We start from the raw sequence: 115,343 nt of genomic DNA, 5'->3' as shown, positions 1-115,343 counted from the left end.
GAAACCCATGTACGGTATAGAGTACATGGGTTCCTTTTTTCCTCGCTTTTCTGGCTGCCAGCCGGGCAAGTAAACCACCCATAGGTGTATGGCAGTGAATGATTTCGTAATTTTCCTGGTCAATAATGGATGCTAGTTCAAGATAAGCTGCGCGATTTTGGAAATGGAAAGGAGACCGATGAACAGGAATGGTATACTTTTTATCCACATAAGGAAGAGTAAGATCCCCACTGGCTGCTACATGAACCATCCATCCATGCTCCTTGAACCATCTCATAACCGGCTGGTGAAAGGCCTTGAAATGATAATCTACCGTGGCGCAAAAAAGAATTGTTTTTGTCATCCCTTCATCCCCCCATGACCAATCCGGCAACCCCAGATCTTTTATAATCTGTCAGCATAAATAATCTCTCTTTTAATTGCTCTCCATTAAACCTCGCATATTCCTGAATAAATAGGTCAATTACTTCCATATCAATTGGCTGTGAGCTACCAATATAAATATGTTGAAACACTTGCTCTCCATTCATCTCATCCTGATCCAATAATTCTTCTACTAATTTCTCACCCGTCCGAATGCCTGTATATTGAATTTTAATTTCTTCCAGAGTGTATCCTGATAACGTAATTAGCTTCTTGGCTAAATCGACTATTCTAACCGGTTCACCCATATCGAGAACAAATATTTCACCGCCACCCGCAAGAACAGCTGCCTGAATACACAATCGGGACGCTTCAGGAATTGTCATGAAATAACGAACCATATCCGGATGCGTAACGGTAACTGGTCCCCCTTCCTGGATTTGCTTTTTAAATAATGGAATGACACTGCCTCGTGAACCAAGTACATTACCAAAACGTACAACCACAAACTTTGTTTTACTTTCATGATTCATATTCTGGACTACCATCTCAGCCAACCGTTTCGTTGCTCCCATAACACTAGTCGGATGAACAGCTTTATCACTTGAGATCAATACAAATGTTTGGACCCCATGCCAGTTGGCAGCTCTAGCTACATTCATCGTGCCAATTAAATTATTTTTAACCGCTTCATCTGGATTCCGCTCCATTAAAGGAACATGTTTATGAGCAGCGGCATGGAAAACGAAATCGGGCAGATACTTCCCCATCACATACATCATCTTATTGAAATCCTGAATATCTGCAATTTCGGTAATAATCTCTATATCTGCAGTATCTACTGAATGAGCTAATTCCATTTCAATATGATAAATACTCGTCTCCCCATGTCCAAGGAGTATCATTTGTTTAGGCTCAAATTTGGCTAATTGCCGGCAAATCTCTGAACCGATTGACCCCCCTGCACCAGTAATCAGGACGACCCGATCTTTGATGGTCTCTTCAATCTTTTCCAAATCCAATTGAACAGGATCTCGTCCCAGCAAATCTTCAACCTTAACATCTCGGAACTCACTGATTGGAGCATTTCCCGACAAAATTTCATCCAAACCAGGCAATATTTTCGTCACACAATTCGTACTTAAACATAGTTGATAAATTTGTGATAAGATTGCTTTTGGCAAAGAAGGAATTGCCAATATAATTTCTTCCACTCCCCATGCTTTTACGATAGACTGAATATCTTTCGCTTTTCCTAAAACCGGAATACCAAAAATATGCAGATGCTGTTTGGCAGGATCATCATCAATAAACCCGACTGGCTGTATTTGGGAATCGATATTTTTTAGCAAATGACCGGCAACCATCCTACCCGCAGAACCGGCACCAACAATTAAAATCCGCGTTTTTTTCTGACGCGAATTCAAGACAGAATCCCTGAATAATCGCCAGCAAAAGCGCGCGCCTCCCATGAACGTTAAATTCAATAGTCCTACAGCAACGAACAGACGAACGAATACATTCTGCATCAAGATGGATTGAAGGATAGCTACTGTTACAATAGAACAGGAAACCACTTTGAAAATGACAAACCATTCTTCAATACTCGCATATTCCCATGCTTTTCTATATAACTTAAACACCATTGAAAAAACCAAAGTAACGATAATTAACATGACTGCAAGTATTATTAAATAAGTCATTTCCACCGTTATATACGCGTTTACTAAAAATGTGCCGTAAAGAATAGCTGTCAGGATGATAAATGAATCGATTAGAGCGAATATCCAAAAACGCTGTTTATAACTCATGGTTTTCTCCTCCTTCTTCGTGTACTAGTTCATAAAACCCTTACCTATATGCCGCTCTACCATATAAGTAAAGGCTTTACAATTTAAAATGGATTGATCAGTGTCTATTAAAAATTTACTCATGGACACGCTGCGGAGTAAATCATCCCATACAAATATGGATACTATATAAATTAAAAGGGCATCTAACCCCTCCTCACATCACCTCCTTGACGACTGGCGTCTAAGGCTATTCACCCACAAGATGACCGAGTGTCTCCATTGATAATGGTCAGGAGACATCACCACAACTATAAAAATCTATTAAAAGCACGTTTTGTTCTATATAAAGAACTAATTGGTTAAAAAAAATACTTATTTATTTAAAACTCCTCCAATAATCGTTGCTTTCGCCATTTCCAGCATTTTACGAGCATTGGTTGCATCTTCTATGGAGGTACGATCCTTTTGAATAACCAGCAAGACACCATCACACATATGAGCCAGCAATTTAGTATCGGTAGCTTCTAAAATTGAGGCCGAATCAATAATGACCTTGTCATACTGTTCAATAGCTTCATGTAAAATTTTTTTCATTACATCAGAGCCTAACAATCCTGCTTTTGGCACCTTCCCCCCACTCGTCAAAATACCTAATGTTTCCAACCAATTAGGATAAACCGATTGCCCTAATGTCGCCTCTCCCATTAATAAATCAGCCAACCCTATTGTATTACGGATTCTAAACAAAGAATGGATTGCCGGTTTACCTAAATTCGCATCAATCAGCAAAACCTTTACTCCCTCCAATGCCATAGAGATTGCCAGATTAGAAGAAATGGTCGTTTTACCTTCTCCTTCTGATGGAGAGGTAACCAAAATAATACGAGAGTCAGTCCCCTCCTCTGAAAAATAAATATTTGTTTGAATTTCTCTAAACTCCTCCGAAATAAGCGCTCGTTTCACCGAAAATGGCCATATTTTTTTCCATGCCGATTTAAACATTATTTTTCTGTTCATAATGAAGATTCCTCACCCCTGTGGGTCACCAAGACTCTTTGTCCGTTTATACCTGTTGGACTTCGTTTCACGCGATTAATCTTTGATACTCTTCCGATAACCGGTATACCAATTATGGACTCAATATCTGCAATACTTCGGATGGAACGGTCAAGTGAATCCAGCAGAAAAGCAATTCCAATACCCACAATCACTCCCAGGCCGATTGCAGCAATTAACAGCTTGGTATGGTTTTCGTTGATGGGAGTTAAATCTTCTTTTGCATTTGAAAGAAAATGTACTTTATCAAAGTTCATTATGGAGGGTACTTCCTCTTTAAATATTCGTGCTGTTGTATTGGCAATGGCAGTTGCCTGTTCAGGATCGGAATCAACTACGCCAATATTGACAACCTGTGAATTATCAATGCTCGTCACTGTAATCTTCGCAGCCAAATCCTCCGGACTCATTGAAAGCCCAAGTTCACGACCTACCTTCTCCATGACATTCGAATCCTTAATAATTACCTGAAGAGTATTCCTCAATTCAGCTTCTGCTTCGATGATAATTGCTGCAGAAGATTGATAAAGCGGTGTCGTAAACCATTTGATATAGAATAAACCACAAATAAATGTAAGAACGGTAAAGATAGTGATAATCCATAGCCTCTTCTTTAAGACCCTAATCCATTCCCTGACATTAATTTCTTTTGAATTCCCAGGATTCATCCAATCCCCCCAATCTCCTGTATGCTACTTTATCCTCACCCAACTACTTCACCAAGAGTTTAAGAACCAAGCAGATGGCTAAATACCCCTTTCTTCTCTGCGGCAAGTTGATTGTACCGTCCTGTTTGTACAATTCGACCTTCATCGAGAACAAGCACTTGATCAGCATTGCGAATGGTTGACAGCCTATGGGCGATAATGAGGATTGTCATCTTGCCTTTTAATCGATCGAGTGCATCTTGGATTTTGGCTTCATTTTCTTGATCCAAAGCACTTGTCGCTTCATCCAAAATAAGCACAGATGGTTTTCTGAGTATCGCTCTTGCCAACACAAGTCTTTGCCTTTCTCCTCCAGAGAGACGAACACCCCGATCTCCGATTAACGTATCCAAGCCATTCGGCAATTTACGGACAAACTGGGCAGCTGCCGCGAATTCCAGCGCTTCCCACAAATCCCCCTCTTTTGCATCCGGGCAGATTAACATAAAATTATCTCGAATACTTCCATTAAATAGGAAAGGATCCTGTGGCACGTAACTGATATTTTGCCTGAACAAGTATCTGTTCTCTTCATTCACCTCAGTCCCACCAATAAAAATCTTGCCTCCATCTGCTTTTAATAGACCCATCAATAAATCGATTAACGTACTTTTACCTGCACCTGATCTCCCAACAATGGCCGTCGTTGATTGAAACGGTATGTTAAGATTAATCGTTTGCAAAGCATAGCGTTCCGAATCTGCCTGATAGCGATAGGAAACATTTTGGCAAGTAAGATCGCCTTTAAAGTAAAAATGATTCCCTTGAACTGTCGGTGCCTCATTCGATGATTGGCATTCCTCCAATAGGTTTGTTAATGAATCAAAAGCAGGAAGTGCCGAAGCAATTTGTTCCATACTGTACTGGATGGCTGTAAACCTTGGCCACAATCTTGAAAAAATCAAAACAATCACAATCAGTTCCTCAGGTGCAGAATGAAACATATTAAGAGATAAATAGATAAAAAGGGCAACTAATAAAGCTTGGGAAGATTTATAAAAAAATTGCGATTGTGCCTGAACATGTGCATTTTGCATACGTTCATGTTTATACTGATCATTGAAATTGTTTAACCACTTGCTCATCGAGTGTTCCAATGAATTACTTTTAATTTCTTTCATACCATTTAAATGATCCGATATAGATCCATAATAGGACCGGGCAATTTCCGTTGTCTGATTCCCTATTGCTTCTGACTTTTTAATATATCTCCTTGAAAACAGAGCCAGCACGCCTCCGCAGCACAAAACGAAAAATGTAATTTCAGGAGACAGCCACAAAGCAATTCCAATTTGAATAATCGTGAAAACGACTGAAGTAGCCAGGAGCAAGAATTGACTGATACCCACACTCACTCTGTTCAATTCATCGGTGAGGCTGTTCAATAAGTCAGAACGCCGTTTCTTCAAAAAAAACAACCAATCTGCCCATAGTAAGGATTGATATATTTTTGTGCGCAGATGATTGGTGTACCCAACATAAATCATTCTGTTCTGAATCGTTAATTTCTTTTGAAACCAGTTCTGCCCTGTAATTATAAGTACATAGATAACTAAAATGATAGCTAACCCAATGGCAACTGGTATCTCTTCAACAAATGCAAACCATTCGCTAAAGGGCATAGCCTTACCTGCCTGGTTAATCATACCGCTCATCTCAATCATCGGTATAAGCAGGAGGATGCCGATACTCTCTATAAAACTAACGAGTACCATCCCAAGTAAATTCACATATAGGATTTTACCTGCATACGTCCGCAATTCCTGGATAAACATCCATAATGATTTCATCTGTGCTCTCCCCTAACTAAACGAGCTGCCTCCACATCCACAAAAACGGCCGCAGCGGAAAATATAAGAAATGCAGTGCTTTAGGCAATGGCAATGTCTTGGCATCATCAATACAAGGATAAAGAGCTCCAATCATTCGAAAGGCCTTCTGCCTTCTCGTCATGATAGATTGATAGTAGCCATTGGCATTTTTGGCAAACCGTCTTGAAAGTTTATCATCATGGATATCAATCTCATTCATAATTAAAAAGAGGGCATCTTCAGCTAATTGATACGATCCTACCGTCACATGACTGACGAGAGGAAGCTTCTGATCTATTAATTTTTCTGCCAATAATTGCACCTGGGCAGCGATATGGGTTACCTCATATCTCCGCTGCATCTTTTTTATCACTTGCCAATCTTGAATTTGCTTGGACAAATCTGCAACATCAAGCAACCAACGTATGCGGAACCATCCATGACGTGCACCATGAATCATCAAAAATAAATAAAGATCTTCTGTACCGAGTAAATAAATTGGTTTTTTGGTCAAAGAACTGATATTCCTCCGGTTCCAAAGTTGGTCAAAACTCGGTTCTTTCGCTCCACCTGGATGCAGCTTCCAATGAAGCTCTATTTTTTGAAAGGTTGTGGGATGTTTGTATTCCACATGATGGTTTTTCCATTTCCAATCTCCTAAAACCGATCGTTTATACCCATCCCTTTCATAGCCTCTTTTAAGGAGGATGGCATCTGCCTTTTCAAAGTCCTTTAAAGGAATTAATAAATCTAGATCATTGGAGGTGCGCATCGATAAGTTTCCATATAGTTGAAAAGCAAGTGCAGGACCCTTCAGAAATAAACAACGAATCTCACTCTCTTGAAAAATACTTGATATATGTTCCATTTCAGCACTCAATTTCATCATTTGAAAGGTATTTTGCTGATAAAGATTCCGGAGCAGAGCCATCGTTTCCTGAGGAATTTCTTCACCCAAATCACCATTTAGTTTTTTATAGATAATCGGATACAGTCTGTGGTGCTTCACAACCTCCAGAAATACATGCCAATTAATCGAACTCTTCATTAACTGTTGAATGGAAGTCCCGTCATTTTTGATCAAGGCGAGCATCAGATTCAGCTCTTTGGAAAAACCAGTTGTTTGCAAAGTCTGTTTATCCATTATTTCTCCTCCTTTTGATCGCCCATTCTCTTAGCAAAAGTCCCCACCACCGTATATCTTTCCTTCCCATTTGCCCCAGTCACAAAGTATAATCCACTCCGCAGCCAGGCATGGGCTTTCATCTTACCTTCCTCATCTCTTGCTGTTGCCATATAGAGAGTACTGTCAATGCCACGACGCTCAAGCATTCTCATTCCTGCAATCGCCATCACAAGACATTTACTTTCCCAAAATGTATATCTGCTCATTGTTTCCAGACTTTTAGATACGGACTGCAGGATTTCAGTATGGGCTGGCACATAAGATAGAGGTGTCTCCTCCATTTTACTGCCGAGGGTTGGGGCAACCTTGGAGAAGGGCAAGCTCTTTTGGATCCGGGCCACTCCTAAAAAATAATATGCTTCCAAATACATCGAGAAAGTTTTACCATCTAAAGAGAGCAAGGTCCGTGCTTTCTGAATGAAATTCATGAACAAAACTCCTTAGGATGTAATGGTTTGATTGATTAACTCTTCTTTTATTAACAGTTCCAGGAATGTATGAACCTGACTTTCACATTCTTCACGGCTCACGTCATATTCTTCTCTCAATCGATCCACAAGCTCCTTGATAGATTTAGGTTCCTCCAACAACTCCCAAATCAGTCCGCCGACTTCACCCAAATTATAATATTTACCATTATGGACACTTAGCATTACTTTTTCTCCATCCATATCACTGACCATATTACCTTCCTTTTGAATAAACTTTTCGGCTGTCACAGCTTTTACTTGACTACTCATTCTTTCCTCCCCTTCCCTGTTATATATGTAATTTTTTCAACTAGTTCATACACGGAAAATGTTGAAATCGGCCGTTTTAACTGATAAATAGTCAGTTGATTACTTAATTCGATCGAACGAGCGAAATGCCAATCCATTAATCCAAGCGGTTTTAAAAAAAGATTACGATATGTGTGCCTATACAAGGTATGCAGCCGTTCTAACCCTTTCACCGGAGTGATGGAAACATCACTCTCATCGACAGGCAATAGCTCGATAACACCGGCAAGCGATACAGATTTTTGCAGATAACCCTCACGTACCGGTACGGAAAATTTCGTTTCCCTTCCATATAAAGGTTGATAATCTGAGGATTTCATTCCAAAATGATCCAATGATTCCTGCCAAAGCTTTTGGGATGGATAAGATGGAATGACCATTGGGCGATCCCCGGTAAAACAAATTGGAATAACATCATCGCTTAACAATTTAAACCCCTGACCCATAAAGGCCGAAGCCAACGTGGATTTTCCGGCACCCGACTCACCGACTATGGCATATGCTTCACCATCAAGCACGATGGCGCTTCCGTGAAATGGAAATAGATGGTGCTGCATTAGAATAATTCCCATACAGGTTCCCAACACATAGAGCCTGATTTCATCTTCATCTGACCCCAGTAGCGGAGAGATACTGATAGTTTTACCAGCTTCAACAGCAAAGACGGCTACCTCTTCAATTTCAAATAAAACACGATTGCCTCTAACCGAATATCCTTTTTCTTTATCTAAGGTCTGGTTCCATTCATCTAGTAAATGTTCATACTGTATGACGATATCTAATGGAGAGCTTGATTGTTCAATCTGAATTAACTCTGGCAGCTTCATCGCACTCGAGATTGTAAAACCAAACGCTTGATACATCATTTGTTTCAATACCTGAACCAACATCATCACTCCATTTTTTTAAAAAAAGCCCTTATACGCTAAATTTGTATAAGGGCACTTTTCTTTTCAGTACAATCAGCTTCCTCTATGTCCGCCGTTAAGCTCTCCACCACTAAAAGTCATTTTTACATCAAGAACCTGTAGATTCGGTTTTTGCCATTCCTTTTTCATTCCTTCACCCCCTTATATGTATATATGTTCTTTATTTAGAACAACACAGGCATAATTAGCCTATATGATTCTAATATTGCACTGGATTATGCGATATTTTCATAAGGATAATCCAAATTACAACCAGTCTTTCAAACTTCTTAAACTATTTTATAGATAAATAGTCACTAGTTCTTTATAGAGAACTAATATAACCTAAAAATATCATCTCTAGTATATTCTGTCAAACAAATTTTTCAAAAAATTTAAAAAATGTTTTAAAAAACAAAAAAGACCTTTTAACTGACAAAATTCGCATTCAAAATGATTGTGATTTGGATATTTACAGTATGATCCTTCAGCTTAGGTGCGGTATCTTTTTATTGGGAGTAAAAGGAATGGAAAGGATTTAAAAATTTGTTTCTATGTGAGGATGATAGATTTATATTTCTTCAGCAGTGAAATCACCTTAAATACCTACCCAACAACCAAAATTCATCTTGACTTTATTTGTCTAACCCTTTATATTAAATATTGTTCCATTACATATTAATCTGATTCCGTAGCTCAGCTGGGAGAGCACCACCTTGACAGGGTGGGGGTCGCTGGTTCGAACCCAGTCGGGATCATACCAAAACCCCTTGATATATCAAGGGGTTTTTCTTTTTACTCATATATAAAAGCCTTTCATAATAGTCATAAAAGTGGCGGATTGGTGGCGGATTTTAAATAACGCAAAAGTATTAAAGGTAAATAAAACAAACACCATAAAAAATAAAGGCTGTTTTCGCAAAGATTGTTGCTAAGGACATAAAAAAGAGACAGCTTTTTTTACTTCTCAGTTGTTCAACTAAAGCCCCTTTTAGTTGAATAAGGAAGTTACTCTATTTTTATTTTATTGTATAATTGTGTTATTTATTTTGGGACGATACCTAGCAATCTTCTACCCATTAGCCATATTGCAACACCAGTTCCCCATAAGATTAAGGCAGAGCCAAATCCCACTACAGACATAAACGCATTGATCTGATGTTCCCCCAGTGTGACTTTCTCAGGTACAAACAGCAATGTAATAATAGCAAGTAAACAAAGGAGTGTACCTGTAAAATAATAGAGTCTGACTTGGAAAAGAGGGGCCAATGGGAGAAAATGAACACCGACAATAATAGCGATAACGACAGGTATAAGTTCAGAGTGACTAGTAGCGTTACTGACAGCAATCGTAATTGCTATAGCCAAACCCTCTGCCGCAAAAATAATGTTGAACCAAAACCTTGTACGCTTCCCACGCCTTAAGTCTGCTTTTGAAACCTGATTTGTCAATTCTCGCGATGCGCGCATTAATGAAACACCGCCGATAAACAGCACTATCCCTACGGTAACAGCAACAACTAACAATAATCGAACTCCCCAGCCGTGTAATCCCATAATTCCTGTGTATGCCCAAAGAGTACCAAAGAAAGCCATAAAAAATACACCAGATGCCGTTCCCCGTACTGCAGCACCAGGAGCAGCTCTTGGTGTTTGTGTCACAAATATGAACCTCCTTTCAGTCTAAATATGTGTTCATTACAATCGCATATCATCCTACATTAGTATTTGGTTTAGTTCATTCGGAAAAATCCTATATACCTTATTATAGTTATATTCATTTAGGCGATTTACAGAACTATTCTGCCCCGTTTCTACAACAAGGAGTACAACAGAAAAGGGCATCAATCCTTCTTAGGAACAACGCAGCCATTAGTAGGAAAAAACCTTATATTTTTACTCCTTTTGAATCACCATAATGGTCTACAAATTTTCTTAATTCCTCTAATGTTGAGGTTAAAAAACTTTGGTCATTTTCTATTTCAAATTGTAGTTCATTTTCCACATATGCTTTTTCTTTAAAGGAACCCTGTATAACAACTTGGCCTAAGCGGTTAAATACGACCTCTAATTCCAAAGAATTTTCGTAGTTTGAAAAAACAGCGATCCCGTTAAGTTCACGATAGCACTTATCTAATTGCTTATAAAAATCATATACATCACCAGTTGTAAACCACAGTTCACCTAAAATATAATAATTTCCACTCTTAATTTCAATGATACCCTCAGCTTCATAGCCACCAAAATGGCTTGTGTCTTTAGGAAAACCACTTGCATTTTGGAGTTCAATCCGGATTATTCCTCGCTTGCCTGTAATAGTAAACCCATTCATAATTCCAACTCATTTCCTAAAAAGCTAATGGTTAATAATACACTTAACAATTTAAAAATTCAATTTTCTTCTTCCGCTAACCTGCCCCGTTTCTACAATAAGGGATTCAACATAAAAAAGCATTAATCCCTCTTGGAACAACGCCTTAATTATTTTGTATCAAAGCATTGATAATAAGTTTTTGAAATAAAAGACCAGGTTAGAAAATATAATCGCTGATATCACAGCTATAAATGTGAACTTAAATGATGGTTCTATTAGCTTTTCTAATTCATAAATTTTATCGCCTATAATAATTATGAATGAAATCATTATTATGAACCAAGCAAAAATATGTTGATTGTTATAATGAATTAGTCCGCTCGTTTTTAAGAGTAATAATAATAAAAAGTAGTAAAAAAACAACTTAGCTTTGATCATCTATCGATTCCCCTATGTCTGAGTTTCTGTTATTCATTCCTTAATAAGCTAACCTGCCCGTTTGTGACACAAGACATATTAATGTTTATCACGTATCTCCTTTAAAAGATCTATGACCATAGAATCTTGTTTTTGAATCGACTTTAAACTCTTTTCTATCGTACTTGTAGAGATAAATAGAACAATTAAAATGGCTATTCCAACAAAGAACAATCCACTCTCCTCCAAACTAACACTTTTGTAATAGTTTTACCATTTAAATCATTCTACAACTATCCTAATTGAGCTAACCTGCCCCTTTACTTCTATAAGAAATTCAACACAAAAAGACATTAATCCTTCTTGGACCAATGCCCTAATTAACCGTTTTTTAATACTTAAAGAATTAGAACGTAGGAATATCAGTTTACCTAACATATTCCCTATTCTCTTTACACATTTCTATTGATGATTTCTTTTCTCCATTTCTTCAATCTTTCCCTCTAACTTTTTCACTTTATCCATTTGTTGATAAGTAAGAGAAAGGGCTATAGCAGCTAGGGAAAGGGCAATCCACTCCATCGTATTCACTCCATTACTATTTATAATGTTTAACCTATTTTTCTATTCCCTATAAGTAATATCGGCCCAAATATTATTTTTAGAATACTATTCGTGAGAATCCGATGTTAATTCTTTGTAACCTTGACTAAAGTTATTGCAGAAAAATCATAAGCTGAAGAAGAACTATCTTATAGATTTTCTAACCTAATCAGCCACTCTAACGTATATCTAGGCTGATTCTTCTTCCGCTATCCTGCCCCGTTTGTTCCATAAGAAATTCAACACAAAAAGGCATTAATCCTTCTTCTTGGATCAACGCCCCCTTATGTTTAAGTATTATTTATCACAAACATAACCCTCCCATTGACTAGGAGGGTTTTTTTTAATAAATTTATTAAAGACCAACATTGTCAGCTGCATAAGTAGCTTGCTCAGTAGTAAAGCCATCAAATTTAAGCTGCTCAATTAAACCACTTCTTGAGAATGCCATAACGCTTAGATAGTTTTGAGCCGCTGCAACAGCCTGTGAATCCCAATCCACTTTATCTTCAATATTTTCTACTGCATATGTAGCATCAGCATTAGAAAAGCCATCAAATTCTAACTGTTCAACGAGTCCGCTCTTTGAAAAGGCCATAACATTTAGGTAGTTCTCAGCAGCTTTAATAGCTTGGCCTTGTGATGCTGTTTCGGCAGCTTTCTTAGCTTCTTCAGCTTCTTCGGCTTCTTGCTTAGCTTTTTCTTCGGCTTCTTTTTTAGCTTTCTCTTCTGCCTCTTTCTTAGCCTTTTCTTCTGCTTCCTTCTTAGCCTTCTCTTCAGCTTCTTTCTTGGCTTGTTCTTCCTCTAAGCGTTTTTCTTCCGCTTCTTTAGCTTCAGCTTCTACCTTTTTCTGTTCTTCTTCAGACATCTTGAACCAAGGGGCTGCTTCATCTACCTTAGCTTGAAGCTTTTTATTTTCATCACTTAATGAGGAATTCAAATCTTCAGCATCGCCCAAATCATTACTTGTCTGAACATAGAGATCTTCGAATTTACCGCACTCCGTAACAGCTTCTTCCAGTTCGCCAGTAGAGGGGCCAGCTGCTGTACCGATAGTAAATGCAATAAGTGCTGTTAAAATGTACTTCCATTTCGTTTTTACAAATACCTTAACTTTCTCCATTTCCTTCTACCTCCCGTAATGATTGTTTTTGACCTATCTCTTCAAGTGTGGGTAGGTCAACACTCATCTCATTCAAAAGCTTTTACTATAAATGCTCATTTTCTCATTTACCACTTTTCTACCTAACAACAACCTAGATATTATTTCCATATATTAATAAAGCTTAATGAAGGAACCTCCAGAATAAATCTTAAGGGTTTATTTTACAGGGATTTTATTAAAAAAGTTCTAAAATGATAACCATTATGGCATTATAAATGGTATACAAAAATAAAGAAACACGCTCCAAAACGGCGTGTTTTCTTTATTGTAAATACTACTTCTTCTTTAACTAACCTTCCCCTTTAGCTGCATAACAAAAAGAGTGGTTATGCTTGCTAAGAATTTGAGATAATCTATTTATTTAGCTACGAGGCATTGTTTTGTTGCACTTTATATGGAGTGGGAAAGAACTAAATAGATAATACCCAATACACTTATACCTACTTACCCTACTATTTATAGAACCTATATTTTCCATTCAAAATAGATTAAACTAGATAAAAAGAAGTGGACACCAGAAGAGCCCATGTTAAATTGCCGCCGATACCAGATTCTAACTCAACCATAAAACTGAGGAAAGAAAATGAGGAGTTGATTCGACGATTAGAATACTTAGATAGGAGAGAAGAGATTTGACTATTTGTTTTTAGAAGAATAATTGAATGTATTTGCAGACGGCATAAGTATTAAATTTTAGATAGTAGAAAGAGAGTTGATCTTAATATGAGAGAAATAAAGACCGAAGCATATCAGTGGGTAATCTCACTTTATAAAAAGTACTCTTTAGTAAAAGATAAAGAGAGTTTCATGGATATATTATTATATTTTAAAATCGTTGGATTTGCAGATGAACCAAAGGTTTATATAAAGCCCACCAAGGTTGGATTAGAATTTGGTTATGAAGCTACTCAATGGGATGGATATAAGGCTTTTCCATTACCAGGTATATATAAGACTAATACACTCTCATGGGAGACCCTGCACTCATTAAATGAAACGAAACAACAAGAAGAGATTCTAAATTATGTTATGGAGACAATCACCTTTAGGAAAGCACAGTATAACAAATGCCAATTCTGCGGTGAAAGTCTTGGAACGGAGCATCTATTCGATAAGGATACTTGCCACGGTTGTGCTACCGAGCATTACGGTGTGCTCTATTAAATAGTTTATCTAAACGGTTGCCTTTTATGGTTTGATACTTCTTCAGATATTTGAATGTTTTTAAATCATTTCTGTATAGGGATGCTCCTTTGAGGATTCCTCAAGGGCTTTCACATTAGAATACCAGAAATATATAAATAATATAGTAAAGAAAGATGAAAATGCATATGAAGATGAAACCTTTGTAATGATGGTAGATCAATTAAAGTTATTAAAAGAATTAAATGGCGTTTCTTGAATGAAACTCCTCTCTACCTATTAAATAAAAAAATCCCCATCTATATTATATAAGTAAGATAATTTACTACAGAGTTGCAGTTGTAAGGAAAGTTACAGTGTAGTTTCTGTTTTAAATTAGGGATTATTCAAACGCTATGCTATACTTAGCCTACCATTTGATTTACTAGTTTCATATATTTGTTGCATCAGCTTTATTCATTTATTGAATAGGGCTTTTTTATTGACCAAATTTATTTAAATACAAAAATAGACCCTGCATATGCAGGGTCTATCATTAGCTTTTATTAAGCTTTTTGAACGTTTGTAGCTTGTGGGCCACGTTGTCCTTGTTCTACTTCAAACGTTACACTTTGACCTTCGTCTAAAGATTTGAAACCATCGCTTTGGATTGCTGAGAAATGTACGAATACGTCTTCTCCGCCTTCACGTTCGATAAATCCAAAACCTTTTTCTGCATTAAACCATTTCACTTTACCTTGTTCCATAATTGTTGCCTCCTAGTGTGGATGTCCACACAATGTATTACTATCCTTGCTCAAATACCTTAGACGAAAATCAAAATCTCTTCTCAATCTGAAACCGAACAAAAATAATTCTTCTTTAGAATAACAGATAAGTTTCAGAACAGCAAATAATAAGACTCTTACCTTTCATCTTCAACTTGTTTTAATCTTTCTAAGTGTTGGTTTTTGTTTTACATTAATTTGTATACCATTTCTTCGTATACGAACAATAGACCTAAATATTTCTTGAAATTGAGTTTTAGATCTATTTCTATTTGTTGTTTAATAGATTTGCTCTTGTTAAAGTAAATCTGAAAAATCGGCATATTGATGTTATTCAACAAACAGTTATCCTCTAAAGACAGTTATTCACTTTTTTTTAGGACAAATAGCATCAATCTATACGAAAATACCCATTAATTTAACAGAACATAAATATTCTGATTTGAATACAATGTTGTATGACTAAACTAAAACCACAAATTAAGTTGGTGATTCGAATAGAGAACAAATCAGAGATTACAACAGGCGCAACGTGGGTAGGAGCTGTTGGCAGGATTGTAACTGCCATTGGAAATACAGCACCTATATCACTCAATAATAAGGTCTCATCTGATATTAATTTAGTTGGTTACAATCTTCAGCTTGCGGCGACAGCAGTACTGGTTGACATGGAGAGGGGCCTTTCACTAAATAAGGTTGGTAATATAATTCAAACGGGCGGATTGTCTGCCGAAGTGGCCGGGTATATCCTTCCATTTAATGATTCAAACTCACAACAAACCATATTCAATCTAGGAAATGAAGGACAAGCATTAGGGACCGCTTTGTCTTTTATGTATACGGTGAAAAGAAGCATTACTCTTGTTGATCTATATAATGCCTTCGGAGGTCTATTGCAAACAATTGGAATTAATATATTGGTATTAGCAGGATATTTGCCTTCAACCAGCTCAAAAAAACAGCAGTTTAACTCAATAGGCAGCTGGTTACAAGCCATTGGTTCTATCATCCAGGCAATTGCTCAGAGTATGAGTGAATCGGGTCAGCCCGAATATCAGTATATTAATTAGTTGAAAGCAAACTACAGATATAATTCTATTTCTATCTCAATAAAGTTTCCCAAAAAATGCAACAGATTTATTGGGATCCCTTATCTATTAGGCAGACTATTAACAATACTTAAGCGCTCCAATAGGAAGAACGCTTTTCTGTAGTCACAGTAGCAAACCAGATTCCTATAATTTTTTGCATGGAACTTCTTTTATTATTGGGCATATATTGTTTTAACTTAATTATAGATTTACGGGCGAAATGAATGGTAAATTCAATCAAACAATATGGGCATGTTCTTCAATTGGCAGGTGGTAATTTAGTCTATATATCAAATAAAATTTATCCGAGATTTACCGATAATGGTTTAATCATAAATCCAGAACAATACTATTTAGATTTAAAAAATGCTGCGATTGTTGCACGAACTAGCGTTCATTGTTTAGAAAATACAATTCCTCCATCATTTTTAAACAATAAACATAGTCAATTAGCGTCTTCCTTCCAAGGGATTTTAAATTGCTTAAACGACGTATTTAATACTGAAAGTATGAATCGGTTTTTTGAAATAAATGAAACAAAACTAGAGAAAGATTTAAAAAAGGATTCAAGAGGATTTAAATCAAACTATTTTAAAAGTAATGGAGAAAATCAGACTACAATCAAGTAGGTGATTATAGTTGATTAAAAAGGACTTGGAAAATCAATTTATCGAATCTTTGCCGGTAGAGTTTGGAGATAAAGTAGATTTATTTGGTCAAATGATCGTCACAATAGGTAACCTTTTTACAATCCTCGGCATCAGCTTTGAAGCTGGCGAAATTGGAGAAATTGAAGAAGAAGAGCAATTAGAAAATACAGCAGATTACCCTCTTTCACCTGACCAAGACGATGAATCTAATTTAGGCTTTATCCTAGCATTAATTGGGGCTAGTACTATAACAATTGGTGATTTAGTATCAATGGGCGGAGCCTTTCTAGATATAAAGCAATCAGAATTAAATGAGATAAATGAGCAAGAATACAGAAAAGAACAAAACAAACAATTTAGTAATATCGAGAATCAAATCACCCTATTACAAAATGATATGAATACTTTATTTTCATTGTTTAATTCATTAAAAAGTGAGGTTATTTATATACAAAATTTTTTGTACACTAGATATAATTGAATGTATTTCACACTTCTCCTTCCCCTAATGTATTCTTTTACTCGTAGATTTATATACCTGTTGCTAGTTTCTCCCGAGAAAATAAAGCATTTATATACTTATCTTGTTAACTGCCCTTTACTACCATAAGAAGTTCATTATAAAAGGACATTAATCCTGCCTAAGATTAATGTCCTTGTTCGTACAATGAGTACCTATCTTGGTTCAATATGAATATGAACATTTTGTATATGATGTTTTTCCAGTAAACTGTTCTCTATTTCTTCAGTGATTTGATGACTATCAAAAACAGTGAGATTGTGGTCGGTTACAATAACAATATCCACAAATGTTTGATTTCCGTGGGTTCGTGCTTTAATGCTTTTCACTTTTTCTATATTAGGATTCTTTTTAACGGTTTTCTCTATCGCTTCTAATTCTTCAGTTTCAAAACCGTCTGTAAGTTCAAGTGCAGAATCCTTAAATATTTCGATAGCAGTTTTAATAATAATTAACCCCACTATAATTGCGGTAACCGTATCCAGCCAGTGAAAACCAAATCGAGAACCAATAATACCAATAAACGCTCCAATACTAACAAGTGCGTCAGATAAATTGTCCTTTGCTGCAGCTTTCACTGAAGAACTCTTAATTCTCTTGGCTAAATTGCTGTTATATAAATAAACAAGAAACATAATTAAGGAACTGGCTAAAGCAACCCATCCAGTAAACAGATCTGGTACGTCATTACCTGCCATAGTTAAACTTTTAACACCTTCGACAATAACCTGAATACCTACTGTAATCATTATGAATGCCGCTACAAGTGATGCAATTGTTTCCGCACGATAGTGCCCATATCGATGGTTATTATCAGGTGGCTTTCTAGCTATTTTCAACCCAACTAACACGGCTATCGATGCCATTACATCTGTTGAATTATTTAATCCATCAGCGAGGAGTGCTTCAGAATTCCCAAAATAACCAATGATCAATTTAGAAATAGATAAAATGATATATGTGATAATACTAAGCCAGGCACCTTTTTCACCGGCTTTAAGGTTATCGTATGACTCCATTAATAGTCCTCCAATATAGAAAAGGTCAAGTCTATGTATTATACATTTCAATAGTAAGCGTGTCTATAACTCCCATTTTCTCTCACGCCCTTTTTAAATCAGGAATTACTCAAGTGCTGTGCTATACTTAGCCTGCCATTTGCTATTACAGTTTCATTCGTTTGTTACACAAGCTTTATTCATTTATTGAATAAGGCTTTTTTATTGACCATTATATTGATTAAAAAACATAAATAGACCCTACAGATGTAGGGTCTATCATTAGCTTTTATTAAGCTTTTTGAACGTTTGTAGCTTGTGGGCCACGTTGTCCTTGTTCTACTTCAAACGTTACACTTTGACCTTCGTCTAAAGATTTGAAACCATCGCTTTGGATTGCTGAGAAATGTACGAATACGTCTTCTCCGCCTTCACGTTCGATAAATCCAAAACCTTTTTCTGCATTAAACCATTTCACTTTACCTTGTTCCATAATTGTTGCCTCCTAGTATGGATGTCCACACAATGTATTACTATCCTTGCTCAAATACCTTAGACGAAAATCAAAACTGCTTCTCAATCTGAAACCGCCGAACAAAAATAATTCTTCTTTAGAATAACAGACCTATTTCATAATAGCAAACAATAAGACTCTCACCATTTATCTCCAACTAATATTGTGAATTAATCTCCTCCAACAGAAACTGTTTGGTTAAGTTTCATTTAATTAGACTCGTCATACAAATACGCCTTGGAGGAACGTAGCATCCCTGGCGTATAGATCCTATTAAATTTGGGGACATCCCCTTTAAACACTCTCAACACCCCCCAATATTTCAACAATGATCGTATCCTTTACAATAAAGACTACTTGCCCCATGCATACATCCTCGAACGTATCATAAATTCTGCCTGCACTGCGTGTTCCTTTTGCGACTGTCTGATAATTATTAGCCACATAGCCAACCTTGCCAATTGTATCAAGCTCAGCTTGAATTGCCTCATCATCATACTTATTATCCAAGTCTTTTCTTAAGATAATCTTCTGTCCCACCTTAAAAATATCTGCCCCAAAATAATGACCAACACCTACAATTGATATATATTTCTCTGCCATTCCTAACCCCTCCAAGCTACACTTTTTATTACTTTACTCTCTATTAATATACGAATTTTACTGAAATTAGTTTCAATATTTCACTCAGAAAGATACTTTGACCTCGATGTGGAGAATGCCTATAACTTTATCTCAAGTTAAGCAGCACTAACATGTTTTTGATTTTTTAGAGAATGGATTTATAAGTAATAATTTGTCTCTATACAAAATGATAACCAAGAAGGTAAGGTTAATATATGACCATTCTTTTTTTGATACATCTAAGTTCTTTTAAAACAAATTTCCAGTATAGCTGCCCTTATTTTAAAACCTATATGAAAGAAGGAATGCAAAATGGAAAAGCTAGAAGTGATAGTGGAAATGAAAGAAGGAAACTTGATTCGTCTCTATGCCAATAAAATATATAATACATTAGGAGAAACCTATCCCGGCGATATCTTTACGACAAAAAGCAAATTGTTCATGCATTACCCAGATTGTGAAGTGATAACAGGGTTCGGTTTAACAGACCCACAAACCAATCTTTTAATCTCCGGAACAAAGAATTGGTTTGATTCGATAGAAGAAGCGGTGACAACGCTCCAAGCATTACATCACAAGCAAGAGCTGGATGCTTTATATGAAGAGATAGCAAGCTTTTATTATCTGCTCAAATCAAACGTTAAATTAGCAAGTATAATAGAAGAACTGGACAATCGTGATACCACCTCATTCCCCGAGAAAGTAATTTCATTATATATGATTACAGGTTTTGCAAATGAGTGGTTCCCGGATGAAATCGCAGAAGAAAAGTGGCAAGAGGTCAAAAATGTACTGGACCAAGCACATGAAAAATGCTCAAACATTGTATTAGCGCATCAACGAGCAAAGAAAGCTCTAATTATAATTATGGCAACTGAATACCTAGGTCTACGCAGAAAATCTTATTCATAGCATTAAAGGAAACGCAACTACAAAATTAGTATATTGCTTTTTCCTTATACCCACTTAAAAATTTCTGTAGGTAAGGAAAGAAAGAAATTATTCTTAAATATACTATTCGGATCAATATAACTAGCTATTGATACAATGAATCCCAATAGCTCTTTCTGTATGCTAGTTTCTATAACTATTGTAAGTAATTATAATAAACCGCATTAAAAACAGAAGAAGTTTCATCCCTCCTTCTGTTCCTAACACTTAAGTGCACGAATATTTGAAAATTCTTAAGAGCAGATATCATGATCCTCTTCTCTCTCTATCTTATAAATTTACATAAATAGTTCCATTAACTTACCCAGGAAAATACCTACTATACCGAAATCGGTATCGCCAAATGTTGTCCCTTCAAAACCTAAGTCTCCCAACACCGGTAATAATAATGCTGGCAAGAAGCTGATAAGAATACCGTTAACAAATGCACCTAACATTGCTCCTACCCTGCCGCCAGTTGCATTACCGAATACACCAGCTGTGGCCCCACAGAAGAAGTGTGGAACTAAACCAGGAACGATTACTTTCAAGCCAACTAACGGAAGTAAAAACATACTTATAATACCTGCGAGAAAGCTAAAAAGAAACCCAATTATGACGGCATTTGGAGCGAAAGGAAATACTACTGGTACATCTAATGCCGGTTTAGCATTAGGAACCACTTTGTCCGCTACCCCTTTAAAAGCAGGAACGATTTCCGCTAACAACAAGCGAACACCAGCTAACACGATATAAACACCTGCCGCGAAAGTGATTGCTTGGATAATGCAAAATACAATAAAGTTCTGACCGCCGCTCAACTCTTGCTCGACATAAGCTGGACCAGCAGCAATCGACACAATAAAGAACATAATTAACATAGTTAATGAGATTGCTACTGATGTATCTCTAAGGAACCCTAAGCTTCTTGGCACATTAATATCTTCCGTTGACTTTCTTTTATTACCTGCTGCTTTACCTACTAATCCAGCCACAAAATATCCGAATGAACCAAAGTGACCAATCGCAATGTCATCAGTACCTGTAATCATTCTAACAAACGGTTGTAATAGGGCTGGACTTAAAACCATTAATAATCCTAGAATAAGTGACCCCGTAATAATTAAAGCTGCTCCATCTAGTCCGCCTGTGGATAATACCACAGCTAACAAACAAGCCATAAACAGGGTATGATGTCCTGTTAAGAATATATATTTAAATGGTGTGAAACGGGCTAATAGGATATTAACTAACATACCGAACAACATGATTAAAGCAGTTTCAGTACCGAAAGCATTTTGAGCCATCGCAACAATAGCTTCGTTGTTCGGAATCACACCATCTATATCGAAGCCTTTCTCAAACATTTTCCCAAAGAAAGCAAGAGAACCCGTGATGACCGTTGCACCAGCAATAATAATAAGGAAGCCCATAATCGTCTTCAATGTTCCAGATACAACCTCTGTGGCTCCTTTTTTCTGCAGCAATAAACCAAACAGCGCGAATAAACCTACTAAAATCGCCGGTGTGCTTAATATATCTATAATCAAATCCATTTTACATGTCCCCCAAATGTTTTTCTAAAACAGTTTTGATTTCATCGATATTGAATAGATTAATAAGCGGAATGACATTTCTTCCCTTTCCATCTAACTGTTCCATGATTTCAGGTGAACCAATATAGTAATCTACTGTTTCTGTTTTAGCGGTAGTTAAGTCGGTATGACTTACATCTGCTTCCAAATTCATTTCCTGCAAAGCTTTCTTTACATTCATTTCTGCGATGAAACTACTACCCAAACCATTGCCACATACAACTAATATTTTCATACTATATCCTCCTATTGGACCGATGTAATTAATTGGTTTAGAAATTCTTCTTTGGATTTGGAATGGATTAGTTTGTTAACATTCGTTTCGTCACCTAATACAGCAGCCAATTCAGTTAGGGCTCCAAGATGTGATTGATGATTGACTGCTGCCAATACGATGATCAGTTGAACTTTATGATGCTCTTTATCCGAAAACCATACCGGCTCTTTCATAACAAGAATGCTTAATCCCATTTGATTCACACCAAATTCAGGTCTTGCATGGGGCAAAGCGATATTAGGGGCGAGTACATAATAAGGACCAATTTCCTTAGTAGTGCTGATTATTTTATCTACATATGTCTGTTCAATAGAACCATTGTCCAACAAGGGAGCAGCGGCAAATTGAATAGCTGCTTCCCATGTTTCTAATTGGTCTTTAAATTGGATTAAATTTGTATTTAGAATCTGATCTACACCATTCACCTTCTTTCTTAATCAGTTATTACTATTCATATAATTCTACTCGTCGATATATTCCCTCTATCTTTCTGTTATAGAAAATTACAGAGCATTACTAAAACCTGTATACCTGCTAAAAAATCCATTTTACTTAATTCATGACAGCGTATTCATTTTTTTGAAAAAATAGTTAAATTAACTTGAAATATTTAGAATAATCATAGATAATAAATTTATTGATAGCGTTACTATCAAAAAGCAACAAAGGGGATGAATTAATGTCAAATTCAATACCAACTCAGTGGGATAAAGAAGTAGATGTGATCGTTTTAGGTACTGGTGGTGCTGCATTGACAGCTGCTGTGGCCGCTTCTGAAAGCGGTTCCAGTGTTCTTGTATTAGAAAAAACCCATCAAATCGGGGGTACAACTGCATTTTCAGGAGGAGTTCCTTGGATTCCACTTAATCCTTATATGAAAGAACAAGGATACGAAGATAATCGTGAGGATGCAATTACTTACATCAAACGTTTAGCACTTGGCCGAGCGGATGATCATATGATTGAAACGTTCGTAGATAAGGGGCATGAGATCATTGAATTTTTACGTGACCATACGCCTGTTAAATTTGTTTCTCCAAAATCCTATCCAGAATATTATGCACGTATGGATGAGGCATTAAAACACGGAACACGTTCCATGGATCCTGCTCCATTTAATTTAAATGAGATTGGTGAATGGGGTCCGTTAGTACGTCAAAATCCTCTCTTCCCTCCTTTGACATTAGAAGAAGGCGGAGCTGTTGGAGGAATTGACTTCCAGTTAGTTGCAGAGCGTATGCAAAATAACATTGTCACTATGGGTCGTTCATTAATTGCTTCTTTATTTAAAGCCTGTTTGGATCGAGGGGTAGAAACCTTAATTGAAACAGCTGGAAAAGAATTAATTATGGATGAGGATGGACAGCGGGTAATCGGAATTGTCGCTGAAACAAAAGATGGTGAAGTTTTACGTTTTGGTGCACGCAAAGGAGTTATTCTTGCTTCTGGCGGATTTGAATGGAACAAGCAATTAGTCAAAGCCTTCTTAAAAGCGGAGTTCACTCATCCTGTCACACCTCCTGGCAATGAAGGTGACGCACTGATGATGGCAATGAAAGCTGGCGCAGCGCTTGAAAATATGAGTGAAGCATGGTGGTATCCAGCAATGGTGGATCCAACATTTGAATATGAAGATAACGTAATGGCACAGCTCGGTGGCGGACGTAATGGTCCAAACTCTATTATCGTCAATAAGTACGGACGCCGATTCGTACATGAAGGCACAACCTATAACGATATGCCAAGAGCATTCTTTAATTATGATCCAGTAAAAGTCGAGTTTCCAAACAAAGGACCAAACTGGATGATATTCGATCAACAACTGAAAGACAGCCAACTGATTATTACAATGGCCCCTGGTGAACCTGCACCGGAATGGCTCGATCAAGCGGATTCCATCCGTGAACTGGCAGAAAAGATCGGTATCGATCCTGATGGTCTGGAAGATGAGATTCGCAAGTGGAACGACTATTGCGAGCAAGGGGAAGATCCTGATTTCCACCGAGGTACTATTCAGTTTGAAGCCTTAACAAGTGGTGGAGGAAGCCCTGAAAACAATCTAGGCAAAATTGAAAAAGGTCCATTCTATGCATTACCAATCTACTTAGGTGCGCTCGGTACGAATGGTGGACCTAAAATCAATGAAAATGGACAAGTTGTTAACTTTAAAGGTGAACCAATTAAAGGATTATACGCTGCCGGTAATGCTTCAGGCAATCCACTGGGACCCATTTATCCGAGTGCCGGCGGAACCATCGGACCAGCTATGGTATTTGGCTTCCTAGCAGGACAACACGCAGCCAATTCATAAAATAAATGTAAACAGCGTCTTATTATAGTTAACTACTTATTTGTTAGCAATAGCGCAAGCGCTGCCAATTAAAACCTATCAAAATAGAACTGGGAAGGTGCAAAAAATGCCACAAGGAACACATACAGTAGAATTACCATTAGATATTCAAACAATTTGGGAGTTTGTTCATGATATGAATAACTGGGCTCCGCTTGTTCCAGGATATATTGACCATGAGATTTTAAGTGAACGCCAATCTACCTGGGCTTTCAAAGGTGACTTAGGATTTATGAAAAAAACAGTTAAGCTGCAAATTGATATTAAAGAATGGAACGAGCCATCTGAAGTCATTTTTGATTTAAAAGGCTTATCCGATAACTTTAATGGCGGAGGCTATTTCCGTGCTGAAGTTATTGATGAAAAGACAACAAAAATGTCAGGTCACCTTGATATCACTGCTGGCGGGATGATGGGCGCAATGGTAAACCAAATTTTAACAAAATTTGTCCCACAAACAGCGGAAGAACTGACAGACGCGATTGCAGAAAAACTACTTGAGATAAATACAGTAAAATAAAGAAAAAAGCGGTCAATTCAGCGTGGACTGCCCCAAAGTAATTTCGGGACAGTTCACAGCATATGACCGCTTTTTTTATTGTTTCACATGTTTTAAGTAGGATAGGATTATATCCTTTATAATTAGTAAATTTTCTTTTTTAGGGGCTGGGATAAAAACATCTTCTGGTATTAAAGAATATAAAGAATATTTCTTTACAGCCGTTCCGAACATATTCATGATTGTACTCATTAACAATTCATTCGTTTGCGAAAGCTGTATGCTGCCATCACTCTTACCTTCATTAATAATGGTAAAAATAATACCGCTAATCTTTCCATAAGCCTTATGTATTTCTTCTAGCAGTCCAACTTCAATTGGCATAAAAGCAATATACACTTCAAAAGCCTCCAACAACTTAGATGAAGTACTATTTTCTTCATTTATATAGTTAACATACGCCGTTAACACATCATCCATTTTTTCTATGCCCATTTTGTTCGATTTAATAATTTCCTCAAAGATAGGTACCTGTTGTTCGATTACTTCTTTAATAACTTCAATAATTAAATGCTCTTTCTTCGGAAAATAGCGAAATAGAGTCGCTACTCCTACATTAGATTCATCTGCAATCTTTTGCATGGTTGTTTTTTCAAACCCGTGCTCAGCAAATAATTCTCTCGCAGATTGGATCATCCTTATACGTCTTTCGATTTTTTTATTCATATTATCACCTACTAAATAACATTATACTATTTTTCAAAAAAAGATGTGGGTAACGTACAACACAGACGTTAGATAAACTGTTCCCAACACTCTATTTAAAATCCTATTAAGGATGCCTTAGATTCTTATTACTTACGGTAGATGAGATTTAACTAAACTATCAATATCTCCTACTGATACCTATACATAAAAAAGAGTGAGCAGCCCTTTTCTGACTCCTCACTCTCCCAAACTGTTTTAATCTTACCATGTTTATATCCCGAAATTACACAGATACCTTGTTTTTATTTCTTCATCACTTCTCCTGCATAATCCGCTGCAGCACTTTGTCTTCCAGTAATGTTAACTGATTATCAGTGAAGTGTCGCGGTCTGGGTGCTTCTACTTTTACATCCATCGATATATGACCATCTTGAATAAGGATAATTCGGTCTGCTAAACGTATTGCTTCCCTCACATCATGAGTAACGAGCAAAGCTGTAAATCCTGTTCGTTGCCAAAGGGTTTCAATCAAGTTTTGCATCTCCAGTCTTGTAAATGCATCGAGAGCACTTAATGGCTCATCGAGCATTAGCAAAGATGGTTCATGGATGAGAGCCCGAGCTAAGGCAACGCGTTGCTTTTGTCCTCCCGACAAAGTGGAGGGCCATTGATCCTTGAACGATAATAAACCAACTGCATCCAGCACTCGTTCCGCCTTTACTTGCCAATCCCCATCAAGACCGAGTCCTACATTATCCACAACTTTTCTCCAAGGCAATAATCTCGAGTCCTGGTACATCATTGTGACATTGGCAGTTGATCGATTGGAGTCAACTCCATTAAATAGCAACTTACCACTGGTTAAAGTCTCAAGTCCTGCGACTAGCCTCAAAAGTGTGCTTTTTCCACTGCCGCTCTTCCCAATAATGGCCACAAACTCCCCTTTTTCAATGGTTAGCTGTATATGCTTTAATACCTCTTTGTCTCCAAATCGCTTGCTAACATCGTTGATTTCAATTTGAATTGCCTGATTATTGACTATTTCAGTGCTGCTCTCCCACTTTACAGCTGCCAGCTTACTCATCCTTGCCACCCCCCTCACTTTTACTTGTTATAGCTTACATTCCACTTTAATGCCTTCTTCTCACCAAATTGGGCAATGATATCAGCCAGCTTTCCTAATAACGCGTAAATCACAATACTTAAAATAATCACATCTGTTTGCATAAATTCCCTTGCTTTTGTTGCTAAATAGCCAATCCCGACTTGTGTAGGAATGGTTTCAGCAACAATCAAGGTTAGCCACATCACGCCAAGTGCATATCGTAAGCCTACAAAGATAGAAGGTAGTGCACCAGGCAGCAATATTTCTTTAAATAATTTCCAGCCCTTTAATTTATACATTTTCCCCATTTCAACTAGCCCTGGATCAACATTACGAATACCGTGGAATGTATTGACATAGACAGGAAACAAAACCCCTAATACCACCAGAAATATTTTTGAACCTTCATCTATTCCCAGCCAAACAATTACAAGCGGTAATAGTGCTAAGTGTGGGATATTTCGTAACATTTGAATGCTCGTATCTGTTAAACGGTATGATCGTTCAGAGAGACCATTAAATATGCCAAGCGCAAAACCTATCAGACCACCAATAATCATCCCAACAACGGCGCGCCCCAAGCTTGCCATGATGTGGGTGACCAACTCCCCGCTCGAAAGCAGTTCCCATCCACTAATCAATACACTAATTGGAGCAGGAAACAGCGAGGCATTCACAATTTCTAATCTGGCAACAACTTCCCAGACAATCAGGATGAGCACAGGTATAATCCATGGCTCAAGTTTCCAAAGTATTTTTTGATTCATTGTTTTTCATTCCTTTTTAGTTGATTGGCATATCTTTAGAAACATTAAGTTCTTTTGGTATTAACCCAATTTCAAAATATTTATCAGCTTGTTTCTGCTGTGTATCAACAATTTCCTTGGTCAATTTCGTTGCTCCGAATGTACGTCGCTCCAGTTGTTTTTTCACGATTTTCTCATCAATCCCTAAAGCTTTGGACATAATCTTAACCACTTCATCTTTGTTTTCATTCGCCCACTGATCTGATTTATCCGTTGTTTCCAAAATAATATCAACCAAATCGGAATGTTCTTTTGCAAAGTCTGGTGTGGCAAAGTAAAATGTACGGTTTGGGTATTGATAATCCATATTTTCTGTAAAAGTGATGGTATCTAATTCGACTTCAGCCGCTGCAAAAAATGGGTCATAAGATGCGAGGGCGTCAACCTTCTTCGTTTCAAAAATCGACCTTCCCTGTGCAGCGTCTTCCGGATATACCCATTCCACATCATCAACCGTAAGGCCGGCCTTTTCAATTGCCAGAACAGCTAAATAATGATGATTGCCACCTTTTAATACGCCAATCTTTTTCCCTTTTAACTGTTCAATTGAACTGATTCCCGAATCCTTTAAAACCATCATTCCAACACCTTCAGGATTCGGTGCGTCTGCCCCAACATATACAAGGGGTTTACCAGAGGCTTGTGCAAAAATTCCAGGTCCATCAGCAGCATGCCCATAGTCAATCGCACCGGCATATAGCCCTTCTAACAATGTTCCACCATGTGTGAACATTTCCCATTTCACTTTATAGCCTTTCTCTTTAAGTGCTTCTTCCAAGTAGCCGGATTCTTTTAAAATATGTAGTGTGTTTCCTTTTTGATAGCCAATTGTAATCACTTTATCTCCATTTGTTGAAGAAGCTTTTTCTGACCCTTCTTTTCCGCAACCGGCGATGAATAACACGCTAACCAGTAACAGGATTCCGATTATATAGTTAGATATTCTCTTTTTCATTAGTCCCTCACCCTTATCTTTACTCATTTTGAAAATCTGTAGATTGCTGCTGAAATTTGGATTTCTTCTTCCTGTCCGGCACCGCTAAATTGAACTAAAAATGGCTTTTCTCCTCTATTTTCTATGACTTCAGAAACACGGCCTTTTCCATTTGGACTGAATAATACAATATCTCCGCCATTTAAATGCAGTCGTTTTCCGGTAGCGTTTAATGAGGAATCGAAGAATGATTCCCCTTCTTGCAACTCTAAATAGTCAGCCCATCTTTTTGCTGTTTCTTCAAGATTTTGAACAGCAAATCCAACATAGGAAAGATGAATATCACCTTTATCATGGTTTGCGATGACAGATCGTTCTATTAAATCCTGCTTGCGTTCTTCGTCTCTTTCATCCCATTCAATAAAGAATGGCAAATTCAGATTTTCACCTTGTTTCCCTGCGTATAATAGCTTCCAACTCACGATACTTCCATCGGGTCTTTTTCGGCTCATCGGATGTGGCCCATATACTTCCAATCCAAGTTGTCGAAACTTTCCAGCAACCCTCTCCAAATCATCAGAACGAAGGGCAATCCGCGATAATCCTTCTGTGAATTGGTCGTTTTTTAACGATTCTCTTAAACTGTATTTCATGTCAGCAGAGCCCTCTGCTGCTTTTTTGTCATAGATACCAATCAACTCTATGTAACTTAACCCATAATAGCTAAGTGCATTATATGTACCCAAGCCTTCGTGTTTACCGCCTTCAACAGCATGTAAACCAATAGCATGAAATTGTTCTATTGCTTCTATCGGACTAGTAACAAAATGAACAAGATGGTCAAATTGAAACACGAACCTCTCCCCCTTCTATAGAGTCTGTACCTAAATAATGATTGGCTACTTGTAAAAATACCCGTGCTAATTGCAGTAATGCCTGCTCATCAAAATCAAATTGTGGATGATGGTGAGGGAACTGTGTTTCTGTTTTTTTATTAGATGCCCCAACATAAAAGTACGCTCCAGGTTTCTGTTCCAGGTAATAAGCAAAATCCTCTGCCCCAAGAGAAATTTCTTTTTCAACAAAAGCATCTTCAGAAACCGTTTCTTTTACGATCTTTTCGATTAATAAAGCTTCCTCCTTATGATTGACTAAGACAGGATAACCGTGCGTGTAATCTAATGAATACTCTATTTCGTCAGCCACTGTCATCCCTTCCAGAATGGCACGTATCTCTGTTTCTATTTGTTTACGAACTACTGAATTCATCGCACGGACGGTTCCTTCCAGCACAGCAGAATCCGCAATGATATTAAAGGCATTCCCGGCATGAAAACTCCCAACCGTGACGACAGCCGGTTCAATCGGATTAATACGTCGACTGACTATTTGTTGCAGATGAGTAACCAACCTGCTCCCATTTGCCACCGCATCAATGGTTTGATGTGGTCGTGCCCCATGCCCGCCTCTTCCCTGCAAAGTAATTTTAAACGCGTCAACAGATGCCATGACCGGCCCTGTTTTTGTGGCAATCTTTCCGATCGGCAGTTCTGTCGCAAGATGACCTCCGAAGACAAGGTCTACCCCATCCAAAACTCCATCCTCAATCATAAATTTCGCTCCGCCCGGAGGCTTTTCTTCAGCATGTTGAAATAGCAAAACTACTTTGCCCTTTAATTGATTGCGATGATGGTTTAATATTCTTGCAACTGCAAGTAAAGCTGAAGTATGCCCGTCATGTCCACAAGCATGCATGACTCCCTCTATACGCGATCTATACTCAACACTTTTTTCATCATGAATAGGTAACGCATCAAAATCTGCTCGAAAGGCTATTGTTTTCCCGGGGTGACTTCCCTCAATAACACCAACTACCCCATTCCCTCCAACCTTTTCTTTCACGTTGATTCCAAAGCTTCGCAGCTTATCTGCAATGAAATTAGCAGTATGGGACTCTTGAAATGATAATTCGGGATGTTGATGTAAGTATCTCCTCCATAACACCATTTCCTCAAAGTTTGTTTTTAGTTCTTCATAATATCTTTCAGCCATCTTATCACCTCAAAAACTGCTCAAATTTTAATTCCGAGTATTTTTATCAAATTAATGGTTAAGAATAATTTTACAGTTTATCCAAACATTGCGTCAATAGTTAATTCCGATTAACTATCTATGTTTTATATGAATTAATAAAAACTAAAGTTATACAAGCAGGTATAAGACCTGAATAAATCCAATCCACCTTGAAAGTAATAACCAGATACATCATTCCCTGTATAATTAAGGTAATCAATAATCTCTGAACTATTAGTTTTCTAAAAGAAAGGTAGTGGGATATGCATTCGTTGATAAAAGAATTAATTGATTCTACAAAGTTACGTTTTGGTTTGAATAACTATTATCTAGGAAGACATTCATTATCACGAGAATTGAACATTTTAAATGAAACTGAATATACACTGTGTATGGAATGGTTCCCTAATCATGTAACGGAACAAGAGGATGAAGATCTTAATCCTGAAGGGACAGCTGTTATTGTATTAGATATCAACAGCCTAAAATATGAGAGTATTATTTTTGTAGGAGGAAGATCTTATGCAGAAGGGATTAAATTTGATGAAATACATATAGACTCGATAATAAACTGGATTGAACAGGAAACAGGGTTGTCATATGGGGAGCAATTTAAATTGCATAAAGAAGAAAATGGAGAGTTTTATTTTAAAGCATGTGTTGATGATATATATATTTCTCCTTCCGGTTCTATAGAAGTGAATGTAGACCAGAGTGGTAATCTGTTCTACTACTCTAAACATGGTCATTTTCCGTCCAAAGAAATGATAAAGAAAGAGACATACGCACTTTCTCTAGAAAAAATAGAACACCTGGCATGGAAACAATTAAAATTGATTAATTTTCCATCATCTAAACATGAGACACTCATTCCTATATACGGAGTAGATGAAACTTATATAACGAATGATGGTTTATCTACTCTACCATATGAGTTCACAAGAAAGATAGGAAACTTGCATATAGATAAAACGATGGATTGGGATGAGACGGTACATAAACCATTTGAAAGAAAGGAATTTAATGTGGATTGGGATGCAACAATTGAACAAGCTTTACCAAATGAGCCTAGTCCTGATTCCTTCCCCATAACCGATACTGAGAGAGAAAAGTGTATAGATATAGTCACTGATTTTTTGCGTCGGGAATATTCAAAAGATACAGGAAGATGGGTACTTAAAACTTTGCAGCGTGAGGAAGGGTATATCCATGCTTCATTGCGATTAAATCAAGAAGATACGAGTATTTTTCATAGAAAGCTTACGATTATAATCGATTTAAAGGATCTTCAAGCTATCAATTTTATTGATAATAAACCATTGATCGATCACTTTGACCAATTATCTTCTTCTGAAGAAGTTACTATCAATAAAAAGCAAGCTTATCAAAAAATAAAAGATCATTTTGAGCTAATTCCCCGTTATGTCTTTGATTCTCAGCAAAACAACTATAGATTATGCGGCCTATTAGATTGTCATTATGGAATACGCGCATCAAATGGGGAGATTATTCTGTTAGACGATTTGTAGGAAGGTAATGAAACTTGTAGAGCTTATAGATCCCTCCTTAGGTTACAAAAGGATTTTACAGCAATTAATTTGATTCAACGAAATAAAAAGACTAATCGTTGAAGATAAAATATAATCTTTAACGATTAGTCTTTTTTCAAATCATTCCTCTCGGGAATTAAAAAGAGGAGTCTTAACGAATACCTAATGAAACAGAAAAAACAGTCCAAATTTGACAACTAGATTAATTGCATCGTCGTGATACATGTATTGTCGCCTTTAAAAGTAGAAATGCTAGATTCCGATGTTTTTTCACCATATTTTATTTTCACCTTGAATTTTTGATCACGTGGTAACCATACGTCTATAAAGCCATTTTCTAATGATGTCATAGTCTCATCCATAATTACCTGACCATCTTCATCCTGAACCGTTATTTCAAAATCCTTATTAGTCAATTCCCCCTGGCATCCTGTTAAACTGTGGGTTTCACATGGATGCGTATTTTTTACATAAGGTGCAATGGAAACAAAGAATTCTTCCTCAGAAAGATCATAAGACTTCTCTTTATCATGATTATCTTTTACGATAAGCTCCTCTGATGTTATGGACGCGGAAACATCCTCAAAACTACCTGCACTATATTCTTGAACCACTTTCCTTATATCCTGTGCTTCTTTTTTACTTTGCTCATCTGAATTACACCCCATCAATAAAGAAATGGACCATAATCCAATTACAATTTTCCTCATCCTTTTCAACTCCTGTACGTCATCTATACAGGAATATTTTAACATACTGGTAGATTAATCTTTCCTTAATTGTTAACATTTATAGACAATTGGGAAAGTTACCAGAGAAAATGTTAGAACAGTCTGAAGGGTAGGGTGAAGCTTTGCCGAGTCTAACGATAATAGAAGTGAACCTAATAATTAGCCCAAACATATAACAAGAAGGTGCTAAGTAACTAGCACCTTCCCATCTATCATTTATCTCCAACTATCTCTGCTGCTTCATCAGCATTTACCTTGATATCCGTTATATTTCGATATTTATGTGTCAGAATACGTTGAACTGCCTCATCAATTCTCTCTTCTGAAATCTTTCCTGAATGTACTCCATTCAAGATTCCATTAAATACTTTCTTTTGGTTTTCTTCCGTATGACAAACGAGCAACATATCCGCACCCGATGCAACTGCCTGACAGCCTAGATCTTCATACGTGAAATATTTATTTACTGCTCCCATTTCTAAATCATCCGTTACAACAATTCCCGTATATCCCAGCCTTTTGCGCAACAAATCATGCATAATAATAGACGAAATACTTGCCGGATTTTCCTTATCATAGGCTGGATATTTAATATGAGTAACCATGACAAAAAAATCATCATGATTCAATTCTTCAATCACTTTTTTGAACGGATAGATATCACTATTCTCTAATTCTATTTGATTAGCTTCTACAGAAGAAGTATCTTCATGCGGATCCACATTACTGCGTCCATTACCAGGAAAATGCTTGACGGTTGCTGTGACACCGCCCTCTACTAAACCTTTTATTACTTCACTTCCATACTGCCCTGTTAAATGAGGATCATTTCCGAATGAGCGGCTATCCGTTTCGGATAAATCGAGTACCGGGGCAAAATTGATGGTGAAGCCCATTGCTGCCAGCTGTTCACCCGTACGAACCGCTCCATTCCTAATTTCCTCTTCATCTCCCTTTTTCCCTAGTATCTGCTGAGAAGGAAGCTCGGAAAATGACTCTCTCATTCTAACAATCGATCCGCCCTCTTGGTCTACACTGAAAGTTAACGGAATTTGAAGGTCAGTTGAATACGCCATATCTTGTAATTGATTCGTCAATTCAGCCACCTGTGATGGTGAATCCATATTCCGATCAAAGAGGATAACCCCTCCAACATGATAATCTTTAATCATTTTTTCTATATGTTCATCCGGATCACTGGATTGAAATCCCACAACCATCAGCTGCCCAATCTTTTCTTCAAGTGTCATATTTTCTAACATAAACGAAACCTTATCATCAATCGTTCCGGAATTTTGATAATAGCTCACAGGCTTTGTCTCATTTTGATCTTTGCTCTTATCCAAAACGGATTGACTATTCTTTTCTGTTTGATCCTGCTGATTTGGTTTTTCAAGATTTTTTGTATCATGATCCTCTGCTACCAATGTCTGATACGCCGTGTAAATGACTCCTCCAACTAATAAAACAACTATCAAACTCAGAAGGAATCTCTTTAAGACATAGTGGTTTTTCTTTGGCTGTCTCATGATTCTGTTTTGGTACTTAGCTTGGATAGTTTTGCTTTGCTTAGATACCAATTTCCATTTTCCTTCACTAAATACCAGTCCCCTCCCCACTCTTGAACTAAAGTTGTGCCATCTTCATTCTCATCGTAAGAAGTCATCTCGACATAAGCAACGGCTGTGTCGGCATTTACTTCTGTCACATTTAAAACATTTACTTGATCTGCCTGATTAGCTTTTAATCCATTTGACCAATCACCCAGGGATAGCTCACTCCGCTTTTCAGAGGAAAATAATTTGTACGCCGCTTCGAAATCATCATTCGTAATATTTTGATAATGCGAATAGATGACACTTTCTATTTTCGAAGCTTCCACTCTTTCATCTTCTTCATCGGATTCTTCCCCTCTACTGTTCTCGCTACCTTCTGGATCGTCTTTCTCTGTACTTTTCTCATTATCTTCTGAATTCTCGGAGGAAGCATATACATCTTCTTCTGCGAAATAAAGTTCAACACCATACATTCCATCTTTAATGGTGACTGCATCTGACTTGATTGTTTTCTTTCCTGATTTCATCTCAGCATGTACTTTTACCGATCCATCCAACGCAACAGGCCCTAAATGATCTAAATCTTTAAGGGTTTTGTTGGTGCTCTTTCCATTTACAAATAAAGTTGCATCCTCTTCATTTGTATAGACTGTGAAGAAATAATCAGACCAGTTAAACTTCACAGAAGTTGTACGATCCTCCAAACTGGAATCACTAAATACTATACTCTGCGAAACTTTGCCGTATTCCCCATTAATAATTGCCTTTATTGAATGTTCACCTGGTAAAAATGGTCCAAATGTTTTTTCTTGATCTTCAGCTACGTTTCCGATTTCTTCTTCATCCACTTGGATAGTTGTATTTTCATAGTTAGAGATTACATTCACATAGTAGGGTTTTACTTCAATCACATAATGATCGAAAATCCCCCATTTCTTCCCATTTTCTTTCAGATTCGCTATTGCGCTTAATTCAGATGAATTCTCGGAAGAAGTCACTTGGTTATTAAAATAACTCACTTCTGAATGGAGGTTTGTATATAAGTCTGAGTATACTTTTGGATTATTATGTAGATAGTTAATGAATGTTTCAGTTTGCTTGTCTGTCGCTTTCATCTCCCGCTGTCCATCATTAATATATGTTTTAACCTGATGAATATCTTTGGCATCTATCGCATCGGTAAAGCCCTCAAACACCTTATCAGGAGAATAATATATTTTATCCAAATAATAATAAGTGCCAGCCAGTATTATAAAAGCAATCAAAGCTAATATCCATTTAAGGTTTGTTCGTTTCCTTCTTCCATTGGAATTACGTGCATCTTTTTCGGCTGGTTCTGTATTAGTAGAATCTGTTGCCGTTTCTTTGTCAACAGGCTTCGAAATAGTGCCAGACCTTGTAACTGGATTTCCGCACTCTCTGCAAAAATGAGCATCATCTTTCAATTCAGTCCCACAATTCTTACAATAGCGCATTTGTCTATCACTTCCTCTTATATAATTTCAAAATATTTTTTCAACTCATATTATACCTTTCAGAAGTAGATAGATAAACTTTTTTGATATATTAATATAATTTTAGCGTAAAAGGATAAACGATTATTAAGAGGTAAATAAGGTGTGAAGGGAATTCCAATAAAGAAGAGAACACAAAAAAGCTGCCAATCAAATTTTATTGACTGGCAGCCCTTTTTGTTTATTCTATCTATTAATACGGATCAGCCTCATGGCTTTTCTTCACAGCATCCTTTGTTGCTTCGGTTGCTGCAGCCGTACCTTGACCAAATCTAGTTTGACCTGCTTCACGACCTGGCACTGTATATTCTTCTTTCATTTCTGCTAATTCTTTCATCTTCATATCAATGCCTTCTCTTACACGGCGTCCATACTCTTCATCAGCTTGAGTGAAATGTTCAACCATAGCATCTTGAATACGTTTATCACAGATGGCAAGCGCATTAGAAAGGTTTTTAATCAATTCATCGCGTTCCCAATCCTCAAAACTGCGGTATGTTTCACCAGCTTGACCATAGTTGTTAGGACGGTCAATTGGCTCACTCATTACGGCAGCATTGTAAGAAGGACGGTGTTGTGGACGTTCTTCCTTACTTGCTTCCTGGAATCCGCCAACCATAGATGGCTCATAGTTAATATGTGGATTGTCTCCAGATTCTCTTGGATCACGAGTGTCCATTTGACCGCGATGCTGATTAGTGCGAACAGGAACTTTTGGTGCGTTCACTGGTAATTTAAGATAGTTTGGACCTACACGATAACGTTGTGTATCAGAGTAGGAGAACGTACGTCCTTGCAACATTTTATCGTCAGAGAAGTCCATTCCGTCAACAAGAACTCCAGTACCGAAAGCAGCTTGTTCGATTTCAGCATGATAATCGACCGGATTACGATCTAATACCATTTTACCAACCGGCAACCAAGGGAATTTATCCTCTGGCCATAGTTTCGTATCGTCAAGCGGATCAAAATCAAGTTCTGGATGATAGTCATCCTCCATGATTTGTACATATAGCTCCCATTCAGGATACTCTCCGCGTTCAATTGCTTCATATAAGTCTTGTGTAGCATGAGCAGTTGTTTTAGCCTGGATAGAATCTGCATCTTCTTGAGTCAAGTTGCGGATACCTTGTTTCGGCTCCCAGTGGTATTTTACCAACACTGCCTCGCCTTTTTCATTAACCCATTTATATGTGTTTACTCCTGATCCCTGCATATGGCGGTATGTAGCTGGAATACCCCATGGAGAGAATAGGAATGTAATCATATGTGTTGCTTCCGGTGTACGGGATACAAAATCAAACATCCTTCTAGGATCTGCAACATTGGATGCTGGATCCACTTTAAAGGCATGAATCATATCCGGGAATTTCATTGCGTCACGGATAAAGAAAATTTTAAGGTTGTTCCCAACCAAGTCCCAGTTTCCGTCTTCTGTGTACATTTTTACAGCAAATCCACGTGGGTCACGAGCAGTTTCTGAAGAATCCTTAGATCCTGCAACTGTAGAGAAACGAACTAATAATGGAGTCCGTTTTCCAGCTCCGGAAAATACTTTTGCACGTGTATATTTTTCTACTGGCTCATCGCCAACTTTTCCATAAGTTTCGAAATATCCAAATGCTCCAGCACCACGGGCATGAACGACACGCTCAGGTACTTCTTCACGGTCAAAATGGGAAATCTTTTCAATAAAGTGATAATTCTCAAGTGTAGTCGGACCACGATTTCCAACTGTGCGGACATTTTGGTTATCCGTTACTGGATGGCCCTGACGAGTTGTTAATGTCTCGCGTTTCACATCTTCATTCTTTGAACCATTCATATCTTTGTTCTCTGCCATTATGAAAACCCTCCTCATTCTTCGTTCACCGTTTATAACCTTGTATTTTGAAAAATACGGTTTTAAGGGCGCAACGTTTTTGGAATTAATTTCAATCGATAATTATTACAATCTATCTATTTATTACTATAAATATTATTTAAAAATATTGCAAATGATATGGTATTTCTAAATTTTAAACCTATTATTAAAGAATATTTTATGAAATTTTATCCTTTTTTTGCATCGGGAATATTATAAATAACAACGACTATTTGCGATATTGGCTTTATGTTTCTCACTTTACTTTATTCTAATTGAGAACCAACTCACAAAAATTAGTAGACAAACAAAAATGCACCTCTATTATTAATGATAATAATTGAAGTGCATTACAAATTTTAATTCTTTTTAGATAACATATTTTTGATGTTATCTAATTAAATTTTCCCCTGCTGAATCTGTTTGATTAACTCCTCGAGCCAATAGACAGTATGATCTACTTTAGCGGTCACATATTCCCCTATAAACTCAACAAGATTCTTATTTTCTTCATCTATCTGAACCTTATTTTCAAAATCTTTAATATGCATCCATTGTGAACGAATTTTCTCTGATTTCTTGTTAAGTATTTTAAGAACCTGATCTCGTTCGACATACTTGATGTTTCCTAAGCCTATCACCATATCAGTAATGTTATTGGCATTTTCAAATAGTTTGTATATTTTCCTGGGTAGTTCTTCGCGCCCCTTCTCCGTAATCGCATAAACTTGTTTATCCGGTCGGTGTTCCTCTTTTATAACCTCAACTTGTTCGACTAATCCCTGTTTAACCAATGATTCAAAATGATAGTATAACTTGCTTTCTGTCAATCCACTTAATTGATCCAATGGTATAGGATCTGAAAGCTGCTTTTTTAATTTATAAGGATAATTATTATCCTCCATGAGCTTGCTTAATATAAAGATTTGGATAGCCATTCTCTAAGCTCCTTCAGCATAATTAATACCTTATTTTAACAAAATTAAGCAGGCATTTCAGCAGTATTTTTATTTCCGTTTTCAGTGATTGCTTCTTCATTCTCTACTGGTACTGATTTATGCAAGAATATCACAATTAAAATATTAAACAGCATATAAATTGCTCCAACTGCAACCATTAGATTAATTAGTTTGAAGTGTTTTTATAGCTTAATGGATTCTTTTGGCAAACTCAATTTTAAAATACATGTTTCACTCTTTATAAGTCTACTAGTCCTTAAATATATTTCTTCTCTAACATTTAAAATAACGATCCGGCCTCTATAGCCATCATGTCCACCAAATATTTTTCAACACAACTGTGATAGATAAATGTAGAATTTTTCACTCTATAAAAACTATACTTCTTCATTTATTTACCATGAAAGGGATATAAATAAAAGTTTAATTCATTCAACAATAGAAAATAGAGAACAACTGAATACATCTGTTGTTCCCTGTTTTTTGTATTCTTTAAGAATATACACCACTAATTTATCTCTATACCTAATCTAAATGACCATTTCAAACTAACCTGTTCAGCATAGTCTAATGTATGTCTGTAATAAAGGAGTTTGAAAGCATGAGTCCAAAACTAGAAAAGTTCGTGGATCCTCTCCCGATTATGAATACCCTGCAGCCTAAGGAGACCGGGCCGAATGAATCTTATTATGAAGTAAAAATGCAGGAGTTTACCCAAAAGCTGCATCGTGATTTACAACCTACTCGCTTATGGGGATATAACAGCCAATATCCAGGGCCTACTATAGATGTCAATCAAGGAGAGTATGTGAAGGTTAAATGGAAGAATAAGCTTCCCGAAAACCACTTTCTTCCGATTGATAAAACCATTCATCATCTAGAACATTTGCCAGAAGTCCGTACAGTTACACACTTGCATGGAAGTGAAACCCGCCCGGATAGTGATGGATATCCAGAAGCCTGGTTTACGAGAAACTTTAAGGAAGTTGGAGCTTCATTCACTAGAAAAGTATATGAATATCCCAATAATCAGCGTGGAGCTACCCTTTGGTATCACGATCATGCTATGGGAATCACCAGATTGAATGTCTACGCCGGTCTTGCAGGTTTTTATATCATTCGAGATGAAAAGGAGAAATCGTTGAATCTGCCAAGTGGTCCGTATGAAATTCCTTTACTGATTCAGGATCGAACATTCAATGAAGACGGCTCTTTATTCTATCCAAGCCAGCCGAACAATCCCTCAGCTGATTTGCCGAACCCCTCTATTAGACCATTCTTTCTTGGAGATACCCTCCTTGTAAATGGGAAGGTTTGGCCATTTCTTGAAGTAGAGCCTCGCAAATATCGTTTTCGAATTTTGAATGGATCCAATACACGTGCTTACCAGATGGAGCTTGATTCAGGGCAATCTTTTTATCAGATTGGTTCTGATGGCGGTTTATTACCTAAAACAGTTAAAATGGACAGTTTATTAGTTGAACCAGCGGAACGAATGGATGTTATTATTGATTTTAGCCATTTTGAAGGACAAATTATCACATTAAAAAACAATCTTGGTCCTGATGCAGACCCTGCTGATCAAACTGGGGATATCCTTCAAATCAGGGTAAATCAGCCGCTTTCCGGTCAAGACAAGAGCCGTATTCCAAAAAAATTATCAGAAGTACCATCCTTAAAACATAACAAAATATCGGCTATTCGCAACCTAAAGCTGGTTAGTACCACAGATCAATTCAATCGTACTTTGCTGTTGCTTAATAATAAAATGTGGATGGATCCAGTAACAGAAAAGCCGCGACTGGATACTACAGAGATTTGGAGTTTAATAAATCTTACCGCTATTACTCATCCAATTCATATTCATTTAGTTCAATTTCAAATACTTGATCGACGGCCATTTGATGTGGAGCGTTACAATAAAGATGGAACGATTGTCTATACTGGACCGGCACAACCGCCCAAACCGAATGAATACGGATGGAAAGATACAGCCGCCACTCCTCCCGGAGAGATTACCCGTTTGATTATGCGATTCACACCATATAGCGGCTCATATGTTTGGCATTGTCATGTTTTGGAACATGAAGATTATGATATGATGAGGCCGTTTATTGTTATCGATCCAAATAAAAAGGATTAAGAGATTCCCTAATCGGCAAAAGTTCTCGGTCAAATAATAAAACAAATCCGAAAAAAGCGCCTGCCCACAACTGATGCCGGCAGGCGCTTTCTATTATTTCACCAACAAATAATCTACTAATTTCGCCTTTGGTTTGCCAAAGATTTCCTCTTCCAGTCTGCGGCCTGTTGGCGTAGCAGCAAGTCCGCCTTCTGCTGTTTCACGTAAAGCTGAAGGCATGGATTTGCCAATCTCATACATGGCACTGATTACTTCATCACATGGGATGCGACTTGTCACTCCTGCCAACGCCATGTCAGCAGCCGTTATCGCATTAGATGCTCCCATGGCATTCCGTTTGACACATGGTACTTCAACCAATCCAGCTACTGGATCACATACAAGCCCAAGCATATTTTTCATTGTAATGGCAAAAGCTTCTGCAGATTGCTGCGGCGTACCGCCAGCCATCTCAACAATTGCGGCTGCAGCCATTGCACTGGCAGAACCTACTTCTGCCTGACAGCCACCGGCTGCACCAGAGATCGATGCATTATTGGCTACTACAAATCCAAAAGCTGCTGTCGTAAATAAGAATTCAATCATTTCCATGCGCGTCGGATTCAGCTTTTCTTTAACGGCAAATAATGTACCGGGAACGACACCAGCAGATCCTGCTGTCGGTGTTGCGCAAATAACACCCATTGCCGCATTTACTTCATTGGTTGCCACAGCTTTGCTGACTGCATCTAATAATAAATGCCCGGAAAGTGATTTACCTGAATTAATATAGTTTTGTATTAATACGGCATCTCCCCCAGTGAGCCCGGAATGAGATTTAACTCCGTTAAGCCCTCTTTCTACCGCTTGTTCCATAACTGTGAGATTTTGATCCATCTGAGCAATGATATCTTCTCTTGATCGCTCAGATACTTCTATTTCCTGTCGAATCATGATCTCAGCAATTTTAACTTTATTGGATTGTGCCAGCTCTACAAGCTCAGCCACATTTCGAAACATATCTTTTACTCCTCCTGAATACCACTATTTAATTTTCCATCCGGATTATCTGGTTTACGTCCGGCAAAGAACTCAGTTCTGCCACTACTCCGTCTCCCAGTTTTTGATCCATTTCAATCACCATAATTGCGGTGTCCCCGCGTTCTTTACGAGAAACCTCCATATGGCTGATATTAATCTCATATTTAGCTAATACACTCGTAACAGAATATATCAGTCCAAATTGATCCCTGTGAATAACCAGTATAGCTGGTTGTCCGCCGGAAAGTTTTAATTTAAGTGAATTTATTTCAATTATTTCAATCGTTCCTCCACCTATGGAAATACCGACCAATTCCAACTTTTTATCTTCATCATCGAAAAGATTTACCTTTACAGTATTGGGATGTTCAGTAACAGCCTCTTCTACTAGGAATTGAACCTCCATTCCCGCTTGTTCAGCTAATTTATAGGCGTCAGGTATTCTTTCATCAAAAGTGTCAAAGTCCAATAGGCCAGCAATTAAAGCTAAATCAGTTCCGTGACCTTTATAGGTTTTCGCAAAAGAACCGTACAATGAAATAATTGCTCTCTTTGGTTGTTTACCAAAAATAGTTCGGGCGGACCGACCAATCTTGGCAGCACCTGCTGTATGTGAACTCGATGGCCCAATCATGACCGGACCAATTATATCAAATGCTGATCGATACTTCATTATGTTTTTCTCCTTTTTCCAACCTGCTTTTTAGATAGCTAATTCCTTCAGATACTTCCATCTTCTCTTTGCTATCTTCCTCATTTATATAATTGTAAAGATTAAATCCAATCCACCGGGTACTTTTTTCCGGATTCCACTTTTACAGTAAATGTAGCCAGTTAAGCTGCGATAAATCCCTGCAATAGACCATGACCAGCTACACAAGCGATTTCCAAATTTAGGGGCTTAATAGTTAAATTGTGAAAATAACCCTAAAACTCCAGATTGCTTTATTTCACCTGATATTCTAATTGGTACTCGATTTGTGTTCGTATTTTTTGCAGATAATTATAGATTGTAAACTTCGAAACTCCTAAAACGGATGCTAAATAGTCAGTTGAACCTTTAATCATGAATGCTCCTTTTTCCTGCAGTAGACGGACACATTCAATTTTTTCTTCAAGACTCAGCATTGATGGCGCTTTATTAAAGCCAGTTAATACTTGATTGACCATATCTTGGATAACTTCCTGCACTGTATTATAAAAAGTTTCGGATTTCTCTTCAGTTTTGGTAAAGGATATAAAATCCTGAATCTCTGTTTCATATTGAATCATCATAGATATATCATAATTAATACAAAGTGCACCAATTACTTGTTCTTCTTCATCCCGTAAAAAAATGGTTGACGATTTCATGGTAATCCCATTTGGCAATCTGGTTTTATAGTTTGGCAGATCCTCAATATCAGATTCAGACTTTGTCAGTTCATTTAATACCAAATCCGTACTTGGACTGCCCATTTCTCTTCCTGTAACATTACCAGCTAAATAGATGAGAGATTTCTTTAAGTCAGTAAAGTCATGTACGGCTACTTCACATCTTGATCCAAACATTTTAACGAGCATATCAGCTGTCCTAATCGCCATATTAAAAATCGGCGCATTCGGATTTTTCCCCATGCTCTCACCTCTCTTTTGCAAGCGATTTCAAATATATCTAAAAAAATAAAAAATAATCAAATTTGGCCTTATTTGGCAACACGGATATCATACCATAAATTAGGTAAAATTCAAATAAAATTGTAAAGGTTACAAAAAAATTGTAATAGATTCAGAATGATGAACGCACATTCCTCGCTTGCAGATTAATACTATATCTTTCAACAAAAATAAGGCTAATCGATATTCACCGATTAGCCCTAAAATAGAGGGATTCTATTCATAACATTGCATTTCAGTCAAAACATTTTTTGGTTGACTGCATGTTTCCAATTCTGTGTGACGCTAATTGCTATTTGGACCTATTACAGGTATTCTTTTTCGATTCTTCTTGTACTGCGAACCGTATCGATGGGACGAACTATGCTTTCAATATCATCACGCTTTTCTTCCAAAAACGGTGGCAAGGATAATTTCTCTCCAAGAGTTTCATACGGTTCATCTTCCATAAAACCAGGACCATCCGTAGCAAGCTCAAATAAAATATGCGGAGCTACTTTTGAATAGAGAGAACCAAAATAGTAACGTTCTACATAACCAGAGTTGGGGAGTTTACTTTCTTGTAAACGTCTTTGCCAATCTTCTAACTCAGAGCGATCTTTCACACGGAATGCCACATGGTGAATCGTGCCAAATCCTTGTTGACCCTCGGGAAGCGTTGTATTATGCTCAACAATAACCTGTGCACCATTCCCTCCTTCACCCATTTCAAATAGATGAAAAGATTCATGGTCGTCTATTTCCCTGAACAATAAAACCTCTTCCAGTAGTTGTTTAAAATAATCGAAATAGGAAGTACGCACAAATATAGGCCCCAACCCTGTAATCGCATATTCCAACGGAACAGGTCCCTCTTGCCAAGGTGTTCCGGAAGCAACCCCCACATTGTTCTGATCTGATATGAGTTGATACTGTTGATCATCAAAATCACTAAAAGACAATGTTTTTTTACCGAATTGCTCTTTTATCCCCGTATGGTGCACTTCATATTTATCAAATCGTTTTACCCAATAATCCAAAGCCGCATTATTTGGTACACGGAATGAGGTTTTTGCAATTTCATTTGTTCCATGAAAACCTTTAGGAATACCAGGGAAATCAAAGAAAGTCATATCTGTTCCGGGAGCGCCGACATCATCTGTGAAATATAAATGATACGTTTTAATATCATCCTGGTTTACCGTTTTCTTCACTAACCGCATTCCCAAAACAACTGTAAAGAATTCATATATTTTTTCTGCGCTGCTCGTGATGGCCGTTACATGGTGCAGTCCCTTTAATTCATTCAATCTTTGTCTTCCTCCTCTTTTAACTTTTTATCTCGAATTCAAGACATTAGATAAAAAGCCGAGTGATTCCACTCGTTTGAAAATAATCCTGTATATTTCTTTCCCTTAAGAGGAAGCTATAAAACTTATACTTCTGGGTTAATTTCTATTTCTACTTGAATTTTAATGTCTTTTCCTACTAATACGCCACCTGTTTCAAGTGCTGCGTTCCAAGTAAGTCCAAATTCTTCACGGTTAATTTTTGTTTCTGCTTCGAAACCGTAGACTTCTACTCCCCATGGATTCGTTCCTTTACCGCCAAATTCCACATCAAATATTACTGGCTTTGTAATATCCTTTATCGTTAAATCACCTTTTACTTTATAATCGTCTCCATCTCTTGTAATGCTTGTAGATGTAAATTCAATTGCAGGAAATTTATCTACATCAAAAAACTCAGCCGATTTTAAGTGAGTGTCCCGATCCTCTAAATGCGTGTTAATACTTGCTGTATCTACTTGAAAATCAATCTTAGCAGTTGTCAAATCTGTTAAATCTGCTGCTTCAACATTTGCTGCGTAAGAGTCAAACTGTCCTTTTACTTTTGATACCATCATATGTTTAACTGCAAATTCAACTGATGAATGAGATTGATCTACTATCCATTTTGTCATATTTATTCCTCCAATATATTATTTCTTGAAATTCAAGATTTCATTAAAAACACTGTTTATCTTTAATTCGAATATCTTTAATTAAAGATAAATTTAACATACGATCTATACCCTGTCAACGAATCTTAATTGCCATACTGAATTAATCAGGAGACCTATAGCAATATATATGTAATCTTTACAATTAATATGATTATCTATAATACAATTTAGGAATTCAAAAAGGTTAGATTACAAAGCTACCAAAGAGGTTCAACTAAACTTAGAAAAGAAACTTCTAATTTATATTTGTATGGATTTATACTGCTTGTTATATAAGAAAGGATTATGTTGACCACTTGAAAACACAGAAACCCAGCATGTTCTAATACACGCTGGGTTTATTTTCTTCTTTTTGAATTTACCATACTTCATGAAGGATTATTTAATAATGACGAACTTGCTAAAAGCACGAGAAATAGGTATTCAGAGGATAATGATTTGGTATCGCCTATCGATGGATATTTATTAAAGTTTAAAGAGTTTTATAAACTTCTCTTTAAAATAATCTTCACAAATCATTATTTTGAAATATTAAAAATCACTTTATCAATTATATAAAAGTTATAATACTTATCCCTAATTAGTTTGTGTTTATCCTGCTCGAAATGTAAGGGTATACATGACAAACAGGTTTTATATATAGATTCATCCTTGACCTATTAGGGTTTTTTGTTATCCTTCATGCACAATACTACTAATCCATAAAAAGATTATTAATAAAAAAATAATGTCATAGAAAGTACAAATTACTTACACGAGAAGAAATATTTTGTTATAGTGGAAAACAGACTGACTGGTTGGTATGGTGGAGGTGTACTAACAGGAGAGATACGAAATCGCTGATTATGTCAATCGCGGTGGGCTATTTCACCAAAAGGATATAAAGGTGTTGGATCCAACGAAACAATCAAAAAGATGTGCAAATGTTTCGTCCTCTCACCATTTCTAAATAGAAAGAAGTAAGATCTCTACTTGAGAATACTGGATTTATCTCTAATTTATATAATTAATGCCCGAGTGGAATAATTAAAAAAACGAAACAATGACTTAAGAAACAGCGAAGATCAGGACCTGCTTTCATATAGCAAAGCTGAGTGAAAAGGCACCTTAATATGGTTCAGTATGAATGTTTGTAAAGTCTGTTTTAAATTGAGAGAACTTTATAATTAAAAGTTATTGTCAAATCCTTTTTCTGAATATTCTGTTTTTTAGTGATGAGGCTTCCAATGAAGGGGATGTATATTTACAAATGAGTCCCTATCCGAGAGCAATCTCAAATGTTTTAAATAAATTATTTTTAGAGGAGTTAGAACAAGTGAATAAACAAATCAAAACGGGACCAATTATGGCTGCCCTTCTGGTAGCAGGCTTTGTCGGACTTTTTAGTGAAACAGCTTTAAATATAGCATTAGGTGAATTAAGCCAAATTTTTAATGTGGATCCTACAACAATTCAGTGGTTAGCAACGGGCTACTTTTTAACACTTGGTATTTTAGTACCAGTAACAGGTATCTTGATGCAAAAATTTACAACACGCCAAATGTTCATGGCATCTTTATTCTTCTCCCTTATCGGAACAGTTTTAGCTGCATTGGCACCGACATTTAGTGTGCTCCTAACAGCGCGTATCATTCAAGCAGCTGGGTTAGCTATCATTCTACCTTTAACACAAAGCGTTATTTTTACAATTTTCCCGCCTAATAAACGCGGGGCTGCCATGGGAACAATGGGATTAGTTATTTTAGCAGGCCCAGCTTTTGGTCCAACGCTAGCTGGCATGATTTTAGATACATTATCTTGGCCTTGGATTTTTTGGTTTACGATTCCCTTCTTATTATTTTCATTAATCTTTGGCTATAAGTTTATTCCGAATGTCAATGAAATTAGGAACGTATCGATTGATATTTTATCCGTAATATTATCAACAATTGGTTTCGGCGGTGTTGTATACGGTGTGAGCGTAGGCGGAGATCTTGGATGGACAAGTTCAACCGTATTAGGAAGCATCATTGTCGGCTTAATTGCCTTGCTATTATTCTGTATCCGTCAAACTAAGATGGAACACCCAATGTTAAACTTAAAAGCATTTAAATATCCTATGTTCGTATTAGGTCTGGCGATGAATATTATCACTTTCCTGAACATGCTTTCTATGCTTGTTGTTTTACCGATGTATATGCAAATGGCACTTATCGTTTCAGCGTTTGTTACAGGTCTAATATTACTGCCAGGTAGTTTGATTAACTGTATTTTGGCTCCCGTGATTGGTAAATTATTCGATAAATATGGACCTCGTGCTGTTATCACTCCTGGTACAATCCTAGTTGTTATAGGATATAGTCTATACGCCATCTACGGAACAGATACAGCCCTTTGGATCATGGTTCTGACACACATCATCATGATGCTTGGTGTTGGTATGGTTTTGGCTTCCGTTCAAACGAATACACTAAATGCTTTACCTAGACAATACTATCCAGATGGAATTGCGATTACGCAAACATCTCAGCAAGTAGCCGGGGCAATTGGTATCGCCGTAATGGTTTCACTCTTCTCTATGAAACAAGCTGATTATTTGTCCGGTGCGGCTAATGATTTATCTACTGCGGCTGCTACAGGTTCAGCATTTGTATTTAAGATTAGTTTGATCTTAGCTATCATAAATGTCGTTCTTTCATTCTTCTTGAAAAAAACACAATAAATAGAAGAATCATAGAAACAACCCCCACATGATGAAAGCAAATAAAGCTAATACCCTTAATCCTTTGTGATTCTAGTTGGCGTTAGCTTTTTTTATGATTCTATAAAGTTATCAATATATCCCTAATAACTATCTACGCCTTCTTTAAGAGCTTGAATAGATTCATAAAATATGCTAAATATTAATAATTTTACTCATTCGTTTCAACAAATAAGAGACCCCTAAAAAGATAATTCTTTTCAAGAGTCTCCAGCTATCTAAATCCAACTAATTCAATTGTACAAGTTCTTCATCTTAACGTTGGTTGTACTTAAGAAATTTTTCGGAGTTTATTTTTTAACATCATATTCGGAACGCGCAATATCGTCATCGTCAAGATCATCATCTATTTCAATTGTACCTGTTCTACCTTTTACTGTAATTGTTTTCAAAAGGTTTTCTGGCGTTTTAATTTCTACATCGTATTCGTATTCAGAACGGGAAATACGATCATCTTCCAGATTGAATTCTTTTTGAACGCTGATTACTTCTCCTTCAATTTGCTCCAAAGCAATTTCTTTAATCTGTGCTTCTGTGTAATTGTCATTCTTATTCGCATAGTAATAACCCATACCAACATAACCGCCAACAACTACTAATCCAAGAACAATAATTGCAATAAAGCCGCCTATTATTTTCTTTTTATTTTCTACTAACCTGTTTTTGTATTTTGTTAACATTTCTATCTCTCCTTTTTATCGTTTATATATATTTTCCTTTTTCAATAAATCTTCAAACTGGTCTAATTGGTCATTAAATTGTTTTTAACTTTACGAACATCCTGAGACCATTTGACCAGAATCGGCACCAATTATCATTACATTAATTAGCTCGACTCTCCTCCTGTCTTTTATTCTTTTCCTTAACCTTGACTTCATCATAATGGGTAAACATTAAAGGAACATTAATAAAGGAGAAATGAGTTCTCATTTTTTTTTAATAAAAATGCATTATAGTAAGATATATATAATAGGAAGAAAAGGAGAATAAACATGCGGATTCTCATAGTCGAAGATGAAAAAGATTTACAAAACGTTCTCGCAAACCGATTGAAAGTGGAAAATTACAGTGTGGACGCATGTGGAAATGGGGCTGATGCACTCGATTTTATTTCCATGGCTTCTTATGATTTGATTGTATTGGATATTATGATTCCAGAAGTAAATGGGCTGGAAGTTTTGCAGCATATAAGAGCTGAAGGAAATCGTACTCCTGTTTTATTGTTAACCGCAAAGGATACAATTGAAGATCGAGTAAAAGGACTGGATTTAGGTGCAGACGATTATTTAATCAAGCCATTTGCCTTCGATGAATTACTGGCCAGGATACGGGTGTTAATGCGCCGGCAATCAGGCAACACATCCAACGTTTATGAAATAGGCGATTTAACAGTGGACTGCAATACGCATAAGGTCACACGGCAGGATAAGAATATTGACCTTTCCAGTAAGGAGTTTGCGATATTGGAATATATGATTCGCAATAAAGATATCGTATTGTCTCGGGAAAATATTGAACAACATGTTTGGAATTATGATTATGAAGGCGGTTCGAATATCGTTGATGTTTATATTCGTTATTTAAGAAAGAAAATAGATAATGATTTTGAGGTTAAGCTTATCCATACCATAAGAGGATCTGGATACGTACTGAGGGAAGAATCATGAGAAAACTATCTATCAAAATGAAAATCACTCTTTGGTATACAGGCCTGATAGTGATCATTATGGCATTGGTATTGAGTATTATTTTAGCCTCCTCAGATAAAATTCTATTGTTAAACATCCAGGATCAACTTGAGGAATCTGTAAAAGAAGGCTTTAAAGATATAGAATATGAAAACGGTCAGTTAGAGATAGATAATGATTTTGAGTATTTTGATGATGGAGTCACTCTTTTAATTTATGATAAAGACGGCGTTCTACTGGAAGGCAATCTTCCAGCCGGATTTGATGGAAATACACCAATAAGTAAGGATAGTTTTCAAACGATTAACCAGAATGGACAGGAATGGCTTTTATATGATCATCCGTATAAAAAATTCGATGATGAACTATGGATTCGTGGCGTTTATCAATTAGACCAATTATCGTCAGCCATGAACACCATTTTACTTGTGACGCTGGTTGCTTTCCCATTCCTTATTATTGTAGCGGCTTTGGGTGGGTATTATATTACGAAAAGGGCATTTCGCCCCGTGCAACAAATGATTGACACAGTCAGCGAAATCAATGATGGACAAGATTTATCAAAACGAATTAACCTAAAGGGATCAAATGATGAAATTCATGCTTTGGCACAGACCTTTGATCGAATGTTCGATAGACTGCAATCTGCCTTTGAGAATGAAAAACAATTTACATCGGATGCCTCTCATGAATTAAGGACACCTACCTCAGTCATCATCTCGCAAGCTGAATATGCCTTGTCTCAACTTGATGAATCGAAAGAAGTAAAAGAATCCTTAGAGGTCATTTTAAAACAATCTAAAAAAATGTCTTCTCTTATCTCACAGCTTCTTTTGCTGGCAAGGGTCGATCAAAAGAACATGGATCATTTTGTTTTTGAACAGATTAATATAAGCGAGCTGACAGAAATGGTAGCAGAAGAATTAACCTATACGGCAGAACAAGCAGGAATTGATATACGTACGGAGCTAGAGGAAAATCTTTTCATCGAGGCTGATCAGACATTACTCATGAGATTGCTTATGAACCTAATCACGAATGCCATTGCCTATGGTAAACCAGAAGGATATGTAAAGATTAAATTATATCAGAAGGATGGCCACGTTATTGGTGAAATATCGGATAATGGGATTGGCATTAACCCAGAGCATATCGATAAAATATGGGATCGTTTTTATCGTGTAGATCCATCGAGAACTTCAACAGCCAATGGCAATACAGGACTTGGTTTATCCATTGTAAAATGGATTGTGGACTTACACGGCGGAACCATCGATGTATCCAGTAAAGTAAACAAAGGCAGTACATTTACATTTTGCTTACCAATGAAAAGACTAAAATAAAGCTATAAACGTGCTGGTTATTTAAATAATCAATTAAACAACTTAGAGCAACCCTAATTTTTAAGAGGCACCTTCTATATAGAGGTGCCTCTTAAAGTATTAAAACTTGATGAAGTTAATCAATTGACTCCAATTCATCTTCAGTGACCCATTTATGATTGGTTACTTTTTCTCCGCCTGTTGTTGGCTTGTAGTCTATCATATATACAGTAGTTGGTTTAGCTGACTCAATTTCTACAGTGGTACCTTTCATACCATCCATATGAGAGGCAGTAGTTACTGTTTTTGTACCAGGCTTTAAGGAATCTGCTCCACTAGCTTTGAGTTCTTCATGAATAATCCATTTATGATTTTCTACTCTTTCTCCACCAGTAGCCGGAGTATATGAAACACTATAGGCAGTAGTATCATAGGCTCCAATTATGGTAGCTTCTGCACCTATCATGCCTTCCATATGTCCATCTCTAAGAATGACTTTGCTGCCAATATTATAAGCCGGATTTTCAGCAACTTTTAAGCCCTCTGGAACCTCATCTGAACCTGAATGATCCATACCGGCATGATCATCCATTTCTTCATCTTGTGGTGGTTGGGTTTCATTATTTAGTTCCTTATTATTCTCTTGACTTTGCTCTTTCTCATCGTATTGAGAGCAAGCACCCAATACGAGGAAAAAAGCAGTCATTAAAGATAAGAGAGTGAATCTTTTCAACATAACATATCCTCCTTTGATGATAAACAGCCTCACAATTATGTTCTTTTTTCCAATACCCTTTTTGTTGTAAAATCTACCATGACTTCCTTTCTAGTTTTTAAATGTAAACCTTTCAAAAGTAATTCTACAAAAGCAAAAAAAACACATGCAAAATCGTCGATTATACCCTTTAATCAGACTGTTAAAATAAAATATAAGCGAGTTTCTTCTATTATATAAGCCTTCCTATAGTAAAAAGCCAGATTCCCATTAGTATCTGGCTTTTCCTTTAAGATAATCTATACTTAAAATCCATATAATTAAATTTGTGAAGGATACGGCACTCACCGTCTTGGCCCTGCACCGCAATTGTTGGCAAAGCCATACCGTTAAAGGTATTGTTCTTCACCATAGAATAAATCGCCATGTCTCCAAAAACCAATCTGTCATTACTTTTTAACGGCTGATCAAATGAATAATCTCCAATAACGTCCCCAGTTAGGCAGGTTGGGCCGCCTAATCTATAGGTATATGCCTTTTCACCTGCTTCGCCACTGCCGAGAAGCGGCGGACGATAAGGCATTTCGAGAACATCCGGCATATGGCAGGAAGCAGAAGTATCCAGGATGGCAATCTCCAAATCATTCTTTAATGTATCAAGGACAGTTGTCACCAAATATCCAGCATTAAGAGCTATGGCTTCGCCCGGCTCCAGATAAACCTCCAAACCATATTTCATTTGCATTCGCGTAATACATTCCTCAAGCAAGGCAATATTATATCCTTCTTTCGTAATATGATGGCCTCCGCCAAAATTAATCCATTTCATTTGAGGTAGCCATTCGCCAAACTTTTCTTCAATCGCATCCAACGTTTGTGCCAATGCATCTGAATCCTGCTCACAAAGTGTATGAAAATGTAATCCCGATACACCATCAAGCAAATCAGACTGAAATTCCTCAGCAGTCACACCAAATCTTGATCCTCTCGTACAAGGATCGTAAATTTCATGTCCCACTTGTGTTGAACATTCCGGATTAATACGAAGACCTATGCTTTTACCTGCCTGACGCACCTTTTCTCCAAATCTCTCAAGCTGTGAAAAGGAATTGAAGATAATATGGTCACATATTGTGATAATTTCATCTATCTCATCTTCACGGTAGGCTGGGGAAAACACATGGTTTTCCTTCCCCATTTCCTCATAGCCAAGCTTGGCCTCATACAAACCGCTTGCTGCCGTCCCACTTAAATACTGGCCAATCAACGGATACATTGCATGCATGGAGAATGCTTTTTGTGCCAGGATTATTTTACATCCGCACCGGTCCATAACGCCCTTTAGTATTTTAAGGTTTTTTTCCAGTAGACTTTCATCTACCACATAACAAGGTGTTGGTAATTGTTCAAATTTCATCTCAGTCTACTAACTCCGGATTAAAGCTTTCTTTCCAAGGAAGTCCCCATTTATTCAATGCCTCCATGAATGGATCTGGATCAAACTCCTCGATATTGAAGACGCCCGGTTTATTCCATGTTCCATTCATAATCATCATGGCACCAATCATTGCTGGAACCCCCGTTGTATATGCAACTGCCTGTGATCCCACTTCCTTATAACATGCTTCATGATCGCAAACATTGTACACATAGTAAGTTTTATCTTTTCCGTCTTTTTTACCGTGAAAAATACAGCCGATATTTGTTTTTCCTTTTGTACGCGGACCAAGTGATGACGGATCCGGAAGAACTGCTTTCAAAAACTGAAGGGGAATGATTTGTTTACCCTCAAATTCGATTGGTTCAATAGATGTCATCCCTACATTTTCAAGACATTTTAAATGAGTCAGATAACTTTGGCCAAATGTCATGAAGAAACGGATTCGTTTAACGCCAGGAATATTCAAAGCAAGGGATTCAATTTCCTCATGGTGCAATAGGTACATATCTTTTTCACCTATTTCAGGAAAATTATATGTACGTTTAATTTCCATCGGTTCCGTTTCTACCCATCGGCCGTCTTCCCAATAAGACCCGTTTGCTGTTACTTCCCGGATATTAATTTCCGGATTAAAGTTTGTCGCAAATGGATATCCATGGTCTCCAGCATTACAGTCCAAAATATCAATGTACTCAATTTCATCAAAATGATGTTTTAGGGCATGAGCAGAAAATACGCCTGTAACTCCCGGATCAAATCCACTGCCTAATAGGGCAGTAATTCCCGCCTCTTCAAAGCGCTCACGGTAATCCCATTGCCATTTATATTCAAATTTCGCTGTATCTTCAGGTTCATAGTTTGCTGTATCCATATAATTTGTTTTAGTAGCGAGACACGCATCCATGATTGTTAAATCTTGATAAGGTAATGCCAAGTTCATCACGATGTCTGGTTTCACTTCTTCAATTAGCGCGATTAGTTCATCTACATTATTGGCATCAACCTGTGCAGTTGTAATTTTAGTTCTTCCGCCATCAAGCTTAGCTTTTAAATCATCGCATTTTGATTTTGTGCGGCTTGCAATACAAATCTCTTCAAACACCTCGCTGTTTTGTACACATTTGTTTATCGCTACAGAGGCTACTCCGCCACAACCAATAATAAGCGCTTTTCCCATTTTCTTATCCCCAATCTATTGTTTATTTATCTAGTAAAATATTGTTTCCTCATTGAAAACGAAAAATTATTTTGATACATCCTCTACACTTCTTAGCAATTCTTCCACATACGTAGGCAAAGCGAAAGCTCCGCGATGTAAATTTGGATTGTAATAGCGTGTTTTGATAGTTAACTGTTCCCAGCTCTCTTGATTTAAGTCTGCAAGTGGTTGATATTTTTTGGATGCAAATCCAAATAACCAGTGTCCGGATGGATAGGATGGTATATGCGCCTGGTATACCCGGCTAATTGGAAAACAGTCGATAATGCGTTTGTGTGCCCTTTGCATGGCTGCCCTGTCTTCTGCATAAAATGGACTCTCATGCTGATTGACCATAATTCCATCTTCATGCAAGGCTTTATAACAATTTCCGTAAAACTCTTTTGTGAATAAACCTTCACCTGGTCCGAATGGGTCAGTGGAATCTACAATAATCAGATCATATTGATTTTCACAGGAGCGGACAAATTTTAATCCATCCTCATGGTGAATATGAACACGTGGGTCATCAAGCTTAGACGCTGTTAGCGGTAAATATTTTTTGCACGCTTCAATCACCTTTTCGTCAATTTCGACCATATCAATACGTTCAATCTGTTGATAACGGGTTAGCTCGCGCACAACCCCGCCATCTCCGGCGCCAATGACTAACACTTTACGAGGGTTGGGATGAACAGCCATAGGTACATGTGTTATCATCTCATGATAAATAAACTCATCTTTTTCAGTCAGCATCATAAATCCATCAAGGGTCAGAAATCGACCAAATTCTTTAGATTCGAAAATATCAATCCGTTGAAATTCACTCTGTTCATTATACAAATGCTTATCTACCTTGATAGATAGCTTCACATCGGCTGTGCTTCGTTCATGAAACCATAATTCCATGCTGTCACACTCCTTTCAGTACATTCAGACGTTCAATTGCGAGGTCTTCCGGTCCAGTCATGGAACAACCTTTCGCTTTGGCATATTCAATATAATCAATGATTTCTTCCGTGATTCTCTCACCTGGTGCGAGAATTGGAATTCCTGGAGGATAGCACATCACAAACTCACTGCATACCCGCCCCTTTGTATCACGCAGAGCCAATGATTCTTTATCCGCATAGAATGCTTCTTGTGGTGTAGTCACAACCTCCGGATCAATATACTCTTGAGTAATTAAGCCTGATTGATCCTTTGAATAACGACGGCGAATCTCTGATAAGGCACTAATCAAACGTTCGACATCTCGTTTCCTATCACCCACAGATACATAGGCTAAAATATTGCCTATATCTCCAAATTCTATTTGGATATCATACTCATCACGCAACAAATCATAAACCTCAATTCCAGCAAGCCCGATATCCAGTGTGTGTACGGAGAGCTTTGTTACATCGAAGTCATATATACTGTCACCGTTAATCAATTCTCTTGAAAAGGCATAATAGTCACCAATTTGATTGATTTCTTTGCGAACGTATTCTGCAAGGTTTATCACATCTTTGAAAATAGCTTCACCATTTAATGCGAGGTTTCTTCGGGATAGATCCAGACTCGATAATAGTAAATAGGAGCCACTGGTCGTCTGTGTTAAATTGACAATTTGCCTTGCATAACCAGCATTGATAGATGTGCCCATCAACATAAAGGAGCTTTGCGTCAGACTACCTCCTGATTTATGCATGCTGACTGAAGCCATATCTGCGCCGGCAGCCATGGCACTGACAGGTAAATCATTTCCAAAATACAAATGAGCTCCATGCGCTTCATCCACAAGAACCAACATTTTATAGTGATGAGCCAACTTTACAATCCCTCTCAAATCAGAACAAATGCCATAATAAGTTGGATTGTTGACTAAAATAGCTTTAGCATCGGGATTTTCCTTGATTGCCTTTTCTACCTGTGTAATAGACATGCCAAGCGCAATACCGAGTTCCTTGTTCATTTCAGGATTTACATAGACCGGTTCAGCTCCGCATAGGACAAGCGCATTAATAACACTGCGATGAACATTTCTGGGAAGAATTATTTTATCTCCCGCTTTACAAGCTGTCAGAACCATTCCCTGTACAGCTGATGTCGTTCCATTTACCATAAAAAACGCATGGGCTGCACCGAATGCTTCGGCTGCCAATTCTTCTGCTTCTTTAATCACGGATACCGGGTGACAGAGATTATCGAGAGGCTTCATAGAATTCACATCCACACTGACTGCTTGTTCACCCAAAAAAGCTGTTAATTCAGGATTGCCTCTGCCTCGTTTATGCCCGGGTACATCAAAAGGAACGATCCGTTTTTTCTTGAATTCTTCCAACGCCTCATAAATAGGCGCCCGCCCTTGTGAAAGACGATACGACTTTTCTCGTTCAATCATCACAAAACATCCTCTCGCTGAAAATTCTTTCCTTTGTGCTTGCAGCCTGGCATAGACACTAATTAATTGACAAAATTTTATTTATTTGTAAATTTATAGATGTTAAAAGACAACAAAAAAGCAAGTGTTCGCGCAAAAATTAGCACATCACTTGCTTGTAGATAGTATTATCCTATTAAAAAGCATATGTAAACACAGACATATTGTTATACATAAAATCCACAGCATTTTATGTCTGAAAAGCTTTTTAATATTCAACATACCTAAATAGGAGATCAGAGTCTATATAGCAAATAAATACTTTTACCACTCTTATTGACCGTTTCACAAGTTTTGCACGATTTATGTCGCACTGGTTATAAAGTAACCAACTTATAAAATTTGAGCTTCTAACTCAATCAATAGGGCAACTATTGTTGCCAGTCGGCATTTGACCCGGCTGTCCGTATGGCCTTAACTTCCCGTGGGCAAGTGGTCAATTTTATCTGCTTGGAAAGACTCTTACTGTGTGAATATTTGCTTTCCAAAAATAACAATGCCCTAATATTATCAGCTAATGAAAAGATTGGCAATAGTTAATTTTAACTTTTTATACCTTTAAAGACTAAATTAGCCACTATAATGTATTACTTAGATTTTCAATATAAGAAAAAACTGTCTTTGTCTTTGTATACTTTTTACCTCTTTCTTATTGAAATCAACACGTATGTTCCCCAACTCGAAAGATTTCTCTCCAAATACCAACCAAAAACATTATTTTTATCCTTTTCAAGCAATTTGGTTACTTTCTTATTCATTTTTCTGTATAATCCACATATAAAGAACAAATGTATTTTCAAGGAGGACAACATGAAACGATTCGGTATTTTACCAAAGATTATAGTAGCGATTACCCTCGGAATTGTGATTGGGTTGATTGGACCTGTATGGTTGGTTCGTATATTTGCCACATTCAATGGACTATTTAGCAGCTTTTTAGAATTTATTATCCCATTTATCATTATTGGATTTATTGCTTCAGGGATTGGTGTGATGGGTAAAGGTGCCGGTAAAATGCTCGGTATCACAACCGGTTTAGCTTATGTTTCCACTATACTGGCTGGTTTACTAGCCTTTATCGCAGCTAAAACATTATATCCAGTTATACTGAAGAATCAGGCAGCTCAAACCTTTTCAAATCCAGAAGAAGCTTTGGTATCTGCCTACTTTACTATTGAAATGCCTCCTGTCATGGGTGTTATGACAGCCTTGCTTGTGGCCTTTACAATTGGTTTGGGTATGGCATCAATCAAAGGGGAAGTTCTTCTGAATGTGATGGATGAATTTAAAGAGATTGTTGTTAAGGTTATCAATTCCATCATCATTCCACTTTTGCCTTTTCATATTTTCGGTATATTCGCCAACATGACTCAGGGCGGTCAAATTGCATCAATCATCAGTGTATTTGCAAAAGTATTTGTGATGATTATTGCCTTGCATTTGGTTATGTTAACTCTTCAATATACAGTAGCAGGTACGGCTTTTAAGAAAAACCCGTTTAGTATGCTAAAGACAATGTTACCAGCGTATTTTACGGCATTGGGAACACAATCTTCTGCATCTACTATTCCTGTTACGGTGGAACGTACCAAAAAAATGGGTGTAAAAAATAAAGTTGCGGAATTTACCGTTCCGTTATTAGCCACTATTCATTTATCAGGAAGTACGATTACATTAGTCAGCTGTGCCATGGCAGTTATGTTATTACAGGGAACAGATGCCAACTTCACGCAAATGCTACCTTTTATTTTAATGCTTGGTGTTACAATGATTGCTGCACCGGGCGTACCGGGAGGAGCTGTTATGGCCGCTCTCGGTTTATTGGAATCCATGCTCGGTTTCTCTGATAATATGCTATCCCTCATGATTGCGTTATATCTTGCTCAGGATAGCTTCGGAACTGCTTGCAATGTAACAGGTGATGGCGCTATATCTGCTCTTACGGATCGAATTGTTCCTGATAAAAAGAACCAACATAAAGAAAATGAATGGACCGAAAATGTAATATAAATACGGATTAACTCTTCATAAGCTAATTATTTTTGAGAAGTATTTTTATATTCTGTCCCAAGCAACAAGAAATTTAGGCATAAGAAAGAGAAACCTCAGATAGCGAGGTTTCTCTTTCTTTTTAAATCACTTTCAATTATTCACCGCATCTTCGAAATATCCTCTTTATTACACCTTTATGCACATTTCCTAAACTACCCCATCTACGCGCAAACCTACAAATATCAATCTTCATTTAATGGATACCCTCTTTATTGATATTCCTCAAGTTCTGAATCTAATTAATTTATCATCTTTATACTAAAAAAATATATAGATATACCGATATAAAGTGATGACCACTATAAACATAAGTTTTAATGAGTATTGTTCACTATATATTTATAGCGCATCACTAATGGTTAAAAAAAGAGAAAATATATTTTTGAGGGGATATCTATCATGAAAGTTTCAATAACACAAAAGTTCTTATTTATTTTCATTGTATTTGCTTTAATTGTATTTAGTACACCAGATTTATATGCGAAAGTAGATGCTGCAGCTATCCAGTACAAAACCACTGACAATGTTAACTTACGCAAAGGACCATCCACCAAGCACCATATAATCATAACGATTCCTAAAGGGAAACTAGTTAATTACATAACGAAATCCGGTACTTGGTACAAAGTAAACTATAATGGAAAAATTGGCTTTATAAGCTCAACCTTTGTAAAAAAAGCCACGGTTTCAAAGACAGCTATTCCATCTGCAACAGTTTTGTCTTCAACAATCTATCAAACGACGGCCAGCCTTAATTTAAGATCTGGTGCCTCCACCAAGCATAAAGTAGTCATCATGATTCCTAAAGGGAAAAACGTAACCTATCTCTCTAAATCCGGCTCTTGGTATAAAGTAAAGTATAACAATAAGACTGGCTTTGTAAGCTCATCCTATTTGAAAAAGCCAACAACTGCAGCCACACCTACTGTGACGTATCAAACGACGGCCAATGTTAATTTAAGGACCGGCGCCTCTACCAAGCATAAAGTAGTCATCATGATTCCTAAAGGGAAAAACGTAACCTATCTCTCTAAATCCGGCTCTTGGTATAAAGTAAAGTATAACAATAAGACTGGCTTTGTAAGCTCTTCCTATTTGAAAAAACCAACCACTATAGTCACACCTACTGTGACGTATCAAACTACGGCCAATGTTAATTTAAGGACCGGCGCATCTACCAAGCATAAAGTAGTCATCATGATTCCTAAAGGGAAAAACGTAACCTACCTCTCTAAGTCCGGTTCTTGGTATAAAGTAAAGTATAGTAATAAGACTGGCTTTGTAAGCTCTTCTTATTTGAAGAAGCCTACTGCCAACGTTAAAATATCTAATTATAAATATGTTCGATACTATGATACAAATGTCCATGTTTATACAAGCAATCTAAATGCTCATTTAACAGTTTCCAAAGGGAAAGCCAATGTTCTAGAAACATTATCGTCCCTTAAAGTCCCTAATGAATTAGCCAAGACCAACATGGGCTTCTTTGATTCAAAAATGGAACATGGCGGTTTATACATGGTAAATGGTCAAGTAACAAACAATCATAAATCCAAGTACATAATTATGGAATATAAGAAGACTGGAAAAATAGATATTCGTAGTTTAGGTACCACAAATAGCACCTTAGGAGGGAACACTCTTCAAGAATTAGAGAATATGAAAAAAAATGATTATTTTGCTGTTGGCAGTTCATACTCTTTAGTACAAAACGGCAAAAAAAATCTGGCACATAGCGAATATTTTGCACTTAGCAAAAGTCGAAATCCTCGAACTTTGTTTGGTCAAACCAAAGATGGAAGATTTATTATGGCAGTGACAGATGGGCGAATCAAAGGAAGCAGTGGGTTAACAGCCAGTCAAAGTGCTGAAGTTATGTTAAAATTGGGAGCCGTTGAAGCCGTGAACTTTGATGGGGGAGGATCCAGTACCTTTTATATTGGAGGTACACTAAAGAATAAACTAGGAGAAAGTGCAAGAAGAATCGGCAGTGCCCTTTTTATTACCAAGTAGGTAGAATATCATTTATAAAAACAACTCCTAATTTCTTAAATTAGGAGTTGTTTTTATTTAGAAAAAATTGGCTCAAGTATTTTTTAGGACCTATTCAATATATATTTTATTCAGTCATTGTTTCGCCTTTATAATAAAACCGGCTTCCTTTGCTTCTTTCTCCGTACAAAACATTTCTTCTGCTTTTGTAAGATCATAATTTTGCTGACCAGGTATATGATAGATTCTTAATGATCCTATTAATATTCCCTTTTATAGTACAGGAAGATGTTGTTTTTATAGGCTTCCGGATTGAATCCTTTATCCGTGGCATAATTCTCTACCGACCATATGCCAATATCAAGAGCTTGGGCTTTTTTCTGAATTTCATAGAAACGATCCACTACTTTGTATTGGGTTAATATACATAGGCTACACGTGCTAATCCTTTTTCCAAAAGTGTTTCATTAAACACTTTCCCATCCACATATAGATAAACTAACATTCTGTCATATTTGTCACAGCCATCACCAAGGCCTGTTTCTACTTTAATGGATTTACCGGCAGGCAACATCTTTTTAGTAAAATAGATAGAAGCCTTAGATTCATCTCATGCACGTTTTTTCAGGCAAATTATGCCAGCTAATATAACGAGAATCCCAGGAACAAACAAGGTTTTTATGAAATGAGAACCTGTCTGTGGTTTTCCTTCCACAAACATACCTTTACCTGTTATACATTCACTTGGTACTATTCGACCCATTATTTCTTTGGAAACAATGGAATTAGCTAATTGTACAGCTGAATCCTGATATTTTGAAGTCTCATAAAGGGATTCATTTACTTTTGAATCAGCCATTATTTCATCAGTTGTACTCTTATGAGTGTCGTTCTGATATACGAGTACAGTAGATTCATTTTCTAAATTAACAGCACCAGCGATGACTGTCTGTTTTGTTAAAGTAGGTAGGCAAAAGTTCAGTAAAGAAAATATAATAGCTAAAATAAATACCCTATAACTCATATAACATCCTCCATTAATCAGAACGGCGTTTTCAGCTTCATCTCTTCTATATAATATTAATATAATAAATATTCGAAAAATAATAAACAAAATAATTATTTAATAGCATTATAAATTATATAAATATAGTAATAAATAAAAACAAACCCATAACTGAATTAATTTATTCTGGCTATTATGATAATTTTGCATATAAAAAAACCAATCCCAGTTGGAATTGGTTTTTAAGCCACTGTTGCCGTTACATATAAGAAAGTTTTAAACCACCACTTCTCCAAGTGGGTGTTCGCAAAAGCGTTCCTGCATGTCCTCCAAGTCATATAGACAGAGGCCTGTCATTCCCGCCTTTATATTAAAACTCCCTATTACAGCTTAAAGGTTAAAACTTAAATTATGCATCACGTACAATGTAGCTTGTATAAAGTATATTACTCCTCTATTCGTTTAAAAGCAATGGAGATGACTTCCAAAATGAATAAAATAAATCCTTGGTTTCAAGAAGGATTATGTATTCTATATAATCCGAACATCTATTACTTTAAATTAATACAAAAAGTGCTATTATCAATTTTACTTTTACAAAACGGATTTTATGTAGAGTAAATGAACACAAAATTTTACATTTATTATTTATATTAGTATTATTAACCTATAATCATTAAACTATTATCTATTTATGGAGTGGTTTGGTTGTCATTAATACGTATGATGTCTTCCCAAGAACTGAAAGATTGCATAAAAATATTGAAAGAAAGTGTGACCGAGAACGTCTTTGAATATGGATACTATCACGAAAGAACTCAGCAAGCCAGCAAAAGACTTGAAATTTATAAATATTACTACGAAAAAACATTGGATATCAAAGACTAATTTGCCATTATAGGAGCTGAATGATGCATCAAGATTTTAAATGGAGTCGATATTTTCTTTACTTTATCTCAAGAATCGTATCCTTACATTATTTGATCTCTTTAAATAATACTTAACGAAAAATCAAGCATATCAGCCTATTATCTCTGTTAGGCCCCTTTTCAAATCTCTAAATTTAAATGGATACCCAGCTTGTACAAGCCTTTCAGGAATTACCCAGCGGCTTTTTAAAACAAGCTCCTCCTCGGTCCTAATAATGACTGCCCCTGCTTTAAGCATCCACGCCGGAGCAGGAAAGCCAAATTACCCTATTCATACTGTTTTACGCAGGCTGGCCATTAATTCACGGTATCTGATTGGACATGGTGATGAGCAATTATATACTCCATCCAGATCTTCTCTCTCCATTAGAAAAACGACAATTTGAAATAAATCCTCAATTAATCATTTCATTTGTTTACCAATATACTCTAGGTACATTTCTACAACATTATAATCATAATGCTGATAAAGCGTTCGTGTGCCCACTGCATCTTCTATTTCGTTAAATAAGAATTCGCCATCCCGGTCGACGAGAAAATCAATCCCTACAAAATCAAAATCAAGAATTCCACTTATTTTACCCACTAATTTCCTTTGGCTTTGAGACAAACTATAGCGCTCAGCCATCCCACCAAGTGAAAAATTGGATTTGAACTGGCTTTTGGAATACCGCTTAACAGATCCAATAATCTCTCTTCCTAACAAGAAGACCCTCACATCAACCCCAGGATTATTACATAATTCCTGCAGGATAACTTCATCCGCTTCATACTTCTGCATATGTTCAGTTAATTCTGTTTGACTATTTACTTTATAGACTTCCGTACCTCCATGTCCCCGATTGCTCTTTAAAATAACTGGATAGTTTAATGCGGACTGTATACCAGCAGAAGGAATCACCGTCCTTACTGATTTAATCCCCTGGCTGTTTATCATTTGATGCGTTTTAGCTTTATTGTTACAAACTTCTGTCACCCTGTAGTTATTAAAGACTCTGCAGCCCATCAGTTCAAAATGAAGACTGATTTGACTATTCCGGCTTCGGTTAATAACGAAATCAGGCTGAACCAAAATTCTATCACCCTTATAAACGGACAATTTCCCATCTACAATCATTAAACTCAGATCCTCGGTGAAAACAATCTGGATATCCAGATTATACTTGTTGCCATTCTGAATAAATTGATTGGCAAACCATTGATTTTTTTTGTAGTCTTCTCTTTTATAGATAAGCAACCCTTTATACATGCCACACCTTCTGCAAAATATGATCGAATATATGCCCAGTCACATCAATTCCTGTGCAATCATAAATGTTTTTAATATGAGCATTTGAATTTATTTCACAAAGGATTGGTTCCCCCTCTTCGCCGAACAAAAGATCTACCCCCGTAAAATCAGCACCAATAATCCGGCTTGCCTGAATTGCCAGCTCTTCAAATTCTTTAGGCGGTTGAAATTCATGCATCTTTCCACCATTCGTTACATTTGCTCTAAAATCATTTTCAGAAGTACGCAGCATGGAAGCAACCGCTTTGTCACCTACTACATGTATTCTTACATCTTTCCCTTTGCTGCTTTGTATGAATTCCTGATATAGATGGGGTCTCAGAAGTAACTCTTTTCTCTTTTCTAGTAATTCTCTGCGATTATTTACCAGGTATACCTGTTCACCAAATGATCCGAAAGCTTCTTTCACCACCATTGGATAGGTAAGTTCTCTTTCGAGGAAATCAATAAATGAGTGATTCAATTCGGTTGATTCCAAGAAAACCAAAGGGGAAAAAATGGTTTTTGGTAACTTGACTGAATGATTAGCCAGAGCCTGGAAGGTCATGATTTTATCATCACATGCTTCTACTACTGATGCTTTGTTAAATAAGCGATAACCCAATTGCTCCAATTGTTTTGCCAACCGTACATCTTTATCTAAAAACAGAATAAAATCCGGCTTTTCATACTGATTTTCTGTTTTAATGATTGTCTGATTTTGTTCGATAACAGAAAAAATATCCGTGTTTTTAATTAAATCGAGTATAATCCCTTTTTCTGCAGCTGTTTGTTTATACCAATCATGGATTTCTATAAATTTGGAAGATAATAAGCTTCCATTATAGACTAACCATCCATACGTTCTTTCCATCTGAGGATGCTCCTTACTATGTAATTCGTTTGTTTCATTATAGCAAAACCCTATCTATGAAGTATTTCTCATAAAACTAAATAGTACAAAGCAACTATCTATTTTTTTTCATATGATGAAGTATTCTCAAATTGTTTTTAAAATAAAAGTACACTCAAGGGGTTATTCCACATGAATAGACTGCTGATTCACTCTGATTTTGAAAAGGATTTTCATCTTCCAAGGTGGCTGGTAAAGGCATATAAACACTGGACGTCCATCGTCAGCGACCAACACTTTCCGTGTCACTTTGGGGTGAAAGCAGAACGGGATGGACACTTACGGTATACGTATTGTGAAAATCATGATTTTTCAGCCCTTCCCCAAACGCTTGCAACATTTCTTGAGTTCTCAAAGACAAACCCCACTATACGGCATGCATTAGTCTTATTCGTACAACCCGAACCGCATAACCTGGATTTCAACTATTACAACGCTTATTTTTGGAATGTCTTATCTTATCTGCATGAACAGGATATCAAAAAGTGGCCAGATGAGTACCCTATGGATCCACATGATTCGAATTGGGAGTTTGTTTTCAATGGGGAGCCCATTTTTGTATCTGGCAATGCTCCTTTTTATCAAAATCGAATTACCAGAAATTTAGGAGATTGTTTGATTATGATTTTTCAGCCACGAAGAATTTTTGCTAATATTTCCCACAACACTCCTCATGGAAAAAAAGCGATGGAACTTATCCGAAGAAAAGTTGAAGAGATCGAAAGTATGCCATTTCATCCAGACTTAGGCGGATATGAAGATCAAACTAAAAGGGAATGGAAACAATACTTAATTACAGATGATACAAATCCAATCAGAGGGAATTGCCCGATGAGGGAGACACTTTTATCAAAATGCAAACAAAAGCTAGAAAAGGAAAAACCATGCTGAATGCATGGTTTTCTTGATTTCATATGATCAACAAAAGTGTTCCTTTGATTTTTCTGCATCGCTATCTATCAAGGTCCATTTCTAAGAAGACCTTGACCATTGCTCCCAAAAACTCTTTATAAGCCTTAGTTCTTCGAAATTTTTATTATTATTTCGGCTATCAGAATCGTATGAAAGATAGAAACGAATAATGAAATTTTCTTGGCTTTATCATGATTAGAGTATCTTTATTAAAGTAGTTTCACCCTATAGGGATATATTTGGCATTACTTCATGTTATCGTCACAATGGTTCAAAATCGGGACATGGGACAGACAAGTAAAGGCCGCTCAGGCCTTTACTTCATTAACATATTCTCTGAATTAATTGTTCACTATTATTTTTAGGTGAATTTACTTCTGTACTCACTTCAAATGCTTCCATCCATTCAGGGTTAAATGGTTGTAAATACTGAGTTAATAATTGGGAATCCCGTATCTTTGGATCCAGCCAATTTCGTTCATCATCAGGTTTAAGGATAACCGGCATCCGGTCATGTATAGACGAGGTCAACTCATTTGATGATGTAGTGATAATGGTACACGTATAGACAGCTTGTCCTTCAGGTGATTTCCATGACTCCCACAAACCGGCCATTCCAAAAGGTTCGCCACTTTTCAGTTTAATCCGCATCGGGATTTTACGGTCAGGTGTCTGCTGCCATTCATAATAGGAATCAGCCACAATAAGGCAGCGTTTGTTTTGATAGGCTTTTCGAAAACTTGGCTTTTCTGCGAGTGTCTCCGATCGGGCGTTAATAAGTTTATATCCATTTTTTTCATCCTTTGCCCACGGTGGGATAAGCCCCCATCGCAAATAGCCTAATCGGTTTTTTGATCCGTCATTGATGACTGCAACGATCCTTTGGGATGGGGCTATATTATAACTAATCTGGTAATCCATCTCGTCAAACGAAGAATCAATATGGAATCGTTCCATAATTGTTTCAAATGTCGAAAACAATGTAAATCTCCCACACATATCATCACCTCAGAGCCATTATAACAGTCCCGGTATACTTAAACCAAAAAGGCACCCACTTGGGCACCTATTTAATAATTAAAAACTTAATACTTTTTAGCCAAAGCTTTATTCGCATTGTTAACATCGTTTTTAATCAATGCACTTAAATCATAAGCAGGATACATATTGTTTTTAGCCATGTACTTAAAAACCTGGCTATGTAGATCAATAACACCATTCAGTTGATTTGTTAATGTAGTTTTCAATACAGGTGTAGCCGTTTCAGTGATTGCAATCGCGTAATTTCGTATTAAACTTTTTGTTAACCCCAAAAGATTCCCTGCATAGAATCCGGCATCCTGTTGATCTCTTTCATCCTCATCCCTTTGTGGTGCTCTTGGAAAGTACTGCAGCAACTCTTTAATATATCTTTCCATAACTTTAATAGCGGTAAGATATAAATTTTTCAGTTCTTGATTTGGTACATCTCTGACCTTCATTTTCAATCCTATTAAGGCATTTGATTCAAAGGCTATTAACTCGTGTAGTTCAAGTGTTTCATGGTATGCCAATGTGTTAGCCAATCAATCATCCCCTCCTTTTTTCCTTCAAGAAGAATATATGATTATATAGCTCGTCACTTTCCATATTTTATTATGGTCAAATTTCACAAAATATTACTGCATGAACTATATTTAAAGGCATAAAATACATACCTATACATTTACTTATTTAGTTGGGAGTATATCTTAATTAGATAGAAGAGATATCTTACTTTGTCTATCAGTGTCTGATTGTTAATTCTTAAACAGACTCACCACAACAAAACAGAACAAACATTCGTTTTTTCGTTGCATAGAAAACGTACGTTCGCATATAATAGGTATAGGAGGTGACTTAATGAATAATTTAGTTAGAAGCATGCACGAACACATTCCTGTTGATATTATATATGTCTCCAATCAAAATATATTTACAAAGAGACGCATCTTGGTCAAATCAATGGATGACAAACTTATACGGGCCTATTGTTTCCATAGAAAACTTTATCGAACATTTAAAAAAGAGCAAATCCTATCTACCCAGCTTATTTATTGTTCAAAACAATCTTCCTAATAAAAAAAGAAGAGGTATCCCCCTTCTCTCTTAGCCTATCATCTCTTCATGATCAATATCTTGAATTTCACTTTCGGAGAGGGACTCCTCTTTATCACGCTGGCGATGAGCTAATCTGGAAGAGGCACTTGCGGCAATTGCGGCGACCATATCATCAAGAAAAGTATTTACTCCCCTGCCCTCTTTCTTCGTATCTAAATATCGTATGATCCCCAATTTATTCTTATCAAGGTGACCAAATGTTGTGAGTCCAATACTTCCATATCCAAGAACGGCGCCAAACGCAAGCGTCTCATCCACACCAAAAAGAGACTCATCAGATTCTACAATGGATTGTAATGGTTCTGACAGCATTCCCCTTTCAGCTAAACGATCTAGTTCAATCCCTACAAGAAGTGCATGCTGGATTTCACGTTTCATCAGGACACGCTCTACACTGTATATACACTCTTCCAATGTCAAGCCTTCATTATAAGGAAATTGCATCTCATAAACAATTTCCGCAATTGCCTCCATTGATACCCCTCTGCTTTGTAAGGCGAGCTTAGCCGCATTTGTTACAGTTTTACTATGTACACGATTTTTCATCTATTTTTACTCCTTTATTTACTCTTTTCTTCATTATAACATCTGAATCTTCGCAATTTAACAAATTTAAGATTATTATTCAAAGGATAAATTATGCTAAAATAAACCTTATAAGAATACAGAGGTGAAGCCCTTGGCATTAAGTACTGGATCAATTAAAGGAATGTCTTTTTATAGTAAAGAATTAAATGAGGATCTTGAACTCCTTGTATATGTACCTTCCACCTTCTCCCAACTATATAAGTACTCTGTACTGATAGCACAGGATGGGAAAGATTATTTCCAAATGGGAAAAATCGGACGAGTTGCAGATGAGCTATTGGCAAAAGAAGAGATTGAAAATATCATTATTATAGGGGTCCCGTATAAGAATATCGATGACCGCTGGAATAAGTATCATCCTGATGGTCACAAGCATGCTGCCTATAAAAGATTTCTTGCTCACGAGCTAGTACCTTTTATAGATGCCAAATATCCCACCTATCAAATGGGGATGGGCCGAGCCTTAATCGGGGACTCTCTCGCGGCGACAGTTTCGTTAATGACAGCTCTTGATTATCCAAATACATTTGGCAAAATCGCTTTGCATTCCCCACTCGTAAACGAGACTGTATTATCAGCAGTGAATACTTTTGAGTACCCACACTTAATGCAGATCTACCATACGATCGGGAAAAACGAAAGACAGGTGCAGACTTCCAAAACAGGAATTATGGATTTTTTGGGACCGAATCAGGAACTGAATTTACTAATTGAAGGTAAAGGTTTTCCTTCCTTTTACGAGGAGATTGATGGGAATCATACATGGAAAGCATGGCAGTCAGATATGAAAAGGACGATCACCTGGCTCTACCACACACCAGAACCAGTTAGTTAATTTATTGAATATTTGTTATAATAATGTAATATCAAATTCTACAATATAAGACAGGGGGTTCTTCCATGAATTTTGGCATTGCTATTTTTCCTTCCAAACAAATGCAAGATGTTGTTAACTCATACAGAAAGCGTTACGATTCACATTACTCTACTATTCCACCACACGTCACATTAAAAGCCAGTTTCACAACCACAGAGGAAAAAATCAAGGAAGTATCTGCAAAACTTAAGGAAGTCTCAGGCAAACACGAACCTTTTACCTTAAAGATCTTAAAAGCCAGCACCTTTCAACCAGTTAATAATGTCATTTATTTAAAAGTTGATCCTACCCTGGAATTAATTGCTCTTCATGAAGATTTACACAACGAATTCCTGGGCAAAGAAAAGGAATATAAATTCGTTCCCCATATTACTATAGGCCAAGATCTATCTGACAAGGAACATAATGATATTCTTGGGCAATTGAGCCTGATGAAATTTGGACATGAAGAAGTAGTTGAGCAATTCCATCTCCTCTATCAAATAGAAAACGGAGCATGGAAAGTCTATGAAACTTACCAATTAGGAAAGGGAAATTAACCTCTATGAACATCGAGATTGTATCAGAACAACCAGAAATGGAAAAAGTATTTTCCGTACGAACACAGGTCTTTGTAAATGAACAAAATGTACCGGAAGAAGAAGAAATTGATCATTTAGAAGAGGAATCTACGCACTTTCTCGTAACTGATGATGAAGGAAACCCTACTGGAGCCGGTCGTTTCCGAGTGGTTGACGGCTACGGGAAAGTCGAAAGGATTTGTGTCTTGCCGGATTACCGCTCAAAAGGCGTGGGCCACGCACTTATGAAAGCGATTGAACAATTTGCTTTATCTCAACAAATTGAAATCCTTAAATTAAATGCTCAAAATCAGGCAATCCCTTTTTATGAAAAACTGGGGTATGCCATTACTTCTGAAGAATTTATGGATGCAGGCATCCCTCATCACGCTATGAAGAAACATATTTAAGACTGCAGCTGGCTAAAATGCCACTGCAGTCTTTATTATTTATATACATGATTTTGCTTTCGAAAAACTAAACGTAAGCAGACTAAAAAGCAGTGCATTTCTAGAGGAAATAAACTGCTTTAAGAATTACCTTCAATTTTGAATATTTTCATTAAATGCTTTCATTCACAAACTGACCGATTCCTGTCACTTCTACAGCGGTTTTTTCAACTACATCCATCGGGATATTGTTGTTATGCATGTGATTTGAAGAAAACTGGAAATCTGCACTGTTCTTTTCCTCAAGTGTATCATGATCATTATTCTTATCACGGAATTTGATTGGTTTTATAGGTTTAAAACGAGTGATTGTATCCTTCGCCAGTTTCTCTGCTGCAATTGTTCTATTTGTATATTGTATGTATTCATATTGTGTTACTGGACTTATGTATCCCATTCTTTTTCCACCTCACTTTTCCACTTTTACTTTTATTACCCAATTTCCACAGGAATAAACAACTATCCGCTTTTGTATTATGTGATTCGATTTGATAAGATGATATTTGTCTGTCGTGATTAAAATTTTTTATATAAATGAGGAATATGATGAAAACAGCTAATTGGAAAAACGAATCTATCTCTTTACTGACATGGCCGAAGGAGGCATTTGGTCGTATTCATGAAGCTGGTAAAAATGGTGAACTTCAATGTAATTATTGTGGTCAACCTGTCTATATGTATCTTGGAATTCATGAAGAGCCGTATTTTACTCATCGCGATTCTTCACGGCCACCATGTGTGGAACAAACTGAGAAAACGAATCTGGCAGTGAATGAGGCTTCCGTGGAATATGGTGGATTTCGTCTACCACAATCAAGGTCCATTATCGATAGTACGGATGTATCCATTTGGCAAGGCCCAAAGTCCATCACGAATCTGCCTGTATATAATGAAAAGCATTTACCAGGGGTGCATAACTGCCATCCCTTTATCAGCATATTAAAGGAACACGGATGGTTGCTGGATGATCAACAAGCGAGCGCTGTCACTACAGATGCAAAGCATTTACTTGTACTTGCAGGTGCGGGCAGCGGAAAAACTCGTGTTTTAACCGCTCGTACAGCCTTCTTACTAATAGAAAAACAAGCCAATCCCAAATCGGTGATGCTTGTTACCTTTACATCGAAAGCAGCTGCCGAAATGAAAAAACGGCTGCAACAAATGCCTGGCGTCACACCATACATGCTGAAGGATGTATTTACAGGCACCTTTCATTCTATTTTTTATCGAATTCTTTTACGGCATGAACCTCAAAAATGGCATTCAAGTAAATTGATAAAATTTGATGGAGAAAAAGAATATGTTCTAAAAATGGCTGCTTCAGAATTAGGAATCGATGAACGAGAATTTGCATTTGATCAGGCATTGCAGCAGATTAGCAGATGGAAAAATGATCTCCTCTCTCCTCAGGATGTTCATCCAACTGATGACTGGGATTTCAGCTGCCTGGAACTTTATAAAAAATATGAATCTTATAAAGAAATAAACGGTAAATTTGATTTTGATGATATGCAAACCGGCTGTTATCAGCTTTTGAAGGAAAATAAAGAAGTGCTGGATTTATATCACAATCGGTTTAAACACTTTTTAGTTGATGAATTCCAGGATATTAATAAAGTACAATATGAGATTGTTAAACTACTTGCTGCGAAAGCAGACTATGCTTGTTTTGTAGGAGATGATGATCAGGCAATCTATTCATTCCGTGGCAGTGATTCAGCTTTTTTGCATAATTTAAAGCTCGATTACACCTATCTTGAAACAATTATTTTAACGGCTAATTACCGCTCTGGTCATAAAATTATCCAAACGGCCAACAAAATTGTATCGCAAAATAAAGTTCGGACACCTAAAAAAATGGTTGCGACACATGACCAATCCCCATCGCCGGTTTTGTTTCATCCATTCGATGAAGAATCTGAAGCAATCATGATTATGACTGACATGACCGAAAAAATAAGGAATGGAGCTAAACCTGACGATTTTGCAATTCTTTATCGTACCAATACAATGAGCCGTGCTATTTTTGAAAAACTTGCATCTTCGAGTCTTCCATTCCGTGTCGATCAAGACTATGACTCCTTTTATACTAGAAAGACCGTACGCAGTATACTTGCTTTTATGAAAGCGAGTATAAATCCAGATGACCCTGGAATGCTGCAGGATTTATTGCCGCCGCTGTATTTAAAAAAGTCGGCAGTTCAGGACGCCAAGGCCCTATCTATCTTAAATGATTGTTCATTGCTCGAGGCACTGCGTTTTATCAACAATTTAAAACCATTTCAAAAGCGGGCAATAGATAAAGCTGTTTCCGTTATTGGTTTACTTAAGGATCTATCCCCCTCAACTGCTATCGAAATGATTGAAAAGGAACTCGGCTTTCAAGCTTACCTCAAAAAACGGGGCGAAGAAGGAAATAAAATGGACAAAGGATCAGATGATATTAAAGATACAAAAATTGCAGCAAGACGATTCGATTCCGTTCAAGACTTTATTCTGCATGCTGACCATATGTCAGCCATGGCAAAAGAAATTAAAACGATATCCAGGGAAACATTAAATGCCATCCAACTGAGCACAATCCACCGTTCAAAAGGCCTTGAATATAAATATGTTTATATCCTTGGCTGTGTAGATGGAAATATGCCACATGATTATGCTCTCGAATCCTGGCGTGACGGAGACCGTAAACCTTTGGAGGAAGAAAGGCGTTTATTATATGTAGCTGTGACACGCGCACGCGAGGGTTTATATCTATCCATACCGGAATATAGAAGGTCAAAGCGGGCAAGAGCTTCACGTTTCTTATCCATTTTAAAAGGGGAGCCATCTTACAAAGAAGCATTGATTTCCAAATAGCCAGGAATGCAGGCTTGGATAATTAGAAAACAGAATAAGCTTCCTATGTAAAGGTGGCTCCTTTACTCTTATTTTTTATTATTCATCATATTGGCAATTGTATTGAAATCCAGTGATTTCCCATCTTTTATGATGGATTGAACCAACTGATCCTCTACATCCTTCGGTACAGGTTTATTGGCAATTTGCGATACCCTCTTAATGACACCGCGGACTGTTCTTTCATCTTTAAAATTTGCATTTTGTAAGGAATTAGCCAATTCCATTACATCTTTCATATTTACGCCAGTTTTCTTCTCCATATTTTTAAAGAATCCGTTATCCATATTTCCGCCTCCTTCTCGTTACAACTATAATATGAGTGTTGCTCTAGAAATGTGAACCTCTTTTCTCCATGCAAGAAAGAGATTCAGACCAAGCTGAATCCCTTGCTTTCATTTACCAGTTGTAAATGTGTGATTATTGTATTGGCACAGAAGAGGTTTTAAGGCCTCTTCTTTGTACTTTCATTATTAGCAGAAGCTAGCGCCAACAATAATTAACAAGATAAATAGTACAACGATTAGGACGAAAGTAGATCCATAACCACCACTGTAGTTACCGCCGCCACCGTATCCATAGCCGCCGCAGTTACCACCGCCGCCGTATCCATAACAACCAAACATGTAAGTCACCTCGCTTTCGCTTAGTACACTCATAACATATGTCAAAAGCGTTTCCTCTGTTTGGGCTAATCTCCATTCACAAATACCTAATTTTTCATAGTGGGTATAAACCCTTGAACTGTCACAATCCTATCTTTTACACTTAAAGAAAACAGTAAGGAGTCCTGCATCATGACTATAGAATGGAAAGAAATCACCCATTTAGAGGATAGACTGTTAAAGGAAACATTAGCTTTATATGATTCTTGCTTTCCTGAACATGTACGGGAGGACCATAACGTTTTTTATGAGTCCATCAGGCAACGTGAAAAAAATCCCCCCAACCATTTTCATTTTTTAGTTGGTATATCAGACGAGAGAGTCATTTGCTTTGTAACCTCTCATTATTTAGCTGATGTAAATAGTGGATATATTGTTTATATAGCGGCTGATCCGAAAGAACGCGGGAAAGGTTTAGGAAAACAAACATTACTAAAAATAGAGGAATTACTCTCTCTAGATGCCAGAAATGCTGGCCACCCTACTTTACTGGGGATTTTCCTCGAAACCGAAAGAGAAGTAGATGCGGAAAATGAAGAAGAATACAAAGAAAATGTAAATCGACTTCAATTTTTCAATCATAACGGGTATTTACCAATAAAAAACTATCCGTATGTTCAGCCTCCCTTATATAATGGACAAACTCCTGTGCCTTTATATTTGGCATTAAAACCGTTAACCGAAGTAGATGAAATTCCTTATGAACAAATCGTTAGAGCAATCTATTATGAAAAATATTATAAAATGAATAAGATTTCTTTAAATATCCTTAAGGATTGCATGAATTCTCCGGCTCTTTCCTCTCGAGACAATCTTGTAGAGGACACAAGCTCATCAACTTATTGATTACATTATGATATCTTTCCAGTAAAATACAAGAAAACCCCGGCTTAGCCAGGGTTTTAGTGCTTTATAGACGCTTTCTCTCGCCTTTCACCCATACATGACCGGCTTTTACCCTGGTATAGCACAGGCATAGGTGCTCGATAGGTGCTTTCTCCGGTCTTTCATCCACACTTGACCCGCCTTTACCCCGGTATAGCCCGGGCATAGGCGGTCCATAGATACTTCATAGGCGCTTTCCCTCGCCTTTCACCCATACTTGATCCGCCTTTCACCCCGGTATAGCCCGGGCATAGGCGGTCCATAGGTACTCCATAGCCGCTTCCTCCGGCCTTTCACACACACTTAAATCGCCCTTACCCCAGGTATAAGTCGGGTAAGGGCGATTTATAGGTGGGTCATAGGCTGATTTTTTTCTTTACCTCTTCACTTCTTACTAATTCCTTGACCTTTTGATCAATTCTTTCGATTTCTTTACTAGGTGCTTTCCACCAGTTTCTGCTCCAGATTCGCTCAATCGTCCAACCTCGGCTTTCGAGGAATCGCTGACGATAGATATCTCGTTCTTTTGCATTGGCAGAACTATGGTACATGGCCCCATCACATTCAATTCCCAATATATATTTTGAAGAATCATTTGGATGAACGATGGCCATATCAATTCTGTATCCTGACATTCCTACTTGTGTAGCTACTTCATAACCCAAATTTCTTAGCTGTTTATAAACTTGTTCTTCAAAAGGCGAGTCAAAATGCAGTCCTAGTTCTTGTACATGTGTGTTGACATTTTCATTGATTTCCTGGACAACCGAATCTATTTCAGCCTTATGATTCTTAGAAACCGCCCTTACATATTTTAAATAGGATTTAAGAAGCTTCGGCCCAATTTGTGCTGTGTTCGCAACATTCAATTCTTCTGGTTCGATGCTTGATACCACGATTATGCGTTCTTTCGCTCTTGATACGGCAACATTTAATCTATTTTCTCCCCCGTATTGGTTTAGCATACCGAAGCGGTTATAAACCTTCCCTTCTTCGTTTTTAGCATAGCCAACAGAGAAAATAATGATATCTCTTTCATCCCCTTGGACGTTTTCAATATTTTTAACAAAAACTCTTTCATCCAGTTCTTTTGCCATCGCTTGATTATAAGCAACATTAAATTCTTGATCTTCTGCTGCTGATCTTTCGATGATATCCAGTATTTTGGTTTGTTGTTTTGCATTAAATGTAATGATACCGACCGTTTTTTTTGGCTGATTAATCAATGTGTCTTTTAAGAGTTTATATACCTCGATTGCTTCTACTTCGTTAGATTGATTCATCCATCTTCCATTTACTTTTTTCCATTGGATTGCTGGAGGATCCTTTAACGGTTCAACATTAGGAGCAATCTGAACGTGTCCATTATAAAAAGCGTGGTTCGAAAAGTTAATTAGTTCCTCATATTTGGAACGATAATGCCACTGAAGAATTTTCTCCGGAAATCTCCTTTTCGCCAAATTTAACAAACTTTGCGATTCATCAATTTCATACTCTTCTTCATCGTCTTCATTAACAATAGAAGACTGGAACATATTAAAAGGTGGCAATTGTTTTTCGTCTCCTGCAACTATTAATTGTTTTGCTCTAAAAACAGCAGGAAGACCGCTTTCTACTGTACATTGAGAAGCTTCATCGAAAATAACTAAATCAAATAATTGATCATCTAATGGGAAAATAGAAGACACTATTTCAGGTGAGGCCAGCCAAACTGGCATTAATTTCACCAGCCCTTTACCGGAAAATTCATTGACCAATTTGCGCAGTGGCCAAATCATTCTCTTTTTTCCTACCTGATGTTTTAGATTCCTTAATTCTTTCGGGAAAACTTTCTGTAGCTCATCGACAGATTGGGTCAATTGATGAATTAAATATTGATTTGCAGCCACCCTTTTCTGCTCAATCAATTGGCCGAATCTTTCCCTTATCCTTGAATATTCACTCGTTGATATCTTTTTAACCTCAGGATATTTGCTTTCCGTTTCATCAATCCAATGAATATAGGTCGAGTTTTTAAATAAATGAACCCAGTATTCCGGTAATGCTTGATCTGAAGCGATACCTTTCTCAATAAGTTCTTGAATGATTTCTTTTGTTAGCTCTGAACAATCTTCCCAATAAGAATCCATTTGTTGAAGGTCCTCAAAATCCTGGTGAACATATTCTAGTATTTTATCTAATTCTTGTAATGGAATATCACCTTCCGCGATTCTGCTTTGATAACGTTCAATCACTTTATCATCGAAATATCTTTTTAAGCGGTCGATTTCCTTGGACATCTTCTTTGTTTCATCCCCTAATTGATTCATGATCATAAGGGCTTGCTTAATTTTCACCCACTCTGTGGAGTTTGTTCCTTTAAACTTTTCACCTTCTAATAGCTCCTCGAGAATTGATTTACCGGAAAAGGAGGTCCACCACCAAATCCTCAAGCTTTGCAACGTTTTTTTGTTATTATCCTCTAAGTCCGGATATATCTTTGCTAACTTATCTTCCATCAGCCATGTGTAGGCAGGAGTGATTTTTTTATAGTCTAATGAATTTAAATAACCAGATGCGTTCTTCGCCTTTTCAATCAAATCATTAAGCAAATCCACCAATTCCAGCTTATCTTTAATCGTAAATCGTGCAAATGATTTACGGTCTTTCAGTTCGTATTGCTCACCGCCAAATCGTTCATACCACTCAGCATAGCTGTATATTTTTTCACTTATATCAACTAAGACATCTTTGTTCAATTGATTCAACACTGGTTTTAAGTTCAACATTTTAGTCATATCATCTAATGGAGCTGCTTTTCCATAAAGATCATATAAACGGTATCCATAGTTCTGATACTCATATAGCCCCTTGGCAATCTGGTTTAAAAGTTTTTCATGCTCCGTTAAACTTTTTGAAGCAGATTCCAACTCAGATTTCGATCGTTCAAACATGACTCTATTATTCTCAAGAACAGCATTTATTTTGTTATATAAAGGCTTGCGATCCACCTTTTCATCATGAACTAAAGCTACATGGTTGGTTAACTTTAGGCTATCCAAGCGTTGATAGACTACATCAAGAGCAGCCCTTTTCTGACAAACCACCAATACTTTCTTTCCCTGACTCAGTGCATCGGTGATTAAATTTACAATTACCTGTGATTTTCCCGTACCTGGAGGCCCATGGACTACAAGTCCTCTCTTGTATCTTGCTTCTTTTAAAATTTCCTCTTGAGACCCATCTGTAACAAGTAGATTCAGTATATCCGGTTCTTCAGAAGGAGTATTTCCATTCACTTCATCAACCTCAACATCTCCTGATTCATACTCCTGTGGATCAATCAATTCACTCACCAGTGAGGATAGTGCAGCTTCGTTTGTTAGGTCTACCATTGCATCATAGTCTTTGACAATTGAAGAACCACCTTGTGGAAAGTTCCCGATAATCGCATGTTCTAATAAAGTGATGCCAGTTGTTTCAGGGATATCTTCCTTCCTATACTCTTTTAATTTTGTCAGCCCATCATTCGTAAAGGATAGATTTAATTCATATTTTTCAAAGAACAAACTCCATTGTTCTATATCATATGACTTAGCAATTTCAGCAGCCTCTTCAAAGAAATCTTCAGTAAAATCTACTCTGTTAAATTTCTTAAAAGCTAGAAATAAGGTCCGATTAATCTGCGGACCACCTTCTTCTACTCGAATTATCCATTTATTCGTATTTAACCTGCTATTTTCTAAACGGATGGGATATAAGAATAAAGGAGCTTGAAAAAATGTCCCATCCGCGAGGGTTCCAGATATAAAAGGGAAGCCCAAATAAAAGTCATGGACACCAGTTTCTTCTTCAATGGCTTTTATATTCCGTAATAGATCAGTCAATTTTTTTGACATCACCATGGAATCTTCATTTCTTTTTGTTGCCTTAAGCAAGACAATTTCATCTTTATATTGTTTTACAATCTTTTTTACTATAGATTCACTACTATTTTTATTATCAGCAGATAACTTATCTAATTCAGTCAAATCAAAGCTCCACTTATTGTATATCTTTAATAATCTTATGGAGCGATTACGACGACTAATATTATTTAATTTATCTCTCATATGAATTAGTTTATCTTTCACCGTTTAACCTTCTTTCCAGAAAATCCGCATCATAAAAGGAACCATATATGCTCCCATAAAAAGTAATTTATATAATAATATCTCTTATTTCATTGTTAAATTCAATGGGATGTAATACTAAAAGAATAATAAAAAAATACAAAAAAATCCCCACCATTCATAATTATGCTTAGTGGGGATTTTTCATTAACCTTTTGGTTTAAAAATCAATGCTGCGATAAATCCAAAGACGATCGCTGCCGTTATACCTGATGATGTAATTTTAAACATTCCCGTTAGCACGCCAATCACGCCATGCTTATCTGCCTCCTCTAAAGCACCGTTTACAAGCGAATTTCCAAAGCTTACAATCGGAATAGAAGCCCCAGCACCTGCAAAATCCAATAACGGTTCATACCACCCGATACCACCCAATATAGCTCCAATGACAACAAATGTCGAAAGGGTATGAGCAGGCGTTAATTTTGCTACATCAAATAGAAGCTGTCCAATCACACAAATAATGCCTCCTACAACAAAGGCCCAAAAAAACATTGCCAGCATATATATCCCTCACTTTCAAGCGCTATAGTCTTTCAATCGCAACTGCGTGTGCTATACAAGGAATAGATTCTCCTTGCTGGAAGGTCAGGGGAGATAGAAGAGCTCCAGTTGCTGCCATTAAAATTCGTTTATATCTGCCATTACGCATTTCATTCAGTAAATGGCCGTATAAAACTGACGCTGAGCAACCTGCTCCACTTCCTCCTGATTGTACGGGCTGATCTTCTTTATAAATCAATAATCCGCAATCCCTAAATTTATCTTTATCGAGCTTTATACCCTTCTGCTCTAATAAATCAAGTGCAGTTTCATGGCCTATTTTCCCTAGATCTCCTGTTACGACTAAATCATAATGATCATCAGGAAGTTTTAGATCCCTGAAGTGATGATAAATCGTATCGGCTGCAGCAGGTGCCATCGCGCCTCCCATATTAAACGGATCCTTCAATCCCATATCAACAACCTTGCCTATGGTTGCACTCGTAACAACCAGTTTACTTTCAGGAGATTTATCATTTTTCTCAACTAAGGCAACACCAGCTCCCGTAACAGTCCATTGAGCAGTTGGTGGTTTTTGACCCCCATATTCTGTTGGGTACCTAAATTGCTTTTCTGTAGCGGCATTGTGACTAGAAGCACCAGCCAATACTTTATTGGCACCACCGTAATTAACAATAAAGGACGCAAGCGCCAAGCCTTCAGTGGTTGTTGAGCATGCACCGAATAAACCCAAGTACGGAATTCCCAATGTTCGGGCTGCAAAGCTGGTGGGTGTGATTTGGTTGATAAGGTCACCAGCAAAGAAATACTGGATATCATGTGTTTGCAGATTCTTTTTTTCCAAAGCTGTTTGAGCGGCTTCTTCTAATAATACACGACTTGCTTTCTCATATGATTCTTCATTAAGCCAAAGGTTATCATGAATGATATCAAAATCATCTGCCAAATTGCCGTTGCCTTCAAATGGTCCGACAGCCACGCCTGTGGAGGAAATGACCGGTTGATTTTCTAAAATCCAAGTTTGTTTACCAGTTAGCATATTAACCTCCTATAACCATTAGATAGATTTGTTTTATTAATGCAACGACAAATGCTGAAAAAACACCATATAGAATTACAGTTCCAGCCAATTTAAATATATTTCCTCCTACCCCAAGCACAAATCCTTCTGTTCTATGCTCAATTGCTGCTGAAATGACTGCATTACCAAATCCGGTAACCGGAACAGCACTTCCCGCTCCAGCAAATTGACCTATCCGATCATAAACCCCAAAGCCTGTTAATAACATCGATAAAAAAATCATCGTTGCCACTGTTGGGTTACTGGCTGTTTGTTCAGTAAAATTAAAATAAAATATATACATATACGTTATAACTTGTCCTAGAAGACAAAATAAACCACCTACAAAAAATGCCTTAATACAATTCTTTACAACTGGGCGTTTTGCTTCATATTTTTGTTCCAGCTCTTTATATTTTTGTTGTTCAGGGGTTAGTTTCTTATTCTTTTTATTTGCCATATGTACACCTGCCTATGCCATACCCTTCTGTAGTTTCATTATTTTATCAAACCAGTTTCCAGCTTTTTTCTTGGGGTATCCTTTATCCTTCACGTTCACGATTAACTCGACTGTTTCAAGAAATATTTTCATATCACTTGATACAGTAAAATTAAAGGATTTAAAGTTTTTCTTTAATTCCTTATCCAATTTACTTTCAATACTTTTCATGTGAAAACGCTGCATATGCTTAACCTTGTACGCCACCAAAATATCTTTATCCTTTTGAACAACAGCCACATCATAAAGTTCTTTATGGGAAGCTACTTTCTTTTTTATTTCTTCTAATGGTGCCTTTGAACTGTCACCAAGGTAGACCGGGTCTTGATCCACAGACTGAATAAGCGACATTCTGGCTTCCTTACTGCTTGAATCACCGGAACACCCGCTTATCATTGTGAAAAACATTGCTATGACTAAAAATGAAGAAACCCTCTTTTGCATAGCATTTTTCACCCCCTCATTTTATATTAAAATCATTTTCCTGTATTGTTTGTAAAAAACTGCATTTTATCCACTAATTCTAGGGGAAACTTACTTGAGTATGTTAGATTTTTCTAAACAAAAAAAGCCCGCTGATTAAACAGCAGGCTACGGTTGCAAGCGAATCCTCTTTTTATTTTTTGTGCATCCGCAATTTTTTTTTACTTGCTTTGAAGGTGTCCTCTTGATTTCTGTTCCTTTTTGTTTTTGTATTTTCATAAAAGGGTCCTCCTTCCCAAATTAGGACTCATAATAGTATACGTATGTAGGAAGGGATGGTTAGTCTATTATAAATAACCAGAAAATCCAAAAACTAATTTGTATTTTTTAAAATCGGACGATCTTAATATCTTTTATCTGCTTCAATGTATATTTAATCCACTTCTTACCAAAAGCAACTTTAATATAGATATACTCTCCTTTTACTTTTTCAACGGTCCCCCTTAACCTCTTCCCATCTTCCACTATAAAATCACAGACCGGGCTTGGCATGAGTGGCGGCATTTTTGTCAGATAAGCCACCAATTCATCCTTAGACATATCTTCCATACGTTTCCGCTTCTTTTTTCCATTCACTTCAACTGGTTCCGACAAATTAGATTCTTGTTCTTTTGGAAGTTCTGTTGCGTTCTTTTTTTCAATACCAAAGCTTAATAGAGGCGGTTGCTGCAACGATATTTCCTCATCATCTTGACCTTCAAGTGAATCTTTCAAATTTTCAATATGATCATTCGGTTCCTCCGACTGATTTACTTTATGCATCAATTCTTTTGTCGCAACATTTGTAAAAAAGTCATCAATTTCTACTATTTCTTCTTCACGTAATCGGACCATGATTTGTTCCTTATCTAGCCAGGCATTTGCCGGCAATGGATTGTTGATTTCATTATGTTTCATCCTTTTCCCCTCCTATGCCTGCAGTCTATTTATTATGTATATGTGTATTAACTTGAGGATATTTCAGATTCAAAACGGATTTCCATACAAATCCACGAAAAAAACTCCCAATTGCAGTCCTAACTAACAATTGGGAGTAGCAGATTACTATCCTTTTTTTACAGTCTAACGCTGTTTCATTTTAGGATCCAAGGCATCTCTCAATCCATCACCTAATAAATTAAATCCAAGCACTGTTAACATGATCGCTAAACCTGGAAAGAAGAGTGTACCAGGAGCCTGAACTAAAAAACCCTTCGAATCCGCCAACATTTTTCCCCACTCAGGTGTTGGTGCCTGGGCCCCCAATCCGAGAAACCCAAGCGCAGCCGCCTCAATAATCGCTGTAGCAATGGCCAAAGTAGCCTGAACGATGATTGGTGTCATGCTGTTTGGCAAAATGTGACGTAAGATAATTCTTGAATCCTTCATACCTATTGCATTTGCTGCCATAATATATTCTTCTTGTTTCACACTCAGTACTCTTGATCTTATGAGACGTCCGAAATTAGGTACATTAATAATTGCGATTGCAATCAGGGCATTTTGCAGAGATGGTCCTAAAATAGAAATAATCGCGATTGCCAATAAAATACTTGGAAAGGCAAGAAGGATATCAAAAAAACGAGAAATAACCGTATCAATCCATCCGCCATAATATCCGGCAACAAGCCCCAGTATCGAACCAACAATGACAGAACCCAGTACAGAGAAGAAACCTACCGATAAGGAAATCCGTGCGCCATATAATATACGTGAAAGTATATCTCTCCCAAAGTCATCTGTTCCAAACCAATGCTCGGCAGATGGCGGTTTTAAACGGTCGGTTAAATTAACCTCCTTAAATCCATAAGGAGCAATAATCGGAGCTAATAATGCCAATAAAATAAAGAATAAAACAATTCCCAGACCCACCATTGCCAAACGGTTACGCTTAAAGGCAGCCCATGCTTCCCCCCATGGAGAAATCACTTTTTCTTCCATTATCAATGGTGTTTCACCTGTATTTCGTACCAATTCCCCCAATGCCTTACACCACCCTTTATTTGGAGTATTTAATTCGTGGATCGACCAAAGCATAAAGGAGGTCGACAACTAAATTAATAAAAACAAATGCAGCAGCAATCAGTAAAATACCTGACTGAATCACAGGATAATCCCGATAGCCTATCGCTTCATATAAATATCTGCCTATACCTGGCCAAGCAAAAATGGTTTCTGTCAGAATGGCTCCTCCAAGAAGTAAGCCTGTTTGCAGCCCTATGACAGTTAAAACCGGAATAAATGCATTTTTCAAAGAGTGCTTGTACACTACCCAAAACATACTGACACCTTTTGCACGAGCAGTACGTATAAAATCAGCTTGCATGACTTCCAGCATAGTTGATCTTGTCATTCTTGCAATAATGGCCATTGGAATAGTTGCTAACGCAATACTTGGCATAATCAGATGCTTGATGGTCACAATAAATTGGTCAAAATTACCTTGCAGCAATGTATCTAGCAAATATAGATTAGTGATCGCATTGATTGGATCTCTGATATCTTCACGTCCCGTTGTCGGTAACCAGCCCAGCTGCAGAGAAAAAGCCCACTGCTCCATCAACCCCAGCCAAAAAATGGGCATGGATACCCCAATTAACGCTAAGATCATCGCTAAGTAATCAAACCAGGAATTTGAAAACCACGCACTGATGATGCCGGCATTTACGCCGATGACGATGGCAATGATCATCGCAACAAACGTCAATTCTAGAGTGGCAGCAATATACGGCCAAATCTCATTAGTAATCTCTGCATTCGTTCTAATAGAAGTGCCCAAATCACCAGTAAATAAATTCTTAATATAATCTATGTATTGAACATACCAAGCTTTATCCAATCCAAGCTCCTGAGTTAATACGGCAATGGACTCCTTTGTTGCTCTTTGTCCTAAAATAACCTGTGCCGGATCTCCAGGAATGGCTCTGACGATGGCAAATACAATCAACGTCATTCCAAACAGAACCGGTATAACAGACAGAATCCTTTTCAGAGTATAAGAAAACATCTGTATGCACCCCCATAATAAACTGGCGCCCTTATATGAATCTATCCATATAAAGGCGCCCTTACTTAACCAGTTTTACTTAAATTCTACATTTTTTAAAATATCGGATCCGGTTGGATGCGGTACAAGTCCAGTTAAATCAGCTGATGCTGCCAATATAGGCGTTGAGTGAACGAGTGGAATCCACGGCGCATCTTCATGGATAATTTCCTGAGCCTGTTTGTATAGCTCATTTCGTTTATCCTGATCCACGATTGTTTGCGCTTCAATTAATATGTCATGGAGCTTATCATTTGAATAATAGGAATAGTTATTGGAGCCAATAGAGTCTTTATCAAGCAATGTATAGATAAAGTTATCAGGGTCTCCATTATCACCTGTCCAGCCCAGCATATAGGCTGGGAACTCACCTGCTGTAGCTTTTTCAAGGTATGTAGCCCATTCTACAGTCTGAATTTCTGCCTTAACCCCTATTTTCTCGAAATTTGCCTGAATCGCTTCTGCAATTTTCTTTCCTTCTGGTATATACGGACGCGGAACTGGCATAGCCCAAAGATCCATTGTAAATCCATCCGGATAACCAGCTTCTTTTAATAATTCTTTTGCTTTTTCTAAATCAAATTCATAATCCTGAATTTCATCATTATAGCCTTCAACTGAATCCGGCAAAGGGTTTTTCGCTGGTTTTGCCATTCCTAAATAGAAAGCATCAATGATAGCTTGCTTATCCACGGCATGGCTTAAAGCTTGGCGTACCTTTGGATTATCAAAAGGTTTTTTCGTTACATTAAATCCTAGATATCCTACATTCATGGAAGGGCGCTCAATTGCTTGAATGTTCGCATTCCCTTTAATCGTTTCAAGATCTGATGGGTTCACACCATCCATCAAATCAATCTCACCGCTTGTTAATGCATTCAGTCGGGCGGAGTTGTCAGGAATTGTACGGAAAATAATTGTTTTTAATTTTGGCTCTCCATCTACATAATAATCTTCATTCTTTTCAATCACAATTTTGTCATTTGCTTTTTCTTTAAATTTATATGGTCCGGTACCAACCGGGTTTTCCCGGAATTTATCACCATCTTTTTCAACTGCAGTAGGGCTGGCAATTCCAAAACAGCTCATAGCGATGTTTTTAAGGAAGGTCGCCTGAGGACGCTTCAATGTAAATTGAACAGTCGATTCATCAACTGCTTTTACTTCCTTAATAACATGCCCTTCATCCTTTTTATAGCCGCCAAACATGCTGTAATAAGGAAATTGATCAGCATCGCCATTCATCCATCGGTTAAAGTTAAATACGACCGCTTCTGCGTTAAAATCGGTACCATCATGGAACTTAACGCCTTTTTTCAACGTGAATGTATACGAAAGGCCATCTTTTGAAGCTTCCCATTTCTCAGCCAATCCAGGCTGCAGTGTAGTATCCTGTTTACCGTAAGTTAATAATGTATCAAAAATATTGATTGTGACTTTAAATGATTCCCCTTCGGTTGTCGTAATCGGATCTAAAGAAGTGGAATCCCCACCACGTCCAAAAACAAGCGTATCTTTTGTATTTCCTTTCTCTTCACTTCCTCCACCCTCAGTTTCCTTGTCGCCAGAATTACATGCTGCCAGTACAATACTTAGCATCAGAACACTGACCATAGATAATAAAAGCTTCCTCATATGAAACCCCCTCTTATATTTGTTTATTATCATTGCTGTCATGTTCACCATAGAGATGACAAGCAGCATAATGATCGGTTTTCATTTCCTGATATACAGGGTTAATAGTCTTGCAAACTTCCATTGCATGCTGACATCTAGTATGGAAAGCACAACCACGCGGCGGATTGGATGCGCTTGGTATGTCTCCAGTTAAGATGATAGATTCACGTTTAATATCTGGGTCTGGTATGGGCACTGAAGATAACAAAGCTTGAGTGTACGGATGAAGAGGATGTTCGTATAACTCTTCGCTGCCAGACAACTCTACCATTTTACCTAAATACATGACTCCCACGCGGTCACTGATATGCCTGACAACCCCCAGATCGTGTGCGATAAAAATATAAGTAAGTCCGAATTCTTTTTGGATATCCTTTAATAGGTTTAATACCTGAGCCTGTATAGATACATCAAGCGCAGAAACTGGCTCATCTGCAATGATTAATTTAGGTTTTGTCATTAGGGCTCGGGCAATGCCAATCCGCTGGCGCTGACCGCCACTGAATTGATGAGGATAACGTTTTAAATGATAGGAATTAAGTCCCACAACATTCATCATTTCTGCCACCCTATTTGCCCGCTCCTTCTTATTGCCAATACCATGAACAATTAAAGGTTCCTCTAATATTTGCTGTACGGAATGCCTCGGATTTAATGATGCATAAGGATCCTGAAAAACCATTTGAATATCACGTCTCACTTGTCTAAGCTGCTTTTTTGACATAGACATAATTTCCTTATCCTCAAAGACAATACTTCCTTCTGTTGGATCAATCAACCTCATTAATAATCTGCCAGTCGTTGACTTTCCACAGCCACTCTCTCCAACAATCCCAAGGGTTTCCCCTTTTTTCACATGGAAGGAAATGTCGTTTACAGCTTTTACTTCACCAATTTTCCTGCTCAAAATACCCCCATTAATCGGGAAAAACTTCTTCAAGCCTTCAACTTTTAATAGCTCCGTCATGAATGATGCCTCCTTCCTGCCCCTGATATAATAGGCATCTTACCCATTGATTTTCAGGAGATACCTTTTGTAAAACCGGATCCACTGTAGCACAGGCGGGCATGGCATATTCACACCGCGGAGCAAAAACACAACCATTCTGAATCATCCCTGGTTTTGGCACATTACCTGGAATCGAATATAATTTACTATCTTTCTGCCGGATATCAGGTACGGATTTCAACAATCCTTTTGTGTATGGATGTTTAGGGTTTTTAAATATATCCCTGACCGTTCCTTTTTCCACAATTTTTCCTGCATACATAACAAGAACCCGGTCACATATTTCAGCCACTACTCCAAGGTCATGAGTGATGAGAACGATTGACGTTTCAGTATGACTGTTTAAATCTTTCATCAACTTAAGGATTTGGGCCTGAATGGTAACATCTAGAGCCGTAGTTGGTTCATCCGCAATCAATATGTTTGGTTTGCAGACCATGGCCATCGCAATCATAACTCTCTGTCTCATTCCTCCTGATAATTCATGAGGATAATTTTTCATTAAATCAGCAGCCCTGGGCAGCCCTACTTGCTTTAACATTTCCATGCATTCGGTCCGCGCCTGTACTTTATTGCCATTTCTGTGCAGCCTGTATGCTTCAATCATTTGTTGGCCGATTGTGAACAAAGGATTAAGGGAAGTCATCGGTTCCTGAAAGATCATAGAAATTTGATTACCGCGGATTTTTCTCATTTTTGATTCCGATTTTTTTAATAAATTGTCCCCTTCAAAATTAATGACAGATTGGGAATCAACAATAGCCTGCGGTTGTGGAAGCAGCCCCATAATTGATAAAGAAGTCAAGCTTTTTCCACTTCCGGATTCTCCTACAATGCCAAGTATTTCTCCTTTATGGAGCCTGAAATCTATATTCTCAACTGCCGGAACCAGATTTCCGTTTTCCCTAAATGAGACTGATAAATGTTTTACATCTAAGACCACAGAGTCCTCCAAGCCATTCCCTCCTGTGTTCGGTTATTATGTAATTTTTTATTACAATATTCTAAATATTATGATTAATTATGTCACAGCTTTTCCCAATTGACTATCATTTTATTAGAATTAAATTACATTTTTATTATATTGGTGAATAAATAAAGGGATTCTGCAACGATGCCTGAGGTTCTAATTATTCTCCCATTATTTGCACAGAGGTGAAATGACAAAAAAACTCTCCAATGCAAAACGGTTATCAAAACCGCTCCGCCATGGAGAGTAGTCATTACTAGTTATAAACTTAGAATGTGATATCCTGAATCCACATGGATATTCTCACCCGTAATCCCACGGGATAATGGACTGAACAGGAATAATGCTGTATCTCCCACTTCTTCCTGAGTTACTTGCCTGCGTAATGGGGCCCGTTCTTCAAACACTTTTCTTATTTCATTAAAATTACCGACACCTTTGGCTGACAAGGTTCTAATTGCTCCGGCAGATATAGAGTTCACTCTTATACCTTTGGGTCCGAGATCATTAGCCAAGTATTTAACACTTGCTTCAAGAGAGGCTTTTGCCACACCCATCACATTGTAGTTTTGAACTACCCGTTCCCCGCCAAGATAAGTAAGAGTAATCATGCTGGCTCCTTCATTCAGGATATCTTTTGCCTCTTTTGCAACGGCTGTTAATGAATATGAACTAATATTTTGAGCCAATAAGAATCCATCTCTTGTTGTATTCATATACTCGCCCTTTAGCTCTTCCTTATTTGCAAAGGCTATACAATGTGCGATTCCATCTATTTTGCCATACTTTTCTTTTATTAAAGCAAAACACTGTTCAATCTCTTCATCCTTGGTTACATCACATGGCAGGACAAAAGTCTCTGCTCCACCCTCTAAACTGTTTACAAGATCATAAACACTCTTTTCCATTCGTTCTCCGGCATATGTAAAAATTAATTTTGCACCAGCCTGGTAGAGTGAAGTAGCTATACCCCATGCGATACTTCTTTTATTTGCTACACCCATAACAACAATGGTTTTCCCATCCATACTTAAGTTCATACGAAGGATTCCTCCTTAAAATTAATACATGTTATTAGTACCTACTACTAATCTAAACTAAGTAAGGAAGAATCGCAACCATTATCTGTTTTTCGGCTAAATATATCATCTAAGATACCCCATAAAAATGGTAGCCATTCCAAAATAGATCAGAATACTGATTAAGTCATTAATTGTTGTAATAAACGGCCCTGAAGCGACGGCAGGGTCAATATTCATTTTATGCATCAATAAAGGCACCATGCTTCCCGCTAATGTAGCAACAATTAATGATACCAGTATAGATATTCCAACAAGCAACGCCAGGATAGGTTCTCCTTTCCAAACATAAACAACAACTGTTACTGCAATTCCGCATGATATGCCGGTTATTAGGCCTGTTCCAGCTTCACGCCACAGAAGTTTCAGCTTGTTTTCATCTTCGATTTGACCGGTAGCAATTCCTCGTACAATCACAGCCAAACTTTGGGTACCTGCATTACCTGCCATTCCTGCGATTAAAGGAATAAACACAGCTAGGATCGCTTTTTTTGATAAAGTTTCCTCAAATTGACCTATTAAATTAGCCGTAATCATGCCTAAAAAGAGTAATATAATTAACCAAGGAAGCCTTTTTCGAGCAGATGAAATCGGACTTTTATCCAAATATTCCATATCGGACACACCAGCCAATTTTGAGTAATCATCGGAAGCTATTTCATACATGACATCAATCATGTCATCAAATGTAATGATACCGACCAGATGATGCTGAAAATCGATAACCGGTATCGCAACAAAATCATAGTCTCTCATTTTCTGAGCTACTTTTTCTTGGTCATCGCTTACTTTTACTGCATAGACCCGTCTGTTCATTAGCTCGAAAACCATTGTAGTATCATCCGCCACAATCAAATCCCGCAAAGAGAGAACCCCAGTTAATTTATGATCCTCGTCCAACACATAGATATAGTAAATTAATTCAGCATCCTGAGCTTCCTTTCTCACTAATTTCATAGCAGAGCCTACTGTTTGATTTTCGCCAATGCTTATAAATTCAGTTGTCATGATACTGCCTGCTGTTGATTCTTCATAATGAAGCAAATGCCTGATATTTTGCGATTGCTCTTCATCCATTAAAGACAAATAGCTTATCATTTGTTCCTTATCCAGATTACTAAGCAGATCTACAGCATCATCCGTATGCATTTCTGCTAGTATGGAAGCAGCATAACGAGGATCCATTTCGGCTAAAATCTTCTCTATAACTTCATCTTCATACTCATAAGCAAGGTTCCCGATAAGTTCTGCCATTTCGTCCGGTGATAGAAAATGATGAACGTTAGCCCTTTCTTTTTCATTCAAATTCGCGTAAAACTGCGCTTGATCATATGGATGAATTCCCAAAAATATTTTCCGAAACTGTTGAAGGTTCTCTTCTTTTAAGGTTTGTAGTATATCTCTTTGCTTGCTTTCCTGTATGTCCATACTGGAGGTCACCCTCTCTTTTTATATCGTTCTGCAACGTATCTGCTATACTTTTTACAATTTCCTATACCGATATAATTGAAACCTATTATAAAAGGGTACTATATAGGGTATAGAAGGAAGTGATTTAAAATGATTTACGATTGTATAGGTGATGTACACGGTTGTTATGAAGAATGTATAGCATTATTTCACAAAATGGGCTACCAATTTGATGATGAAGGTATACCGGAACATCCTAACGATCATACTCCTGTATTTATCGGAGATATAACAGATCGAGGCCCTAATTCTATCCAGATGATCCATCTTGTATGGACTTTAACCATACAAAGAAAAAAATGCTTATACATTCCAGGCAACCATTGCAATAAATTATATCGTTATTTCCTAGGTAATAAAGTAAATGCTATTCATGGCCTAGAAACAACAATAGCTGAACTCGATGCTTTGTCTAAACCAGATAGAAAGAAAGTACGCAACAGATTTATACAATTATATGAGTCTGCACCTCTTTATCTTATCTTAGATCAAGGAAAGCTTGTCCTTGCCCATGCTGGTATCAAAAAAGAATTTATAGGATTAAAACATAAGGCCGTAAAAACATTTGTATTATATGGAGACATAACTGGTAAAACGCTCCCAGATGGAAGACCTGAACGAAGGGACTGGGCACAACATCACCCAGGTAACCCGATGATTGTCTATGGACACACACCTGTTCGTGAACCAAGAATTAAAAATAATACGTATAACATTGATACCGGAGCTGTATTTGGAGGGAAATTAACTGCCTTGCGTTACCCTGAGCTGACCTTTTTTTCTGTTCCCTCTTCTCTTGCCGCGGTTCCGGAAAAATTTCATACTTATGCTGAATGATTTTATTGCCACACCCTCCCCTCTCGGAAAGGGTGTGGTATAATTTTGCATTTATATACACTTTATTTTACGACAATATCTTCACAGCGTACATTTTATTCTCACTTACCATCAGTATTAATGACATTCCTTATATCTTCCGGTAAGGAACATTCAAACGAAAGTATCTTTCCAGTTAAAGGATGAGAAAATTTAAGGGAATAACAATGCAATGCCTGCCGTTCAATCAGTTGTCTGCTTCCTCCATATAAATCATCCCCCAACAATGGATGGCCTTTGTGAGCCATATGTACTCTTATTTGATGGGTCCTTCCGGTTTGCAGCTTTAATTCTAAAAGTGAAAATGCCTCATACGCTTGAAGTGTGGTATATTCCGTACAGGCGTATTGTCCATCTGCACGAACCTCACGTTTAATAATACTTGAATCCATACGGCCAATGGGCTCCTCCACAATACCCTCTAAAGGTGTAATGACACCCGTTATAAGGGCTTTATACTTTCTTTCAACCGTTCTTACAGACCGCGACAGACTTAATAGATGGTGTATATGCCGATGCTTTGCAATCAAAACCAAACCTGATGTATCCCGGTCCAACCTGGTGACAATATGGACAGTTGCCAAATGTCCAATTTGTTCATAATGTCCCATAACTGCATTAGCTAGACTGCCAGTTGGATGCTCTCTTGATGGAATTGTAGACATACCGGCTGGTTTTTGAACGACCAACACATAGTCATCTTCATAGACAACAGCCAACGGAATCTTTTCAGCCTTTAGTTGATCACTTCCCTCTTCTATCGGAAAGACAATCTTAACCTGGTCACCAGTCCTTAGTATGTATCGAACGGTCACTTCTTGCTGATTAACAAATATGTAGCCGCCTTTAAATTTAATATCAGCCAGCGCTGATTTTGATATTTTTTTATCAGCCAAATATTCTCTCAAAACTTTATTGCAATCCTTATTTTCTATTGTCCACTCCATCGTAAATGGCTTCCCCATAGTTACCTTCCTTTTATCATTCATACTTCGTAGTTTTCGTACTTAATACGTTGTTTATTCAGTAAAAAAAGGTGCCCAAAAGGTACTTGCATACTTTTAGGACACCTATTATATCTTTCTTTATTCTGTAACAAAAGAATCACGTACTCTTTTCCAGAATGGAAAAGGTCTGAATCGTGCGAATCGGATTCGTTCATCGGCTACTCTGAACTGGATCGATTTCACTTCTTTATGCAAAAGACTTAAATGATCGATCGTAATCTGAAAATCATCGTTTGTTACTGGTTTCATCATACAGGTATGATGTGCCGGCAGTATTAGAGGGGAACCAATTGTACGGAACACTCTATTATTGATAGATGCCATTTCCGTTAATTGTATGGCAGGGATAGATGGATGAATAATGGCTCCGCCAAGCGCTTTATTATAAGCTGTACTTCCGGAAGGAGTAGATACGCACAGACCATCTCCTCTAAATCTTTCAAAGGATTGCCCTCTTATTTCTACATCCATTACAAAAGTACTACTACCCACACTTTTTACCGTTGATTCATTTAAAGCTAAATATTTGGCTTCTCTGCCACCATGACTGTAACGAACCGTAACCTCCAGTAATGGATATTCCACGGTTTGATAGGGAGTTTTAGCTATAGCATTTGCAAGCTTACCTATCTCTTCTGGCGTCCAGTCAGCATAAAAACCCAGGTGACCTGTATGCACACCCACAAATGCAGTTTTTTCAAGGCGGGAACTATATCTATGAAAAGCATATAATAATGTTCCATCACCGCCGACAGATATAACAACATCTGGTTGATCTTCATCATATATGACACCCAGACTATCGAGTTGATCCTTTACTTGCTCCATGAAATGATTGGATTTGGTATCTCCTTTAGACGTGACTGCATATTTCATCATAATCTCCACCTGTAAAGTGTTATTTCCCCCTCTTCTTAAAGACGTATCGCTGAGCTTCCTGTATTTCCAGTTTAATTTGTGTCATTTCTTCATCCAAATGGAAAGCAGCTTCAGCTAATCTCTCTAAGCGACTACGTAAAATTTCCGGGAATTGTCCGTTATACTTATAATTAAGCGAATGCTCGATTGTAGCCCAAAAATTCATCGCTAGGGTACGAATTTGTATCTCCGCCAATATTTTTTTCTCCCCGTGAATTGTTTGAACCGGGTATTCAATAACAACATGATACGAACGGTATCCACTTGCTTTTTTATTTGTAATATAGTCTCTTTCTTCAATAATCACAAAATCGGTTCTTTGCCTTAATAGCATAACTACATGCTTTATATCATCCACAAATTGGCACATAATCCGAAGGCCTGCTATATCCTGCAATTCCATTTCGAGCTTTTCCTCAGGGATTTGCTTTTGATAAGCCTTATCGAGAATACTTGCGATTGGCTTAACACGTCCAGTAACAAACTCAATTGGTGAATGTTCTTTTTCTAAGTCACATTGAGTTCTTATACCCCTTAATTTAATCTTTAACTCATCAACCGCCTGTTTATAAGGAGCCAAAAATTCATCCCATTTTCTACTCATGGATTCCACCACCTGAAATACTATTCAATATCTTTTACAACGAGCAAGGGAAAACTTCAAAATGATGACTTTTTCATGTATTAAAATTTTTATGTCTATGAATTGTTCACTGAATGTTACCCACTTATAATGAATACGATATGTATTATTATTGCCCTTAAACTGTTCAAAACCATTTTAACATAAAGATTATAGGTATATCTAAGCTTGTTGTTATCAAATCAAAAAGTCATAATGGTTATACATAATTCTATCATGGAGGATGAACATATGAGCGAACAAATCGAAATTGAATTTAAAAATATACTGACAAAAGAGGAATTTAATCACCTAAAAGAACGTTTCAGGATACAAAATGAACAATTTGCAGTTCAAAAAAATCATTATTTTGACACTAAAAACTTTGACCTAAAAAAATATAACTCTGCTTTACGTATACGTGAAAAAAATTTATCTTACGAGATGACACTTAAGCAACCTCTTATAAACCAGAAAGGTCTACTAGAAACGAATTGGGATTTGAATCATATGACGGCCAATAGAATAATAAAAGACGGCGGTATACCTGATAGTAAAATAGCTGATAAGATTAAAGAATTAAATATCGATCCAGAAACCATTCATTATTTTGGTACCCTGACAACAAAACGGGTAGAGGTTCTTTATAAAAGCGGCCTGCTCGTTTTAGATAATAGCTCCTATTTCCAAATTGAGGATTATGAGGTAGAATTTGAAGTAACTAACTATGAACAAGGAAAAAAAGAATTTGATCAACTATTAAGAGAAGCCAATATTCCAAAGCGGCCAACAAAAAATAAAGTACAACGCTTTTACAATCAAATGATTTTAAACTGACTGAGGAGTGAACGTAAGTGAATGTAGGAGACTTAAATACAATGATTCAGCTTCAAGCCCTGGGATCTCTAAGATCAACTCATACTCAACCTGCATCTCAAATACCGTCTTCTGATAATTCTTTTCAGAATTTGCTGAATGAGGCACTTACATCGGCCAGCAACCCAACCAGTAATAATACTGAAACTAGTAATGGCTTAGGTACCTTGGCCACCTTACTTAATAAAAGCTTACTTTCTACTTCACCAGAGCTTGTTAATCCTTTCCCTGTTTCCAATCAGCCAACTAATAAAACAGGGAATACGGAACAGCCTAGTGGCTACGATGACATTATTAAGGCAGCTGCCAATCAATATCATGTTCCTGAAAAACTAATCAGAGCAGTGATTCAGCAGGAAAGCGGTTATGATTCCAAAGCCATCAGTTCTGCCGGAGCATCTGGCTTAATGCAGCTGATGCCTGCGACAGCTTCTTCCCTTGGTGTTACCAATATCATGGACCCCTATGATAATATTATGGGCGGAACGAAATATCTCCAATCTATGCTCACAAAATATAACGGGGATATTGAACTGACCTTAGCATCTTATAATGCAGGTCCAGGAAATGTTGATAAATATGGCGGAGTCCCGCCATTTAAAGAGACACAAAATTATGTAAATAAAGTCATGTCCTCCTATTACGCATAGTCGAAAGAACAACCAAAGCTGTTCATCTAAATGGACAGCTTTTTGTTCACACTCAGAAATTTTATATACACATCCAAAATATAATGGAAACAAGCAAATTCCCCTAAAAACTTACAACTATTATACAACCACACCATTTTCATAAATTAAAAAAACAGGTAAAAAAGCAGGATATTGGTAAATTTAGGTCCTACTTGTTAAAATTATTCTTATCAACTCATGGAGGGAGAATAATGTATGGAAGAACATCCAACTCCATATGATGCATTCGGGAAAGAGCGGCTATCTGAATTAATAGATGCATTCTATGATCTTGTGGGTTCTCATCCACTGCTGGCTCCTATATTTCCACATGACCTAACAGAAACAGCTCGTAAACAAAAACAATTTCTAACTCAATTTCTGGGAGGACCACCACTATATACCGAAGAGCATGGCCATCCAATGTTAAGAGCCAGACATCTCGATTTTGAAGTTACACCTCTGCGTGCCAAAGCCTGGCTGAGCTGTATGGAGATGGCTATGGATACCATCGAACTAGAATCTCCCTTAAGAGAGTATCTATTTAACAGACTTACCTTAACAGCTGAGCATATGATAAATACGAAAGATTCCCAGCAAAAAGGTGATTTTTATGAATAAACCTAATTCTTCTATTCCAAAATGGCCAGATTGGCTTTCTGCACATCAATTTTTTAAACCATTAGAAAAACCATTAGAAATTTATATATTTATAGATCCTACTTGTTCAGCCTGCTTTGAGTTAGACCGAATTATAAAAAGATTGAAATTGGAATTTGGACACTACTTTTCTTTAAAATATGTATTTAGTAAAAAAATAGGACTGAATAACTCAAAGACTAAAGCGCAACATAAAAATTCATCCCCTCTATCAGGCCCAATCAGAACAGGGATTTCCTGCGATGAAAATATTTGGATCAGCAATCCTGAAAACTCTTTATACATCACCCCTATTGCGATTAAAGCGGCTGAATTACAAGGAAAAAAAGCCGGTTATCGTTTTTTCAAAAAGATTCAGGAGGCTTTATTTCTTGATCAAAAGAGTGTATCAAATTGGCACACATTATTAGCCTGCGCTCGTAAAGCCCATCTTGACTGTGATGAATTCTTGCGTGATATCCAATCAGAAAGGGCTATAAAGGCTTTTCAATGCGATTTAAAGATCTCTTTGGAAATGGATGTAACTGATTTACCAAGCTTGGTCTTTTTTAATCAAAAGATGGAAGATGAAGGGATAAAGGTATCAGGAACCTATCCTTATGAAGTTTATGTTCAAATACTTGAGGAAATGTTGGGTTTTCCACCTAAAGCACAGTCACTTCCTCCTATAGAGGATTGCATTAAGGATTTCCAAATTATTAACACGAACGAAATTACCTTCATTTATCAAATGGATAAACAGGACGTTGAAAGAGAAATGAAAAAATTACTTTTGAAGCGCACTGTTGAGAGGGTATCATCCTCCAATACTACGTATTGGAGATATGCAGAAAATTAATTATACTCGCTATTATCATTAATATTATTCTACAATATTTTATGCATAAATAAGAAGAAGACTCTGTAATCGGACAGAGTCTTCTTCTTCATACGAACAAAGGGGATGGGAGAAATTTTTCACGGTCAAACAAAGGGGTAAATGTTTGCTAGTGATCAACTTCACAATAGTAATATAACAAAACTTGAACACATATGCAAGTACTTTGTTCATTTATTCACATTTCTGTCATTTTCTCTGCATACTCCCGCTATCCTCACCATATTTTATAGAAAATAATACTTTTACTTCTATTTTATTAAAGGGTGATCTCAATGAAAAAATTTTATATTGGCGGCTTAATTGTACTGATTTTATTTGCCTTATTTCTGCAATTACTTGGTATTATGCGCATAATACCTCTCTACGTATCATCACCCATATTATTTCTTTCTTTTTTTATCTCACTTTCCAGTATGGGTTATCAAAAGAAATTCAAGGGATTTAAAAGACATTGATCAGACCAACTTTTGGCCAACATGAAAGAGATTGCAACTTATCTCTTACTAATGAGACCTCAAAATATAACTACTAGGGCTGGCAAATACGTACCCAACCTAACAGCAGATTTTCTACGCTCTGCTGTCTTTTTATATTTCGATAAATCTTTGCTGTCTCGACCTGTCTTCATTCCTACTTTTACATAATAAAAGCACAGACCTTAAACTCGGTCTGTGCTATATAAGTTAGTCTATTTCTTATTTATTTAATAAAGCTTCCATCTCATTCAATTTTTCTTCAAAGACTTTACAAGCTTCTTCAACTGGTTGCGACGAAGTCATGTCTACACCAGCTTTTTTAAGAACCTCAATTGGGAAGTCACTTGAACCTGCTTTTAAGAAATCAATATAGCGCTCAACAGCCGGTTGTCCTTCTTCTAATATCTGTTTACTTAATGCAGCTGCTGCACTGAATCCTGTCGCGTATTGGTAGACATAATAATTATAGTAGAAATGAGGAATTCTAGACCACTCCAAGCCAATCTCCTCATCAATGACAATATCATTACCAAAATATTTTTTATTCAATTCATAATATTTCTGAGTAAGACTATCTGCTGTCAGAGCTTCTCCATCCTGTGCCATCTTATGAATGATATGTTCAAATTCAGCAAACATCGTCTGACGGAATACGGTCCCTCTAAAGCCTTCAAGATAATGATTTAATAAATAGATCTTTTTATTCTCATCATCAATCGTTTTAAGCAAATAATCATTTAATAACGCTTCATTTGTAGTAGAGGCTACCTCAGCTACAAAGATTGAATAATTACCATATGGGTATGGTTGATTCTTGCGTGTGTAATAGCTATGCACAGAATGGCCAAACTCATGTGCCAGTGTGAATAAGTTATTCACATTATCCTGCCAGTTCATTAAAATATATGGATTAGTTCCATATGAACCCGAGGAGTATGCACCACTTCGTTTACCGCGATTTTCCTGAACATCCACCCAACGATTATCAAATCCTTCTTTTAATACATTAATGTACTCTTCACCCAGAGGCTCAAGTCCTTTTAACACATATTCTTTGGCCTCATCATATGGAATATCCATTTTCACATCTTTTACTAATGGTGTATATAAATCATACATATGCAGTTCATCCACACCCAATAGCTTCTTACGCAATTTTACATAACGATGTAATAAATGCAGGTTGTTGTGAATGGAATTGATTAAGTTTTCATAGACACTTTCCGGAATATTATTATTGCTTAACGCAGAATGTCTGGCAGAATCATAATGACGTACTTTTGCATAGAAATTATCTTTCTTTACCGTTCCGGATAAAGTACTCGCAAATGTATTGCGGTATTGTCCATACGTCTTATACATCGCTTTAAAGGCTTCCTCACGAACTCTGCGATCGCTGCTTTCAAGAAATCTGCTGTACCGTCCATGAGTCAGTTCAACCTCTTCTCCGTTTTCATCTTTAACAGTAGGAAAACGAAGATCAGCGTTATTTAACATGCCGAACGTATTGGAGGCAGTCCCCATAACTTCTGATGCCTGGGCCAATAAGGCTTCTGCTTCAGCTGAAAGAACGTGAGGCCTTTGCAGATTAATCTCTTTTAAGGATTGCTCATACAGGGAAAGTTCCTTTTTATCTTGCATAAATTGATTAATCTTTTCTTCATCAATCGCCAATATCTCAGGTAAAATATAGGAAAAAGCACTGGCGGCCTGCGAATATAGATTCCGTGCCCGATCGTCCATACCTTGATAAAATGTATTACCGGTGTCCTGGTCGTATCTCATATGAGAATATGTATACAAGCGTCCAAGTCTTTCAGTAATCATATCCTGGAATTGCAACGCCTGCCATAAAGTATCAGCACTATCTCCCAATTTCCCTCTATATTGATCTCCTTTTGGCAATTCCGCCAGAATTTCCTTGAATTCCTTTTCCCATGCTTCATCACTTGGGAAAATATCCTCCAGTCTCCACGTATCTTCGACTGGTATGTCTTTTCTTTCAGGTAATTGTTTAACTTCTGCAGTCATGCAGTTCCCTCCAATCATTTACTTCTTACATAATTGTTCTTCATAATACCTTTAATTCCCTTCAAAAAAATCGAATAACCTTAATTTGATGATCTCATTAAGATTATCAGCTAAAGTGAACTCTTCTCTTATTATATAATGATTTGTACTTATCTTTTCCAAATACTCAATTTTTCTGAGAAAATTAAGATATTCTTTTAATGCAGCGAAAATATTCTGATTCATTAAAGGACATTTATTTATAATAATATCTTTATTCTTTATTCTTTCCAAAAATCTACTATGAATCCATCTCTCACTTATTGATCCACGCAATCTGAACTCATTCATTAAATCTATATAGATGAATCCTTGCCAGGTAAAGGCCGGCACCCTGTACATGCAGCCACTTAACAAAGGAATTCCTACAAACTCAGGTACATTATAAGGAGATACCCCTGATTGATAAAATTCTTTCATCAACTTACTAGTTAAACCTTTGTACCGTATTTCATTATGTAGTAGCAAATTACGTTTTTTAAACCACTCGTTTAGATATGAAATTTCTTTTACGGGAGGGGATACAATATTTTTCAGGGTCAGGATATCCGTTAAACATATACTTACCATTTGTCCAAAATGCTGTTCTATTGAAGCAGGTATAATATTTACGAGTGCCATTATAGAATTAGGGTGCTTAGGGTCATGAAAGAGGAGAAAAGCGGAAGAAGATTTGTTGAGGGCAGATTTAAGGGTAGAGTTTAATTTCCACAGATACTGGCTCTTTCGTTTAATGAAATGTTTGTGGAAAATCCAGATGGGAACAATATCAGCATTTATATACCCTAGTGTCCTTTTTAAAAATATTTCCTCATGAATAGGCGAACATTGATATTCAATCGCATAAACCTGGTTTTGATTCCTCACATAAATATCAGGCCTTTGTTTTATTTTAGCTAAGTATTTTTCCAGTTCGACATCCATTTTACAGCTTACTAACCATCGGTATAAATTATGTTTCCCCGATAGATGATCTGCCGTCTCAGATTCAGCTGCTGCCTGGCAAGTCTCTTTGGAGTGATGAGCAAAATGTGGAATCGTACGTGGACCTGAACGGTGGATTACTCGATTGAGGCACGCAGGACAGCGGTACTCTTCCACATGCTTATTTATAATATTCTTTGCATGGATTTGCTTGTTATCTTTATTAATAGCAACCAGCATGTACAGTCTCCTTTCGGTGTCATATACATACCTTTATTCTCGATTACTATCCATAACCCTTCGTGCTAATGAAAATCTATTTGTCAATCTGATGAACACACCCCCTGATTGATTCAAAAATTACAGCATTGGGGATAACAATCTTGATAATGATTCCAACATTCTCATGCCAAAATTACGTTCCTTAAAGATGTCTATATGCAGCTCATTAGAAACCAATAAATCATGTAAATAATCATTAACCAATGTTTGTACACTTTCAGTTTTATAGAGAAAAGCATTTACTTCAAAATTTAAATGGAAGCTTCTCATATCCATATTCGAAGTACCTATAGAGGCAAGCTCACTATCAACTATGATGATTTTTGAATGCATGAATCCTTCTCGATATTCATAAACTTTCACTCCTGCTTCCAACAAATCCGGATAATAGGATCTGGAAGCATGGAATACAATTCTTTTATCTGGATTGCTTGGCACTAATAATCGAACATCTACGCCGCTTAATGCAGCAATTTTTAAAGCAGAAAATATATCTTCATCCGGGATAAAATAGGGAGAAGCGATCCATACTGACTTTTTTGCTGAAACGATCATAGAAAAGAAGATATTTTTAATAATGCTGTGTTCATTATCCGGCCCCCCCGCAATAATTTGCACTCCTCCATGCCTTTTTTCACCATCTGTTTGCATGGGTGCCAGATACTCATCTGTCAAAAAGCTATGATTGGTCATGTAATACCAATCCTGCATAAAAATTAATTGCAAACTGCGGACGCCTTCTCCATTTAACATCAAATGAGTATCACGCCAAAATCCATAGTTTTCATCTTTGCCCAGGTATTCATCTCCGATATTTAATCCGCCAACAAATCCAATATTACCATCAACCACAACGATTTTACGATGATTTCTAAAGTTGAATTTATTATTTAAAAAGGGCAGCCTTACAGGGCCAAATGCTACTACCTCGATCCCCCATTTTCTCATTTCATTCAGATATTTACCGGAAAGAGTCCATGAACCAACAGCATCATAGAGAAATCGTACTTTCACACCGTTTTTTGCTTTATTAATCAATATGTCTTTAATTTCATTCCCCAATGTATCGTGGCGTACAATATAATACTCTATATGTATGTGATCTTTAGCTTGCATTAATGCTTCTTTAATGGCATTAAACGTTTCTCTTCCATTTGTAAGGACTCTGGTTTCAGTAGATAAAGAGATTGGTGTGTTTCCAATTTGTTCAGCAAGATTGAATAATTGCTTATAATCCTGATTCTCATCAGCAATCTCCAGTAATTTTTTTTCTTTTTCTCCGGTTATATCCATATACTTTTGCTTATCTAAAAAATATTTCTTTTTAAAGATTTTTTCTTTCCTAAAATTTCTTCCGAATAACAGATAAAAGAAAAAACCTACTACAGGGAATGCTCCTAACACAATCAACCATGTAACCGTCTGTGTAGGATGTCGATTTTCCATAAAAATAACAAATGCAATGAAAAAAACAGATAAAGTAAACAGTATACTTCCATAATGAATATAATTTCCATTGTAATTTTCCCCATATACCAAACCAATTACTCCTAAAATTGCGATAAACAAAAGAACATTAATAAAATTCTTCATAATCCCCACCTATCCATTTCCTAGCAAAACTTCCATTATCTATACCCCATAATTGATCTATTGACTCAAATACCTTATCGGCATTATCCATTATTACCAAAAAATGTTCTCTTTGTGTAAGGGTTCATAAAAACGAACCTACAAAAAAGCCGACTTCCTTCAGGAAATCAGCCTTCAATGAATGTAAACTATGCAAAGTATTGACTTACAGTTGAGATTACATCATTAGGTATAATCACTTTGCCATATTCTTCGAGCCTATGAATCGTTACCACAGACTCATCTGCATATTCAAGTAAAATTGATAGCATATTATCAATTTCCTCTTCTGCAAAATCTCCGTCCGGGAATTCAACATACAAATAATATATATTTTCAAAGGAGAACAGTTTAGTCATAACTCCTTGGATTCCATTTGTTTTACTTAACGCAATGACATCTTCAAAGTCTTTGAATGAAAGGACAAACTCCAATGTCTCATCCTCTGCTATTTGCTCTTCTATCGCGTGATTAGTTTGAAAATGCTCTTCAAGCATGGATTCTATTTTCACATCAACAGAATTGGCGGGATCATCAATTGGCAAATCGAATTTATGACCATCCTTGGATAAATGGGCTCTAGTGACTAAAATCTCCAACCCTTTTTCAAGAGCTTGAATCTGAATCCAAAGTGGGCCTTCGACAGTAAAATCCTCTTCTTCATGCACTTCATCCATCATTTCCCAGAAAAGTTCCTCACTTCGATCACGATTATACCAGATTTCTTCTCGATCGAAGCCTCGCTTTTCAATATCTCCATATGAAATGTAGAATTTTACAGTATTCTCATTAATGCGTTCGATTTCCATGATTCACTCTCTCCCTTCTGGTTTGAGGTAATTGAAGGGATATACCCCCAAACTAGGTTGTTATATCTTTTCCCTGTTTTAAAAATTGTTAATCATGGATGTACTATTTATAAAGCAGGTGGTAGTTTTATTTTATGACAAATAAAGAATAGTGGGAAACAAAAAGCCTATATTTCATAAAATAATTATGTCTAATAATTTAAGATACACTAAAAAACCCCTTGCTGTCCAGGCAGGGGGTTTATTAATCGTTTATTAATCATTAAAAACTAATTGACTAAGCGCTGTGCTTCCCGTAGTTGAAATGTTCTTACTTTACGAGGTAAAAATCGTCTGATTTCATCTTCATTATAACCAACTTGCAGACGTTTCTCATCAATGATAATTGGTCTTCTTAATAAGCCGGGATTTTGTTGGATGATATTAAACAATTCCTGTAATGGTAAATTATCAAGATTTACATTTAACTTCTGAAAAGTTTTTGAGCGTGTTGATATGATTTCATCGGTACCATCCTCAGTCATACGTAAGATCTCTTTGATTTCATCTAGACTTAATGATTCAGAAAAAATATTTCGTTCTTTATATGGAATATCATGTTCTTCTAACCATGCTTTTGCTTTTCTACATGACGTACAGCTAGGTGATGTGTAAAGTGTAACCATTCCCTGTCACTCTCCCTATTCTTAAAGTTCCCTTATCCCGATTAAGCTATATATTTAACATTTTACAATGCTTTATGTTACGACTTAAATTATAATAATTATAATTAAGAAATATATAAATTATTATACATGATAAATTCTGGAATGTGTAGAGATTTTTTAGAAAATGTTTCCGTATTTACTAAATATTAAAGTCAATATCCTATAAATGAAATAAATGTTATATTAATCCATTCTTTTGTTCTATATCATTTGACCTATACCTGTACAATCCTATATAATCTACTATTTATATACCCGAGAGCAAAGCTGTTAAACCTCTTAAAAAAAAGAAAAACAAGTTGAAAATTAAAAATTCAACTTGTAATTCCTTTTAAAATATCTGATTTATCTTCCTTTATTTTCAGTGCTTTCTCAGTTGGTCTATATTTACCGCCATATAATTCTTCATCTTTATACGTATGCAATTCACTATACACTTCCTGCATTGCTCTTAATACTTCTTGATCCATAACGGCATCTGGTTCCGGACTCCAATATAATAGTTCTAATTCCACATCTTCATTTGTGGCAAGAGAATTTTTGATGTAAGAGACAGTGTTTGCATGCTTAAATCCTTCCCGTTTATAGAAACGTAGTCTTCTCTCTGAATCTTCTTCTGTCTCATCTGCAGGCTCTACCTCTAAAAATATTAGTTTACCCTTCGATTTCAATTTCTCCAAAACCTTTTTGCCTGTTCCATTCCCTCTGGAATTACTCATTACATATAAATAATCTACAAAGATAAAATTCTCTCTTTCTGCATATAATAGAATATGACTTTTTCCTTCATCAAGGAAATAATCTTTTTTGCTGTGATTTAGCAGCATGTTTATATGTTCTTCTGATTTCATTTCCTCTTGCGGAAAATATTCACATAATTTTTGATACCAACTCATACGATGCATCTTCTCCTTGTCTATCTATTTCTGTATCCCTTTCATGGGAAGCGTTCTTTTGCTGTCTCTTTTAATCTACTATATCGAACATTAAGCTTCTCTTGGATCATTCAAATGAGTCTATCATCTTTATGAGGGGAAACTCTCACTTAATATAATGAATTAAAATAATACGAATAAAATCAACAATCAAGGTACATTTTCCCTTTTTCGACACTTATTAATCTATTACAATAGAATTGTAAAGAACTTTACACTCATGAAATATTGGAAGGAGAATCAAAATGAGCGAATATATCACAGATTTTATTTTAGTGGCCTGTTTGATTATTGGTCTGACCGCTTTTATGGGTCCCTTAACAAACGGTATCGGAAATCTGATTTTTGGAAGGCGTCAACGTTCTAAATACGTAATCCAATCCAGCCGTTCCACAGCCGGTTTTAAGAAGGTTGGAGGCAAAGGAAACAAAGAAGGCAAACACTAACATTACTTTTTTATGAGAAAAATATCATATTGTCCTCAATTTCGCTACGCATTCACTAAAAGCTATATCGGTATTACAAAGTGATCTAAAAACTGTATTATCCGGATAATGAATTATTCAAGTACTTTATCTAAATATTAAAAAGCTATTTCTTCTATCCATTAAATAGCTATTCATCTTCAGACATCACTCACTTAATCTCTCAATATTAAATCGCAAAACAGAGATAGATTCTCTAACGGTTACTCTCATCATTGCTTGTCTATTTCCTATAAATGCAATTAAAAAGAATTGGCTTTTGATGTGACCCTCTAATGTTCCTTAGACAAGAGATCCTATCCTATATTTCCATCGTGATACTCTTTCACAATCATAAGCAGCTTATTCCTCACTATATTTAGCCATAAAAAACTGCACCCAATTGTAAGATGTGTCTAACAATTGGGTGCAGTACATTTTTGGCCAATTCTTTTTATCTGTATGAATTTGATTTATTGCTTATAATTAACTCCGGATGTATAGCGGTTTCCTGCGTTCCATAATAAAAATTCATTGATTCCTTCCTCATTCAAGGCTCGAATTTGATCCTCTACTTCTTGCTTTCCGTATGTCTTATAATTTCCGTTCCCTAACCACGGAGCTGTAAAATCCTGTATCCAAGGTCTTGAAATGGGCGGATTCTCTAAACTGCTTAATTTTTTATTTTCGAGTTTTGCATATTCTTTTACAAGCTTATATGGCTCTAAATCAGGTTTTGATATTCCAAAGTACGATGTCCAGTGACTTGGATAAATCATAGAGGAAATGACATCAACATGCTCAGATATCTTTGAAAAGTTTTGTCCAATACCTGGTGCCTCTGGTAGAGTCGCAGAATAACCAAAGATATCAACAGATACTTTTACTCCATATGGCTCCAATTCACTCTTAGCATACTCTACAAAGTCCGTAACAGCATTTACACGGTGCTGTACATTGTCTACCGCTTTATCTCCATAATTACCCACTGAATATTTCAATTCTTTATCGCGCGTCTCAAATCCTTCTGGGAAGCGAACGTAATCAAACTGAATTTCTTGGAACCCCATTTCAGCTGCTTCTTTCGCAATTTCTACATTATAGTCCCAGACTTCTTTCACAAATGGGTTAACAAATGATTCCCCTCTGCCATTTTTCCATACTTCTTTTCCGTCCATGAAGGACCATTCAGGTTTTTTATTTGCCAAATAGCTATCCTTAAATACCGTTATTCTCGCGATAGGATATATCTCTCTTTTTTCCATATCCTTCAATAATTTTTCCGGATCCTTAATTAAGTTCACTCCGGCCTTTGCATAAGGTTTAGAGGCATCTGGTTTATAAGTTAAATTGCCGCGGTCATCTTTAATATCTATAACCATGGCATTTAAATCAGTAGAGTCTACTAATTTTGCCAGCTCATTATACTTACTGCCACCTGCAGAATTACCTGTTACATAAATGCCGCGAACTGCATCCGGATATGTAAATAAAAAATTTGATTTCTTCATAAACCGGTTCATTCCATCAGGAAGTTCTTTATTTTCCAGAACAATTTTCTGTCCGCTATGCAAACTAAACTCTTTTTGAGGTGTAGCAGCATAAGCTACTTCTGAATAAAGCGCTCCAATTAATAGAATGGACAAAAACACTGTCATTTTTTTTACCATTTTCATTCCCCACATCACTCCTTCGTATCAATATCATTATACCTCCAATTACTATGAAAAAACCTCTCATTTCACTTTACTTCCTAATATAAACCAAAAAGGTTATCCATTAAGGATAACCTTTTTGTTAGCATTCCAATAAAATTCATAATTCATTAACCGGAACTTATTTAATATAAAATTTCTTATATTGCTCTAGTTCCTTTAATGAACATAACACATGATGTCCTGGAGCCACTTCACGCATTTCTAACTCTTCATTCTCAGTATAATTATGAACTTCTGGATTATAAGCTTTTCTTCTGCGCGTTCGCTCACTTTCAGGATCCGGAAGCGGAATAGCAGAGAGCAGAGATTGGGTATATGGGTGCATTGGATTTTTATATAAATCTTCACTATCTGCTACCTCAACCAATTTACCATAATACATAACACCAATACGATCACTGATGTATTTAACCATAGACAAATCATGAGCGATGAACAGATAAGTTAATCCCTTTTCTTTTTGAAGCTTTCTTAAAAGATTAACAACCTGAGCCTGAATGGATACATCCAATGCTGAAATTGGCTCATCAGCAATAATAAATTCAGGATCCACTGCAAGAGCACGGGCAATTCCAATCCTTTGACGCTGTCCACCAGAGAATTCATGCGGATAACGATTCGCATGCTCACGGTTAAGCCCAACCGTTTCGAGAAGATCATATACACGTTTCATGCGTTCTTCTTTATTTTTCGCTAATCCGTGTATATCAATCCCTTCCGCAATAATATCCGCTACAGTCATACGAGGATTTAATGAAGCATAAGGATCCTGGAAGATCATTTGCATGCCACGGTTAAATCCCTTTAGCTCTTTACCTGATTTTTTGCCGTGAACGTTTTTTCCTTTAAAAAGGACTTCTCCACCACTCAAATCATAAAGACGGATAATGGATCTCCCTGTTGTTGATTTACCACAACCTGATTCTCCCACAAGACCAAAGGTCTCACCTTTATAAATATCAAATGATACTCCGTCTACAGCTTTAACCATATTAGGTTTATCGACATTAAAATATTGTTTAAGTCCTTTGACTTCGATAATTTTTTCTTTCGTAGCCATATTAATTAACCCCCCCTACTTGTACAGGTTTCTCGAAATTGGAGGCCATATGGCGAATACGCTGTTGGACAAGCTCCGGCGGCGTCACTTTTGGTGCATCCGGATGCAGGAGCCAAGTTTTTGCAAAATGAGTATCTGAAATCTGGAACATTGGCGGCTCCTGATCATAATCAATTGCCAACGCATATGGATTCCTTGGTGCAAATGGGCAGCCCTTCGGCGGATTAATTAAGTCCGGAGGAGTACCAGGAATAGCTATTAATTCCACATCCCCGCTATTGTCTAAGCTCGGCATAGAGGATAAAAGGCCCCATGTGTATGGATGGCGCGGATCATAGAATATTTCATCCACAGTTCCTGTCTCAACAATTTGACCTCCATACATAACTGCTACACGGTCTGCCACATTTGCAACAACGCCCAAATCATGTGTAATAAAAATAATGGACGTATCAATTTTATTTTGTAAATCCTTCATTAATTCAAGTATTTGGGCCTGAATAGTCACATCAAGGGCTGTAGTTGGCTCATCGGCAATCAATACTTTTGGATTACAAGAAAGCGCAATCGCTACCACAACACGCTGCCTCATTCCACCTGAAAATTGGTGAGGATATTGGTTCATACGGATTTCAGGCTGAGCGATTCCTACCAGTCTTAAAAGCTCAATTGCTCTTTCACGAGCAGTGGCTTTGCTTAAATTTTGATGCTTGATTAAGCCCTCCATTATTTGCTTTCCGACTTTCATCGTTGGGTTTAAAGATGTCATCGGATCCTGGAAAATCATTGACATTTCTTTACCGCGGATATGCTGCATTTCTTTTTCAGTCATTTTTACAAGGTCACGGTTATCTCCAAAAAGAATCTGCCCCTCTTTTATACGCCCTGGAGGGTTCGGAATTAATCTCATTAACGCCTTTGTTGTTACAGATTTTCCGGAACCGGATTCTCCAACGATAGCCAGTGTTTCCCCTTTAAACAGGTCAAAACTAACTCCACGTACAGCTTTAACCTCACCACCATAGGTATCGAAGGAGACATGTAAATTTTTAACCTCAAGTAATTTTTCCATTAGTATTCTCCTTCCCTACTATTTCCGCATTTTTGGATCAAGTGCATCACGAAGACCATCAGCCAGTAAGTTAAAACTTAAGATTAAGATACTAATAGCCAAGGATGGAATGATCAATAAATATGGATATGATTTTAAATATCTAAAACCGTCATTTACCAATGAACCTAAAGATGCTTCGGGTGCAGCGATTCCTAAACCGATAAAACTTAAGAATGCTTCAGTGAAAATGGCACTCGGAATTGTAAACATGGATGTAACAATAATAGGTCCTAATACGTTTGGCAGTAGATGTCTGAAAATTAAGCTTCTATTTGAAGCACCAAGAGTTTTCGATGCTAATACATACTCTTGATCCCTTAATTTCAAAAATTGTCCCCGTACCATCCGGGCCATTCCAATCCAGCCGGTTATAACCATAGCGAGTGTAATCGAAAGCACTCCGGGTTTTTCAAAAATCAGAATCATTAAAATAACAACTATTAGGTATGGAATACCAACAAGAACTTCAATAATACGCTGCATGACAGCATCTATTCGACCTCCAAAGAATCCTGAGATTCCACCATAGGTAATGCCAATGAAGAATTCAATTACGGCTGCCAAAATAGCAATGTATAAGGAAATTCTTGCACCGTACCAAACCCTTGTCCATTGGTCACGTCCAAGATCGTCCGTGCCAAACCAATGATATTTATCTTCAATGCCATTTTTCTCATAGACATTAACACCATTCTTATCTGTACCATCGAATGGAAGCCAACTGATGCTTTCTAATCCTTGTACACGAGGAGGCAGTTTAGAATTCGTTATATCTTGCTGCTTATATGTGTATCCGGACATCATCGGACCAAAAGTGGCTAGTAAGATGAAAATAATAACCATGACAAGTCCGAAAAGCGCCCCTTTATTTTTAACTAAACGTCTCCATGCATCATGCCAAAATGTCAGGCTGGGACGATCGATTTTTTCTGATTCATGAGTTTCTGGTCCGACTACCTTAAACAAATCGGGAGAAATCTTTTCGTTTTTTAGATTATTTTCCATTATTTTTTCCCCCCAGCAAGGCGGATACGAGGATCAACAATTCCATACATGATGTCCACCAAGAAAATTACAATAATAAATAAAGCACTGTAGAAAATTGTGGTACCCATAATGGTCGGGTAATCATTCATATTAATAGAGTTAACAAATTGCTCCCCTAATCCAGGAATTGCAAAGATTCTTTCAATTATTAATGTTCCTGTCATAATATTGACAGCCATTGGTCCAAGAATCGTAATAATAGGAATCAATGCATTTCTGATACCATGCTTAAATACTACACCTGTGTTTGATATACCCTTTGCCTTTGCAAGAGTAATATAATCGGATCCCATAACCTCCAGCATTTCAGATCTCATAAAACGCGCGATACTAGCAATAACCCCTGCTGAAAGTGCCAATGTTGGCAAAATCGTATATTCGAATCCATCCCAGAAAGCAACCGGGAAGATTTCAAACTTAACAGCAAAGAAATACTGTAAAAATGCAGCAAAAACGAAGGAAGGAATCGAAACACCCAGGACAGCAATAACAGTGGCACCATAATCTATCCATGTGTTATGACGCAGTGCAGCAGCTATTCCTAGCATTAGGCCAACAATTGTTCCAAAAATTAAAGCCTGCAAACCTAAATGGGCAGAACTTGGTATACGTGTAGCTATTAATTCAGTAACAGGTCTGTTGTCATATTGAAAGGAAGTACCTAAGTCCCCTTTAACTAAGTTTGTCATATATATGACATACTGCTTTGGTACCGGGTCATTCAATCCGTATTTTTCATAAATAATCTCTTTTTGTTCAGCAGTTAGCTTTTCCTGATTTTTCAGCGGGGATCCCGGCAGCATTTTCATCAAGAAAAAGGTAGCAGTTGTAATAACAAATAAGGTAATAATCATGTAGAGAATCCGTTGTAATGTATATCGCAGCATTAATAGCCCCCCTTTTTCATTTTACTAAAATTATTTATTATTCTGAATTTTATCCTATAACTAGGGAAAAGGAGAGTACATGCCATTTCAGGCATACACTCTCCCATTCAGGCACACGAGCTATTATTCCTCGATTGATACCCACTTGTAGCTGTAATCCCCACCAAATGCGTGGTTGTATAGGTTTTTAACTTTATCTTTCATTAAGAAGGAAAGTCCTCGTTGGTAAAGTGGGCTGATCGCCGCATCTTGTTCAATTAGAATTTTCTCTGCTTTTTGAAGAGCTTCCCAACGTTTTGGCAGATCACTCAATAGAGTAGTTCCAGCTTCTTTAACCAATTTGTCATACTCAGGATTGCTATACTCCATTTGGTTATGAGCTCCGCCTGTTATGAACATATCGATGAAAGTCATTGGATCTTGATAATCTGGACCCCAACCCGCATAAGAGAAGTCATAATCACCTTTAGATTCTAGATCAAGTTTTTGTTTGAATGGTTGTTGTTTAAGGTCAACTGTAAGACCTGGAAGAGCAGTTTCAAGTTGTTCTTTGATATACTCACCAGTTTTCTTAGCAGAGTCACCATCATAGTTTAGCAATTCAAGCGTAACTTTTGACTCGCCAAGTTCTTTCAAACCTTGTTCCCAAAGTTTTTTAGCTTCCTCTTTATTCGTAACGTTCATATCGCCATTAGTATCACGGAAGTCCTTACCATCCGGACCTTTAACAAAGTCACTTGGTACTAAGTAGTACGCAGGCACAGATCCATTGTTTAAGATTGTATCAACAAAAGCTTTTTTGTCATATGCCATATCAATTGCCTTACGGATATTAACATTTGCTAATGTTTTGTTCTTTTGGTTAAAACGGATGAAGTATACAGAAGTATCTTTTTCCGTACCGAATTCTTCGCTATCTTTATAGTTATCAACGTTTTCAGCAGTCAAACCTACACGATCAATTTTTCCAGTATCATATAAGTTTACGGCTGTATTTGTATCTTTTACGATTTTAAAATTAATTTTTTCTAGTTTTACAGTATCTTTATCCCAGTATTGATCATTTTTAGATAATGTGAAGCTTTCTTCATGTTTCCACTCAGATAAAGTGAATGGTCCATTGTATAGTGTTGTATCTGCTTCAAGACCAAATTTTTCGCCCTGTGCTTCAACAAACTTTTGATTTTGTGGCATAAATGTTCCGAAAGAAAGAAGAGATTGGAAATATGGGATAGCATTTTTTAATTTAATTTCAATAGTATAATCATCAGTTGCTTTAGCACCTAATTCTTCTAATTTCTTTTTACCAGAATTGATTTCTTCAGCATTCTCAATTACATACAACATGTATGCATATTCTGCAGCAGTTTTTGGATTTAAAGCTCTTTGCCAAGCATAAACGAAATCATGAGCTGTTACAGGATCGCCATTTGACCATTTTGCATCTTGGCGAAGTTTAATCGTAAAAGTTTTACCATCTTCACTTACTGTTGGATCACCCTCAGCAACACCAGGAACAACTTTATCTCCCTCAGTTAGACGGTATAAACCTTCCATAGTATTGTTCATGACGTTGAAAGAAACAGAGTCAGTTGCTTTTACAGTGTCCATAGACGGTATTTCAGAAGTTTCTACCAAGTTAAGAACTTGTTCTACCTCTTTCTTGCCATTGCCCTTTTCTTTGCTGTTTGTTTCTTTGTCTCCGCCGGAACAAGCTGCCAAGAATGTGCTTAAAGCAAGAATCATTACGAGAAATAATGAGATTTTTTTTGCTTTCATACTAGTAAATGACCTCCCTATTCTTTTTTTATCTCTTCCAAAATTTTCAGAAGATTTCGTTACCAATCATAAAACGTTTCAGAATTTTTTGCAATCTTTTTTTTACATTTTGTTTACGAACTTATGTCATTTAAAAGACAATAACCAACAAAAACCCTTGATATAACAGGAATGGGTAAAATATCCTATTAAATAAAAATAATTTTATTTTTTCTGAAAATTTAACTAAAAGCAATGTAACACTAAAAAATTGAAACGTTATGAATATAATAAAATTTTTAGAATAAACTTTCAACTTTAAAAATAAAAAAAATTAATATAATATTTAAATACATCAAAAAAACCATATAAATCGGAGGAAAGACATGCGATCTTTACAAGCAAAATTTTTATTATTAAGTGGTCTTGGCCTTATGATTTCTATTATCTATTCATTTTTACAAAATCATTTTTTGCTTGCCTTTATTGATGCATACTTCTTGATTGGCCTAGTCTATGTATGTGCCGGTGCAATTTTATACGTTATTGGTGGAGGCTTTTTCTCAATCTTCTCCTACTCCTTTAAGAAATTTTGGAAAATAAATTCAAAAAAAGAAGAATACCTTTCGGAACTTGAAGGTGAATCCGATCAACAAGGCCCAAATATGGAGGTACTTACCTTCTCCTGGACCAGTCCGTTACTTTATTCAGGAATCTTTTCCTGTGTCTTTACATTTATTTGTTCAATAATTTTCTTTGGATAGTTGCAATTTACAGCCGGTTTAAGTAGAATATCATTACTTAATATTTATTAAAGGCTATGACAAAGAGTAGTAAGGTAGTACAAGGTTTTCAGAGAGTTTGTGGTCGCTGTGAACAAACAACCAAGTATACCCGAATGGACTTTTAAGCCTCCTGTAGGAAAAGGTGCAGTATGACAGGACGTATGCCCGCGTTACAGGGCACGAATATCTTTATGGATATTCCTGAGTGGTTTATGTTCTTAAATGTAAACAATTAGGGTGGTACCGCGAATCCCATTCGTCCCTTTTAATAGTGGAGGCGAATGGGATTTTTTATTTTGAAAGGAGAATGATGATGAGTATTATATTTTCTGGCATACAGCCAACCGGTCTCGTGACCCTTGGTAATTATATTGGAGCGTTAAGACAATTTGTTGAACTGCAAAATGACGCCCATTGTTATTTTTGCATTGTCGATGAACACGCTATTACGGTTCCGCAGGATCGGCTTGAATTAAGAAAGAACATTAGAAATCTGGCAGCCCTTTATCTAGCGGTTGGCATTGATCCTGAGAAAGCAACGATTTTTATACAGTCTGAGGTTCCTGCTCATACAGAAGCCGGATGGATTATGCAATGTAATACTTCTATCGGCGAACTTGAACGGATGACTCAATATAAAGACAAATCAAAATCCCAGGTCTCTGTTTCAGCTGGTCTTCTTACTTACCCTCCATTAATGGCTGCTGATATCCTTTTGTATCAAACGAGCCTTGTTCCGGTTGGCGATGATCAGAAACAGCATGTTGAGTTGACCCGCGATATCGCTGAGCGCTTTAACAAGAAATACGGAGAGGTCTTTACGATTCCTGACATCCAGCTTCCTGCTTCAGGAGCGCGTATCATGGCTTTACAGGAGCCAACAAAAAAAATGAGTAAATCCGATCCAAATA

The 115,343-nt window shown here is 36.9% G+C and carries 113 protein-coding genes, 1 tRNA gene, 1 other RNA gene and 1 other annotated feature (2 of these 116 cut by a window edge); of the genes, 31 read left to right on the top strand and 84 right to left on the bottom strand.

What is annotated here, in order from left to right; all coding sequences use genetic code 11:
- The 10 genes from AC4G3L_RS09075 to AC4G3L_RS09030 all read right to left on the bottom strand — a co-directional run.
- Positions 1-343 carry the start of a glycosyltransferase family 4 protein gene (locus AC4G3L_RS09075; RefSeq protein ID WP_491076630.1) on the bottom strand. Its footprint begins 812 nt before the window's first position, so the window shows 343 of its 1,155 coding nt (coding positions 1-343); the start codon lies at positions 341-343; the stop codon falls past the left edge of the window.
- Between the two features lie 4 nt (positions 344-347).
- The gene (locus tag AC4G3L_RS09070; RefSeq protein ID WP_491076629.1) at positions 348-2,174 is read right to left on the bottom strand and encodes a polysaccharide biosynthesis protein; all 1,827 of its coding nucleotides are present in this window, start codon (positions 2,172-2,174) and stop codon (positions 348-350) included.
- Between the two features lie 354 nt (positions 2,175-2,528).
- Positions 2,529-3,173, bottom strand: a complete 645-nt coding sequence (locus tag AC4G3L_RS09065) for a CpsD/CapB family tyrosine-protein kinase (RefSeq protein ID WP_491076628.1) — start codon at positions 3,171-3,173, stop codon at positions 2,529-2,531.
- Positions 3,170-3,880 carry a YveK family protein gene (locus tag AC4G3L_RS09060; RefSeq protein WP_491076627.1) on the bottom strand — a complete coding sequence of 237 codons (711 nt, stop codon included), beginning with the start codon at positions 3,878-3,880 and terminating at the stop codon, positions 3,170-3,172. Before AC4G3L_RS09060 ends, AC4G3L_RS09065 begins: the two co-directional genes overlap by 4 nt.
- A 59-nt stretch (positions 3,881-3,939) precedes the next feature.
- Complete coding sequence (locus AC4G3L_RS09055; protein WP_491076626.1) at positions 3,940-5,709, bottom strand: ABC transporter ATP-binding protein; 1,770 nt, start codon at positions 5,707-5,709, stop codon at positions 3,940-3,942.
- Between the two features lie 16 nt (positions 5,710-5,725).
- Entirely contained in the window at positions 5,726-6,874 is a 1,149-nt protein-coding gene (locus AC4G3L_RS09050; protein ID WP_491076625.1) for a nucleotidyltransferase domain-containing protein, read from the bottom strand.
- Complete coding sequence (locus tag AC4G3L_RS09045) at positions 6,874-7,344, bottom strand: lasso peptide biosynthesis B2 protein (protein ID WP_491076624.1); 471 nt, start codon at positions 7,342-7,344, stop codon at positions 6,874-6,876. Before AC4G3L_RS09045 ends, AC4G3L_RS09050 begins: the two co-directional genes overlap by 1 nt.
- A gap of 12 nt (positions 7,345-7,356) precedes the next feature.
- On the bottom strand, positions 7,357-7,656 hold the full coding sequence (locus AC4G3L_RS09040; protein WP_491076623.1) for a lasso peptide biosynthesis PqqD family chaperone: 300 nt from the start codon (positions 7,654-7,656) through the stop codon (positions 7,357-7,359).
- Positions 7,653-8,588, bottom strand: coding sequence for a P-loop NTPase family protein (locus tag AC4G3L_RS09035; RefSeq protein WP_491076622.1), 936 nt, complete (start codon positions 8,586-8,588; stop codon positions 7,653-7,655). Before AC4G3L_RS09035 ends, AC4G3L_RS09040 begins: the two co-directional genes overlap by 4 nt.
- Before the next feature lie 69 nt (positions 8,589-8,657).
- Entirely contained in the window at positions 8,658-8,753 is a 96-nt protein-coding gene (locus AC4G3L_RS09030) for a paeninodin family lasso peptide (RefSeq protein WP_491076621.1), read from the bottom strand.
- A 535-nt stretch (positions 8,754-9,288) separates the two neighbouring features.
- Between AC4G3L_RS09030 and AC4G3L_RS09025 the strand changes: the two genes are divergently transcribed.
- A tRNA-Val gene (locus AC4G3L_RS09025) sits at positions 9,289-9,361 on the top strand.
- A 286-nt stretch (positions 9,362-9,647) separates the two neighbouring features.
- Here the strand turns inward: AC4G3L_RS09025 and AC4G3L_RS09020 are convergent.
- The 4 genes from AC4G3L_RS09020 to AC4G3L_RS09005 form a co-directional block, all read right to left on the bottom strand.
- Positions 9,648-10,265, bottom strand: coding sequence for a DUF7010 family protein (locus tag AC4G3L_RS09020; RefSeq protein WP_491076620.1), 618 nt, complete (start codon positions 10,263-10,265; stop codon positions 9,648-9,650).
- A 226-nt stretch (positions 10,266-10,491) separates the two neighbouring features.
- Positions 10,492-10,935, bottom strand: coding sequence for a WapI family immunity protein (locus tag AC4G3L_RS09015; RefSeq protein WP_491076619.1), 444 nt, complete (start codon positions 10,933-10,935; stop codon positions 10,492-10,494).
- A gap of 498 nt (positions 10,936-11,433) precedes the next feature.
- Complete coding sequence (locus AC4G3L_RS09010) at positions 11,434-11,568, bottom strand: hypothetical protein (protein ID WP_258188229.1); 135 nt, start codon at positions 11,566-11,568, stop codon at positions 11,434-11,436.
- Between the two features lie 724 nt (positions 11,569-12,292).
- Positions 12,293-13,060 (bottom strand): Ltp family lipoprotein, encoded by a 768-nt coding sequence (locus tag AC4G3L_RS09005; protein WP_491076618.1) that lies wholly within the window; start codon positions 13,058-13,060, stop codon positions 12,293-12,295.
- 849 nt (positions 13,061-13,909) lie between these two features.
- Here AC4G3L_RS09005 and AC4G3L_RS09000 point away from each other — a divergent pair.
- Positions 13,910-14,266: a hypothetical protein gene (locus AC4G3L_RS09000; RefSeq protein ID WP_491076617.1), complete on the top strand. Its 357-nt coding sequence runs from the start codon at positions 13,910-13,912 to the stop codon at positions 14,264-14,266.
- Positions 14,267-14,790: 524 nt separating this feature from the next.
- Here the strand turns inward: AC4G3L_RS09000 and AC4G3L_RS08995 are convergent.
- Positions 14,791-14,991: a cold-shock protein gene (locus AC4G3L_RS08995; RefSeq protein WP_491076348.1), complete on the bottom strand. Its 201-nt coding sequence runs from the start codon at positions 14,989-14,991 to the stop codon at positions 14,791-14,793.
- A gap of 479 nt (positions 14,992-15,470) precedes the next feature.
- Here AC4G3L_RS08995 and AC4G3L_RS08990 point away from each other — a divergent pair, with 479 nt between their 5' ends.
- The 3 genes from AC4G3L_RS08990 to AC4G3L_RS08980 all read left to right on the top strand — a co-directional run bounded on the left by AC4G3L_RS08990 (position 15,471) and on the right by AC4G3L_RS08980 (position 17,234).
- Positions 15,471-16,082: a DUF6944 family repetitive protein gene (locus AC4G3L_RS08990; protein WP_491076616.1), complete on the top strand. Its 612-nt coding sequence runs from the start codon at positions 15,471-15,473 to the stop codon at positions 16,080-16,082.
- A gap of 245 nt (positions 16,083-16,327) precedes the next feature.
- Positions 16,328-16,732, top strand: coding sequence for a hypothetical protein (locus AC4G3L_RS08985; protein WP_491076615.1), 405 nt, complete (start codon positions 16,328-16,330; stop codon positions 16,730-16,732).
- Positions 16,733-16,742: 10 nt separating this feature from the next.
- A complete protein-coding gene (locus AC4G3L_RS08980) occupies positions 16,743-17,234 on the top strand; it encodes a hypothetical protein (protein WP_491076614.1) in 492 nt (163 codons plus the stop codon).
- 194 nt (positions 17,235-17,428) lie between these two features.
- On the opposite strand, the gene AC4G3L_RS08975 is transcribed toward AC4G3L_RS08980, so the two are convergent.
- The 3 genes from AC4G3L_RS08975 to AC4G3L_RS08965 form a co-directional block, all read right to left on the bottom strand.
- Positions 17,429-18,292: a cation diffusion facilitator family transporter gene (locus AC4G3L_RS08975; protein ID WP_491076613.1), complete on the bottom strand. Its 864-nt coding sequence runs from the start codon at positions 18,290-18,292 to the stop codon at positions 17,429-17,431.
- 271 nt (positions 18,293-18,563) lie between these two features.
- Positions 18,564-18,764: a cold-shock protein gene (locus AC4G3L_RS08970; protein ID WP_491076348.1), complete on the bottom strand. Its 201-nt coding sequence runs from the start codon at positions 18,762-18,764 to the stop codon at positions 18,564-18,566.
- A gap of 315 nt (positions 18,765-19,079) precedes the next feature.
- Positions 19,080-19,388 (bottom strand): HIRAN domain-containing protein, encoded by a 309-nt coding sequence (locus AC4G3L_RS08965; RefSeq protein ID WP_491076612.1) that lies wholly within the window; start codon positions 19,386-19,388, stop codon positions 19,080-19,082.
- 333 nt (positions 19,389-19,721) lie between these two features.
- Between AC4G3L_RS08965 and AC4G3L_RS08960 the strand changes: the two genes are divergently transcribed.
- Positions 19,722-20,321, top strand: coding sequence for a hypothetical protein (locus AC4G3L_RS08960; RefSeq protein ID WP_491076611.1), 600 nt, complete (start codon positions 19,722-19,724; stop codon positions 20,319-20,321).
- Between the two features lie 317 nt (positions 20,322-20,638).
- Here the strand turns inward: AC4G3L_RS08960 and ulaA are convergent, their stop codons facing one another.
- From ulaA to AC4G3L_RS08945, 3 genes are read right to left on the bottom strand one after another with little or no spacing between them, the layout of a single operon-like run.
- Positions 20,639-21,895, bottom strand: coding sequence for a PTS ascorbate transporter subunit IIC (gene ulaA / locus AC4G3L_RS08955; protein ID WP_491076610.1), 1,257 nt, complete (start codon positions 21,893-21,895; stop codon positions 20,639-20,641).
- A 1-nt stretch (position 21,896) separates the two neighbouring features.
- Entirely contained in the window at positions 21,897-22,169 is a 273-nt protein-coding gene (locus tag AC4G3L_RS08950; RefSeq protein WP_491076609.1) for a PTS sugar transporter subunit IIB, read from the bottom strand.
- An 11-nt stretch (positions 22,170-22,180) separates the two neighbouring features.
- Positions 22,181-22,636, bottom strand: coding sequence for a PTS sugar transporter subunit IIA (locus AC4G3L_RS08945; RefSeq protein WP_491076608.1), 456 nt, complete (start codon positions 22,634-22,636; stop codon positions 22,181-22,183).
- 254 nt (positions 22,637-22,890) lie between these two features.
- On the opposite strand from AC4G3L_RS08945, the gene AC4G3L_RS08940 reads away from it, so the two are divergent.
- Positions 22,891-24,522: an FAD-dependent oxidoreductase gene (locus AC4G3L_RS08940; RefSeq protein WP_491076607.1), complete on the top strand. Its 1,632-nt coding sequence runs from the start codon at positions 22,891-22,893 to the stop codon at positions 24,520-24,522.
- Between the two features lie 106 nt (positions 24,523-24,628).
- Positions 24,629-25,081, top strand: a complete 453-nt coding sequence (locus tag AC4G3L_RS08935) for an SRPBCC family protein (RefSeq protein WP_491076606.1) — start codon at positions 24,629-24,631, stop codon at positions 25,079-25,081.
- 75 nt (positions 25,082-25,156) lie between these two features.
- Here the strand turns inward: AC4G3L_RS08935 and AC4G3L_RS08930 are convergent, their stop codons facing one another.
- The 6 genes from AC4G3L_RS08930 to AC4G3L_RS08905 form a co-directional block, all read right to left on the bottom strand.
- The gene (locus AC4G3L_RS08930) at positions 25,157-25,786 is read right to left on the bottom strand and encodes a TetR/AcrR family transcriptional regulator (RefSeq protein ID WP_491076605.1); all 630 of its coding nucleotides are present in this window, start codon (positions 25,784-25,786) and stop codon (positions 25,157-25,159) included.
- A 295-nt stretch (positions 25,787-26,081) separates the two neighbouring features.
- The gene (locus tag AC4G3L_RS08925) at positions 26,082-26,852 is read right to left on the bottom strand and encodes an ATP-binding cassette domain-containing protein (protein WP_491076604.1); all 771 of its coding nucleotides are present in this window, start codon (positions 26,850-26,852) and stop codon (positions 26,082-26,084) included.
- Positions 26,853-26,872: 20 nt separating this feature from the next.
- Positions 26,873-27,640, bottom strand: a complete 768-nt coding sequence (locus AC4G3L_RS08920; protein WP_491076603.1) for an ABC transporter permease subunit — start codon at positions 27,638-27,640, stop codon at positions 26,873-26,875.
- 16 nt (positions 27,641-27,656) lie between these two features.
- On the bottom strand, positions 27,657-28,634 hold the full coding sequence (locus tag AC4G3L_RS08915) for an aliphatic sulfonate ABC transporter substrate-binding protein (protein ID WP_491076602.1): 978 nt from the start codon (positions 28,632-28,634) through the stop codon (positions 27,657-27,659).
- A gap of 23 nt (positions 28,635-28,657) precedes the next feature.
- Entirely contained in the window at positions 28,658-29,467 is an 810-nt protein-coding gene (locus AC4G3L_RS08910) for a VOC family protein (protein WP_491076601.1), read from the bottom strand.
- Positions 29,454-30,665 carry a M20 metallopeptidase family protein gene (locus AC4G3L_RS08905; RefSeq protein ID WP_491076600.1) on the bottom strand — a complete coding sequence of 404 codons (1,212 nt, stop codon included), beginning with the start codon at positions 30,663-30,665 and terminating at the stop codon, positions 29,454-29,456. Before AC4G3L_RS08905 ends, AC4G3L_RS08910 begins: the two co-directional genes overlap by 14 nt.
- A gap of 284 nt (positions 30,666-30,949) precedes the next feature.
- Between AC4G3L_RS08905 and AC4G3L_RS08900 the strand changes: the two genes are divergently transcribed.
- Positions 30,950-32,215 carry a hypothetical protein gene (locus AC4G3L_RS08900; protein WP_491076599.1) on the top strand — a complete coding sequence of 422 codons (1,266 nt, stop codon included), beginning with the start codon at positions 30,950-30,952 and terminating at the stop codon, positions 32,213-32,215.
- Between the two features lie 218 nt (positions 32,216-32,433).
- Here AC4G3L_RS08900 and AC4G3L_RS08895 read toward each other — a convergent pair whose 3' ends face one another.
- The 5 genes from AC4G3L_RS08895 to AC4G3L_RS08875 all read right to left on the bottom strand — a co-directional run bounded on the left by AC4G3L_RS08895 (position 32,434) and on the right by AC4G3L_RS08875 (position 38,839).
- Positions 32,434-32,904, bottom strand: a complete 471-nt coding sequence (locus AC4G3L_RS08895) for a CueP family metal-binding protein (protein WP_491077178.1) — start codon at positions 32,902-32,904, stop codon at positions 32,434-32,436.
- 275 nt (positions 32,905-33,179) lie between these two features.
- On the bottom strand, positions 33,180-34,445 hold the full coding sequence (locus AC4G3L_RS08890) for a glycoside hydrolase family 3 protein (RefSeq protein WP_491076598.1): 1,266 nt from the start codon (positions 34,443-34,445) through the stop codon (positions 33,180-33,182).
- Positions 34,446-34,492: 47 nt separating this feature from the next.
- Positions 34,493-35,998, bottom strand: coding sequence for a zinc ribbon domain-containing protein (locus AC4G3L_RS08885; RefSeq protein WP_491076597.1), 1,506 nt, complete (start codon positions 35,996-35,998; stop codon positions 34,493-34,495).
- A gap of 232 nt (positions 35,999-36,230) precedes the next feature.
- Entirely contained in the window at positions 36,231-37,880 is a 1,650-nt protein-coding gene (locus AC4G3L_RS08880; RefSeq protein WP_491076596.1) for a catalase, read from the bottom strand.
- A 419-nt stretch (positions 37,881-38,299) separates the two neighbouring features.
- Positions 38,300-38,839 (bottom strand): PadR family transcriptional regulator, encoded by a 540-nt coding sequence (locus tag AC4G3L_RS08875; protein WP_491076595.1) that lies wholly within the window; start codon positions 38,837-38,839, stop codon positions 38,300-38,302.
- Positions 38,840-39,461: 622 nt separating this feature from the next.
- Between AC4G3L_RS08875 and AC4G3L_RS08870 the strand changes: the two genes are divergently transcribed.
- Positions 39,462-41,003 carry a multicopper oxidase family protein gene (locus AC4G3L_RS08870; protein WP_491076594.1) on the top strand — a complete coding sequence of 514 codons (1,542 nt, stop codon included), beginning with the start codon at positions 39,462-39,464 and terminating at the stop codon, positions 41,001-41,003.
- Between the two features lie 93 nt (positions 41,004-41,096).
- Here AC4G3L_RS08870 and sdaAA read toward each other — a convergent pair whose 3' ends face one another.
- The 5 genes from sdaAA to AC4G3L_RS08845 all read right to left on the bottom strand — a co-directional run bounded on the left by sdaAA (position 41,097) and on the right by AC4G3L_RS08845 (position 45,621).
- A complete protein-coding gene (gene sdaAA, locus AC4G3L_RS08865; protein ID WP_491076593.1) occupies positions 41,097-42,002 on the bottom strand; it encodes an L-serine ammonia-lyase, iron-sulfur-dependent, subunit alpha in 906 nt (301 codons plus the stop codon).
- Positions 42,003-42,030: 28 nt separating this feature from the next.
- A complete protein-coding gene (gene sdaAB / locus AC4G3L_RS08860; RefSeq protein WP_491076592.1) occupies positions 42,031-42,696 on the bottom strand; it encodes an L-serine ammonia-lyase, iron-sulfur-dependent subunit beta in 666 nt (221 codons plus the stop codon).
- Positions 42,697-42,968: 272 nt separating this feature from the next.
- A complete protein-coding gene (locus tag AC4G3L_RS08855; RefSeq protein WP_491076591.1) occupies positions 42,969-43,640 on the bottom strand; it encodes a helix-turn-helix transcriptional regulator in 672 nt (223 codons plus the stop codon).
- Between the two features lie 344 nt (positions 43,641-43,984).
- Positions 43,985-44,968, bottom strand: a complete 984-nt coding sequence (locus AC4G3L_RS08850) for a ring-cleaving dioxygenase (protein ID WP_491076590.1) — start codon at positions 44,966-44,968, stop codon at positions 43,985-43,987.
- A 125-nt stretch (positions 44,969-45,093) separates the two neighbouring features.
- Entirely contained in the window at positions 45,094-45,621 is a 528-nt protein-coding gene (locus AC4G3L_RS08845) for a YceI family protein (protein WP_491076589.1), read from the bottom strand.
- Positions 45,622-46,912: 1,291 nt separating this feature from the next.
- Between AC4G3L_RS08845 and AC4G3L_RS08840 the strand changes: the two genes are divergently transcribed.
- Positions 46,913-48,364, top strand: coding sequence for a DHA2 family efflux MFS transporter permease subunit (locus tag AC4G3L_RS08840; protein ID WP_491076588.1), 1,452 nt, complete (start codon positions 46,913-46,915; stop codon positions 48,362-48,364).
- 329 nt (positions 48,365-48,693) lie between these two features.
- On the opposite strand, the gene AC4G3L_RS08835 is transcribed toward AC4G3L_RS08840, so the two are convergent.
- Positions 48,694-49,083 carry a PepSY domain-containing protein gene (locus tag AC4G3L_RS08835; protein ID WP_491076587.1) on the bottom strand — a complete coding sequence of 130 codons (390 nt, stop codon included), beginning with the start codon at positions 49,081-49,083 and terminating at the stop codon, positions 48,694-48,696.
- A gap of 312 nt (positions 49,084-49,395) precedes the next feature.
- Between AC4G3L_RS08835 and AC4G3L_RS08830 the strand changes: the two genes are divergently transcribed.
- Together AC4G3L_RS08830 and AC4G3L_RS08825 are read left to right on the top strand one after the other, a co-directional pair.
- On the top strand, positions 49,396-50,070 hold the full coding sequence (locus AC4G3L_RS08830; protein WP_491076586.1) for a response regulator transcription factor: 675 nt from the start codon (positions 49,396-49,398) through the stop codon (positions 50,068-50,070).
- Entirely contained in the window at positions 50,067-51,434 is a 1,368-nt protein-coding gene (locus AC4G3L_RS08825) for an ATP-binding protein (RefSeq protein WP_491076585.1), read from the top strand. The genes AC4G3L_RS08830 and AC4G3L_RS08825 overlap by 4 nt, the downstream gene beginning before the upstream one ends.
- 115 nt (positions 51,435-51,549) lie before the next feature.
- On the opposite strand, the gene AC4G3L_RS08820 is transcribed toward AC4G3L_RS08825, so the two are convergent.
- The 5 genes from AC4G3L_RS08820 to AC4G3L_RS08800 form a co-directional block, all read right to left on the bottom strand.
- Complete coding sequence (locus AC4G3L_RS08820) at positions 51,550-52,149, bottom strand: YdhK family protein (RefSeq protein ID WP_491076584.1); 600 nt, start codon at positions 52,147-52,149, stop codon at positions 51,550-51,552.
- Positions 52,150-52,417: 268 nt separating this feature from the next.
- Positions 52,418-53,545, bottom strand: a complete 1,128-nt coding sequence (gene nspC, locus AC4G3L_RS08815; protein WP_491076583.1) for a carboxynorspermidine decarboxylase — start codon at positions 53,543-53,545, stop codon at positions 52,418-52,420.
- Between the two features lies 1 nt (position 53,546).
- On the bottom strand, positions 53,547-54,746 hold the full coding sequence (locus tag AC4G3L_RS08810; RefSeq protein WP_491076582.1) for a saccharopine dehydrogenase family protein: 1,200 nt from the start codon (positions 54,744-54,746) through the stop codon (positions 53,547-53,549).
- A gap of 66 nt (positions 54,747-54,812) precedes the next feature.
- A complete protein-coding gene (gene speE / locus AC4G3L_RS08805; protein WP_491076581.1) occupies positions 54,813-55,676 on the bottom strand; it encodes a polyamine aminopropyltransferase in 864 nt (287 codons plus the stop codon).
- Positions 55,677-55,680: 4 nt separating this feature from the next.
- Positions 55,681-57,153 carry an aminotransferase class I/II-fold pyridoxal phosphate-dependent enzyme gene (locus AC4G3L_RS08800; protein ID WP_491076580.1) on the bottom strand — a complete coding sequence of 491 codons (1,473 nt, stop codon included), beginning with the start codon at positions 57,151-57,153 and terminating at the stop codon, positions 55,681-55,683.
- Positions 57,154-58,002: 849 nt separating this feature from the next.
- On the opposite strand from AC4G3L_RS08800, the gene AC4G3L_RS08795 reads away from it, so the two are divergent.
- A complete protein-coding gene (locus tag AC4G3L_RS08795) occupies positions 58,003-59,202 on the top strand; it encodes a dicarboxylate/amino acid:cation symporter (RefSeq protein ID WP_491076579.1) in 1,200 nt (399 codons plus the stop codon).
- Between the two features lie 441 nt (positions 59,203-59,643).
- On the top strand, positions 59,644-61,257 hold the full coding sequence (locus AC4G3L_RS08790) for an SH3 domain-containing protein (protein ID WP_491076578.1): 1,614 nt from the start codon (positions 59,644-59,646) through the stop codon (positions 61,255-61,257).
- A 114-nt stretch (positions 61,258-61,371) separates the two neighbouring features.
- Here the strand turns inward: AC4G3L_RS08790 and AC4G3L_RS08785 are convergent, their stop codons facing one another.
- From AC4G3L_RS08785 to ssrS, 4 genes are all read right to left on the bottom strand, one after another.
- The gene (locus tag AC4G3L_RS08785; RefSeq protein WP_491077177.1) at positions 61,372-61,473 is read right to left on the bottom strand and encodes a sunset domain-containing protein; all 102 of its coding nucleotides are present in this window, start codon (positions 61,471-61,473) and stop codon (positions 61,372-61,374) included.
- A gap of 181 nt (positions 61,474-61,654) precedes the next feature.
- Positions 61,655-61,828 (bottom strand): thermonuclease family protein, encoded by a 174-nt coding sequence (locus tag AC4G3L_RS08780; protein ID WP_491077176.1) that lies wholly within the window; start codon positions 61,826-61,828, stop codon positions 61,655-61,657.
- A gap of 18 nt (positions 61,829-61,846) precedes the next feature.
- A complete protein-coding gene (locus AC4G3L_RS08775; protein ID WP_491076577.1) occupies positions 61,847-62,260 on the bottom strand; it encodes a hypothetical protein in 414 nt (137 codons plus the stop codon).
- Between the two features lie 222 nt (positions 62,261-62,482).
- Positions 62,483-62,679: non-coding RNA, 6S RNA (ssrS, locus tag AC4G3L_RS08770), on the bottom strand.
- A 271-nt stretch (positions 62,680-62,950) separates the two neighbouring features.
- Between ssrS and AC4G3L_RS08765 the strand changes: the two genes are divergently transcribed.
- Positions 62,951-63,130, top strand: coding sequence for a hypothetical protein (locus AC4G3L_RS08765; protein WP_491076576.1), 180 nt, complete (start codon positions 62,951-62,953; stop codon positions 63,128-63,130).
- A gap of 132 nt (positions 63,131-63,262) precedes the next feature.
- On the opposite strand, the gene AC4G3L_RS08760 is transcribed toward AC4G3L_RS08765, so the two are convergent.
- The 3 genes from AC4G3L_RS08760 to AC4G3L_RS08750 all read right to left on the bottom strand — a co-directional run bounded on the left by AC4G3L_RS08760 (position 63,263) and on the right by AC4G3L_RS08750 (position 65,315).
- Positions 63,263-63,409: a DUF1731 domain-containing protein gene (locus tag AC4G3L_RS08760; protein ID WP_491076575.1), complete on the bottom strand. Its 147-nt coding sequence runs from the start codon at positions 63,407-63,409 to the stop codon at positions 63,263-63,265.
- 165 nt (positions 63,410-63,574) lie between these two features.
- On the bottom strand, positions 63,575-64,420 hold the full coding sequence (locus AC4G3L_RS08755) for an ATP-grasp domain-containing protein (RefSeq protein ID WP_491076574.1): 846 nt from the start codon (positions 64,418-64,420) through the stop codon (positions 63,575-63,577).
- The gene (locus AC4G3L_RS08750) at positions 64,413-65,315 is read right to left on the bottom strand and encodes an ATP-grasp domain-containing protein (protein WP_491076573.1); all 903 of its coding nucleotides are present in this window, start codon (positions 65,313-65,315) and stop codon (positions 64,413-64,415) included. Before AC4G3L_RS08750 ends, AC4G3L_RS08755 begins: the two co-directional genes overlap by 8 nt.
- A gap of 171 nt (positions 65,316-65,486) precedes the next feature.
- Here AC4G3L_RS08750 and AC4G3L_RS08745 point away from each other — a divergent pair, with 171 nt between their 5' ends.
- On the top strand, positions 65,487-66,245 hold the full coding sequence (locus AC4G3L_RS08745; protein ID WP_491076572.1) for a YqcI/YcgG family protein: 759 nt from the start codon (positions 65,487-65,489) through the stop codon (positions 66,243-66,245).
- A gap of 345 nt (positions 66,246-66,590) precedes the next feature.
- Here the strand turns inward: AC4G3L_RS08745 and AC4G3L_RS08740 are convergent, their stop codons facing one another.
- The 3 genes from AC4G3L_RS08740 to AC4G3L_RS08730 form a co-directional block, all read right to left on the bottom strand.
- The gene (locus tag AC4G3L_RS08740; protein WP_491076571.1) at positions 66,591-67,265 is read right to left on the bottom strand and encodes an SOS response-associated peptidase; all 675 of its coding nucleotides are present in this window, start codon (positions 67,263-67,265) and stop codon (positions 66,591-66,593) included.
- A gap of 86 nt (positions 67,266-67,351) precedes the next feature.
- Positions 67,352-67,831, bottom strand: coding sequence for a spore coat protein (locus AC4G3L_RS08735; RefSeq protein ID WP_491076570.1), 480 nt, complete (start codon positions 67,829-67,831; stop codon positions 67,352-67,354).
- 562 nt (positions 67,832-68,393) lie between these two features.
- Entirely contained in the window at positions 68,394-68,951 is a 558-nt protein-coding gene (locus AC4G3L_RS08730) for a phosphatidylglycerophosphatase A family protein (RefSeq protein ID WP_491076569.1), read from the bottom strand.
- Between the two features lie 133 nt (positions 68,952-69,084).
- On the opposite strand from AC4G3L_RS08730, the gene AC4G3L_RS08725 reads away from it, so the two are divergent.
- The 3 genes from AC4G3L_RS08725 (at position 69,085) to AC4G3L_RS08715 (ending at position 70,840) form a co-directional block, all read left to right on the top strand.
- Positions 69,085-69,828, top strand: coding sequence for an alpha/beta hydrolase (locus AC4G3L_RS08725; protein ID WP_491076568.1), 744 nt, complete (start codon positions 69,085-69,087; stop codon positions 69,826-69,828).
- Between the two features lie 65 nt (positions 69,829-69,893).
- The gene (locus AC4G3L_RS08720; protein ID WP_491076567.1) at positions 69,894-70,409 is read left to right on the top strand and encodes a 2'-5' RNA ligase family protein; all 516 of its coding nucleotides are present in this window, start codon (positions 69,894-69,896) and stop codon (positions 70,407-70,409) included.
- 5 nt (positions 70,410-70,414) lie between these two features.
- Positions 70,415-70,840, top strand: coding sequence for a GNAT family N-acetyltransferase (locus AC4G3L_RS08715; RefSeq protein WP_491076566.1), 426 nt, complete (start codon positions 70,415-70,417; stop codon positions 70,838-70,840).
- A gap of 151 nt (positions 70,841-70,991) precedes the next feature.
- Here the strand turns inward: AC4G3L_RS08715 and AC4G3L_RS08710 are convergent, their stop codons facing one another.
- Positions 70,992-71,276 (bottom strand): hypothetical protein, encoded by a 285-nt coding sequence (locus tag AC4G3L_RS08710; RefSeq protein WP_491076565.1) that lies wholly within the window; start codon positions 71,274-71,276, stop codon positions 70,992-70,994.
- A 149-nt stretch (positions 71,277-71,425) separates the two neighbouring features.
- Here AC4G3L_RS08710 and AC4G3L_RS08705 point away from each other — a divergent pair, with 149 nt between their 5' ends.
- Complete coding sequence (locus AC4G3L_RS08705) at positions 71,426-73,738, top strand: UvrD-helicase domain-containing protein (protein ID WP_491076564.1); 2,313 nt, start codon at positions 71,426-71,428, stop codon at positions 73,736-73,738.
- A gap of 68 nt (positions 73,739-73,806) precedes the next feature.
- On the opposite strand, the gene spoVIF is transcribed toward AC4G3L_RS08705, so the two are convergent.
- Both spoVIF and AC4G3L_RS08695 read right to left on the bottom strand, forming a co-directional pair.
- Entirely contained in the window at positions 73,807-74,064 is a 258-nt protein-coding gene (gene spoVIF / locus AC4G3L_RS08700) for a sporulation-specific transcription regulator SpoVIF (RefSeq protein WP_491076563.1), read from the bottom strand.
- Positions 74,065-74,250: 186 nt separating this feature from the next.
- Positions 74,251-74,403 carry a YjcZ family sporulation protein gene (locus AC4G3L_RS08695; RefSeq protein WP_491077175.1) on the bottom strand — a complete coding sequence of 51 codons (153 nt, stop codon included), beginning with the start codon at positions 74,401-74,403 and terminating at the stop codon, positions 74,251-74,253.
- 171 nt (positions 74,404-74,574) lie between these two features.
- On the opposite strand from AC4G3L_RS08695, the gene AC4G3L_RS08690 reads away from it, so the two are divergent.
- A complete protein-coding gene (locus tag AC4G3L_RS08690) occupies positions 74,575-75,288 on the top strand; it encodes a GNAT family N-acetyltransferase (RefSeq protein WP_491076562.1) in 714 nt (237 codons plus the stop codon).
- A 395-nt stretch (positions 75,289-75,683) separates the two neighbouring features.
- On the opposite strand, the gene AC4G3L_RS08685 is transcribed toward AC4G3L_RS08690, so the two are convergent.
- The 13 genes from AC4G3L_RS08685 to mgtE all read right to left on the bottom strand — a co-directional run bounded on the left by AC4G3L_RS08685 (position 75,684) and on the right by mgtE (position 91,212).
- Positions 75,684-79,439 carry an AAA domain-containing protein gene (locus AC4G3L_RS08685; protein ID WP_491076561.1) on the bottom strand — a complete coding sequence of 1,252 codons (3,756 nt, stop codon included), beginning with the start codon at positions 79,437-79,439 and terminating at the stop codon, positions 75,684-75,686.
- 186 nt (positions 79,440-79,625) lie between these two features.
- On the bottom strand, positions 79,626-79,982 hold the full coding sequence (gene spoVAE / locus AC4G3L_RS08680) for a stage V sporulation protein AE (RefSeq protein WP_491076560.1): 357 nt from the start codon (positions 79,980-79,982) through the stop codon (positions 79,626-79,628).
- 22 nt (positions 79,983-80,004) lie between these two features.
- On the bottom strand, positions 80,005-81,021 hold the full coding sequence (spoVAD, locus tag AC4G3L_RS08675) for a stage V sporulation protein AD (RefSeq protein WP_491076559.1): 1,017 nt from the start codon (positions 81,019-81,021) through the stop codon (positions 80,005-80,007).
- Position 81,022: 1 nt separating this feature from the next.
- Positions 81,023-81,502: a stage V sporulation protein AC gene (spoVAC, locus tag AC4G3L_RS08670; protein WP_491076558.1), complete on the bottom strand. Its 480-nt coding sequence runs from the start codon at positions 81,500-81,502 to the stop codon at positions 81,023-81,025.
- Between the two features lie 12 nt (positions 81,503-81,514).
- Positions 81,515-81,985 carry a sporulation protein gene (locus AC4G3L_RS08665; RefSeq protein WP_491076557.1) on the bottom strand — a complete coding sequence of 157 codons (471 nt, stop codon included), beginning with the start codon at positions 81,983-81,985 and terminating at the stop codon, positions 81,515-81,517.
- A 366-nt stretch (positions 81,986-82,351) separates the two neighbouring features.
- Entirely contained in the window at positions 82,352-82,921 is a 570-nt protein-coding gene (locus tag AC4G3L_RS08660; RefSeq protein ID WP_491076556.1) for a CotO family spore coat protein, read from the bottom strand.
- Positions 82,922-83,086: 165 nt separating this feature from the next.
- Complete coding sequence (gene nikC / locus AC4G3L_RS08655; RefSeq protein ID WP_491076555.1) at positions 83,087-83,986, bottom strand: nickel transporter permease; 900 nt, start codon at positions 83,984-83,986, stop codon at positions 83,087-83,089.
- A 16-nt stretch (positions 83,987-84,002) separates the two neighbouring features.
- Positions 84,003-85,010, bottom strand: coding sequence for an ABC transporter permease (locus AC4G3L_RS08650; RefSeq protein WP_491076554.1), 1,008 nt, complete (start codon positions 85,008-85,010; stop codon positions 84,003-84,005).
- Positions 85,011-85,085: 75 nt separating this feature from the next.
- Entirely contained in the window at positions 85,086-86,684 is a 1,599-nt protein-coding gene (locus tag AC4G3L_RS08645; protein WP_491076553.1) for an ABC transporter substrate-binding protein, read from the bottom strand.
- 13 nt (positions 86,685-86,697) lie between these two features.
- The gene (locus AC4G3L_RS08640) at positions 86,698-87,693 is read right to left on the bottom strand and encodes an ABC transporter ATP-binding protein (RefSeq protein ID WP_491076552.1); all 996 of its coding nucleotides are present in this window, start codon (positions 87,691-87,693) and stop codon (positions 86,698-86,700) included.
- The gene (locus AC4G3L_RS08635; RefSeq protein WP_491076551.1) at positions 87,671-88,690 is read right to left on the bottom strand and encodes an ABC transporter ATP-binding protein; all 1,020 of its coding nucleotides are present in this window, start codon (positions 88,688-88,690) and stop codon (positions 87,671-87,673) included. The genes AC4G3L_RS08640 and AC4G3L_RS08635 overlap by 23 nt, the downstream gene beginning before the upstream one ends.
- A gap of 275 nt (positions 88,691-88,965) precedes the next feature.
- Positions 88,966-89,745, bottom strand: a complete 780-nt coding sequence (gene fabI, locus AC4G3L_RS08630) for an enoyl-ACP reductase FabI (RefSeq protein WP_491076550.1) — start codon at positions 89,743-89,745, stop codon at positions 88,966-88,968.
- 105 nt (positions 89,746-89,850) lie between these two features.
- Entirely contained in the window at positions 89,851-91,212 is a 1,362-nt protein-coding gene (mgtE, locus tag AC4G3L_RS08625) for a magnesium transporter (protein WP_491076549.1), read from the bottom strand.
- A gap of 132 nt (positions 91,213-91,344) precedes the next feature.
- Between mgtE and prpE the strand changes: the two genes are divergently transcribed.
- A complete protein-coding gene (gene prpE / locus AC4G3L_RS08620) occupies positions 91,345-92,091 on the top strand; it encodes a bis(5'-nucleosyl)-tetraphosphatase PrpE (protein WP_491076548.1) in 747 nt (248 codons plus the stop codon).
- 101 nt (positions 92,092-92,192) lie between these two features.
- Here prpE and AC4G3L_RS08615 read toward each other — a convergent pair whose 3' ends face one another.
- The 3 genes from AC4G3L_RS08615 to yjbM all read right to left on the bottom strand — a co-directional run bounded on the left by AC4G3L_RS08615 (position 92,193) and on the right by yjbM (position 94,659).
- Entirely contained in the window at positions 92,193-93,095 is a 903-nt protein-coding gene (locus AC4G3L_RS08615) for an RluA family pseudouridine synthase (protein ID WP_491076547.1), read from the bottom strand.
- 120 nt (positions 93,096-93,215) lie between these two features.
- Entirely contained in the window at positions 93,216-94,013 is a 798-nt protein-coding gene (locus tag AC4G3L_RS08610; RefSeq protein WP_491077174.1) for an NAD kinase, read from the bottom strand.
- A 22-nt stretch (positions 94,014-94,035) separates the two neighbouring features.
- The gene (gene yjbM, locus AC4G3L_RS08605) at positions 94,036-94,659 is read right to left on the bottom strand and encodes a GTP diphosphokinase (RefSeq protein WP_491076546.1); all 624 of its coding nucleotides are present in this window, start codon (positions 94,657-94,659) and stop codon (positions 94,036-94,038) included.
- Positions 94,660-94,929: 270 nt separating this feature from the next.
- Here yjbM and AC4G3L_RS08600 point away from each other — a divergent pair, with 270 nt between their 5' ends.
- From AC4G3L_RS08600 to AC4G3L_RS08580, 5 genes are all read left to right on the top strand, one after another.
- Positions 94,930-95,514, top strand: coding sequence for a CYTH domain-containing protein (locus tag AC4G3L_RS08600; protein ID WP_491076545.1), 585 nt, complete (start codon positions 94,930-94,932; stop codon positions 95,512-95,514).
- 17 nt (positions 95,515-95,531) lie between these two features.
- Positions 95,532-96,203, top strand: a complete 672-nt coding sequence (locus AC4G3L_RS08595; RefSeq protein WP_491076544.1) for a lytic transglycosylase domain-containing protein — start codon at positions 95,532-95,534, stop codon at positions 96,201-96,203.
- 237 nt (positions 96,204-96,440) lie between these two features.
- Positions 96,441-96,845, top strand: coding sequence for a globin domain-containing protein (locus AC4G3L_RS08590; RefSeq protein WP_491076543.1), 405 nt, complete (start codon positions 96,441-96,443; stop codon positions 96,843-96,845).
- Positions 96,838-97,722, top strand: a complete 885-nt coding sequence (locus AC4G3L_RS08585) for a ClpXP adapter SpxH family protein (protein WP_491077173.1) — start codon at positions 96,838-96,840, stop codon at positions 97,720-97,722. The genes AC4G3L_RS08590 and AC4G3L_RS08585 overlap by 8 nt, the downstream gene beginning before the upstream one ends.
- 314 nt (positions 97,723-98,036) lie before the next feature.
- Positions 98,037-98,219, top strand: a complete 183-nt coding sequence (locus tag AC4G3L_RS08580) for a hypothetical protein (protein ID WP_491076542.1) — start codon at positions 98,037-98,039, stop codon at positions 98,217-98,219.
- Positions 98,220-98,459: 240 nt separating this feature from the next.
- Here AC4G3L_RS08580 and pepF read toward each other — a convergent pair whose 3' ends face one another.
- The 6 genes from pepF to AC4G3L_RS08550 all read right to left on the bottom strand — a co-directional run bounded on the left by pepF (position 98,460) and on the right by AC4G3L_RS08550 (position 105,560).
- Positions 98,460-100,271: an oligoendopeptidase F gene (gene pepF / locus AC4G3L_RS08575; protein ID WP_491076541.1), complete on the bottom strand. Its 1,812-nt coding sequence runs from the start codon at positions 100,269-100,271 to the stop codon at positions 98,460-98,462.
- 51 nt (positions 100,272-100,322) lie between these two features.
- Positions 100,323-101,474 (bottom strand): competence protein CoiA, encoded by a 1,152-nt coding sequence (locus AC4G3L_RS08570; RefSeq protein WP_491076540.1) that lies wholly within the window; start codon positions 101,472-101,474, stop codon positions 100,323-100,325.
- A 120-nt stretch (positions 101,475-101,594) separates the two neighbouring features.
- Positions 101,595-103,109: a cardiolipin synthase gene (cls, locus tag AC4G3L_RS08565; protein ID WP_491076539.1), complete on the bottom strand. Its 1,515-nt coding sequence runs from the start codon at positions 103,107-103,109 to the stop codon at positions 101,595-101,597.
- A 188-nt stretch (positions 103,110-103,297) separates the two neighbouring features.
- Positions 103,298-103,957 carry an adaptor protein MecA gene (gene mecA, locus AC4G3L_RS08560; protein ID WP_491076538.1) on the bottom strand — a complete coding sequence of 220 codons (660 nt, stop codon included), beginning with the start codon at positions 103,955-103,957 and terminating at the stop codon, positions 103,298-103,300.
- A 269-nt stretch (positions 103,958-104,226) separates the two neighbouring features.
- The gene (gene spxA, locus AC4G3L_RS08555) at positions 104,227-104,622 is read right to left on the bottom strand and encodes a transcriptional regulator SpxA (RefSeq protein WP_066101447.1); all 396 of its coding nucleotides are present in this window, start codon (positions 104,620-104,622) and stop codon (positions 104,227-104,229) included.
- A 356-nt stretch (positions 104,623-104,978) separates the two neighbouring features.
- On the bottom strand, positions 104,979-105,560 hold the full coding sequence (locus AC4G3L_RS08550; RefSeq protein ID WP_491076537.1) for an N-acetyltransferase: 582 nt from the start codon (positions 105,558-105,560) through the stop codon (positions 104,979-104,981).
- 284 nt (positions 105,561-105,844) lie between these two features.
- On the opposite strand from AC4G3L_RS08550, the gene AC4G3L_RS08545 reads away from it, so the two are divergent.
- The gene (locus AC4G3L_RS08545) at positions 105,845-106,045 is read left to right on the top strand and encodes a hypothetical protein (RefSeq protein WP_491076536.1); all 201 of its coding nucleotides are present in this window, start codon (positions 105,845-105,847) and stop codon (positions 106,043-106,045) included.
- Between the two features lie 491 nt (positions 106,046-106,536).
- Here AC4G3L_RS08545 and AC4G3L_RS08540 read toward each other — a convergent pair whose 3' ends face one another.
- The 6 genes from AC4G3L_RS08540 to AC4G3L_RS08515 form a co-directional block, all read right to left on the bottom strand.
- Positions 106,537-107,721 carry a putative glycoside hydrolase gene (locus tag AC4G3L_RS08540; protein WP_491077172.1) on the bottom strand — a complete coding sequence of 395 codons (1,185 nt, stop codon included), beginning with the start codon at positions 107,719-107,721 and terminating at the stop codon, positions 106,537-106,539.
- Positions 107,722-107,899: 178 nt separating this feature from the next.
- Positions 107,900-108,841: an ABC transporter ATP-binding protein gene (locus AC4G3L_RS08535; protein WP_491076535.1), complete on the bottom strand. Its 942-nt coding sequence runs from the start codon at positions 108,839-108,841 to the stop codon at positions 107,900-107,902.
- Between the two features lies 1 nt (position 108,842).
- Entirely contained in the window at positions 108,843-109,913 is a 1,071-nt protein-coding gene (locus tag AC4G3L_RS08530) for an ABC transporter ATP-binding protein (RefSeq protein WP_491076534.1), read from the bottom strand.
- Between the two features lie 18 nt (positions 109,914-109,931).
- A complete protein-coding gene (opp3C, locus tag AC4G3L_RS08525; RefSeq protein ID WP_491076533.1) occupies positions 109,932-110,960 on the bottom strand; it encodes an oligopeptide ABC transporter permease in 1,029 nt (342 codons plus the stop codon).
- Positions 110,960-111,889: an oligopeptide ABC transporter permease gene (gene opp3b / locus AC4G3L_RS08520; RefSeq protein ID WP_491076532.1), complete on the bottom strand. Its 930-nt coding sequence runs from the start codon at positions 111,887-111,889 to the stop codon at positions 110,960-110,962. The genes opp3C and opp3b overlap by 1 nt, the downstream gene beginning before the upstream one ends.
- A gap of 123 nt (positions 111,890-112,012) precedes the next feature.
- Complete coding sequence (locus AC4G3L_RS08515; protein WP_491076531.1) at positions 112,013-113,668, bottom strand: peptide ABC transporter substrate-binding protein; 1,656 nt, start codon at positions 113,666-113,668, stop codon at positions 112,013-112,015.
- Positions 113,669-114,033: 365 nt separating this feature from the next.
- On the opposite strand from AC4G3L_RS08515, the gene AC4G3L_RS08510 reads away from it, so the two are divergent.
- Positions 114,034-114,411, top strand: coding sequence for a DUF3899 domain-containing protein (locus AC4G3L_RS08510; RefSeq protein WP_491076530.1), 378 nt, complete (start codon positions 114,034-114,036; stop codon positions 114,409-114,411).
- A 47-nt stretch (positions 114,412-114,458) separates the two neighbouring features.
- Positions 114,459-114,699 (top strand) — a binding site (T-box leader).
- 46 nt (positions 114,700-114,745) lie between these two features.
- Positions 114,746-115,343, top strand: the 5' portion of a protein-coding gene (gene trpS, locus AC4G3L_RS08505) for a tryptophan--tRNA ligase (protein WP_491076529.1). 392 nt of this gene lie beyond the right edge of the window; only the first 598 of its 990 coding nucleotides appear in the window; its start codon is at positions 114,746-114,748; its stop codon lies off the right edge, out of view.

Source organism: Bacillus sp. z33 (assembly GCF_058313615.1).
Note: the sequence above shows the minus strand (reverse complement) of the source record. Positions and strands in the feature narration are given on the sequence as shown.

Coding starts and splice junctions, on each gene's coding strand:
- spoVAD (WP_491076559.1), bottom strand. CDS start 81,021: ATGCTAACTGGTAAACAAACTTGGATTTTAGAAAATCAACCGGTCATT.
- AC4G3L_RS08905 (WP_491076600.1), bottom strand. CDS start 30,665: ATGGCTGAAAGATATTATGAAGAACTAAAAACAAACTTTGAGGAAATG.
- AC4G3L_RS08570 (WP_491076540.1), bottom strand. CDS start 101,474: ATGCTGGTTGCTATTAATAAAGATAACAAGCAAATCCATGCAAAGAAT.
- AC4G3L_RS09050 (WP_491076625.1), bottom strand. CDS start 6,874: ATGGATAAACAGACTTTGCAAACAACTGGTTTTTCCAAAGAGCTGAAT.
- speE (WP_491076581.1), bottom strand. CDS start 55,676: ATGGAATTATGGTTTCATGAACGAAGCACAGCCGATGTGAAGCTATCT.
- AC4G3L_RS08545 (WP_491076536.1), top strand. CDS start 105,845: ATGAGCGAATATATCACAGATTTTATTTTAGTGGCCTGTTTGATTATT.
- AC4G3L_RS09045 (WP_491076624.1), bottom strand. CDS start 7,344: ATGAATTTCATTCAGAAAGCACGGACCTTGCTCTCTTTAGATGGTAAA.
- AC4G3L_RS08960 (WP_491076611.1), top strand. CDS start 19,722: ATGGAAAAGCTAGAAGTGATAGTGGAAATGAAAGAAGGAAACTTGATT.
- ulaA (WP_491076610.1), bottom strand. CDS start 21,895: ATGGATTTGATTATAGATATATTAAGCACACCGGCGATTTTAGTAGGT.
- AC4G3L_RS08790 (WP_491076578.1), top strand. CDS start 59,644: ATGAAAGTTTCAATAACACAAAAGTTCTTATTTATTTTCATTGTATTT.
- AC4G3L_RS08840 (WP_491076588.1), top strand. CDS start 46,913: ATGAGTCCCTATCCGAGAGCAATCTCAAATGTTTTAAATAAATTATTT.
- AC4G3L_RS08855 (WP_491076591.1), bottom strand. CDS start 43,640: ATGGGGAAAAATCCGAATGCGCCGATTTTTAATATGGCGATTAGGACA.
- prpE (WP_491076548.1), top strand. CDS start 91,345: ATGATTTACGATTGTATAGGTGATGTACACGGTTGTTATGAAGAATGT.
- AC4G3L_RS08930 (WP_491076605.1), bottom strand. CDS start 25,786: ATGAATAAAAAAATCGAAAGACGTATAAGGATGATCCAATCTGCGAGA.
- sdaAB (WP_491076592.1), bottom strand. CDS start 42,696: ATGAAGTATCGATCAGCATTTGATATAATTGGTCCGGTCATGATTGGG.
- AC4G3L_RS08810 (WP_491076582.1), bottom strand. CDS start 54,746: ATGGGAAAAGCGCTTATTATTGGTTGTGGCGGAGTAGCCTCTGTAGCG.
- AC4G3L_RS08995 (WP_491076348.1), bottom strand. CDS start 14,991: ATGGAACAAGGTAAAGTGAAATGGTTTAATGCAGAAAAAGGTTTTGGA.
- AC4G3L_RS09065 (WP_491076628.1), bottom strand. CDS start 3,173: ATGAACAGAAAAATAATGTTTAAATCGGCATGGAAAAAAATATGGCCA.
- nspC (WP_491076583.1), bottom strand. CDS start 53,545: ATGAAATTTGAACAATTACCAACACCTTGTTATGTGGTAGATGAAAGT.
- AC4G3L_RS08795 (WP_491076579.1), top strand. CDS start 58,003: ATGAAACGATTCGGTATTTTACCAAAGATTATAGTAGCGATTACCCTC.
- AC4G3L_RS08950 (WP_491076609.1), bottom strand. CDS start 22,169: ATGAAAATATTAGTTGTATGTGGCAATGGTTTGGGTAGTAGTTTCATC.
- AC4G3L_RS08870 (WP_491076594.1), top strand. CDS start 39,462: ATGAGTCCAAAACTAGAAAAGTTCGTGGATCCTCTCCCGATTATGAAT.
- AC4G3L_RS08885 (WP_491076597.1), bottom strand. CDS start 35,998: ATGCGCTATTGTAAGAATTGTGGGACTGAATTGAAAGATGATGCTCAT.
- AC4G3L_RS08550 (WP_491076537.1), bottom strand. CDS start 105,560: ATGAGTTGGTATCAAAAATTATGTGAATATTTTCCGCAAGAGGAAATG.
- AC4G3L_RS08580 (WP_491076542.1), top strand. CDS start 98,037: ATGAAAAAATTTTATATTGGCGGCTTAATTGTACTGATTTTATTTGCC.
- AC4G3L_RS08985 (WP_491076615.1), top strand. CDS start 16,328: ATGGTAAATTCAATCAAACAATATGGGCATGTTCTTCAATTGGCAGGT.
- AC4G3L_RS08660 (WP_491076556.1), bottom strand. CDS start 82,921: ATGAAACATAATGAAATCAACAATCCATTGCCGGCAAATGCCTGGCTA.
- AC4G3L_RS08965 (WP_491076612.1), bottom strand. CDS start 19,388: ATGGCAGAGAAATATATATCAATTGTAGGTGTTGGTCATTATTTTGGG.
- AC4G3L_RS08900 (WP_491076599.1), top strand. CDS start 30,950: ATGCATTCGTTGATAAAAGAATTAATTGATTCTACAAAGTTACGTTTT.
- AC4G3L_RS08710 (WP_491076565.1), bottom strand. CDS start 71,276: ATGGGATACATAAGTCCAGTAACACAATATGAATACATACAATATACA.
- AC4G3L_RS08720 (WP_491076567.1), top strand. CDS start 69,894: ATGAATTTTGGCATTGCTATTTTTCCTTCCAAACAAATGCAAGATGTT.
- AC4G3L_RS08535 (WP_491076535.1), bottom strand. CDS start 108,841: ATGGCTACGAAAGAAAAAATTATCGAAGTCAAAGGACTTAAACAATAT.
- AC4G3L_RS08940 (WP_491076607.1), top strand. CDS start 22,891: ATGTCAAATTCAATACCAACTCAGTGGGATAAAGAAGTAGATGTGATC.
- AC4G3L_RS08915 (WP_491076602.1), bottom strand. CDS start 28,634: ATGAAAAAGAGAATATCTAACTATATAATCGGAATCCTGTTACTGGTT.
- AC4G3L_RS08510 (WP_491076530.1), top strand. CDS start 114,034: ATGCGATCTTTACAAGCAAAATTTTTATTATTAAGTGGTCTTGGCCTT.
- AC4G3L_RS08775 (WP_491076577.1), bottom strand. CDS start 62,260: ATGAGTTATAGGGTATTTATTTTAGCTATTATATTTTCTTTACTGAAC.
- AC4G3L_RS08925 (WP_491076604.1), bottom strand. CDS start 26,852: ATGAGTAAGCTGGCAGCTGTAAAGTGGGAGAGCAGCACTGAAATAGTC.
- yjbM (WP_491076546.1), bottom strand. CDS start 94,659: ATGAGTAGAAAATGGGATGAATTTTTGGCTCCTTATAAACAGGCGGTT.
- AC4G3L_RS08825 (WP_491076585.1), top strand. CDS start 50,067: ATGAGAAAACTATCTATCAAAATGAAAATCACTCTTTGGTATACAGGC.
- mecA (WP_491076538.1), bottom strand. CDS start 103,957: ATGGAAATCGAACGCATTAATGAGAATACTGTAAAATTCTACATTTCA.
- AC4G3L_RS08615 (WP_491076547.1), bottom strand. CDS start 93,095: ATGGGGAAGCCATTTACGATGGAGTGGACAATAGAAAATAAGGATTGC.
- AC4G3L_RS09040 (WP_491076623.1), bottom strand. CDS start 7,656: ATGAGTAGTCAAGTAAAAGCTGTGACAGCCGAAAAGTTTATTCAAAAG.
- opp3C (WP_491076533.1), bottom strand. CDS start 110,960: ATGGAAAATAATCTAAAAAACGAAAAGATTTCTCCCGATTTGTTTAAG.
- AC4G3L_RS08895 (WP_491077178.1), bottom strand. CDS start 32,904: ATGGGGTGTAATTCAGATGAGCAAAGTAAAAAAGAAGCACAGGATATA.
- AC4G3L_RS08755 (WP_491076574.1), bottom strand. CDS start 64,420: ATGTATAAAGGGTTGCTTATCTATAAAAGAGAAGACTACAAAAAAAAT.
- AC4G3L_RS08920 (WP_491076603.1), bottom strand. CDS start 27,640: ATGAATCAAAAAATACTTTGGAAACTTGAGCCATGGATTATACCTGTG.
- mgtE (WP_491076549.1), bottom strand. CDS start 91,212: ATGGACATACAGGAAAGCAAGCAAAGAGATATACTACAAACCTTAAAA.
- AC4G3L_RS09070 (WP_491076629.1), bottom strand. CDS start 2,174: ATGAGTTATAAACAGCGTTTTTGGATATTCGCTCTAATCGATTCATTT.
- AC4G3L_RS08730 (WP_491076569.1), bottom strand. CDS start 68,951: ATGAAAAATCGTGTACATAGTAAAACTGTAACAAATGCGGCTAAGCTC.
- spoVAE (WP_491076560.1), bottom strand. CDS start 79,982: ATGCTGGCAATGTTTTTTTGGGCCTTTGTTGTAGGAGGCATTATTTGT.
- AC4G3L_RS08690 (WP_491076562.1), top strand. CDS start 74,575: ATGACTATAGAATGGAAAGAAATCACCCATTTAGAGGATAGACTGTTA.
- AC4G3L_RS08530 (WP_491076534.1), bottom strand. CDS start 109,913: ATGGAAAAATTACTTGAGGTTAAAAATTTACATGTCTCCTTCGATACC.
- AC4G3L_RS09030 (WP_491076621.1), bottom strand. CDS start 8,753: ATGAAAAAGGAATGGCAAAAACCGAATCTACAGGTTCTTGATGTAAAA.
- AC4G3L_RS08590 (WP_491076543.1), top strand. CDS start 96,441: ATGGAAGAACATCCAACTCCATATGATGCATTCGGGAAAGAGCGGCTA.
- AC4G3L_RS08740 (WP_491076571.1), bottom strand. CDS start 67,265: ATGTGTGGGAGATTTACATTGTTTTCGACATTTGAAACAATTATGGAA.
- AC4G3L_RS08515 (WP_491076531.1), bottom strand. CDS start 113,668: ATGAAAGCAAAAAAAATCTCATTATTTCTCGTAATGATTCTTGCTTTA.
- AC4G3L_RS08745 (WP_491076572.1), top strand. CDS start 65,487: ATGAATAGACTGCTGATTCACTCTGATTTTGAAAAGGATTTTCATCTT.
- AC4G3L_RS08650 (WP_491076554.1), bottom strand. CDS start 85,010: ATGTTTTCTTATACTCTGAAAAGGATTCTGTCTGTTATACCGGTTCTG.
- AC4G3L_RS09000 (WP_491076617.1), top strand. CDS start 13,910: ATGGATATATTATTATATTTTAAAATCGTTGGATTTGCAGATGAACCA.
- AC4G3L_RS08875 (WP_491076595.1), bottom strand. CDS start 38,839: ATGGCTATCCAAATCTTTATATTAAGCAAGCTCATGGAGGATAATAAT.
- AC4G3L_RS08665 (WP_491076557.1), bottom strand. CDS start 81,985: ATGCAAAAGAGGGTTTCTTCATTTTTAGTCATAGCAATGTTTTTCACA.
- spoVAC (WP_491076558.1), bottom strand. CDS start 81,502: ATGGCAAATAAAAAGAATAAGAAACTAACCCCTGAACAACAAAAATAT.
- AC4G3L_RS08750 (WP_491076573.1), bottom strand. CDS start 65,315: ATGGAAAGAACGTATGGATGGTTAGTCTATAATGGAAGCTTATTATCT.
- fabI (WP_491076550.1), bottom strand. CDS start 89,745: ATGAACTTAAGTATGGATGGGAAAACCATTGTTGTTATGGGTGTAGCA.
- AC4G3L_RS08970 (WP_491076348.1), bottom strand. CDS start 18,764: ATGGAACAAGGTAAAGTGAAATGGTTTAATGCAGAAAAAGGTTTTGGA.
- AC4G3L_RS08715 (WP_491076566.1), top strand. CDS start 70,415: ATGAACATCGAGATTGTATCAGAACAACCAGAAATGGAAAAAGTATTT.
- sdaAA (WP_491076593.1), bottom strand. CDS start 42,002: ATGTTTCGAAATGTGGCTGAGCTTGTAGAGCTGGCACAATCCAATAAA.
- AC4G3L_RS08695 (WP_491077175.1), bottom strand. CDS start 74,403: ATGTTTGGTTGTTATGGATACGGCGGCGGTGGTAACTGCGGCGGCTAT.
- AC4G3L_RS08645 (WP_491076553.1), bottom strand. CDS start 86,684: ATGAGGAAGCTTTTATTATCTATGGTCAGTGTTCTGATGCTAAGTATT.
- spxA (WP_066101447.1), bottom strand. CDS start 104,622: ATGGTTACACTTTACACATCACCTAGCTGTACGTCATGTAGAAAAGCA.
- AC4G3L_RS09015 (WP_491076619.1), bottom strand. CDS start 10,935: ATGAATGGGTTTACTATTACAGGCAAGCGAGGAATAATCCGGATTGAA.
- AC4G3L_RS08990 (WP_491076616.1), top strand. CDS start 15,471: ATGACTAAACTAAAACCACAAATTAAGTTGGTGATTCGAATAGAGAAC.
- AC4G3L_RS08820 (WP_491076584.1), bottom strand. CDS start 52,149: ATGTTGAAAAGATTCACTCTCTTATCTTTAATGACTGCTTTTTTCCTC.
- AC4G3L_RS09005 (WP_491076618.1), bottom strand. CDS start 13,060: ATGGAGAAAGTTAAGGTATTTGTAAAAACGAAATGGAAGTACATTTTA.
- opp3b (WP_491076532.1), bottom strand. CDS start 111,889: ATGCTGCGATATACATTACAACGGATTCTCTACATGATTATTACCTTA.
- AC4G3L_RS09055 (WP_491076626.1), bottom strand. CDS start 5,709: ATGAAATCATTATGGATGTTTATCCAGGAATTGCGGACGTATGCAGGT.
- AC4G3L_RS08585 (WP_491077173.1), top strand. CDS start 96,838: ATGAATAAACCTAATTCTTCTATTCCAAAATGGCCAGATTGGCTTTCT.
- AC4G3L_RS08540 (WP_491077172.1), bottom strand. CDS start 107,721: ATGACAGTGTTTTTGTCCATTCTATTAATTGGAGCGCTTTATTCAGAA.
- AC4G3L_RS08935 (WP_491076606.1), top strand. CDS start 24,629: ATGCCACAAGGAACACATACAGTAGAATTACCATTAGATATTCAAACA.
- pepF (WP_491076541.1), bottom strand. CDS start 100,271: ATGACTGCAGAAGTTAAACAATTACCTGAAAGAAAAGACATACCAGTC.
- AC4G3L_RS08610 (WP_491077174.1), bottom strand. CDS start 94,013: ATGAAATATGCAGTCACGTCTAAAGGAGATACCAAATCCAATCATTTC.
- AC4G3L_RS08975 (WP_491076613.1), bottom strand. CDS start 18,292: ATGGAGTCATACGATAACCTTAAAGCCGGTGAAAAAGGTGCCTGGCTT.
- AC4G3L_RS08880 (WP_491076596.1), bottom strand. CDS start 37,880: ATGGCAGAGAACAAAGATATGAATGGTTCAAAGAATGAAGATGTGAAA.
- AC4G3L_RS08800 (WP_491076580.1), bottom strand. CDS start 57,153: ATGATTGAACGAGAAAAGTCGTATCGTCTTTCACAAGGGCGGGCGCCT.
- AC4G3L_RS08835 (WP_491076587.1), bottom strand. CDS start 49,083: ATGTTAACAAAATACAAAAACAGGTTAGTAGAAAATAAAAAGAAAATA.
- AC4G3L_RS08760 (WP_491076575.1), bottom strand. CDS start 63,409: ATGCTTAAAGCAGGGGCAGTCATTATTAGGACCGAGGAGGAGCTTGTT.
- AC4G3L_RS09060 (WP_491076627.1), bottom strand. CDS start 3,880: ATGAATCCTGGGAATTCAAAAGAAATTAATGTCAGGGAATGGATTAGG.
- AC4G3L_RS08705 (WP_491076564.1), top strand. CDS start 71,426: ATGAAAACAGCTAATTGGAAAAACGAATCTATCTCTTTACTGACATGG.
- cls (WP_491076539.1), bottom strand. CDS start 103,109: ATGAAGAATTTTATTAATGTTCTTTTGTTTATCGCAATTTTAGGAGTA.
- spoVIF (WP_491076563.1), bottom strand. CDS start 74,064: ATGGATAACGGATTCTTTAAAAATATGGAGAAGAAAACTGGCGTAAAT.
- AC4G3L_RS09035 (WP_491076622.1), bottom strand. CDS start 8,588: ATGATGTTGGTTCAGGTATTGAAACAAATGATGTATCAAGCGTTTGGT.
- AC4G3L_RS08640 (WP_491076552.1), bottom strand. CDS start 87,693: ATGACGGAGCTATTAAAAGTTGAAGGCTTGAAGAAGTTTTTCCCGATT.
- AC4G3L_RS08600 (WP_491076545.1), top strand. CDS start 94,930: ATGAGCGAACAAATCGAAATTGAATTTAAAAATATACTGACAAAAGAG.
- AC4G3L_RS08830 (WP_491076586.1), top strand. CDS start 49,396: ATGCGGATTCTCATAGTCGAAGATGAAAAAGATTTACAAAACGTTCTC.
- AC4G3L_RS08845 (WP_491076589.1), bottom strand. CDS start 45,621: ATGACAAAATGGATAGTAGATCAATCTCATTCATCAGTTGAATTTGCA.